The 115343-nt window shown below is 56.3% G+C and carries 95 protein-coding genes and 1 pseudogene (1 of these 96 running past the window's edge); 47 read left to right on the top strand and 49 right to left on the bottom strand.

The features are described from left to right. The 3 genes in view from ENH71_RS01965 to ENH71_RS01955 are tightly spaced (at most 54 nt apart) and all read left to right on the top strand, a layout consistent with a single transcriptional unit that may run on beyond the window. Positions 1-406: the end of an HDOD domain-containing protein gene (locus ENH71_RS01965; protein WP_294132693.1), read on the top strand. Its footprint begins 680 nt before the window's first position; 406 of the gene's 1086 nt are visible here — the last part of the coding sequence; the start codon falls outside the window, past its left edge; its stop codon occupies positions 404-406. Positions 407-460: 54 nt separating this feature from the next. Further along, positions 461-1036 (top strand): LemA family protein, encoded by a 576-nt coding sequence (locus ENH71_RS01960; RefSeq protein ID WP_294132695.1) that lies wholly within the window; start codon positions 461-463, stop codon positions 1034-1036. Then, a complete protein-coding gene (locus ENH71_RS01955) occupies positions 1033-2733 on the top strand; it encodes a DUF2207 domain-containing protein (protein ID WP_294132696.1) in 1701 nt (566 codons plus the stop codon). The genes ENH71_RS01960 and ENH71_RS01955 overlap by 4 nt, the downstream gene beginning before the upstream one ends. A 93-nt stretch (positions 2734-2826) precedes the next feature. Here ENH71_RS01955 and ENH71_RS01950 read toward each other — a convergent pair whose 3' ends face one another. The 3 genes from ENH71_RS01950 to ENH71_RS01940 form a co-directional block, all read right to left on the bottom strand. Continuing rightward, positions 2827-3588, bottom strand: a complete 762-nt coding sequence (locus ENH71_RS01950; protein ID WP_294132697.1) for an exodeoxyribonuclease III — start codon at positions 3586-3588, stop codon at positions 2827-2829. 46 nt (positions 3589-3634) lie between these two features. Next, a complete protein-coding gene (locus tag ENH71_RS01945; RefSeq protein WP_294132699.1) occupies positions 3635-5218 on the bottom strand; it encodes an HAL/PAL/TAL family ammonia-lyase in 1584 nt (527 codons plus the stop codon). Between the two features lie 76 nt (positions 5219-5294). Then, positions 5295-6467: a PA0069 family radical SAM protein gene (locus ENH71_RS01940; protein ID WP_294132701.1), complete on the bottom strand. Its 1173-nt coding sequence runs from the start codon at positions 6465-6467 to the stop codon at positions 5295-5297. 228 nt (positions 6468-6695) lie between these two features. Here ENH71_RS01940 and parC point away from each other — a divergent pair, with 228 nt between their 5' ends. Next, entirely contained in the window at positions 6696-8948 is a 2253-nt protein-coding gene (parC, locus tag ENH71_RS01935) for a DNA topoisomerase IV subunit A (protein WP_294132703.1), read from the top strand. 51 nt (positions 8949-8999) lie between these two features. Here the strand turns inward: parC and ENH71_RS01930 are convergent, their stop codons facing one another. Together ENH71_RS01930 and epmB are read right to left on the bottom strand one after the other, a co-directional pair. Beyond that, on the bottom strand, positions 9000-11066 hold the full coding sequence (locus ENH71_RS01930; RefSeq protein WP_294132705.1) for an EAL domain-containing protein: 2067 nt from the start codon (positions 11064-11066) through the stop codon (positions 9000-9002). 4 nt (positions 11067-11070) lie between these two features. Continuing rightward, positions 11071-12090 carry an EF-P beta-lysylation protein EpmB gene (gene epmB, locus ENH71_RS01925; protein ID WP_294132708.1) on the bottom strand — a complete coding sequence of 340 codons (1020 nt, stop codon included), beginning with the start codon at positions 12088-12090 and terminating at the stop codon, positions 11071-11073. Between the two features lie 101 nt (positions 12091-12191). Between epmB and efp the strand changes: the two genes are divergently transcribed. The 4 genes from efp (at position 12192) to ENH71_RS01905 (ending at position 14534) form a co-directional block, all read left to right on the top strand. After that, entirely contained in the window at positions 12192-12761 is a 570-nt protein-coding gene (gene efp, locus ENH71_RS01920) for an elongation factor P (RefSeq protein ID WP_294132710.1), read from the top strand. A gap of 3 nt (positions 12762-12764) precedes the next feature. After that, positions 12765-13727, top strand: a complete 963-nt coding sequence (gene epmA / locus ENH71_RS01915) for an EF-P lysine aminoacylase EpmA (protein ID WP_317622376.1) — start codon at positions 12765-12767, stop codon at positions 13725-13727. A 54-nt stretch (positions 13728-13781) separates the two neighbouring features. Continuing rightward, positions 13782-14084: a hypothetical protein gene (locus ENH71_RS01910; RefSeq protein ID WP_294132712.1), complete on the top strand. Its 303-nt coding sequence runs from the start codon at positions 13782-13784 to the stop codon at positions 14082-14084. Between the two features lie 75 nt (positions 14085-14159). Then, the gene (locus tag ENH71_RS01905; protein ID WP_294132715.1) at positions 14160-14534 is read left to right on the top strand and encodes a VOC family protein; all 375 of its coding nucleotides are present in this window, start codon (positions 14160-14162) and stop codon (positions 14532-14534) included. Between the two features lie 23 nt (positions 14535-14557). Here ENH71_RS01905 and ENH71_RS01900 read toward each other — a convergent pair whose 3' ends face one another. Next, positions 14558-15901, bottom strand: coding sequence for a serine hydrolase domain-containing protein (locus ENH71_RS01900; RefSeq protein WP_294132716.1), 1344 nt, complete (start codon positions 15899-15901; stop codon positions 14558-14560). 349 nt (positions 15902-16250) lie between these two features. Here ENH71_RS01900 and ENH71_RS01895 point away from each other — a divergent pair, with 349 nt between their 5' ends. Both ENH71_RS01895 and ENH71_RS01890 read left to right on the top strand, forming a co-directional pair. After that, entirely contained in the window at positions 16251-17795 is a 1545-nt protein-coding gene (locus ENH71_RS01895; RefSeq protein WP_294132718.1) for an AMP-binding protein, read from the top strand. Positions 17796-17860: 65 nt separating this feature from the next. After that, the gene (locus tag ENH71_RS01890; RefSeq protein ID WP_294132720.1) at positions 17861-18094 is read left to right on the top strand and encodes an acyl carrier protein; all 234 of its coding nucleotides are present in this window, start codon (positions 17861-17863) and stop codon (positions 18092-18094) included. Positions 18095-18122: 28 nt separating this feature from the next. Here the strand turns inward: ENH71_RS01890 and ENH71_RS01885 are convergent, their stop codons facing one another. Genes ENH71_RS01885 through ENH71_RS01870 form a run of 4 tightly spaced genes read right to left on the bottom strand, consistent with a single transcriptional unit; the run spans position 18123 to position 20784 of the window. Next, positions 18123-18854 (bottom strand): YggS family pyridoxal phosphate-dependent enzyme, encoded by a 732-nt coding sequence (locus ENH71_RS01885; RefSeq protein ID WP_294132723.1) that lies wholly within the window; start codon positions 18852-18854, stop codon positions 18123-18125. Between the two features lie 50 nt (positions 18855-18904). Then, positions 18905-19450, bottom strand: a complete 546-nt coding sequence (locus ENH71_RS01880) for a CC0125/CC1285 family lipoprotein (protein ID WP_294132729.1) — start codon at positions 19448-19450, stop codon at positions 18905-18907. 36 nt (positions 19451-19486) lie between these two features. Then, complete coding sequence (locus ENH71_RS01875) at positions 19487-20272, bottom strand: anti-sigma factor family protein (protein ID WP_294132732.1); 786 nt, start codon at positions 20270-20272, stop codon at positions 19487-19489. Between the two features lie 41 nt (positions 20273-20313). Continuing rightward, positions 20314-20784, bottom strand: a complete 471-nt coding sequence (locus tag ENH71_RS01870) for an RNA polymerase sigma factor (RefSeq protein WP_294132735.1) — start codon at positions 20782-20784, stop codon at positions 20314-20316. A gap of 128 nt (positions 20785-20912) precedes the next feature. On the opposite strand from ENH71_RS01870, the gene ENH71_RS01865 reads away from it, so the two are divergent. Continuing rightward, a complete protein-coding gene (locus tag ENH71_RS01865) occupies positions 20913-22802 on the top strand; it encodes a S8 family serine peptidase (RefSeq protein ID WP_294132737.1) in 1890 nt (629 codons plus the stop codon). A 20-nt stretch (positions 22803-22822) separates the two neighbouring features. Here ENH71_RS01865 and ENH71_RS01860 read toward each other — a convergent pair whose 3' ends face one another. Then, entirely contained in the window at positions 22823-23773 is a 951-nt protein-coding gene (locus tag ENH71_RS01860; protein ID WP_294132739.1) for a surface lipoprotein assembly modifier, read from the bottom strand. 97 nt (positions 23774-23870) lie between these two features. After that, complete coding sequence (locus ENH71_RS01855) at positions 23871-24746, bottom strand: hypothetical protein (protein ID WP_294132752.1); 876 nt, start codon at positions 24744-24746, stop codon at positions 23871-23873. Between the two features lie 164 nt (positions 24747-24910). Between ENH71_RS01855 and ENH71_RS01850 the strand changes: the two genes are divergently transcribed. Continuing rightward, positions 24911-25948: a type IV pilus twitching motility protein PilT gene (locus ENH71_RS01850; RefSeq protein ID WP_294132754.1), complete on the top strand. Its 1038-nt coding sequence runs from the start codon at positions 24911-24913 to the stop codon at positions 25946-25948. 30 nt (positions 25949-25978) lie between these two features. On the opposite strand, the gene ENH71_RS01845 is transcribed toward ENH71_RS01850, so the two are convergent. The 5 genes from ENH71_RS01845 to lepB form a co-directional block, all read right to left on the bottom strand. Then, positions 25979-26782 carry an ion transporter gene (locus tag ENH71_RS01845; RefSeq protein WP_294132757.1) on the bottom strand — a complete coding sequence of 268 codons (804 nt, stop codon included), beginning with the start codon at positions 26780-26782 and terminating at the stop codon, positions 25979-25981. 44 nt (positions 26783-26826) lie between these two features. Next, positions 26827-29724, bottom strand: coding sequence for an aminomethyl-transferring glycine dehydrogenase (gene gcvP / locus ENH71_RS01840; RefSeq protein WP_294132760.1), 2898 nt, complete (start codon positions 29722-29724; stop codon positions 26827-26829). Then, a complete protein-coding gene (gene gcvH, locus ENH71_RS01835) occupies positions 29721-30104 on the bottom strand; it encodes a glycine cleavage system protein GcvH (RefSeq protein WP_294132761.1) in 384 nt (127 codons plus the stop codon). Before gcvH ends, gcvP begins: the two co-directional genes overlap by 4 nt. Positions 30105-30165: 61 nt before the next feature. Continuing rightward, a complete protein-coding gene (gene gcvT, locus ENH71_RS01830; RefSeq protein ID WP_294132762.1) occupies positions 30166-31275 on the bottom strand; it encodes a glycine cleavage system aminomethyltransferase GcvT in 1110 nt (369 codons plus the stop codon). A gap of 138 nt (positions 31276-31413) precedes the next feature. Beyond that, positions 31414-32103 (bottom strand): signal peptidase I, encoded by a 690-nt coding sequence (gene lepB / locus ENH71_RS01825; RefSeq protein ID WP_294132763.1) that lies wholly within the window; start codon positions 32101-32103, stop codon positions 31414-31416. Between the two features lie 186 nt (positions 32104-32289). Here lepB and ENH71_RS01820 point away from each other — a divergent pair, with 186 nt between their 5' ends. The 3 genes from ENH71_RS01820 to ENH71_RS01810 all read left to right on the top strand — a co-directional run bounded on the left by ENH71_RS01820 (position 32290) and on the right by ENH71_RS01810 (position 40225). Continuing rightward, positions 32290-36741 carry a DEAD/DEAH box helicase gene (locus ENH71_RS01820; protein ID WP_294132764.1) on the top strand — a complete coding sequence of 1484 codons (4452 nt, stop codon included), beginning with the start codon at positions 32290-32292 and terminating at the stop codon, positions 36739-36741. Positions 36742-36978: 237 nt separating this feature from the next. Beyond that, positions 36979-39417: a zinc-dependent metalloprotease gene (locus tag ENH71_RS01815; RefSeq protein WP_294132765.1), complete on the top strand. Its 2439-nt coding sequence runs from the start codon at positions 36979-36981 to the stop codon at positions 39415-39417. A 124-nt stretch (positions 39418-39541) separates the two neighbouring features. After that, positions 39542-40225: a fumarylacetoacetate hydrolase family protein gene (locus ENH71_RS01810; RefSeq protein ID WP_294132767.1), complete on the top strand. Its 684-nt coding sequence runs from the start codon at positions 39542-39544 to the stop codon at positions 40223-40225. Here the strand turns inward: ENH71_RS01810 and ruvX are convergent. From ruvX to gshB, 4 genes are read right to left on the bottom strand one after another with little or no spacing between them, the layout of a single operon-like run. Further along, the gene (gene ruvX, locus ENH71_RS01805; protein WP_294132769.1) at positions 40222-40683 is read right to left on the bottom strand and encodes a Holliday junction resolvase RuvX; all 462 of its coding nucleotides are present in this window, start codon (positions 40681-40683) and stop codon (positions 40222-40224) included. The two genes, ENH71_RS01810 and ruvX, sit on opposite strands and share 4 nt — an antisense overlap. Positions 40684-40688: 5 nt before the next feature. Beyond that, positions 40689-41285: a YqgE/AlgH family protein gene (locus ENH71_RS01800; RefSeq protein WP_294132771.1), complete on the bottom strand. Its 597-nt coding sequence runs from the start codon at positions 41283-41285 to the stop codon at positions 40689-40691. Between the two features lie 24 nt (positions 41286-41309). After that, a complete protein-coding gene (locus tag ENH71_RS01795) occupies positions 41310-42206 on the bottom strand; it encodes an energy transducer TonB (protein ID WP_294132773.1) in 897 nt (298 codons plus the stop codon). 23 nt (positions 42207-42229) lie between these two features. Continuing rightward, the gene (gene gshB, locus ENH71_RS01790) at positions 42230-43180 is read right to left on the bottom strand and encodes a glutathione synthase (RefSeq protein WP_294132776.1); all 951 of its coding nucleotides are present in this window, start codon (positions 43178-43180) and stop codon (positions 42230-42232) included. Between the two features lie 173 nt (positions 43181-43353). Here gshB and ENH71_RS01785 point away from each other — a divergent pair, with 173 nt between their 5' ends. From ENH71_RS01785 to ENH71_RS01760, 6 genes are all read left to right on the top strand, one after another. Then, complete coding sequence (locus tag ENH71_RS01785) at positions 43354-43857, top strand: response regulator (RefSeq protein ID WP_294132778.1); 504 nt, start codon at positions 43354-43356, stop codon at positions 43855-43857. Further along, on the top strand, positions 43854-44255 hold the full coding sequence (locus tag ENH71_RS01780; protein WP_294132782.1) for a response regulator transcription factor: 402 nt from the start codon (positions 43854-43856) through the stop codon (positions 44253-44255). Before ENH71_RS01785 ends, ENH71_RS01780 begins: the two co-directional genes overlap by 4 nt. Then, the gene (locus ENH71_RS01775; RefSeq protein WP_294132785.1) at positions 44242-46383 is read left to right on the top strand and encodes a hypothetical protein; all 2142 of its coding nucleotides are present in this window, start codon (positions 44242-44244) and stop codon (positions 46381-46383) included. The genes ENH71_RS01780 and ENH71_RS01775 overlap by 14 nt, the downstream gene beginning before the upstream one ends. A 79-nt stretch (positions 46384-46462) precedes the next feature. After that, a complete protein-coding gene (locus ENH71_RS01770) occupies positions 46463-46993 on the top strand; it encodes a hypothetical protein (protein WP_294132787.1) in 531 nt (176 codons plus the stop codon). Positions 46994-47052: 59 nt separating this feature from the next. After that, entirely contained in the window at positions 47053-47961 is a 909-nt protein-coding gene (locus tag ENH71_RS01765; RefSeq protein ID WP_294132789.1) for a glycosyltransferase family 2 protein, read from the top strand. Beyond that, positions 47958-48920, top strand: a complete 963-nt coding sequence (locus ENH71_RS01760) for a glycosyltransferase family 2 protein (RefSeq protein ID WP_294132791.1) — start codon at positions 47958-47960, stop codon at positions 48918-48920. Before ENH71_RS01765 ends, ENH71_RS01760 begins: the two co-directional genes overlap by 4 nt. Before the next feature lie 21 nt (positions 48921-48941). Here the strand turns inward: ENH71_RS01760 and ENH71_RS01755 are convergent, their stop codons facing one another. The 9 genes from ENH71_RS01755 to lptM form a co-directional block, all read right to left on the bottom strand. After that, complete coding sequence (locus tag ENH71_RS01755) at positions 48942-49793, bottom strand: phytanoyl-CoA dioxygenase family protein (protein ID WP_294132793.1); 852 nt, start codon at positions 49791-49793, stop codon at positions 48942-48944. Beyond that, complete coding sequence (locus tag ENH71_RS01750) at positions 49790-54055, bottom strand: glycosyltransferase (RefSeq protein WP_294132799.1); 4266 nt, start codon at positions 54053-54055, stop codon at positions 49790-49792. The genes ENH71_RS01755 and ENH71_RS01750 overlap by 4 nt, the downstream gene beginning before the upstream one ends. Positions 54056-54501: 446 nt before the next feature. Continuing rightward, positions 54502-55863, bottom strand: coding sequence for a sigma 54-interacting transcriptional regulator (locus ENH71_RS01745; protein WP_294132802.1), 1362 nt, complete (start codon positions 55861-55863; stop codon positions 54502-54504). Next, on the bottom strand, positions 55856-56233 hold the full coding sequence (locus ENH71_RS01740) for a hypothetical protein (RefSeq protein ID WP_294132805.1): 378 nt from the start codon (positions 56231-56233) through the stop codon (positions 55856-55858). Before ENH71_RS01740 ends, ENH71_RS01745 begins: the two co-directional genes overlap by 8 nt. Continuing rightward, positions 56230-57660 (bottom strand): HAMP domain-containing sensor histidine kinase, encoded by a 1431-nt coding sequence (locus ENH71_RS01735; protein WP_294132807.1) that lies wholly within the window; start codon positions 57658-57660, stop codon positions 56230-56232. The genes ENH71_RS01740 and ENH71_RS01735 overlap by 4 nt, the downstream gene beginning before the upstream one ends. Positions 57661-57723: 63 nt before the next feature. Beyond that, on the bottom strand, positions 57724-58422 hold the full coding sequence (locus ENH71_RS01730) for a DUF484 family protein (protein ID WP_294132808.1): 699 nt from the start codon (positions 58420-58422) through the stop codon (positions 57724-57726). Between the two features lie 45 nt (positions 58423-58467). Beyond that, the gene (gene dapF, locus ENH71_RS01725) at positions 58468-59343 is read right to left on the bottom strand and encodes a diaminopimelate epimerase (RefSeq protein ID WP_414704696.1); all 876 of its coding nucleotides are present in this window, start codon (positions 59341-59343) and stop codon (positions 58468-58470) included. 14 nt (positions 59344-59357) lie between these two features. After that, positions 59358-60614, bottom strand: coding sequence for a diaminopimelate decarboxylase (gene lysA, locus ENH71_RS01720; RefSeq protein ID WP_294132811.1), 1257 nt, complete (start codon positions 60612-60614; stop codon positions 59358-59360). Then, a complete protein-coding gene (gene lptM / locus ENH71_RS16145) occupies positions 60574-60735 on the bottom strand; it encodes an LPS translocon maturation chaperone LptM (protein WP_414704697.1) in 162 nt (53 codons plus the stop codon). The genes lysA and lptM overlap by 41 nt, the downstream gene beginning before the upstream one ends. 257 nt (positions 60736-60992) lie before the next feature. Between lptM and ENH71_RS01710 the strand changes: the two genes are divergently transcribed. Genes ENH71_RS01710 through ENH71_RS01700 form a run of 3 tightly spaced genes read left to right on the top strand, consistent with a single transcriptional unit; the run spans position 60993 to position 69246 of the window. Continuing rightward, positions 60993-61679 carry a response regulator gene (locus ENH71_RS01710; RefSeq protein ID WP_294132813.1) on the top strand — a complete coding sequence of 229 codons (687 nt, stop codon included), beginning with the start codon at positions 60993-60995 and terminating at the stop codon, positions 61677-61679. Beyond that, a complete protein-coding gene (locus tag ENH71_RS01705) occupies positions 61676-67426 on the top strand; it encodes a GMC family oxidoreductase N-terminal domain-containing protein (RefSeq protein WP_294132814.1) in 5751 nt (1916 codons plus the stop codon). The genes ENH71_RS01710 and ENH71_RS01705 overlap by 4 nt, the downstream gene beginning before the upstream one ends. Further along, a complete protein-coding gene (locus ENH71_RS01700; RefSeq protein ID WP_294132815.1) occupies positions 67423-69246 on the top strand; it encodes an ATP-binding response regulator in 1824 nt (607 codons plus the stop codon). The genes ENH71_RS01705 and ENH71_RS01700 overlap by 4 nt, the downstream gene beginning before the upstream one ends. Before the next feature lie 227 nt (positions 69247-69473). On the opposite strand, the gene argH is transcribed toward ENH71_RS01700, so the two are convergent. Further along, the gene (argH, locus tag ENH71_RS01695) at positions 69474-70874 is read right to left on the bottom strand and encodes an argininosuccinate lyase (protein WP_294132817.1); all 1401 of its coding nucleotides are present in this window, start codon (positions 70872-70874) and stop codon (positions 69474-69476) included. Positions 70875-71007: 133 nt separating this feature from the next. Here argH and hemC point away from each other — a divergent pair, with 133 nt between their 5' ends. The 4 genes from hemC to ENH71_RS01675 all read left to right on the top strand — a co-directional run bounded on the left by hemC (position 71008) and on the right by ENH71_RS01675 (position 74445). After that, positions 71008-71946: a hydroxymethylbilane synthase gene (gene hemC / locus ENH71_RS01690; RefSeq protein ID WP_294132820.1), complete on the top strand. Its 939-nt coding sequence runs from the start codon at positions 71008-71010 to the stop codon at positions 71944-71946. Positions 71947-72015: 69 nt separating this feature from the next. Further along, positions 72016-72804: a uroporphyrinogen-III synthase gene (locus tag ENH71_RS01685; RefSeq protein WP_294132823.1), complete on the top strand. Its 789-nt coding sequence runs from the start codon at positions 72016-72018 to the stop codon at positions 72802-72804. Between the two features lie 5 nt (positions 72805-72809). Next, the gene (locus ENH71_RS01680; protein ID WP_294132825.1) at positions 72810-74165 is read left to right on the top strand and encodes a uroporphyrinogen-III C-methyltransferase; all 1356 of its coding nucleotides are present in this window, start codon (positions 72810-72812) and stop codon (positions 74163-74165) included. A gap of 40 nt (positions 74166-74205) precedes the next feature. After that, the gene (locus ENH71_RS01675; RefSeq protein WP_294132827.1) at positions 74206-74445 is read left to right on the top strand and encodes a heme biosynthesis HemY N-terminal domain-containing protein; all 240 of its coding nucleotides are present in this window, start codon (positions 74206-74208) and stop codon (positions 74443-74445) included. Positions 74446-74494: 49 nt separating this feature from the next. Here ENH71_RS01675 and ubiD read toward each other — a convergent pair whose 3' ends face one another. The 4 genes from ubiD to hemB form a co-directional block, all read right to left on the bottom strand. Then, on the bottom strand, positions 74495-75958 hold the full coding sequence (gene ubiD / locus ENH71_RS01670; protein ID WP_294132829.1) for a 4-hydroxy-3-polyprenylbenzoate decarboxylase: 1464 nt from the start codon (positions 75956-75958) through the stop codon (positions 74495-74497). A 418-nt stretch (positions 75959-76376) separates the two neighbouring features. Then, positions 76377-77636: a transcription termination factor Rho gene (gene rho, locus ENH71_RS01665; protein WP_294132832.1), complete on the bottom strand. Its 1260-nt coding sequence runs from the start codon at positions 77634-77636 to the stop codon at positions 76377-76379. 350 nt (positions 77637-77986) lie between these two features. Beyond that, positions 77987-78313 (bottom strand): thioredoxin TrxA, encoded by a 327-nt coding sequence (trxA, locus tag ENH71_RS01660; protein WP_294132835.1) that lies wholly within the window; start codon positions 78311-78313, stop codon positions 77987-77989. A 122-nt stretch (positions 78314-78435) separates the two neighbouring features. Further along, on the bottom strand, positions 78436-79461 hold the full coding sequence (gene hemB / locus ENH71_RS01655; protein ID WP_294132837.1) for a porphobilinogen synthase: 1026 nt from the start codon (positions 79459-79461) through the stop codon (positions 78436-78438). 119 nt (positions 79462-79580) lie between these two features. Between hemB and ENH71_RS01650 the strand changes: the two genes are divergently transcribed. Beyond that, positions 79581-81716: a dihydrolipoyl dehydrogenase family protein gene (locus ENH71_RS01650; protein WP_294132839.1), complete on the top strand. Its 2136-nt coding sequence runs from the start codon at positions 79581-79583 to the stop codon at positions 81714-81716. 25 nt (positions 81717-81741) lie between these two features. Here ENH71_RS01650 and ENH71_RS01645 read toward each other — a convergent pair whose 3' ends face one another. Continuing rightward, positions 81742-82140 carry a flagellar basal body-associated FliL family protein gene (locus ENH71_RS01645; RefSeq protein ID WP_294132842.1) on the bottom strand — a complete coding sequence of 133 codons (399 nt, stop codon included), beginning with the start codon at positions 82138-82140 and terminating at the stop codon, positions 81742-81744. 50 nt (positions 82141-82190) lie between these two features. Here ENH71_RS01645 and ENH71_RS01640 point away from each other — a divergent pair, with 50 nt between their 5' ends. Genes ENH71_RS01640 through ENH71_RS01630 form a run of 3 tightly spaced genes read left to right on the top strand, consistent with a single transcriptional unit; the run spans position 82191 to position 84324 of the window. Continuing rightward, on the top strand, positions 82191-82367 hold the full coding sequence (locus tag ENH71_RS01640; RefSeq protein WP_294132843.1) for a hypothetical protein: 177 nt from the start codon (positions 82191-82193) through the stop codon (positions 82365-82367). Between the two features lie 38 nt (positions 82368-82405). Beyond that, complete coding sequence (locus ENH71_RS01635; RefSeq protein WP_294132844.1) at positions 82406-83818, top strand: mechanosensitive ion channel family protein; 1413 nt, start codon at positions 82406-82408, stop codon at positions 83816-83818. Further along, complete coding sequence (locus ENH71_RS01630) at positions 83815-84324, top strand: disulfide bond formation protein B (RefSeq protein ID WP_294132845.1); 510 nt, start codon at positions 83815-83817, stop codon at positions 84322-84324. The genes ENH71_RS01635 and ENH71_RS01630 overlap by 4 nt, the downstream gene beginning before the upstream one ends. A gap of 48 nt (positions 84325-84372) precedes the next feature. On the opposite strand, the gene gshA is transcribed toward ENH71_RS01630, so the two are convergent. From gshA to yrfG, 4 genes are all read right to left on the bottom strand, one after another. Then, positions 84373-86010 carry a glutamate--cysteine ligase gene (gene gshA / locus ENH71_RS01625; RefSeq protein WP_294132847.1) on the bottom strand — a complete coding sequence of 546 codons (1638 nt, stop codon included), beginning with the start codon at positions 86008-86010 and terminating at the stop codon, positions 84373-84375. A 26-nt stretch (positions 86011-86036) separates the two neighbouring features. Beyond that, positions 86037-87611 (bottom strand): phosphoenolpyruvate carboxykinase, encoded by a 1575-nt coding sequence (locus ENH71_RS01620; protein ID WP_294132849.1) that lies wholly within the window; start codon positions 87609-87611, stop codon positions 86037-86039. A gap of 92 nt (positions 87612-87703) precedes the next feature. Then, positions 87704-88123: an Hsp15 family ribosome-associated heat shock protein gene (gene hslR / locus ENH71_RS01615; protein WP_294132851.1), complete on the bottom strand. Its 420-nt coding sequence runs from the start codon at positions 88121-88123 to the stop codon at positions 87704-87706. Beyond that, complete coding sequence (gene yrfG, locus ENH71_RS01610; protein ID WP_294132852.1) at positions 88113-88793, bottom strand: GMP/IMP nucleotidase; 681 nt, start codon at positions 88791-88793, stop codon at positions 88113-88115. Before yrfG ends, hslR begins: the two co-directional genes overlap by 11 nt. A gap of 121 nt (positions 88794-88914) precedes the next feature. On the opposite strand from yrfG, the gene ENH71_RS01605 reads away from it, so the two are divergent. The 3 genes from ENH71_RS01605 to ENH71_RS01595 all read left to right on the top strand — a co-directional run bounded on the left by ENH71_RS01605 (position 88915) and on the right by ENH71_RS01595 (position 95129). Next, positions 88915-90984 carry an MASE3 domain-containing protein gene (locus ENH71_RS01605; protein WP_294132854.1) on the top strand — a complete coding sequence of 690 codons (2070 nt, stop codon included), beginning with the start codon at positions 88915-88917 and terminating at the stop codon, positions 90982-90984. 30 nt (positions 90985-91014) lie between these two features. Beyond that, the gene (locus ENH71_RS01600) at positions 91015-91782 is read left to right on the top strand and encodes a putative bifunctional diguanylate cyclase/phosphodiesterase (RefSeq protein WP_317622740.1); all 768 of its coding nucleotides are present in this window, start codon (positions 91015-91017) and stop codon (positions 91780-91782) included. Between the two features lie 278 nt (positions 91783-92060). Continuing rightward, a complete protein-coding gene (locus tag ENH71_RS01595) occupies positions 92061-95129 on the top strand; it encodes a TonB-dependent receptor domain-containing protein (RefSeq protein WP_294132857.1) in 3069 nt (1022 codons plus the stop codon). A 96-nt stretch (positions 95130-95225) separates the two neighbouring features. Here ENH71_RS01595 and aspA read toward each other — a convergent pair whose 3' ends face one another. Further along, positions 95226-96674 carry an aspartate ammonia-lyase gene (gene aspA, locus ENH71_RS01590; RefSeq protein ID WP_294132860.1) on the bottom strand — a complete coding sequence of 483 codons (1449 nt, stop codon included), beginning with the start codon at positions 96672-96674 and terminating at the stop codon, positions 95226-95228. A 103-nt stretch (positions 96675-96777) separates the two neighbouring features. On the opposite strand from aspA, the gene ENH71_RS01585 reads away from it, so the two are divergent. Next, positions 96778-96951, top strand: a complete 174-nt coding sequence (locus tag ENH71_RS01585; RefSeq protein WP_294132861.1) for a YqaE/Pmp3 family membrane protein — start codon at positions 96778-96780, stop codon at positions 96949-96951. A 24-nt stretch (positions 96952-96975) separates the two neighbouring features. Here ENH71_RS01585 and ENH71_RS01580 read toward each other — a convergent pair whose 3' ends face one another. After that, positions 96976-97938, bottom strand: a complete 963-nt coding sequence (locus tag ENH71_RS01580) for an SEL1-like repeat protein (protein ID WP_294132863.1) — start codon at positions 97936-97938, stop codon at positions 96976-96978. A 739-nt stretch (positions 97939-98677) separates the two neighbouring features. On the opposite strand from ENH71_RS01580, the gene ENH71_RS01575 reads away from it, so the two are divergent. Both ENH71_RS01575 and ENH71_RS01570 read left to right on the top strand, forming a co-directional pair. Next, the gene (locus ENH71_RS01575; protein WP_294132866.1) at positions 98678-98932 is read left to right on the top strand and encodes a helix-turn-helix transcriptional regulator; all 255 of its coding nucleotides are present in this window, start codon (positions 98678-98680) and stop codon (positions 98930-98932) included. A 555-nt stretch (positions 98933-99487) separates the two neighbouring features. Continuing rightward, the gene (locus ENH71_RS01570; RefSeq protein ID WP_294132868.1) at positions 99488-100120 is read left to right on the top strand and encodes a hypothetical protein; all 633 of its coding nucleotides are present in this window, start codon (positions 99488-99490) and stop codon (positions 100118-100120) included. A gap of 799 nt (positions 100121-100919) precedes the next feature. Here ENH71_RS01570 and ENH71_RS01565 read toward each other — a convergent pair. Further along, positions 100920-101192 carry a hypothetical protein gene (locus ENH71_RS01565; RefSeq protein ID WP_294132871.1) on the bottom strand — a complete coding sequence of 91 codons (273 nt, stop codon included), beginning with the start codon at positions 101190-101192 and terminating at the stop codon, positions 100920-100922. Between the two features lie 37 nt (positions 101193-101229). Here ENH71_RS01565 and ENH71_RS01560 point away from each other — a divergent pair, with 37 nt between their 5' ends. The 3 genes from ENH71_RS01560 to ENH71_RS01550 all read left to right on the top strand — a co-directional run bounded on the left by ENH71_RS01560 (position 101230) and on the right by ENH71_RS01550 (position 104143). Then, positions 101230-101652, top strand: a complete 423-nt coding sequence (locus tag ENH71_RS01560) for a hypothetical protein (RefSeq protein ID WP_294132874.1) — start codon at positions 101230-101232, stop codon at positions 101650-101652. Between the two features lie 271 nt (positions 101653-101923). Next, positions 101924-102346, top strand: a complete 423-nt coding sequence (locus tag ENH71_RS01555; protein ID WP_294132877.1) for a hypothetical protein — start codon at positions 101924-101926, stop codon at positions 102344-102346. A gap of 801 nt (positions 102347-103147) precedes the next feature. Beyond that, the gene (locus ENH71_RS01550; protein ID WP_294132880.1) at positions 103148-104143 is read left to right on the top strand and encodes a hypothetical protein; all 996 of its coding nucleotides are present in this window, start codon (positions 103148-103150) and stop codon (positions 104141-104143) included. A 239-nt stretch (positions 104144-104382) separates the two neighbouring features. On the opposite strand, the gene ENH71_RS01545 is transcribed toward ENH71_RS01550, so the two are convergent. The 6 genes from ENH71_RS01545 to ENH71_RS01520 all read right to left on the bottom strand — a co-directional run bounded on the left by ENH71_RS01545 (position 104383) and on the right by ENH71_RS01520 (position 108563). After that, positions 104383-104952 (bottom strand): hypothetical protein, encoded by a 570-nt coding sequence (locus ENH71_RS01545; RefSeq protein ID WP_294132883.1) that lies wholly within the window; start codon positions 104950-104952, stop codon positions 104383-104385. Positions 104953-105061: 109 nt separating this feature from the next. Further along, positions 105062-105706 carry a hypothetical protein gene (locus tag ENH71_RS01540; RefSeq protein WP_294137398.1) on the bottom strand — a complete coding sequence of 215 codons (645 nt, stop codon included), beginning with the start codon at positions 105704-105706 and terminating at the stop codon, positions 105062-105064. Positions 105707-105849: 143 nt separating this feature from the next. Then, on the bottom strand, positions 105850-106524 hold the full coding sequence (locus tag ENH71_RS01535; protein WP_294137393.1) for a DUF5677 domain-containing protein: 675 nt from the start codon (positions 106522-106524) through the stop codon (positions 105850-105852). 78 nt (positions 106525-106602) lie between these two features. After that, positions 106603-107241, bottom strand: coding sequence for a hypothetical protein (locus ENH71_RS01530; protein WP_294137390.1), 639 nt, complete (start codon positions 107239-107241; stop codon positions 106603-106605). A 101-nt stretch (positions 107242-107342) separates the two neighbouring features. After that, positions 107343-107525, bottom strand: coding sequence for a hypothetical protein (locus ENH71_RS01525; protein WP_294137389.1), 183 nt, complete (start codon positions 107523-107525; stop codon positions 107343-107345). Between the two features lie 81 nt (positions 107526-107606). Beyond that, entirely contained in the window at positions 107607-108563 is a 957-nt protein-coding gene (locus ENH71_RS01520; RefSeq protein ID WP_294137387.1) for an endonuclease, read from the bottom strand. Between the two features lie 378 nt (positions 108564-108941). On the opposite strand from ENH71_RS01520, the gene ENH71_RS01515 reads away from it, so the two are divergent. From ENH71_RS01515 to ENH71_RS01490, 6 genes and pseudogenes are all read left to right on the top strand, one after another. Further along, positions 108942-109772, top strand: coding sequence for a tetratricopeptide repeat protein (locus ENH71_RS01515; RefSeq protein WP_294137385.1), 831 nt, complete (start codon positions 108942-108944; stop codon positions 109770-109772). A gap of 251 nt (positions 109773-110023) precedes the next feature. After that, a complete protein-coding gene (locus tag ENH71_RS01510) occupies positions 110024-110329 on the top strand; it encodes a hypothetical protein (protein WP_294137383.1) in 306 nt (101 codons plus the stop codon). A gap of 226 nt (positions 110330-110555) precedes the next feature. Then, positions 110556-111848 carry a hypothetical protein gene (locus tag ENH71_RS01505; RefSeq protein WP_294137381.1) on the top strand — a complete coding sequence of 431 codons (1293 nt, stop codon included), beginning with the start codon at positions 110556-110558 and terminating at the stop codon, positions 111846-111848. Next, the gene (locus ENH71_RS01500) at positions 111845-113209 is read left to right on the top strand and encodes an SNIPE associated domain-containing protein (protein WP_294137379.1); all 1365 of its coding nucleotides are present in this window, start codon (positions 111845-111847) and stop codon (positions 113207-113209) included. Before ENH71_RS01505 ends, ENH71_RS01500 begins: the two co-directional genes overlap by 4 nt. Positions 113210-113348: 139 nt before the next feature. Beyond that, entirely contained in the window at positions 113349-114242 is an 894-nt protein-coding gene (locus ENH71_RS01495; RefSeq protein ID WP_294137377.1) for an LAPAL motif-containing putative phage structural protein, read from the top strand. Positions 114243-114389: 147 nt separating this feature from the next. Continuing rightward, positions 114390-115343 (top strand): annotated as a pseudogene (locus ENH71_RS01490) (IS3 family transposase); the annotation flags it as partial.

Below are 115343 nucleotides of genomic sequence, written 5' to 3'. Positions count from 1 at the left end.
CGATGCCGCCTTTTTGATCGGGCTGGTACACGATATTGGCAAAATAGTGATCTTTAAATTGATCGTTGACGCCTTCAGGCGATCCAATCCGGATGAAAAGCTGGGTTCGTCAGTGGTCAAACAACTGCTTCATCAAAAATCAATGCAGCTCAGCGTGCTGGTGGCCACTCACTGGCGGATGCCGGACGTTGTGATTGCGGCGATTCGTGACCTGGCCCGGTCGGAGCGTCACTCAACATTCAGTCCGCTGGGTGAGGTGTTGATCAACGCAAACTTTATCAGCGAATGGCGCCTGGTACTCGAGGCCGGTCTGTCGTCTGAGCAGGCTTTTGAGCGAGCGATAATGCGTATGCAGCTCGCCGATGATGTTCGTAGCTACATCGCGGCGCCCGAACAACCGGCATAGTCATTATTTGTTACTCTAATGGCTGGATGATCCGGATAACCACAGGGAGTCGCCATGACTGAGTCGCTGTTGGAGTTGGGTGCGCTGTTGATTGCGCTATTGGTTGCGTTGGGCGCACCCGGCATCTGGATATACAACCGGTTGGTTGCCGATCGTAATCAGGTGCAGGCGGCCTGGAGCGACATTGATGTGCAGTTGATGCGCCGGCACGAGCTGGTGCCGATGCTGGTGGACACCGTGAAGGCATACGCTGCATATGAAAAAGCCACGCTGGCGGCGGTGACGGAATTGCGCGCACGCAGTGAGTCGGCGTCACATTTACCGGAAAAAGCCGCCGTCGAGGCGCAACTGGAAGCGGCGTTGCACCAGATAGTGGTGGTGGCCGAGGACTACCCTGATTTAAAAGCCGACCAGAATTTTCGTCAGTTGCAATCCGAGCTGACCGTCATTGAGGATCACATTCAGTTTGCCCGGCGATTCTACAACGGCGCAGTGCGCATTCTTAATACCCGCATCCAGTCCTTTCCGCACCTGCTGATCGCCAGGCCGCTTCAATTCAGGGCCGCAGAGTTCTTTGCCGTGAATGACGCGCAGGAGCGCGAGACAGTGCCGGTGGAGTTATCACAATGAAACAATTGGCACTTATCATGAATTTGCTGGTGCTGGCACTGCTGCTCAGTTCACCGCTGGCCGCACAGGAGCGCATTCTGTCCTATCACAGTGACATCGATATTGCCGCTGATGCGTCCATGGAGGTCACTGAAACCATTCGCGTGAGGGCCGAGGGCAACAATATTCGTCGTGGTATTTATCGTGATTTTCCCACGCGCTATCGCGACCGTCTGGGTAATCGCTACCGGGTCGAGTTTGATGTGCTGGAGGTCACCCGCAACGGCGAGCCGGAACTCTGGCAAGCTACTGAGCGCGGCAACGGTGTGCGTGTGGATTTTGGCGGTGATGATTTTTTGCCGGTGCCGGCCGAGTACGAATACACCATCCGGTACCGTACCAACCGACAGATTGGCTTTTTTGATTCACATGATGAGCTGTACTGGAATGTCACCGGTAACGGCTGGGATTTTGCCATTGAGCAGGCCAGCGCCACCGTCACTCTGCCGCAACCGGTGTCGGCCAGTGAGCTTGATATGGAAGCCTATACCGGGGCCGCAGGCGAACAGGGGCAAGCCTATGAAGTAAGAATCCGTGCCGGTTCCGCTGGCGTACAGAGCACCGCGCCATTGCCGCCGGGCCAGGGTCTGACACTGGTGTTGAGCTGGCCCAAAGGCGTCGTGGCCGAGCCTGATGGCTGGCAACGTGTTCAGTACCTGCTGGTCGACAACCGTGGTTTGCTGCTGGCGCTGGTGACGCTGATTGCCAGTATGTGCTGGCTGATGTCGAGCTGGGTGCGGGTGGGCCGGGACCCGGCCCCCGGGGTGATTTTTCCACGCTACCAGCCACCCGCAGGCTACTCGCCGGCGTCCATGCGTTATATCCGGCGCATGAGTTACGACAACACGGCGTTGACGGCCGCCATCGTCAATCTGGCAGTGAAGGGTTATTTACGCATTAAACAAAGTGGCAAAGACTATTCGCTGCAGAAAGCTGCATCGTCGATGCCACTGGCGGCGGGGGAGCAGGCGTTGCTGAACAGGCTGTTTGCTGATGGCGACATGCTGGCGCTGGAGCAGGACAATCACAACAAAATTTCGGCGGCTATTCGCGCCCACAAAAAATCCCTGGCCGCTGACTATCGCCACAAATACTTTGTCAGCAACGCGCAGTATTTGTGGCCGCCGGTACTGGGCATTGTCATCATGTTTGCAGTGGTGTTGATAATCGGTGGTATCACCCCGTTGAGTGTCATCGCTTTTGTCGTCAACATTCCCCTGCTGTTGCTGTTCTTCTGGTTATTACATGCGCCGACCGCCGCCGGACGCAAGCTGCTGGATCAGGTTGATGGGTTCAGGCTGTATCTGGAAGTGGCGGAGAAAGCGGACATGAAGTTGCGTCATCCGCCTGAGCTGACGCCGGCCCTGTTCGAACGCTATATGCCCTATGCCATTGCGCTGGATGTGGACGAGGCCTGGGCGGAAAAATTCACCCAGGTGTTTGCCGATCTGGAACGGGAGCGTGGTACGCCATATCACCCGGCTTGGTACGTTGGTGCCTTCAATGGGTCGCGTATGGGTGATTTCAGTCAGTCGGTCAGCAGCAGTTTGTCATCAGCGATTTCGTCAGCCTCACAGCCGCCAGGCAGCGCTTCGGGTGCCGGCGGTGGTGGATTCTCTGGCGGGGGTGGCGGCGGCGGCGGTGGTGGTGGTCGCTGACGGAGTTTGCAGATCGCTTATTGAGTCTGGGGCTGGCTCAATTCGGTGGTGAGGGTTTTTGTTGGAAACACAGTATTCGCCACCGTCTTCTGCTCAGTCGAGGGTCAGTACCACCGGGCAATGATCCGATCCGTACACCTCATTCAAGATCTCCGCGCCGGTAATGCGTTCCGACAGCTTTTCTGACACCAGGAAGTAATCCAGCCGCCAGCCCACATTCCGGGCACGCGCGCCACCACGCATGCTCCACCAGCTGTACTTGACGGTGTCAGGATGCAGGTGGCGGAAACTGTCGATGTAGCCGGCCTTGAGCAAACTGTCGATGCCGTCAATCTCTATTTGGGTATACCCGGCGCTTTTGTTGTAATTGGCATCGGGTCTGGCGATGTCGATGGGTTGATGGCAAACGTTCAGGTCGCCACAAATCACCACCGGTTTTTTGAGTTCCAGCTGCTCAACGTGCTTGCGGAAATCACGGTCCCATTGCTCGCGGTACTCCAGGCGCTTCAGTTCGCTGCCCGAGTTGGGTGTGTAGACGGTGACCAGGAAAAAGTCGTCGAACTCGGCGGTGATGACACGGCCTTCCTGGTCGTGTTGTTCGATGTCCAGTCCAAACTCGACGGACAGTGGCTGGTGACGACTGAAGATGGCGGTGCCCGAATAGCCAAGCTTGACGGCCGAATGCGGCACCACGTGGTAACCGTGGTCGTCGCCCAGCGCAGTGATGACCTGTTCGTCCTGTGCCTTGGTTTCCTGAATGCACAGCACATCGGGCTGCATGTCTTGCAGTGTGGTCAGAAAATCTTTTTTAACGGCGGCGCGAATGCCGTTGACGTTCCAGGAGATCAGTCGCATGCGTTACCGTCCATCATTGCACTTCTGGTCATGCTGTCGTTGTTTGTCATGTCGTTGGCTCATGTTCTGCGGCGCTTTCTGTGTCTGCCAGAAAGCGCAATGCATCGGGGCTGGCAAACTTCCCGGCAAGTGCCTCTATATCTTCGGCCAGCGGGCGATCCTGTGTCAGTGTTGCCACGGTCTCGCGAACCATAACATACAGCTGTTGACTGCAGCGACCAAATCCTGCGCGCTTCTCGATATCCATCGCCTGGGTCAACACCATGGCCTCTATGGCGAGTATTTTTTGCAGCGCAGTCAGCGCGTTTGCGGTCTTGCGTGCGGCGATTGTGCCAAGAGGCACGATATCCTGGTTGTCGGCATTGGTCGGAATGGACTGGATCGACGCCGGGATGGCATCGCTGCGCAGTTCGGCCACCAGTGCGGTCGCCGTGACCTGCGCGCCCATGAAGCCGCTGTGCAAACCGGTCTGATGAGGTTGCATGAACGCGGGCAGGCTGCCATTTCGCAGTGGATCGGTGATGCGGGCGATACGCCGTTCGCTGTACAGGGCCATCTGGATGACCGCATTGCGCAGATGATCGCTGGCAAAGGCCAGGTGCTGACCAAAGAAGTTGCCGCCATGCAGCACGGTGTCCAGATCGGCGAACAATAACGGATTGTCGGTGACCGATATCAGTTCCCGACTGGCGACGCTGTTGTGTTGTTCAATCGTGTCCATCACCGCGCCAAGGGCCTGTGGTGCGCAACGCAGGGTGTAGGCGTCCTGGGGCAGGGGCTGGTCCTGCTGAATTGCCTCATGAGTGGAATGCGGGAGATACTGACCGGACTCGGTCCAGGGTTTAAGGCGCTCGCTGTCAGCGCTCATTTTCCATAACCAGGCGTGTAGCTGCCGTTGCCCCGGATGCGGCCGCACCTCACCAATCAGAGGATGGAAGGCTTCCCGGTGTCCGCCCAGTAGCTCGGCATATAACAGCACCAGGGCGCTGCTCAGTTTTGCCATGCGCAGTGACTGGGAGCCATTGAGCGCGGCAATGCCGGCAGTGACCGAGGTGCCATTGACCAGGGCGATAGCGTCTTTGCCGGCCAGCTTAAGCGGCTCCCAGCCGAGCTGAACGTGGACGTCCGCGGACGGCTGCCAGTCGCCGCCGTGCAGGCGGACCCGGCCGCCGCCACTCAGTGCGCGCGCCAGATGGGCCAGGGGTGTCAGGTCGCCACTGGCGCCGACGGTGCCCTGTGACGGAATCTCAGGCACAAAATCGTGTTCCAGGCAGGCCGCCAGGCGTTGTACCAGTGCCGGACTCGCCCCGGAATGGCCGCGTGACAGGCTCAGCAGACGGGCAGTGATCAGGCTGCGTGTCTGCACTCGGGTCAATGCAGGGCCGACGCCACTGCATAGATGATGCACCAGATTCTGCTGAAGCTCTTCGGAGTGATGAGGCTCAACGTAGGTGGTGGCAAGAGGACCGTAGCCGGTGGTTACCCCATAGATCAATCGACGCTTCGCGACTTGCTCCAGCAAATACCGGTGGGTTTTGTCGATGTTGTGCCATTGTTGTTCAGAGAGTGTGAAACCGAGTTGTCCCAGTGCAATGCGCTCGAACTGGTCAAGGGAAAGTGTATCGCTCATCAGGGTTGCTGCCGGGTCCTGGAATAGGTGGGGTGAAGTGTACGTTATTTGGCGGCAATCCGATCAGCGACTTGAGCTAAAACATATCCTGTTGGTGCGGCGAACCATCAGTTTTGGCTGGCGCTGCCGGAATGTAGCGCGGCCGGGTAAAACCACTGCTGTCCAGTTCGGCATAATCCTGTTGTCGGCTGGCCAGGCCGCAAGTGCGCATGGCAATCTCATAGCGCTGGCGGATCAGTTCTGCCCAGATACCTTCACCGCGCATGCGGGTGCCGTAGCTGGCATCATAATCCTTGCCACCACGCATATCGCGCAGCCGTCCCATCACCCGTTCAGTGCGGTCGGGAAAGTGCGTCTGCAGCCATTGCTGAAACAGCGGGTTCACTTCCCACGGCAGGCGCAGCACGATATAACCGGCCGCGCTGGCGCCGGCCTCGGCCGCGGCATAAAGTACCTGCTCAAAGTCCTGATCGGTGATAAACGGAATAATGGGTGCGACATTCACGCCCACGGGAATGCCCGCTGCCGCCAGCCGGGCGACGGTTTTAAGGCGTCGGGTAGGCGAGGCAGCACGCGGTTCCAGCTTGCGTGACAGCGCATGGTCCAGTGAGGTGATAGTGATGGTGACGGTCACCTGGCGTTTTTTTGCCATCGCCGCCAGGATATCGATGTCGCGCTCGATCAGCGCCGACTTGGTGATCAGGCCCACCGGTTGCCCGCATTCCTCCATGACTTCCAGTACCTGCCGGGTAATGCCCAGTTTGCGCTCACAAGGCTGGTAGGCGTCGGTGTTAACGCCCAGGGCTATGCCTTCCGGACGCCACGAGGGGCTGGCCAGCTCGCGCCGTAGCAGCTCGGCCGCGTTGATCTTGGCAAACAACCGCGTTTCGAAATCCAGCCCCGGCGACAGCTCCAGGTAGCTATGCGTGGGTCGGGCAAAACAGTAAACACAGCCATGTTCACAGCCGCGATAGGGATTCAGTGATACGTTAAATGGAATATCCGGTGACTGGTTGCGGGTCAGGATGCTGCGTGCGATCTCTTCGGTGATCTGGGTTTGCGGCGCCGGCATTTCGTCTTCGGGGCGGTCTCTGCCGTCATTCCGGCCATCAGCCCACCCGTCATCAAAGGCCTCGCGCAACTGGTGCTCGAAGCGGCCCTGCAGGTTGGACAGGGCGCCGCGGCCCTTGACAGGTCGGTGATCTGACGCGATGACGTGCTGCTCGGCAGTGATGATCGAGGATTTCATGAGGCCGGTTCCGGAAGAGCTGATATACTGTATATACAAACAGTATATTACCCGCCTTGTCTGGCTGTCGCAATACCGGGCGCAATAGCAGACACAACGGCCGTGTTGCCGCCGGTCCGACAACTGTGGCGACCGCACGGGACTACAGTCGGGGCACCTGAATGTGCTATAACAGCGCATTGTTTACCAAGCCTGTTCACAGATAAAAATTTTACAGTTGGCCCGCTTATGACCATGAACATCACCATCAATGCCGACGGCACCGAGCAGATCGCGCTCAGCAGCTACACCCGTCAGGCTTACCTGAACTACTCCATGTACGTCATCAACGACCGTGCGCTGCCCTATATCGGAGACGGCCTGAAGCCGGTGCAGCGTCGCATTGTGTATGCCATGTCGGAGTTGGGTCTGAAAGCCTCATCCAAGTTCAAGAAATCGGCGCGTACCATCGGTGATGTGATCGGTAAGTTTCATCCGCACGGAGACTCCGCCTGTTATGAGGCCATGGTGCTGATGGCGCAGCCGTTCAGCTACCGTTATCCGCTGGTGGACGGGCAGGGCAACTGGGGTTCGCCGGACGATCCCAAGTCCTTTGCTGCCATGCGTTATACCGAGTCCAAATTACAGAAATACGCTGAGCTGCTGTTGTCCGAACTGGGTCAGGGCACGGTGGAGTGGAAACCCAATTTCGACGGTACCATGGACGAACCGGCCCTGCTGCCGGCACGGGTGCCCAATGTGCTGCTCAACGGCGGCAGTGGTATTGCGGTGGGAATGGCGACAGATATTCCGCCGCACAATATGCGTGAAGTGGTCAGTGCCTGTGTGCACCTGCTGGATGCACCCAAGGCGACGCTGGCGGATCTGCTGATACACGTCAAAGGTCCGGATTATCCTACGGAGGCGGAAATCATCACGCCACTGGCGGATCTGCGCACGATGTATGAAACCGGCCGCGGCTCGGTGAAAGCGCGCGCAGTTTATAAAGTGGAAGATGGCGATATTGTTATCACCGCCCTGCCTTATCAGGTTTCCGGCGCCAAGGTTCTGGAGCAGATTGCCGGACAGATGCAGAAAAAGAAACTGCCCATGGTGGTAGACCTGCGTGATGAGTCCGATCACGAGAACCCGACCCGTATTGTCATTGTGCCGCGCTCCAACCGCATCGATGCCGATGAAACCATGCTGCACCTGTTTGCCACCACGGATCTGGAAAAAAGTTACCGCGTCAATTTCAACATGATTGGCACCAATGGCCGGCCGCAGGTAAAAGATCTGCGTGTCATCCTGACCGAGTGGTTATCTTTCCGGACCGAAACCGTGCGCCGCCGACTGCAGTATCGCCTGCAAAAAGTGCTGGATCGGCTGCATATTCTGGAAGGTCTGCTGGTTGCATTTCTGAACATTGACGAAGTGATTCATATCATTCGCACCGAGGACAAACCCAAACCGGTGTTGATGGCGCGTTTCGGGCTGGATGATGTGCAGGCTGAATCCATCCTGGAGCTGAAGCTGCGTCACCTGGCCAAGCTGGAAGAAATGAAGATCCGCGGCGAACAGGACGAGCTGGCCAAAGAGCGCGAGCACCTGGAAGGCCTGTTGGGTTCCGAGCGTAAACTGAAAACCCTGATCAAAAAGGAACTGATAGCCGATGCCGAGCAGTATGGCGATGACCGGCGTTCGCCGCTGGTGCAGCGTTCGGAAGCGCAGGCGTTCAGTGAAGTTGAGCTGATTTCATCGGAGCCGGTGACGGTGGTGCTGTCAAAAAGCGGCTGGGTGCGCGCAGCCAAGGGCCACGATGTTGATCCGGAAGCGCTGCAATACAAGTCCGGAGACGGCTTCAAAATTGCGGCCAAGGGCAAGAGTAACCAGTCGGCGGTGTTCCTGGATTCAACCGGGCGTGCCTATAGTGTGCAAACGCATACCCTGCCATCGGCGCGCGGACAGGGTGAGCCATTAACGGGACGCCTGGCACCTCCGTCGGGCGCATCGTTTGAAGGCGTGCTGATGGCCGACGACAAGCAGCGGGTGCTGATGGCGAGTGATGCCGGTTACGGCTTTGTGGCTACCGTCGGTGATCTGCAGAGCAAGAACAAGGCGGGCAAGTCGGTACTGACCTTGCCCAAAGGCGCGCGCGTGCTGACGCCCACCCAGATACAGAATCCGGAAACGGATCTGCTGGTGGCGGTGACCAACGAAGGCCGCATGTTGTGCTTCCCGGTCGCCGAGCTGCCGGTGCTGGCGCGTGGCAAAGGCAACAAGATCATCGGTATCCCGTCCGGACGTGTTGCCGATCGGCTGGAGTTTGTGGTGTCAATGACCGTGCTGTCGGCTGAGGGCGCAGTGACCGTTTATGCCGGGCGCCGGCACCTGACTCTTAAAGCGGGAGATCTGGCGCATTATCACGGCGAACGCGGGCGCAGAGGTAATAAACTGCCGCGCGGATTCCAGAATGTCGACAGAGTAGAGGTGGCACAGTAGAGGTGGCACACTAAAAGACCACTGAGCCCCAACGCGCGTCGAATGGAAAGCTCAGCCGACTGATTCCAGGCTGATCTCCTGTGCCTGGAACATGCCGAATTCCATGGTCTGGCTGGGTTGCTGCAGGCAATTGCCCTGCACAAAATTGACATTGCTCTGCCACAACAGCGGCAGCATTTCGATATCTTCAACCATGGGCGCGATCACCCTTACGCCCTGCGAATGCAGTGTACTCACCACGTCGTGCAGGCGTCCGCGCTGGTCGGCGTCGATGTTTATACGATGCAGCAGGGAACGGTCCAGTTTGACGTAATCCGCCTGCACCTCACCCAGTACCCGGAACGGGTCCAGGCTGCAGCCGAAATGCGTCAGCGCCAGTTCAAAGCCCAGATCTCGCACCTGCATACAGAAGCGTCGTGCCTCGTCGGGGGCGCTGAGCACATCCATTTCACTGATTTGCAGAATAAGTTGGCGCGGACTTTTTTGGTGGCGCCGAAGTTCATGCGTCAACCACGCCAGCAAAGTCTGGCTGAGCAGTGTGTTGGATGTCAGGTTAATGGTCAGGCGCAACTGCGCCTGATCGTGTTCGGCGATGGCACGCAAGGCGTGAGCGATGACGTATCGGTCGATACGTTCGCCATAACCGTGCTGATTGGCGGCGTCGAGGAATTCACTCGGGTAAATAATCCGGTCCGCCAGTGGCAGTCTTATCCGGACTTCGTAATATTCATTGGCATCGGCTTTCAGGCTGACCGTGGGCTGGTAGACCAGCATCAGCGTTTCATCCTGCAGGGCCTGACGCAGCAATGCCAGTGTGGCGCCGGTTTCGCCGGCGTCCGAGGTGCCGGCGTGCTGATGTTGCCGCAGCGTCTGATGCTGGCGGGCGCGTATCAGCAGAGTATCGGCATCGGGCGCTTCATCGGTAATCATGGCGGCGCCAATGCTGAAATGCAGGCTGGTGCCTTCGGGTGCCAGTCCCGCCAGCAACTCGCGCTGATTTTCCAGTCGGGCGATCAGTTGCTGGCAGCTTTCGGTGTCGGCGTCAGGCATCAGGACAATAAAGTCACCGGCATTCAGTCTGCCCAGCACGGCGTGTGTTGGACACGCGGATGCCAGTAGCGAGGCTATTTCGCCGAGCAGCAGGTGCATGTCGTTCTTGCCCAGCACTACCGCGATGTCGGACAGATTGGGTGCGCTCAGCATAATCACGGCACTGTGGCGGCCCTGATACACAGCGCTGCTGATGGACTGGTCCAGCATCCGGCTGAGGCCGGATTCGTTCAATAGCCCGCTTTGCATGTCTTTGCTGCGTGCTGCACGGATGGCGTTGTGATGAATGGAGTTGCCCTTGGCCGGCTGAATCAGGAGCTGCAGGCTGTTGTCGCCATTAATGCTGATGGCCGAGCTGTCCAGCGTTGCCCGCGCTTCGGTACCGTCACGGCGCAAGGCGGTGAATTCGCAGCGCTGCTGTCCGGCGTCCAGGTGATGTCGTAAAAAGTCGCGTACCTTTTCCACATCTTCGTCGGCCACCAGATCGAGAAACGGCACTGCCTGCAGCGCTAGCTGGTTGGGGAAACCAAAAAATGTCAGCCAGCCCTGATTGGCATACTGGTGCAGGCCATCCTGCAGACAGGCCACTGCGTCGGACGTACTGTCCATGAAGCTTTGCAGGCGCTGGTGCAGTTCGCGCAGACTGCTGGTCGCGCGTCTGGATTCGCGACGCTGTTTCAACTGCGCCAGCTCGCGTTTGACGCGGTAAACGAATTCCACCTGGCCGGCAGCCGAATCGAGCAGGGATTCATTGATCAGGCCGGCTGCGCCCAGGTTCAGCATGGGCAACCACCGCGCGGGCGCGCGACAGATCAGCAAACAGGGAATGTCGCGTCGTGATGACTGCAGTTGGCGCAGCAGCGCCTCGTTGGTCTGGCCGGGAGCGTCGGCAAACAGCAGTATCAGGTCATGGGTATCACAACCGGGCACGTCGTCGGGCAAGTGATAGCCTTCGAATTCGCGAACACGGATGTTCAGCCCGGCACGGCGCAGCAGCCCGATAATTTTGTCGGCATTGCCCGAAGGATAATGGTTGACCAGAATGTGGTGTGTGGCTGTGTTATCCATAGGTTTATAGTAGTCCGGTTTTAGACGCTTCGCCGGGTATTTCCCGCACCAGCCTGGGGACAAGATAGCCCGGTAGTTGTTGCTTCAATTCCATGATCAGCTCCCTCGCCCGGTCTTCATTGACGTCAAAATGTGCCACTCCCTGTACTTTATCCAGCGCGTGCAGGTAATAAGGCAACACGCCCGCCGCGAACAAGGCCTCACTGAGCGCGGCCAGCGCCTGCGCAGAGTCGTTGACACCCTTCAACAGCACACTCTGATTGAGCAGGGTCACTCCGGCGTCGCGCAATCGGTGCATGGCCGCAATGACATCAGCATCGATTTCATTGGCATGGTTGCAGTGAATGACCATGACAGTCTGCAACCGGCTGTCACCAAGCCACGCAATAAGCTTATCGTCCACCCGCGACGGCACCAGCACCGGTGTACGTGTATGTATACGTAGTCGGCCGATATGTGGAATTTCTGAAATACGATTTGTCAGCCAGGCCAAATGTTTATCGCTGGCCGCCAGCGGATCACCGCCGCTATAGATGACTTCGTTGATCTGCGGCTGTGTCGCCAGCCACTGCAGACTTTGCTCCCAGACCTGGCGGCCGGGCACATTGTCTTCATAGGGGAAGTGACGTCGGAAACAATAGCGGCAATGCACAGCGCAATGCGGCGCTGCCAGTACCAGCACACGCCCCTGATATTTATGAAGAATTCCTGGCTGAGGGTTAAAATCGGCCTCTGCAAGTGGATCGAAGCCGTATCCGGGGGTATCATCGCTTTCCTGAGCCGACGGCAGCACCTGCAGCAACAGGGGGTCACGCGCGTCGCCGGGACGCATTCTGGCGACAAATGGCCGGGGCACCTTGAGAGGAAAAGCGCGCAGTACGTCAGCCGGAATGCTGACATCATCGGGGTTGAGCCCCAGCAGTTGCAGCAGTTCCTTCGGGTCCGTAATCAGGTTGGAGAGTTCCTGCTGCCAGCGCCGCGCGCTGTCATCAGGGTGGCGCCGGGCCAGCACTAGAGACGACATCGACTACATTTATCCGCTTGAAGGTGAGCACAGGCAATTAACATGACGGCCATGTTAAACCTCCTGTGAGGCATTACCAAGACTATAATTGAGAGGGCACAATGGCGACATTTTCTACCAACGAGTTCAAACCCGGCTTAAAGGTGCTGCTGGACGGCGATCCCTGTAGCATTCTGGACAACGAGTTTGTTAAACCCGGCAAGGGTCAGGCCTTCAATCGCGTCAAATTGCGCAACCTGCTCAACGGGCGGGTGTGGGAGCGTACCTTTAAATCCGGCGAATCGCTGGAAGCGGCCGATGTCATGGAAACCGACATGTCGTACCTGTACAGCGATACCGAGTTCTGGCACTTCATGAAAACGGATGGCAGCTTCGAGCAGTTTCCCGCCGACAAGGCCGCAGTGGCCGATGCCCTGAACTGGCTGAAAGAGGAAGACGTGTATGTGGTCACCCTCTATAACGGCACACCGATCAATGTGACACCGCCGAATTTCGTAGAAATCGAAGTGGTGGAGACTGACCCCGGCTTGAAAGGTGATACCGCCCAGGGCGGCAGCAAACCTGCAACGCTGGCATCGGGCGCCGTGGTCAAGGTGCCGCTGTTCGTCAATATCGGTGACGTGTTGCGGGTAGATACGCGTACCGGCGAATACCAGAACCGGGTCAGATAAATCGTGCGCTGGCAACCCGATGCCACGCCGGCCAATTTGCGTTTGAGAGCCGGGATGCTGGCGCGCGTACGGGGCTTTTTTGCTGACCGCGATGTGCTGGAAGTAGACACGCCATTGATGTGTCATGCCACCGGCACCGATCCGCACCTGGACGCGCTGGCGCTGGAGCTGGCTCCGGGGGACAGGCGCTATCTGCAAACGTCCCCTGAATTCGCCATGAAACGCCTGCTGGCTGCGGGCAGCGGTCCGATTTATCAGCTTTGCAAAGCGTTCCGCCGCGATGAAACCGGTCAGCGTCATAACCCGGAATTTACCATGCTGGAGTGGTACCGGCCGGGGTTTGATGACAGTCAACTGATGGACGAAGTGGCCGCCCTGATGGGCGTGTGCCTGCCTGCGCCCATGCTCGCCACCGACGCTGATATTCCGCGAATAAGCTACCGTGAATTGTTTCGTCAGTATCTGGCGCTGGATCCGTTGGCTGCCAGCGACGACGAGCTGCTGGCCTGCGCGCGCGGGTACACGGATCCCGGCGATATGACGCTGAGCCGGGACGACCTGTTGAATCTGTTAATGTCACTGGTGATTGAACCGCAATTGCAGGCGCCGGTGTTTGTGATTGAGTTTCCAGCCAGCCAGGCGGCGCTGGCGCAGATCACGCATGACCACGACGGTTACCCCGTTGCGCGGCGATTCGAGTTGTTTATTGCCGGTATGGAGCTGGCCAACGGGTATCTGGAATTGACCGATGCGGCGGAACAGTCGCGTCGTTTTGCGGCCGACAACCGGCAGCGTCAGGCGGCCGGGTTACCCGTGCGCGAGGTTGACAACCGTTTGCTGGCAGCATTGAATCATGGCCTGCCGGCCTGTGCGGGGGTCGCGCTCGGATTCGATCGCCTGATGATGCTGGCCGCTGGCGCCGGTCATATCAGCGAGGTACTCAGTTTTGTTGCTGACAATGCATGAATGCCGCCTTCATGGTAGGGTATTGCCCATAATTCACAGTCAAGAGCATGCACTATGACGGCCCCTTCAGAGGACGCTTTTAGCGACGTCCTGCGTAAAATCCGCACATCCAGAAACCGATTGATGGTCTGTTTTTTAACCTTTCCGGTCTATGTTTATGCCGTCGGGCGGCTGGTCGGGCAGGGCCAGGACATCACCTGGCTGATGCTGGCCTACATGGCGCTGTATGCCGGTTTTGGCATCAATATGTCGGTGCGCCGCTGTCCGCGTTGTCACGAACAGTTTTTTGTGAAAAAGTATTTCCTCAATCCGTTCCGCCGCACCTGCGCGCATTGCGGGTTGCCTTATACACAGTAGTGTTTTAGCCGCAGGTCTTTTAATCATCAGGTCTTTTTAACAACAGGACTCTTTAACAACAAATCGGGGAAAATCATGATTGGATATGTATGCGTAGGGACTAACGACATGCCGCGAGCGGCCGCTTTTTACGATGCTTTGCTGGCAGAGCTGGGCGGCAAACGTTTTATGGAAATGGAGACCTTTATCGCCTGGGGTAACAAGCCGGGACAACCGATGATGTCGATCATCAAGCCGTTTGACGGCAACCCCGCCACAGCCGGCAACGGGGTCATGGTGGCGCTGGCCGCCGACAGCCCGGAAACCGTGGATCGTGTTCACAAGAAAGCACTGGAACTGAAGGCACAGGACGAAGGCGCCGCCGGTCCACGTGGTGATGACGGCTTCTATGCCGGTTATTTCAGGGACCTGGATGGCAACAAACTGACCGTGTTCTGTCTCACCAAATAACGCGGTTGTATGCCGTTGAGGCGCTAGCGCAGCGCCTCAACAATTTCCGCAATACGATCATTGATCGGATAGCTGCCGGATGTCCATCCCAGTCGCACAATGACCAGATTCTCTGACGGAATCACGGTAATGCTTTGCTGACGGTTGCCCTGTGCGGCGTAGGCATCAGCCGGCAGATCAGGCCAGCGCGGTCGGGCATTCCCGCTGTTCAGCCACCACTGATAGCCGTAGGCTTTTTGGTTACCCGAGTTATTCGGACGGGTTGATTGTGTTACCCAGTCTGCGCTGACGATGCGCTCGCCGTTAAGCACCCCGCCCTGCAGCATCATCTGTCCCAGCCGTGCCCAGTCGCGGGCCGACGCGTAAAAATACGAGCTGCCGACAAAAACTCCGCGGGCATCGGGTTCAAAAACCGCATGCTGAAAACTTACCGGCCCGGCAATGTGCTGGCGATAGTCGGCCAGGCTGTCAGCAAGGGTGCCACCGGTGCGATTGAAATAAATCCGCGACAGGATATTGGCCGTGCCGGAGCTGTAATTGAACTGGGTGCCCGGCTCATGAAGGGCCGGTCTGCCGATGGCATAACCGGAGGCTGAAGGTTCGGTAAACAGCATGGCCGTGGCGTCGTCACCCGGGTTGTACTGCTCAGAGAAGTCCAGACCATCGGTCATGGTCAGCAGGTCACGAATACGGATGTCCGCGCGCTCATCCTGCGTCCAGCTGTCAAAGTCCGGCGCTTCGTCGACATCAAGCATTCCGCGATACGCGAGATTCCCCAGCATCACCGACATCAGGCTCTTGGCCATGGACCAGCCCAGCAACGGCGTTTCCGGACCGGCGCCCTGGGCATAACTTTCGGCGACAATATCACCGTTCTTTACCACCAGCAGCGCGCGTGTGTTCAGGCCGTTGCCATTGTCCCCGGACACCATCGCGTCAAGCTGGCGTTGCATGTCGTTGTTGATGGTTTCCACCCGCGTGCCATGAGGCCAGCGACTGGTAAAAACCGGCATGGGTTGCAGGTCTGCGTTGGCGCGTGCCTCAAACCCGTCATAGTCGGTGTAGCAGCCCAGGCCCGGATAATGGCTGGCGGTGGTCGATGACAATCCGAAGAGCGAGGTGGTGACTGTCCGGGCAGACGGATCATAGTCGACATCCAGATACTGAAGAATCGATGAGTATTGCACCAGGTCATCAAACGACTGCTCTGGGGACAGGCCGCTGACATAACGAGAGCTGCACAGCAGTTTGGCGCCGATGCCGGTGGCAACGCCAGGGGCGTTATAGACGTAGGTTGGTGTGATGCCGCTGGCAAAGGCAAAGCCGAGGCCGAATACGATGATGGCAGTGAAGATGATTTTTTTCATGCGGCTCCTGAGGGCTGAAGGCTTTTTATGGGCTGAAGGCTCCTTAAAGGCTGAAGGCTCTTTATGGGCTGAAGGCTCCTTATTAGCGGGTTTCCTTGCTGCAGCTTTGTGTGTCCGGGCGGGTTTTGTGACGCTCCGGTTCGGAATCTCTGCCGTTGAGTATGGCACAAAAAGTGGAAGGGGGCAGGGGTGTGATCTAAACTTTTAGGGTAGGGATAAACATCACCGGATGTCATGGTGGGGGCATTGGAGAGTGCCGGGGAAACCACGGACAGTCAGGGATAACCAGGGATAACCAGGGATGACCAGGGCTAACCAGAGAGAGCCGAGGAAAGCGCAAGGAGAGCGCATGAGTTTGTCGCATCATCGGGATACCTTTGTATCCCTGCTGGCGGAACTGGCCCGCGATCAACCGGACCTGCCGCTGTATACCTTTCTCGATTCTGTCGCCGATGTGTCAGCCGTGTTGACCTGTCAGGACTTGTGGCACAGGGCAGAAGAGATCGCCGGCCTGCTGCAGGCGCAGCGGATATCCGGCGAGCCCGTGATGGTGCTCAGCCCCTACGGGCCGGATGCCATTGCGATGCTGTTTGGCGTCATGATGGCGAGTTGTACACCGGTGCCGGTTACTTTTCATCGTCGGCTGGGCATGGCCGGCATTGTTGATATCATCGCCCATACCGGCGTACACGTTGTGATCGGGCGCAAGACAACATTGGCAAAACTGAAAGCTGGTCGTTTCAGTTCAAAGCCCCGTTTTCACGCCCGGCAACACCCGCTTTTGTATCTGGCCATCGACGGCCTGCCAGGCCACGGTCGGCCAGCGCCGGACCCGACGCCGATTGCCGCCACCGGAGTTGCGATGATCTATCCCGGCTTGCCGGGCGATGACGCCGCTGCGCCGGTTGCGCTGTCGCATGCGGAGTTGCTGGAAAGTGTCGACAGCCTGATACAGAAACTGGCGCTGGTCGCAGCTGGTGCTGATGAGCGTTTGCTGACGGCGCTGGATCTGTCTGACGGCATGGCGCTGGTATTACATGTTCTGTTGCCGCTGCGCGCCAGGGTTGTGTCCCTGTATTATCCCGTTGAACAGGCACTGCGAGATGCCACGCCCTGGCTACTGGCGGCATCACAATTTGCCTGCACAATAATCAGTGCGCCGCCGTCAGTTCTGTCCCTGGCGGCGCATGACAATGGGCAGCATGACAAGCGCCCGCCATCACACCACAGCCCGGATCTGAGCACGCTGCGTTTTGTCTGTGTTGATGGTGGTCTTGCCACGCCCGCCATTTTTTCCCATTTTATTGAACGATATCGTCAAAACCATATGTCACCGGAAAAAATATTTGTTTGCTACGGTTTGTCGGCGACGGCGGTTGTGGTGGCTGCGCTTCAGGGCTACCGGGCAGTTTCTCGCACCGGCATTGAGGCGCTCGCGCCGGGTGTGCCAAATGCGCCAACATTGCAGGCGTTTGCCACCGGAGACCGGTTGTCACGCCAGGGCAACGGGTTTTATTGCCGGGGCCGCAGCAGTCATCGCTTTGCCGTCGGTGATTGTGAATTCCAGGCGGAGGATATCGAATCGGTAGTGCTGCAGTCGTTCGGAGCGCTTGGTTTGAGCCGGTGCATTGTGTTGCGCCTTGAAGAGATGCAGCACACGGTAGTGCTGGCGGAATGTGCTACCCCGCAATTGGCGAACGACTGGCAGGGAGTGGTATCCGCGATCATGGACGCGGTGAGGGTCGACACCGGATGTCGACTTGACCGGGTCATCTTGCTGCGTCCGGGCAGTCTGCCACTGGCCGTCAGCGGCCTGGTGCTCAGACAGCGTTGCGCCTCTGCTGTGGCCGATGGGTCACTGATGTTGCGCTTGTTGCCGGTGCGCGGAAAGTAGCGTGCAGATGAATGCGGGACACAGAGCATTGGCAGGAAATATTTTTGTTCACGGAGGGACAACTGATGGAAGGTCGAATTATCTCAATCATACGCGACTGTGTAGAGCCGGGCCCGGCGGCGCGCCCGATAGACGCTGACACCAGCGTGAAATCCCTGATGATCGATTCGCTGAAGATGATACAGATCGTGTTTGAAATTGAAATCTGTTTTGGTATCGAAATACCGGAGCACGCGCTGTTTCAGGTTGATACCGTGAATGATCTGGTAGACCTGGTGCGTGTAAGCAAAGCGGCCTAGCAGGCGGTTTCAACAGCCTGCCAGTCTGCTACCCGCGGGCACCAAAGATCGCGGTACCGATGCGGATCATGGTCGAGCCTTCGGCGATGGCGGCGTCAAAATCATCGCTCATGCCGATGGACAGGGTATCCATGGTCGGGTATTGCTGCTGAAGCTGTGCAAACAGCGCGGCCAGGGGCTGAAACGCAGCGCGTTGCTGATCGTGGTCCCTGCACGGTGCAGGGATGGCCATCAAGCCTCGCAGCTGCAGGCGCGGTAGCGTGGCGATGCTGGCGCACAGTGCCGCCGCCTCACTCAGAGCCACGCCGGATTTGCTGTCTTCGTTTGACAGGTTGACCTGTACGCAGATGTTCAGCGCGGGCAGATCTGCGGGGCGCTGGTCGTTGAGACGCTGTGCTATCTTCAGGCGGTCGACACTGTGCACCCAGTCAAAGGCGCCGGCAATGTCCCGGGTTTTGTTGGACTGTATGGGGCCAATAAAATGCCAGCTGATATCGGTCAGGGCATCCGGTGGTTGCGCCAGCAGCGCAATCTTGTCCAGCGCTTCCTGTACGTAATTTTCCCCAAACTGACGTGCGCCGGCAGCGTAGGCTTCACGCACCTTGTCGGCGCCATGGGTCTTGCTGACCGCAAGTAACAGCACGCTGCCGGCATCGCGTCCGAACCGTTGTTCCTGCGCCTTGATACGTGAAACGATGTCGCGGTAGTTGCTCGCGGTAGAGCTGGTGGCGCTACTGCGGACATCTGGTGTCTGGGTCATGGTATGTCTGAAGTGTTATTGATGTCGGACCAAGCATACCATGGTCCGGTTTACGAGGCTTGAGGTTTCAGGTTCTGATACACCTCGCGTGCGTCGTAGCTCTGTTCCCCGCTGGGACGCATGCCGTTGCCCAGTCGGATTTCCATGATGACTTCCACGTCGCTGCGCTCGTCACCCAGATGCATGCCGGTATGGTAGGACTGACTGGGCCGCTGATAGGTGCGACACCCAAGCAGGCCGCAGTCCTTCACGGTAGTGTACGTGATGCCTGCCCCGGCGGACACGCCCGGGTCCACACGCTCGCGATCCACCAGGGTTTCGCGGCTGGCAATATCATACCAGTCATAACCTTCTTCCAGGGTCAGTTCGCTGGCGCGCAGCATGGCATAGTCCATGGCCAGGCCGGTGTCGTCACCGCGGGCTTTAAAGCTGACGCGGTACTGATCGCTACTGAGCTGCTGTTCGGTATAGCCATAGCCCCGACCGTCCGCGGCGCGATAGTCCGGTTGTGATGCGCAGGCCGTCAGCAGGCTGACGGCGACCAGCGCGATCAGTGCCAATTTGTTTCGTGCTGTGTCTATGTGAGTGCTGTTCATGTGAAGCCTCCTTATCACCCTGTCATATCGGTAACGTTACTGCCATTGATCGGCAATCAGTGCGATTTCCTCTTCCAGGCTCAATGCACTGCCGGGCATCATCGCGTCCAGCGCACTGTCGAGCAGTGAGCTGCCACCGGCGGTCTGATACTCGCCGGCATGGGTGCCCGCGGTTCTGACGCTGGCGACAATCTCCCAGCCCTGCCCGGTGTGGCAGGCAATGTTTTCGCTGGCGATGACGGTTTCGCCGACAGAGCCATTTTCCACAATAAATTGTCGGCAATGTTGTGACTGTTGGTCGACAAAACTGAAACGACTCAACATGCGTGTATCGTTATCGATGCTCAGCGTTTCTCCGCTCAATGTGGTATCCAGTGCATCGTTGAGGCTGGCATCCATGTTGATGGCGACCATTCGCGCTGCCGGGCCACCGGCCATGCCGGTGTTGAGCAACTGACCGCCGGTGAAGCCGACAACCAGTGCGATGCCCGCCGCCAGCGCGGCATGCTGGCTCAGCCACTGGCGTGCCTGTTGGCGGCGTGCCTGCCATGATGACATCTGTACCACATTGTCCGGGGCAGCGGTGGCTTCCGCGTCCGCTGCCTGCTCTTTGCGTTGCAGCATGGCCAGTACCGCGTCCGGCATGGGGCGCGAGTCCAGAGCGGACGCATGGCGCTGCAACAAAGCTTCAACACTGGCCAGCGCCGCCAGGCGCTGTGTCAGGGCGGCATCGTTGCGGATGGCATCGCGGACTAACTCCATTTCCTGGTTCGACAGTTCCTGGTCCAGGAATGCACCCAGTTTTTCGTCGCTAATGTTCATCTTGTTGCTCCACCAGCCTGAAGGCTGAATAATCATCTGTGCTAGGTTCTTACCAGTTCTGTCAGCTTGCTTCTGGCCCGGGCCAGTCGACTCATGACGGTGCCGACAGGAATCTCCAGCGCCTGCGCCACATCCAGATAAGACATGCCCTGAATCGACACCAGGGTCAATGTGAGGCGCTGTTCTTCCGGCAACTGTTGCATGATCTCCATGACCTTTTTTAATTCCATTTGTGCCTGTATGTCGTTTTCGCCGTCAATCTGCCCGGCTTCGAGCAGATCGGTATCGACGTTAGTGCTCTTGCGCACCCGGCGTGAGCGGTACTCATCAATCCACAGGTTGCGGCAGACCGTGAACGCCCAGCGGGCGACTTCCACGCCGTCTGGCACACCTTTCTTCAACAGCCGCTCAACCGTCGCCTGCAGCAGGTCATCGGCATCGTGCACCGACTGCGTCAGTGACCAGGCGAATCGCCTTAGCCCCGGCAATATGTCGATTAACTGCTCATTCATAGAAGTCCTGATTTTCCTCTTTCTAACCTCGTTGACGGATGGTAGTTTAAATTATTCCTTTTAAGTGGAATTTTTATTGCCGCTGAGCCGTTAAAGTAAACATAAACCATTGATTTTCAGGAAAGCCGATGAGACCCATAGTTCGGTTGACAGCATTATGCGCCGCTCTGCTGGTGTTGTCCGCCATGGCGCAGGCACAGCAGGTGCCGGATGCGGTGCAGAACGCGCTTGAACGTCAGGCCGAACAGGCGCAGGAGCGTGCTGCGGAGCGGGCAAAGGAGCGCGCCGCTGAACGGGCACAGGAGCAGGCCCAGGAACTGACTCAGCAGCGGGTGCAGGAACAGACCTCTGAGCAGGTAGTTGAGCGCGCTGTGGAGCGGGCGCAGGAGCAGGCGGCTGATCGCGCACAGCAGCAGGCTTCCGAGAGAACCCAGGAGCAGGCAATTGGTCGGGTGCAAAGCCAGACGGTGGATCGGGTTCAGGGACAGGCGCGGGCGGCGCAGAACCAGGCATTGGACCGGGTACAGGGCGGTCAGGCGGAGCGGGTGCAGGAGCAGTTGCTGGAGCGCAGTGCGCAGCAGCTTGAGCGGACCCAACAACAGCTTGAGCGCACCCAGCAACAGCTTGAGCGCTCGCAGCAACAAATGGAACGGACCCGGGAACAACTGGACAACGCCGCCGGGCAGGCGACAGGGCCAGGGCGTGGCCGCGGCAATGGGGTGGCCAACGGGCCGGATTTGCCAACAGCTGCGCAGCAGGCCATATCGCAGCTCCCGGGGCAGGCCCGGGGGCGCATTCCCGGGCCCAGCCCGATGGCACAGTTGCCCGAGCGTCTGCCGGTTATTGGCGACGATGGCGACGAAATGTTTGTCGAGATTGCCATTGAGCCCAACATCCGCGTGCTGGAGCGCGAGTGGGTGATGCTGTTGAGTGAAGCGCAACGCGAACAGCTTATCGACGAGGCGCCGGACCTGATGCCCTACCTGGCGCAAACCCGTACCCTGGATGCGCTGGAAAGCTACCTGCTGAGATTCCGGGTACCCCCGGACCTGGATGCCAATGACCAGATTTTGGATCTGGTGCCCGAACCATTGCGTGAGCTGATTGATCGCAACCACGTTTACTCTGCGCAGTCGGGTGCGGCACTGGACAACTCAGGGGGCAACTCAGGAGATAGCCCGGAGGCCGGGCAGGGCGCGCCGGAGCGCAACAGGCTGACAGTGCCGATGAGCGCGGTGTGTGAAGATCCGGTCGCCGTGGGTGTGATCGATTCGATGATCAACACGGAGCATCCGGCCTTTGCCAGAGCAGCAGGGGCACCACCGGCATTTGTCAGTCGGCAGTTTTTGCAGGAACAGGTTGACGGGGTATCCGGGCATGGCACGGCAGTAGCCGGCGTGCTGGTAGGTGATGGCAGTGCCTATGGCTATGACCTGGCGCCGTTGCTGCCCAATGCAACCGTTTACAGTGCCAGCGTTGTGTATTCGCAGGATGCCTATCACCAGGGTGCCACGGTCATGCATTTGCTGGAAGCATTGAGCTGGATGCTGGAGCAGGAACAGTTGCGGGTGATCAATATGAGTCTGACCGGGCCTGCCAACCGTTTGCTGGAGCAGGCGATACGCGCAGTACAGGCGCAGGGGAAACTGGTGGTGGCCGCTGCGGGCAATGAAGGGCCGCATGCCGACTTGTTGTATCCGGCAGCCTATGATGGCGTGGTCACGGCCACAGCGGTGGCGAATGACCACTCGGTGTATCGCTGGGCCGCGCAGGGAGATCATGTTGATTTTGCGGCGCTGGGTGTATCGGTGCCAACAGCGCGTGGCAGCGGCGACTTCGGCCGTGAGTCCGGTACGTCGATAGCAGCGCCTGTTGTCAGCGCTTTTTTAGCCTGTGAACTGGTCTCAGCGGCACAAACCACTGGCCAGGCCAGGGAGGCACTGGCGGCACGGGCAACAGACCTGGGGAGCTCAGGCCATGATCCGATCTATGGGCATGGTCTGTTGCATCCACTCTGACTGGAAAAACAGGGCCCGCGTCAGAAACTCAGCTTCAGGCTCACGGATGCCCGATTCTCAGTGTAGTCAGCGCTGCCCAGGTTAGACTGATAGTCACCGCGTTCAAGTTGTGCGGCAACCGCCAGCTGTTCTGTCAATGACATCTCCAGGCGGGCGTCGGTGATATGTTGCCGGTCATCGCGCCGGGCGCCCAGCGCCGGCGTTACCGACTGATAGCTGCGATCCTGCCAGCGCGTCCCCAGGCGCAGCTCTGTGTCATTGCCCAACAGATCCAGGCGATGGGTGTAGCGCAGCCTGAGGGTCTCGGCATCGTAGGAGAACGCTGTATCGCGCGCCTGCTCCTCATCAAATGCGTAACCCAGTACCAGATTGCTGCGTCCCTGATTGAAGAACCAGAAAGCATCCAGGCTCAGGCCTTCGCTGTCGGCATCGCGCTGGGCAAAGTCATCAAAAGATTTGTCGGCAAAGTTCAGGGCGCCGCGCAGGAACCATTGGTCAGCAAACAGCTTGCCGGCGTATAACGAGTACTGTTTAAGTATCAGGAAGTCATCACCGCCCAGGTTGGCATCGGCGTAGTAATAGTTGCTGCCCAGACTGAACGCGTCCAGTTCATAACTGACATCGCCGTACAGAAGGTGCAGGTCCAGGTCGAAGCTATCAAAATCCTGATAGCGCTCACCGCTAAAGCTGTAACCGGTATCGACCGACAGCCGGTCGGTGGCTTGCCAATTGGCGTCCACGGCAGCATCCAGGGTGCCGGCGGTATCTGATTCGCCAGTAGCGCTTTCCAGCTCGCTGACGCTGACATTGCTGTTGTATTCGGCGCCGGCTTCCAGTGAACCGGAGACAGTGAATTCGTCACTGCCCTGGGCAATGGCGACGCCTGATGCGATGCCGGTTGCGATCAGCAGCAGCCCTGTTGAAATCCGGTTTGCGGTTGAGCCCGGGCATGGAAATATTGGCTGTTTCATATCCTTCCCCTGATATTTTTATCGGTACCGATTGTTGTCATCGCAGGCCGGCACCCTGAGGTACCGGCCCTGGTTTCATGCTCTCACTACCGGGCGGTTACTGACCCAGTGGTCCGCCGATGTTGTTACGAACGTTCTGGCGTACCGAACTGCGGACCTCTCCAGCCACTTCGGCACCCGCGGTCGAGTTCACGTTACCACGCACATCATCGCGCACAGTGTCCTGTACATTGTCACGGACATTCTCGCGCACACTTTTCCGGGCGCTGCCCTGAACACTGCCGCTGACTTCACTGTCGATGTCAGCACGCACAGTTTCGCGTACGGTCTGGCTGGTTTCCGAGGCCACTGCGCCATTGACGGCTGCGCCAATGTTACCACGAAGCTCCTGACGTGCCTCGGCGCCTGCGCTTTTCTGTGCGGTATTCTGCACGGCGCTGCGGGCTTCACGCGCTGCTTCTGCGGCAGCCTGTCCGGTCACGCGGGCGGCACCCTGCGCCTCGGCAGCGCCGTTCCTGGCTTCTGCACGTGCCCGTGCAGCTAGCTCCGCACTGGCAGCGATGGCGGCGTCAGCGACCGACTCACCGTTTTCGCGTGCCCGCTGCACGGCCAGAGCCACAGTGGTACCGGCGCCTGCGCCAGCTTCTGCGGCGGCACTGATAGCCGCCTCAGATACCGAGTCACCATTCTCGCGTGCCTCAGCCACGGCCTGTGACACAGAAACGCTGACATCAATTTCCTCGTCCGCGCTGGCATCCATGGTTTCGTCCGCAGAGGCACCAATGCTGTCGTTGACGCCTGACTCTGCAGCAACTGTTGTGCTGGTTTCAACGTCAGCGCTAACGCTGGCCTGAATCTGTGCGTCGGTATCGGTGGACTCATCCTGAGCGTGCGACAGTGACGCAGTCGCCATGGCGCAAGCCAGTGCAAGCACGGATGGTTTGAATATCCCGGCAAATTTGATCTTAGCCATTGTCAAATCCTCCCTTTATCTGGTTGACAGTCCTTTAACGAACACGGCGCCGGGTTTATTCCGAAAAACTTTTTCCGTATCCGATCTTTTGATGCGGAGCCGGGATGCTATAGTGCAGTTATAGGTGAAAACACCGACTTATTCAGAACCCACAGAGTGTGATTATGGACATCAGCAAACTACTGACCTTCGCCGTGCAAAATGGCGCTTCCGACCTGCATCTGACAGCAGGCATGCCGCCTGTGATCCGGGTGGACGGTGACATCCGGCGCGTGGATGCGCCGGCCATGGATCACAAGACAGTACACGCGTTAATCTACGAAATCATGACGGACAAACAGCGCCGGGACTACGAAGAGTTTTACGAGACTGATTTTTCGTTTGAGATTCCGGGTCTGGCGCGTTTTCGTGTCAATGCGTTCAATCAGAACCGGGGCGCAGCAGCGGTGTTTCGGACCATTCCGGCTACCGTGATGACCATGGAACAGTTGTCCATGGGCAAGGTGTTTGAGCAAATTGCCAGCTTCCCCCGTGGGTTGGTGGTCGTGACCGGGCCTACCGGTTCGGGCAAAAGCACGACGCTGGCGGCGATGATGGATTACATCAATGAAACCCGCTACGAACATATCCTGACCATCGAGGACCCTATCGAATTTGTCCACGAGAGCAAAAAATGCCTGGTGAATCAGCGCGAAGTGCATCGCGATACCCTGGGTTTCAATGAAGCGCTGCGCTCGGCACTGCGGGAAGACCCGGACATCGTTCTGGTTGGCGAGCTGCGTGACCTGGAAACGATACGGCTGGCACTGACGGCTGCCGAGACCGGGCATCTGGTGTTTGCTACTCTGCACACAACATCGGCGGCAAAAACCATCGACCGGATGATTGATGTATTCCCTGCTGGTGAGAAGAGCATGGTCCGCTCCATGTTGTCGGAGTCATTGCAGGCAGTGGTGTCGCAGGCGCTGCTGAAAAAGACCGGCGGTGGCCGGGTGGCGGCTTTTGAAATCATGATGGGTACGCCGGCTATCCGGAACCTGATTCGCGAAGACAAGGTGGCGCAGATGTATTCGGCGATTCAGACCGGTTCCAATACCGGCATGAAGACGCTTGATCAGCACCTGAAGGAATTGGTGCAGGCGGGCGTTGTCAGCAAGGAAGATGCCCGCGTTAAAGCCAAGATGCCCGACGCTTTTTTGTAATGCCGGCAAGCGGCAGCGGTCCTGACCGGGTCAGCGCTGCAGACGATCCACTTTGTCGTTGAGATCACGGATCAGGCGTAGCATCTCTTCGCGCTCATTGTGGGCGCGTTCGTCCTGCTCGGCCTGGCGCAGAGACTCGTCTTCGAAGTGACGTTCCTGCATGGTGCTGACGATGATACCGATAAACAGATTCAACACCACAAACGCGGTGACCAGCACAAAGCTGATAAAGTAGATCCAGGCATAGGGATACACTGCCATCACCGGTCGTGACACACCCTCTGACCAACTCTCCAGCGTCATCACCTGGAACAGGGTGTAAAGCGTGCGGCCCAGCGTACCAAAGTCATCCGGGAATGCCGAGGCGAACAGCTGCGTTCCCATGACCGCAAAAATGTAAAAAACCATGCCCAGTAAAAACACGATCCAGCCAATGCTGGGCAACGCAGCCAGCAGCGATTCGATGATCATGCGCAGGCGCTTGATTTTGGTCAGCAGGCGCAGCACTCGCAGAATCCGCAGTGCCCGCAGAATGGCAAGGGGGCCGGTCGACGGCACCAACGCAATGCCCACGATGATGAAATCAAACACATTCCAGCCGCTGCGGAAAAACCGGGGGCCGTGAGCGAACAGTTTGAGCAGGATCTCGATGACAAAAATCACCAATACGATCTGCTCGATGGCCCGCAGCACGCCTCCGGCTGCACGCATGATGGTGGTGGACGTTTCCAGCCCGAGTGTGATGGCGTTAAAGAGGATGACGCCGATGATGAAGTTCTGCACCATCGGGCTTTCAATCCATTGCGCAATCCGTTGCCTGATTGTCGGGCTCATCTATACCACCTCAGAAAAACTACCTGCCGCGCCAGCACAGCGCGTCAGGTATACGACTCCATGGCCGGGCAGGCACAGAACAGGTTGCGGTCGCCGTAGACATTGTCTATGCGGTTGACTGCCGGCCAGAACTTGTTGTCACGCAGCGCGTCGGCCGGGAATGCGGCTTCCTGTTTGCTGTATGGACGATCCCAGCTCTCATCCATGATGTCGGCAAGGGTGTGGGGGGCATGCTTGAGCATATTATTGTCGCCGTCCAGCTCACCTGATTCCACCCGTGCGATTTCCTGACGGATGCTGATCATGGCTTCAATAAACCGGTCCACTTCTTCCAGCGGCTCGCTTTCGGTGGGTTCGATCATCAGGGTGCCGGGTACCGGGAACGACATCGTTGGCGCGTGGAAACCGTAGTCCATCAGGCGCTTGGCAATGTCTTCTTCGGTGATGCCGGAACTGGCTTTCAGCGGTCGCAGATCAATGATGCATTCGTGTGCGACGCGACCGTTCTGGCCGGTGTACAGCACCGGGTAATGACCATCCAGACGCCGGGCAATGTAGTTGGCGCTGAGAATGGCAACCTGGGTTGCTTTCAGCAGACCGGCAGCGCCCATCATGCTGATATACATCCACGAGATCGGCAGAATGCTGGCGCTGCCCCAGGGGGCGGCTGATACCGCGCTGTTGCCGGCCTGCGGACCTTCGAGTTTGACCACGGCATGATTCGACACAAAAGGCGCCAGGTGTTGCTTGATGCCGATCGGGCCCATGCCCGGGCCGCCGCCGCCATGCGGAATACAGAAGGTCTTGTGCAGATTGACGTGGGACACGTCGGCGCCGATATCGCCGGGACGTGACACGCCGACCTGGGCATTGAGGTTGGCGCCGTCCATATAGACCTGGCCGCCATGGTCATGCACGATCTGGCAGATTTCACGCACGGCCTCTTCGAATACGCCATGGGTTGAGGGATAGGTGATCATCAACGCTGCCAGCGTGTCTTTGTGTTTTTCGGTTTTCGCGCGCAGGTCTTCAACGTCGATGTTGCCTTTGCTGTCACAGGCAACCACCACCACTTTCATGCTCAGCATCTGGGCGCTGGCCGGGTTGGTGCCGTGGGCGGAGCTTGGGATCAGGCACACGTTACGCTGCTGCTCGCCCTTGCTGTCGAGGTATTTACGAATCGCCAGCAGGCCGGCATATTCGCCCTGAGCGCCCGAGTTAGGCTGCATGCTGACCGCATCAAAGCCACAAATCTCGGCCAGCATGGCTTCCAGTTCCTGAATCATCTGTATGTAACCGGTGACCTGTTCGCGTGGTACGAACGGATGCGGTTTACTGAACTCCGGCCAGGTGACAGGCAGCATCTCGGCGGTGGCATTCAACTTCATGGTGCACGAGCCCAGCGGAATCATGGCGTGTGCCAGTGACAGGTCGCGGTTTTCCATGCGCTTGAGGTAACGCAGCATATCGGTTTCGTTGTGATAACGATTGAACACCGGGTGCTGCAGATAGGCAGTCTGTCGCCGCAGCGCAGCGGGAACTCCCAGCTTGCTGTTGTCGTCCAGCCCGGCATCGACTCCGGGTACGCTAAGGTCGGTGGCATCAGAGCCCAGCATCACCTGCCACAGCACGTCGATGTCGTGCTCGGTGGTACACTCATCCAGGCTGATACCAATGCTGGTGTCGCTGGTCTGGGTGCGCAGGTTGATGCCGTGCTGTGCGGCGCGTGCCAGCACATCATTGCGCTGATCGGCTGGCACTTCCAGCGTCAGCGTATCAAAGAAACTGTGGTTGCCCTTGATGCCTTTCTGATACAGACCGCTGGCCAGTACACGGGTCAGGCGGTGGATACGCAGGGCAATGCGGCGCACACCTTCGGGGCCATGGTACATGGCGTACATGGCGGCAATATTGGCCAGCAGTACCTGCGCGGTGCAGATGTTGCTGTTGGCTTTCTCGCGGCGGATATGCTGCTCGCGGGTCTGCAGTGACATGCGGTAGGCCTGCTTGCCGCGGGCGTCGATGGAGACGCCGATGATGCGGCCGGGCACGGCACGTTTGTACTCATCCTTGGTGGCAAAGTACGCGGCATGCGGGCCACCGAAACCCATGGGCACGCCAAAGCGCTGGGTGTTACCCACTACTACGTCGGCGCCCATCTCGCCGGGCGCGGTCAGCAGCGCCAGGCTCATCAGGTCAGCGGCGACACAGGCGATGGCCTGGTTTGCCTGCAGTGCCTTGATGATATCGGTGAGGTCTTCAATATGGCCGTCGGCATCCGGGTATTGCAGGATGGCACCGAATACCGGGTGTGAGGCGGCGTCTTTGGCCGGGCCTACGATCAGCTCGAAACCAAAACTCTCGGCGCGGGTGCGGATGACATCAATGGTTTGCGGCAGACAGCGTTGATCGACAAAAAATGCATTGGCACTGCGCGCCTTGCTGACACGTTTGGCCAGCGCCATGGCTTCGGCTGCGGCGGTGGCTTCGTCGAGCAGTGACGCGTTGGCCAGTTGCATGCCGGTAAAATCGAGCACCATCTGCTGGTAAGCCAGCAGGGTTTCCAGTCGCCCCTGGGAAATCTCCGGCTGGTAAGGCGTATACGCCGTGTACCAGCCCGGGTTCTCAAGCACATTGCGCAGAATAACCGGTGGCGTCACCGTGTCGTAGTAGCCCAGTCCGATAAAGGAGCGGTGCAGTACGTTTTGCTGTGCAAGTTGTTTGAGGTGACCCAATGCCTGCTGTTCGCTGCGTGGCTCGGCCAGCGCCAGCGAGCGGTTCAACGCAATGCTGCCAGGCACAGTGGCACGTGTCAGTTCGCTCAGGGAGCTGTAACCGAGGGCGTGCAACATGGTCTGGATCTGCGGTTCATCAGGGCCGATGTGGCGTCCGATGAAGGTGTCGTTGTCTTGCAGGGAGCGCAGGGGCGTATTGATGTTCATTCACACATTCCGGCATAGGTGTCGGCGTCCAGCAGCTCTTCCAGTTCACTTGGATTGCTGGGCAGAATACGGCATAACCAGCCGTCGCTGTAGGGGGATGAGTTCATGGTTTCCGGTGCATCGGCCAGATCTTCGTTAACTGCGATGACTTCGCCCGAAATTGGCGCGTAAATGTCCGACGCTGCTTTCACAGACTCGACAACACTCATCTCGTCTTTGGCGCTGACAACGGCGCCTTCTTCGGGCAGTTCAATAAACACGATGTCGCCCAGCAATTCCTGGGCATGGTCGGAAATGCCGATGGTGACACTGCCGTCTTCTTCAACGCGCACCCACTCGTGGGTGGCGGCGTATTTCAAATCATCAGGGAATTCGCTCACGGGATTTTCCTCTTATTGGCCTCGTCTGGGCCTCGTGCCGGTTGTGAATGGTGCGTTGAGTTTAAACAAAAACTTTTTTGCCGTGACGGACAAAGCCGGGTTTGACCGGGCGCACGGGGACAAGCTTGCCGCGGATGTCGACCGCACATTGCTGTGCATCAGCGGGAATTCTAGCCAAAGCGATACCATGCTTCAACGTGGGCGAGAAGGTACCGCTGGTTATCACGCCATCCTGCGTGGAACCGTCACCCAGTGTGCACTCGACGCGCAGGCCTTCTCGCAGGACACCGCGCTCTTCCATCACCAGGCCGGTCAGCACCGGCAGGGTATCGCGGTGCTGGCGTTGCGCTTCCAGTGCCTTGCGGCCCATGAAGTCGCGCTCGGCCGGCTCCCAGGCGATGGTCCAGCCCATATTGGCAGACAATGGCGAGATGCTCTCATCCATGTCGTGACCATACAGGTTCATACCCGCTTCCAGGCGCAGTGTGTCGCGTGCGCCCAGGCCGATGGGTTTGACGCCGGCGGCGAGCAGCAGGTCCCAGATGGCCGGGGCCTCGCTGTTGGGCAACATGATCTCGACACCATTTTCACCGGTATAACCGGTGCGCGCGATAAACCAGTTATCCAGTTCTACGCCACAGAAATTTTTCAGACCACTGACTGTGGCCGAGTCTGGTGCCGAAAAGCGCTGCTCGACGATGGTCCGCACGATATCAATCGCCCTCGGGCCCTGTACGGCGAGGATTGCCAGCTCCGGGCGCTCGGTCAGGGTGACGCTGAATCCGCGCTGCTGACTCTGCATCCAGGCCAGGTCTTTCTCGCGGGTGGCGCAATTGACGACCAAACGAAACCCCGAGGCCATGCGGTAGACAATCAGGTCATCAATCACGCCGCCGTTTTCATTCAGCATGCCGGTGTACAGGGCATTGCCGGTGTCCTTGAGCCGGGCAACATCATTGGCCAGCAGGAACTGCAGCCAGCGCTCGGCATCTGGTCCATCGATGTCAACAATGGTCATGTGGGAAACGTCAAACACGCCCGCCTGCTCTCGCACCGCGGTGTGCTCTTCGATCAGTGATTTATACTGAATGGGCATGTCCCAGCCGCCGAAATCCACGATTTTGGCCCCTGCTTCAAGGTGCTTGGCGTACAGTGCAGTCTGTTGTCCCACAGGTAGTAATCCCCCGACGCGATATCGACGCGTGATGGCAGCTTTGGAAAAGAGGGGTAGTTTACTGTCTGGCAGGCGGATTTAACAGGCGAGCGTTGTCGCTTTTGCCGATTATTTGCGGTTCTGGTTGGCTGGTCTTCAGTCCAGCGTTGCCATGAAGCGCCCGCTTCGCGGGCGGAAGGCGTGGTCACTGTCCATGGAGAACACCACCGAGCTGGAGCGACCCACGATCTGATCGCGGGGAATGAAACTGTAAAGCCGGCTGTCCGCGCTGTTATCGCGGTTGTCGCCCAGCACAAAGAAGTGGTCCGCCGGCACCTGGGCCGGGCCATAACTGCGGGTAGAGCGATTGCTGCCCTGGGCCGAGAGCAGGGCCTGATGGGTTTCTTCAAACAGGTGCTCAACAATAATGGTGCCTTCACGGCTTTCGGACAGAATCTCGAAGTCAACGATTTTGTCATTAACCACCAGCAGGTTGTTGCGCATGTACACGGTATCCCCGGGCTGGCCGATGATGCGTTTCACCAGCCTTTTCCCGGCAACTTCGGAGTCGATGATGATAATATCGCCTCGCGTCGGTTCGGCCAGTTCAAGCACGGAGATGCCAGTGAACGGCAGTTTGACGTCATAGGCCAGTTTGTTGACCCAGACCTTGTCGCCGTCCAGCAGGGTTGGCTGCATGGAGCGGCCGGAAATCGAATTGAGATCGGCCACTGCACTCTTGAAACACAGGATGCTGACCAGAATGAGCAGGAATTTGCGGTTTTCGCGCCAGAACGCGGCGAGATACGCTGATGTTGCTGTCAGTACTTTTTTGCGGACTGTCACGTGTTCTGCGTTTCCCTGTCAGGATGTCTGTCGACTGGCCGACGGTTGAAGGAATCAAATCAGTACGTTAGCGGTATCGCCGGCGTTGGTCAACGACTGCTGCCCTGTTGAGCTGTACTTAAACGATAAATCACGTATATTTTGCGATGTATCCTGCATGATCCTGGTCTGGTACCGGAGCTTTTTATGCCACTGTCCGCCTTTCATCCCGCCAGCCGTGCCTGGTTTGAGCAGAACCTGGGTGTTGCCACACCGGCCCAGGCTGAAGCGTGGCCGGCCATCCGGGACGGGCGCCATACGCTGGTCGCCGCCCCCACCGGCAGTGGTAAAACCCTGGCCGCTTTTTACGCCGCCATAGATATTCTGGTGCAGGAGGCGCAGCAGGCACCGTTGCCCGCGCAGACCCGCATTCTGTACGTTTCCCCGCTGAAAGCATTGAGCAATGACATCGAGCGCAATCTGCAGGCGCCGCTGGCCGGCATCGAAGACGAGCTGTTTCTGCAGGGCTGCCATCCGGCCGGTATCCGTGTAGCGGTGCGCTCCGGCGATACGCCGCAAGCCGAACGGCAGAAAATGCTGAAGAACCCGCCGCATATTCTGGTGACCACGCCCGAATCCCTCTACCTGCTGCTGACCAGCATCCATGGGCGCAACATGCTGCGCGGCGTGACGTCGGTGATCATCGATGAAATCCACGCCATGCTCGGTGACAAGCGCGGCTCGCACCTGTCGCTGTCACTGGAGCGACTGCAGGCGCTAACAGGCAAGCCGCTGCAACGTATCGGCCTGTCAGCGACGCAGAAGCCGATTGAGCTGGTGGCCTCGTACCTGACTGGCGCGGTGGCTGGCTCTCTATCAGGCGCTGTGGGCACTGACTGTGTGATTGTCGACAGCGGCCATAACCGCAAGCGCGATATTCGTATTGAAGTGCCCTCGTCGCCGCTGACCGCGCTGATGAGCAATGAGGTGTGGGCAGAGCTTTACGAGCGTCTGGTGGAGCTGATCAATACGCATCAGACCACACTGGTATTTGTAAATACGCGGCGCCTGTCCGAGCGGCTGGCGCTGGCACTGTCCGAGCGACTGCAGGCGGACAATCTGGCAGGGGACGACGCCGTAAAATTGGTAAGTTCACACCATGGCAGCATGAGCAAGGAACATCGCCTGCACGCCGAGCAGCAACTCAAGGCCGGCAAGTTAAAAGTATTGGTGGCCACCGCCTCCATGGAGCTGGGTATAGATATCGGTGCTGTCGACCTGGTGGTGCAGTTTGCTTCGCCCAAGAGTATTGCCACCTTCCTGCAACGCGTCGGACGCAGCGGTCACTCGGTGGGCGGCACGCCCAAAGGTATTCTGTTTCCGCTGACGCGTGACGACCTCGCTGAATGCACGGCACTGGTGGACAGTATTCATCGCGGTGAGCTCGACAAGATCCTGATGCCCGAAGCGCCGCTGGATATCCTGTCGCAGCAACTGGTGGCGGAACTGGCCGCCCGCCAGGATGAAGACGTGGCACCGCAATCGCTGGATGAGTTGTTTGCCCTGATGACGCGGGCGTGGCCCTACCGCAATCTGGAGCGCGCGGTGTTTGATGGTCTGGTGCAAATGCTGGGTGACGGATATTCGACACGACTGGGACGGCGCGGTGCCTGGCTGCACCTGGACCGGATCAACCAGCGTGCCAGTGCCCGACGTGGCGCGCGGCTGACCGCGCTGACCAATGGCGGGGCCATTCCGGACATGTTTGATTACCAGGTGGTGCTGGATCCCGACGATACCGTGGTTGGCAATCTCAATGAGGATTTTGCATTGGAGACACTGCCTGGGGATATCTTTACCCTGGGCTCACACAGTTGGCAGATGATGCGGGTGGACGGCCTGAAAGTGCGGGTGCGTGATGCCCACGGACAAAAGCCGACGGTGCCGTTCTGGTTTGGCGAAGCCGCCGGTCGTACCGTTGAGCTGTCGTCATCGGTGTCCCGGTTACGTGCAACCATTGATGACTACCTGACCGATGAAGGGCCTGATCAGGCTGTGTTGTGGCTGACCGGCGAGCTGGGCTTGCCGCAGGGCGCAGCCACCCAGCTGGTGGATTATCTGCATGCAGGCCGCAATGCCTTGCAGGTGATGCCGACGCAAAGCAATATTGTCATGGAACGCTTCTTTGATGAAGTCGGCGACATGCATCTGGTGATACATGCCCCCTTTGGTAGCCGTCTGAACAAGGCCTGGGGGCTGGCGCTGCGCAAACGTTTTTGTCGCACCTTCAACTTTGAACTGCAGGCCGCTGCCAACGAAGACAGCATTGTCATATCGCTGGGCTCGGTGCACAGTTTTGCGCTGGAAGAAGTGTTTTCCTATCTGCACAGCAATACGGTAACCGATGTGCTGACGCAGGCGCTGCTGGACTCGCCCATGTTTGAGGTGCGCTGGCGCTGGAACGCGACCCGCTCGCTGGCTATTCAGCGTAATCGCGCGGGCAAACGCGTGCCGCCGCAGTTTCAGCGTATGGATGCTGAAGACCTGGTGGCGCAGGTGTTTCCCGACCAGCTTGCCTGCCAGGAGAATATTACCGGCAAGCGCGAAATTCCTGATCACCCCCTGGTGCAGCAGACCATTCATGACTGCCTGACCGAGGCCATGGATATCGATGGGCTGCTGGACCTGCTGCGTGCTTTTGAGGACAAGTCCCTGAATCTGGTAGCGCTGGACCTGCGCGAACCATCACCTTTTGCCCAGGAAATTATCAACGCCCGGCCGTACGCCTTCCTGGACGATGCGCCGTTTGAAGAGCGCCGCACCAATGCCATTCGCAATCGCAGCTGGACTGACCCGGCGGAAACCGATGCCTACAGCCGTCTGGATGAAGCCGCGATTGCCCGTGTACGCGAGGAAGCCTGGCCGCTGATGCGTGATGTCGAGGAAATGCATGATGCGCTGTATTGCGCCGGATTCTTCAGCGCCAGCGAATTGACAGACAGGGGCCATGTCACCCTGTTTGATAAGCTGGTCGCGCAGGGTCGGGCCTGTCGTCTGCCGGCGACAGGTCAGTGTGTGAGCGCGGAAATGATTCCGGTGTTCCGGGCGCTTGATCCCGATGCGGTGTTTGAGCCGGAAATCGAGCTGCCGCCTGAGCTCACCGCGGCGGCGCCTGATGCCGATGCGGCTGCCCAAATATTGGTGCGTCGCCGCCTGGATGTGCTGGGTCCGGTCTGTGTTGCAGACCTGCAAAAACACATCGGGCTGGCGCGCAGCCAGCTCGATCAGGCCTTGCTGAAACTGGAGGCCGAAGGCTTTGCTTTCCGGGGCCGCTTCAGTCCGGACAGTATCGGGCGCCACGATGATGATTCCCTGCAGTGGTGTGAGCGCCGTTTGCTGCAACGCATTCACCGCTACACGCTGGACAGCCATCGTGATGCCATCAAACCCGTGTCGCTGCAGGCCTATACCCGTTACCTGTTTGAGCATCACGAGATTCGTTTGCAGACCCTGAACCCGCGCCCGGTGCCATTGCCGTCGATGGCTGAAGGCCAGGCTCTGCTGGAGCGCACCCTGGAGCGACTCGATGGCATGGCAGCCCCGGCGGCGGCATGGGAAGGCGAGATCATCCCGGCGCGACTGGGCATGTACGACCCGTCCTGGCTGGACATGATGTGCATCAGCGGCCGCCTGGTGTGGGGGCGTTATACACCACCGGCACAATTGACGGCCGTGCGTTCAGGTAGCCGGCGCAGTGCGGGGCCGATCAAGGCAACACCCATGACAGTGTGTTCACGCCAGACCATGGACATCTGGCAGACGCTGTCGGCACCGGCCACGCCAAGCCAGCCGACACTGACAGCTCCCGCGCAAAAAGCCCTGGAAACCCTGCGGCAACGCGGCGCCAGTTTTTTTGCCGAGATCAAACAGCATACCGGGCTATTGCCCGCACAACTGGAACAGGCACTGGCGGAACTGGTGGCCAATGGCCTGCTGACCAGTGACAGTTTCACCGGGCTGCGCGCCTTGCTGACGCCGGAGTCGCGTAAACCCAGCAATCGTGGCAACGGCCGGCAACGCAGCCGGCGCGGTGGCTTCAGCATCGAAGAAGCCGGTCGTTGGTCACTGATACCCGCTCTTGATCGGGCCGCGGCGCCGGACAACGATGCGCTGGAAGAACTGGTGATGATTTACCTGCGGCGCTGGGGGGTAGTCAGTCGCCAGATTGTTCTGCGCGAGTCCTGTGCCCCGGCCTGGCGCGACCTGTTGCCGGTGCTGCGACGCTTCGAACTCCGTGGCACCTTGCGTGGCGGCCGGTTTATCGAGGGCCTGGGCGGCGAACAGTTTGCGCTGGCTGAAACCATTGCGCCGCTGCGGGCAAAAAGTAAAGCCGACGCCGGCGCGTCATTTGACGAGTCACAATACTGCAGCCTGGCGGCGACCGACCCGGTCAACAACCTGCCATTGTTCGTGCCTGATGTGAAGCTGGCGCGCACCAATCGCAACCGGGTGTTGTATCGCGACGGCATCCCGCTGGCCGTGCTGGACGGGGACGCGGTGCGGTTTTTACGCGAGGTGCCAGGCCAGTATCAGTGGGCATTGGAACAACTCCTGCGCCGAAACGAAGTTAACCCGCGCTTGCGCAGCTATCTCGCTTGAAACGCCCTCAGGATCGGTGATGCTTCGTTAAAGTCAGGCGCCAGAATGCTCATTTACTATAAGTAAACTCCGCTTCTGTCGCCTGACCGGCGCTGAGGACGTTTCTGGAAGTGGATAATTTACAAGGTAAAAGAAAAAATGCTCATTCAGAGTATGGCGGTTGAAAAACGTATGTTCGTCATGACGTGGTGTGGTTACACTGTTTTGAGTCTTTGATATGGTGAAAGGAAATCAATAATGAAAATGTTGCCTCAACTGGGCCTGGCCCTGCTTCTTCCGTTCCTGATGGTTACCAGCGTGGCGCAGGCTGCGGATGCACCACCGGCGATAGCCGAAGCCGTTGCCGGCGCGCAACTGCAGGAAGGTTACTTCGATTTCTACTATCAGCCCAATAGCGGCCAGATACTGCTGGCAGTAGACCGTTGGGATGAGGAGTTTCTGTATACCAGCGCGCTGGCAACCGGGGTGGGCTCCAACGACATCGGTCTGGATCGTGGGCAGTTGGGTGGCGGCCGGGTGGTGAAGTTTGAACGCCATGGCAACAAGGTGTTTCTGAAACATATCAATCTGGACTATCGGGCGGATTCGGACAGCGCCGCTGAGCGCCTGTCGGTGCAGGAAGCCTTTGCTGAGTCGATACTGGCGGGGTTTGATGTTGAAGCTGCAGACGGTGACAGCGTACTGATTGACCTGACCGACTTCCTGCTCAGTGATGTGCACGGTGTTGCCAGCACTCTGGCGCGCAGCCAGCAGGGCAGCTACAGCCTGGACAAGCAGCGCTCGGCCGTGTACATGGATCGCACCCGTAACTTCCCGCTGAACTCCGAGTTTGAAGCGCAGCTCACCTTTGCCGGCAGCCAGCCGGGTGCACTGATCCGTTCGGTGACGCCTTCTCCGGGCAGCGTCACGGTGCGTCAGCATCATTCCTTTGTGCAATTGCCCGGGCCGGGTTATGAGGCCAGGGCTTTTCATCCGGAATCGGGCTTCTGGTCGCGCAGTTATGAAGACTTTGCCGCGCCCATCAATGAAGACATGACCCGGCGCTATATCTCCCGGCATCGGTTGCACAAGCGTAATCCACAGGCCGCGCGCAGTGAAGCCGTGGAGCCGATTATCTATTACCTGGACGCCGGTGTACCGGAACCGGTGCGCAGTGCGTTGCTGGATGGCGCGCGGTGGTGGAATGACGCCTTTGCCGCCATTGGTTTTGACAACGCCTTTCAGGTCGAGATTCTGCCTGAAGATGCCGACCCCATGGATATCCGTTACAACGTGATTCAGTGGGTGCATCGCTCCACTCGTGGCTGGTCTTATGGATCTAGTGTTACTGATCCAAGAACCGGCGAGATTATCAAAGGCAAGGTCACGCTGGGTTCACTGCGTGTGCGCCAGGACTATCGTATCGCGCAGTCCCTGATCGGGCTGGCGCAGGAAGGTTCGGACGAAGCCATTCAGGAGCTGGCGCTGTCGCGCATCCGGCAACTGTCGGCCCACGAAGTGGGCCACACCCTGGGCATTGCGCACAACTTTGCCGCCAGTGTTAATTCCCGTGCGTCGGTGATGGACTATCCGCATCCGGCGCTGGAAGTCAGCGATGCCGGTGTGCTGGATGCGTTGAATGCCTACGATGTGGGTCTCGGACAGTGGGATTTCCAGACCATCAAGTACGGCTATGCCGAATACGCCACGCAACTGGAAGAGGCCGTCGGTCTGGCGGCGACCTTGCAGGAAAACAAGGATGCCGGTCTGTATTTTATTTCTGATGCCGACAGTCGCGCGCCCGGTGGCGGCCACCCGCTGGCGCACATGTGGGATAACGGCGCCGACCCGGTGACTGAGCTGGAACGACTGCTTGATGTGAGGTCCGCGGCTCTGCAGCGCTTTGGCGCACAAAACCTGCGTGCCGGACAGCCCTATGCCGAGCTGGAGGAAATACTGGTGCCACTGTATTTTCTGCACCGCTACCAGGTCGAGGCCGTACACCGTCTGATCGGTGGCATGTACTATGAATACAGTGTGTATGACGGCGAAAGCGCCGAGCCCGAGCAGGTCAGCCCGATCGCCGCGGCCGATCAGATGCGTGCACTGGATGCGCTGATGCAGACCCTGGCGCCTGATGTGCTGGCCTTGTCGCCGCAAATACTGGCAACGATTCCACCCAAACCCGTAGGTTATTCACGTAACCGGGAAAGTTTTCCGCTACGCACCTCGCTGGGTCTGGATTTTGCCACCATCGCCGAGACGGCCGCTGATCATACCCTGAGTGGTATATTGCAGGGCGAGCGCCTGGCCCGCCTGATCAATCAGCACAGCCTGGACCCGACACTGCCATCCATTCAGGATGTGCTCGACCGGTTGTTGAACAGCAGCTGGTTTGCCGAGCGCTCCGCCGGTCAGTCAGGTCGCGTGCAGCAGGCGGTGAATAATGTGGTGCTGTATCGCATGTTGGCTTTGCTGCGTTCGGACGATACCGACAACCAGGTGAAGGCGGCGGTCAATCTGGCGCTGCGGGATCTGGAAATATGGCTGGATGACGAGGCCGATGACGTGTCAGGCAACGACTGGCGCGGGCACTATCGCATGGCGCTTGATGAGCTGGAGAACTGGAGTGACAATGGCGCCATGGAGAGCCTGATGTCAGCACCATTGGCAATGCCGCCGGGTGCCCCCATTTAGCCGCCGGGTGCCCCCATTCAAGAGTTATCGGCGTTGCCCCGGCGTCGCTGAAATAGCGGCGCCGATGACATTTTTGACCAGCTTGAGTTACTGCACACGTGAATTTTTGTAGAGAGGAAATCGATTGAAGACCGTATTTGATTTGTCCGCTGTCACTTTGCCGATCAGGGACCGCGATGCGCGCTTCCCGGTGGGGCGTGTGTTCTGCGTGGGGCGTAATTATGCCGAACATGCCAGGGAAATGGGCGCCGACCCGAGCCGGGAGGCGCCTTTCTTTTTCAGCAAACCGGCCGCTGCCGTGTGGGTGCCCGATGGCGAGGTGCCGTACCCGCCGCGTACCGCTGATCTGCATCATGAAGCCGAGCTGGTGGTCGCTCTGCATCGGGGCGGACTGTCATTGACGCCGGCGGCGGCGCGCGACTGCGTGTACGCCTATGGTGTAGGTGTTGATTTTACCCGGCGCGACCTGCAGGCCGAAGCCAAAAAACAGGGGCGGCCCTGGGATACCGCCAAGGGCTTTGATGCCTCCGGTCCGGTGTCAGAACTGGTCGCCGTGGAAGATTGTGGCTGGCTGGATAAAGGTGCCATTTCTCTCACATTGAATGGTGAGCCCCGGCAGCGCGGTGATCTGTCGGACATGATCTGGAAAGTGGACGAGATTATTGCCGAGCTGTCGACGTATTATACCTTGCAGGCGGGCGACATTATCTTTACCGGCACGCCGGCCGGTGTGGGCGCGGTCAACCGGGGTGATGTGGTGCAGGCAAGTATCGAAGGCGTGGGACGACTCGAATTCAGCATGGTTTAGCCCGGATCGGGTTCGGCGTCTGACGGCAACGGCGGCAGGCCGTCAAACCAGGCTTCCAGAATAAGGCGGGCGGCCAGGGCATCAACCGCACCGCTGGACTCGCCGCGCAGCAACTCGCCGCGCGCTTCAAACGAGGTCAGGCGTTCATCGACACCAAAGCAGGGTTTGTGCAGGCGACCGTTCAGGCGCTTGCCAAATTTGCGCGCCCGTAGCAGTAACTCGCTTTCACTGTCATCCATGTTAAACGGCAGACCCACCACAAAAACATCCGGTTGCCAGTTGTCCACCATCGCTTCCAGTCTGCGCCAGTCGGGAATGCCGTCAGTCGCCGGAATAATGCCGATGGCCTGTGCTGTGCCGGTCAGGCTCTGACCATAGGCAACACCAATACGCCTGGTGCCAAAGTCGAAGGCCAGTACCTTGAGTGGTTTGCTGTATTTTTGTGGGTACCGGTCCATGCGGGTCAGGAATGCCCCGCCAGTGACGCCAGCTGGTCGAGGCTGACTCCGAGCAGGGCGGCTACTGCCGATGCCTTGTTGTCGTAATCGGTTGAAAACAGGAGATCAGTGTTTGCTGGCACCGTAAGCCAGACATTATCACTGATTTCCTGCTCCAGTTGCCCGGCGTCCCATCCGGCACAGCCCAGTGTGATCAAATAGCGTGAGGGTCCGCCGCCGTCGGCGATCTCCTGCAGAATGTCTTTTGACATGGACAGGCTGACGTCGTCGTTCACCGGCAGGGTGTAATCCCATTCGGTCCCGGCTTCATGCAGGATAAAACCCTTGTTGCGCTCCACCGGGCCACCGGTGAGGATACTGCTGTCCTGCAAGCGTGCGAGGAATTCATCATTGATGGTGATGCCAAGCTCCTCCATCAGGTCCGGTATCACCAGTTTTGATGGGCGGTTCACTACCAGGCCCAGCGCGCCTTCTTCGTCATGTTTCCACAAATAGGTGACTGATCCGTTGAAATTCGGATCGCGCAGGTGCGGCATGGCAATCAGGAAATGATTGTCCAGGCAGCTAGCACTGCCGGTGTCGGTATCTGATTCATGTTTCATATGTTGCAGACTCCCGTTGTGTTATCAGTTGCTACTGAAGGCATTGCCCGGACGAAAGCGCCAGGTGCGAATTATTTCCAGCAGATCGGCTTCACCGCGTAATTCGACAGGGAACTCATCGAAGGGCGCCGCCAGCCGCACGATATCGACCGCCGCCTGGTCCAGTACCTGGTGACCGGAGCCCTGCAATATCCGGATCTCCTGCACACTGCCGTTGGGGCGTATCGACACCAGCATGCGCAGGCTGCCGAATATTTCGTCACGTCGCGCCTGTTGCGGGTAGTGTTCATTGCCTACCAGTTCGATGCGTTTGCGCCAGTTGTCCAGATACAGGGCGTCATGTCGCTGCTGGGTCGAGGCCGATGAAATTGTGTAGCGTCGCGGCCGTTTGGCGTACTCCTGTTGCTGTACGTCCAGCTGTGCCTGCAGGCTGGCGATGGCCAGCGAAATATCCTGCGGTGTTGAATGTTCCGAGATCACACTGCTGTCGTTGGGCTGCAGGGATTCGGTTTGCTGGCGCAACTGTTCGTCAGCTTCGGTGCTGGTCAGTATGCGTGCATCCTGCATTTGCTGTGCCGAGGCAGCAGGCGAGGGTACCGGTTGTACCTCCTGGATGATTTCGTCGTGAAACTGCGACTCCACCGGTGTCGCGGGGGCCACGGTGTCGTCAATCGAGCCGCTGCCGAGCTGGTTTTCCTGGGCAATAAAATCCGCCAGCTCCGGCGGCATCTCGCTGCGATACTGTGCCAGCGTGATTTCGATGGCCGGTACACTGCGGCTTTCACTGAGAAAGCTGAAGCCGACACCCGCGATGATGATGACGTGCAGGCAGGCGGACAGGAAGATGGTAAAACCAAAGCGCTCTTTGGCCAGCCCGTTGTCCTGACTATTGTGGCTCTGCTGTGTGTTGTCCGCTGTCATCAATCCACTGCTTCCGCGATTAATTACGATGCCAGTTTGCCGGCAATACAGTCCATCAGGTCGCCGGCTATATCCAGGTCATGGGCCGCATTGAGTTCGCGGATACAGGTCGGGCTGGTGACGTTGATTTCGGTCAGGTAATCACCAATCACGTCCAGACCGACAAACAACAGACCCTTGGCACGGATACTTTCTCTCACCTGGGCACAAATCCATTTGTCGCGATCGGACAGGGGTTGTGCGATGCCGCTGCCGCCGGCGGCCAGATTGCCGCGACTTTCGCCGATGGCCGGCACCCGCGCCAGTGCGTAAGGTACCGGGTCGCCATCAATCAGCAGAATACGTTTGTCGCCTTTGACGATCTCGGGGATATAACGCTGCGCCATGATGGGGTTGCGACCATGCGCGGTGAGCATTTCAATGATCACGCTGATGTTGGTGTCATCCTGGCGGATGCGGAAAATGGAACTGCCGCCCATGCCGTCAAGTGGTTTGAAAATCACATCACCGTGCTCTTTGTGGAAGGCCCTGAGCTTGTCGGCGCGGCTGCTCACCAGCAGTGGCGGGCAGCATTGCGGAAATTCGGTGGCAAACATCTTCTCGTTGCAGTCGCGCAGGGACTGCGGCTTATTGACGATCAGGGTGCCGGCTTTTTCGGCGCGTTCCAGCAAGTAGGTCGAGTAGACATAGTTGCTGTCGAAGGGCGGATCCTTGCGCATCAGGATCACATCCAGGTCGGCCAGAGGCCGTTCGCCGGCCTCTCCCATGCGGTACCAGTTGTCCGGGTCGTAGGCCACCTCCAGCGGGCGCATCCACCCCATCGCGGTATCGCCGCTCAGGTAGAGATCGCCCTGCTCCATATAATGCAGCTCCCAGCCACGTTCCTGGGCCGCGACCAGCATCGCCAGACTGGTATCTTTTTTGTAGGAAATGTTTGCGATGGGGTCCATCACGATGCCGACTTTCAGGTGCATGGTTCAGCCTCTTGCCCGGAATTATTGGTCAGGCGCCACCTGTGGGCAGCCCTGCTCAGGGTTACTGTTGCGTGCTGACATCATAACATGATTGCTTTGCGCAACTGTCTTCACCTTGTGCTAAAACCTTGAGGCATGCCTTGTTTACCGGTGTTGATCAGGGAGGATCAAACATGACAGCTTTGGCAGAAACTGGACCCCGGCAGTCTTCATCACAGCGCCCGTTTCGGGTATTGCTGGCCGATACCGGGCTTCATGTGCGCGAACAACTGACCGGCCTGCTGGCGCAGCAGGCGGTGGAAGTACTCACCGCCGATGATGGTTTTGATGTGCTTTGCCGTTTGCCCGAGCTCAGGCCGGATCTGTTGCTGGTGGCCAGTGCCCTGCCGCGACTGAGCGGCACTCAGGTGTGCTCGCTGGTGCGGCAATGCCCGGACTTTAAAAATCTGACGATAATACTGATGGGTGATGAGCACAACCTGCTGGACGAGGTGCGCGCCGAGCTGGCAGGTGCCGATGGCTGTCTGCATATGCCGTTCCGGCTCGCTGAATTGCAGGAGGCTCTGGCACAGGTGCGTCCCCGGCAAGCAGACCCTGTCGTTGACACCGTTGGCGAGCCTGCCCGAGAACCTGCTCGAGAACCTGTTCGAGAACCTGTTCGAGAAAAAGCCCGGTGACCACAACAGTGCTGGTCGTGGATGAAGACACCCGCGCGCGACAGGTTTTGTGCGATGCTCTGCAGAAACACGGGTTTCGCACACGGCAGGCAGCCGACCTGGCCGGTGTGCGCCAGCTTCGGCGAGAGGATGGGGCGGCCTGGCGGCCAGAGCTGAGCATCGTCGAACTGGTCCGTGAACATGGCAATGGCTTCAGTGTCGCCGCCTGGCTGCAGTCCCGGGGTTACGGCATTGTGGTGTTGCTCAGTGAGCGCAATGATGTGGCCGACCGCCTGTGGGCCCGCTCCCGTGGCATCCTGCATCTGGCGTCGCGAGCAGGTGGTATTGATCAGTTATGTGCCCGTTTGCAGGACATCGTGGCTGACAGTCAGGGAGCGTCTCGTCGTGAGCCGGCGTGAGCTGACACCGCAGCGGGCTCTGCAGCTCAGTCTGGACACGTTGCTGAATGACATCCAGACACTGGTACTGTCATCCGCGGACAGCCTGAGCGCGGGAGGCAGCCTGAGCGCGGGAAACAGCCTGAGCGTGGGAAACAGCCTGGGCGCCGAAATCAGCCTGAGCGCCGGAAAAAGCCTGAACGCAGCCAAAACAGACAGCCTGACCATGCTGTTTAACCGCCTCGCGGCAGCCAGTCGTTTTCTGACGGATGGCAGCAATGCCGCGCTATGTCTGGATCTGTGTCAGGACTGGCAGCGGTTGCAGACCGCAACCGGTGTCAGTCGTGATCGCCGGATACTGACGGGTGTGGGCCGCTGCCGTGACGCCTGGCAAGCGGAAGCCGCGGATGATTTATTGCGGCAACTGCTGCTTGACCGTGTCAGCGCCAGTATTGACAGTCTGGCGACCGGGGCCGGAGAAAAAAAAGCGGAATCGCAGTGGTTTCAGCAATCATGCATCGATTGCAGGACGCTGGCTGGTGTCACTCAATTTTTGCGTGACGTGACCACACACTCCGGTTTTGCGCCAGACAGGTCGGTCCGGGAACTGCTGCGCTGGTTGCTGGCGCTGGAACAGGTTCTGGCAAAATCTCTGGACCAGCCCCCGAAAAAGTCTCTGGCACTGTCGCCGGACAACACCGGACCGGGGATGCCGGTGCTATTCAGGCGTGAGCTGGAAAGATGTCTTGATGGTTGTTGTCGCGTGACAACCGGAGACGCCATGCCTGCGCTGCTGTGGCAACTCCAGTTGCTGGCAGGTGCGGTGCTGGCTCTGGATTGCATGCAATACCCCGGACGCTCACCTGACGTTATCAGGTGGCATTGTCAGGGCCTGATCGTGTCGGCGGCGCAGGCGCAGCAGCGTTCGGGTGCCGGCGAGGTTGCTCGGCAACGGCTCCGCGAGTGTCTGCGCCATGCCGTGGTGCTGACGATGGACCCGTTGCCGGTGGTTGTGCCGGGCAGCGTGCCGCAGGATAGTGACAGCACCGGTGTCAGAGTCGGCATGCCGGGGCAGGATAACCCATGGGCGGCATTATTCGACGTGGTATCGACGTCGATGCAGGCCGTGTCGGCCGTTATCGCTGACCGGACCCACGCGGCGGTGGACTGGGCGGCGGTCAGTCTGCGCCTGTATCGCCTGTTGGTGTGTCTTCGGTTGCCGGGCGGCGGCGTGGACAACGAGATCAGTTGCTGCCAGCACCCAGCGCTGAGCGAGTGGGACACCCTGATTGCCAGTCTTCATACCAGCGTTGATCACTGTTTGCAGCGTTCAGTGGTGACGGATGAAGATCAGCACCGGCTACTGGAATTGCTGCACCGGTTGACGCACCGGTGGTGCCGCGAATCCGGCCCGGATGCCACGGACCTGCTGCCGGATACCCTGCTGCTGGCGGCGCGACTTAATCTGCGGGCACAACGCCACTGGCAGCGGCTGACTCTGGACCTGGATGCGGCACAGCAGGACTTTGCCGGCGCTTCTGTGCCGCAGGTGCTGGCCACAGAATTGCATTGCCTGCCTGCCATGGACGGGGGCGAGTGTCGAGCCGGGTTCCCGCCGCAGGAGGTGTTGCGCGACCTGCGGCTGTTGTTGAAAGGTGCGCATATTCTGAACGTGCAGCGTATCGAGTCACTGGTATTGGTGCTGATCGAGGTATACGAGGTTATGCTGGCCTGTCCGGCCTTTGCTGCAGCGGCCGACATTGGCAAGGCATTACCCCGCGCTCATCGCAGTCTTTGCCGGATGCTGGATCAGGCCGCAGCCTGGCAGGCGCCGGGCAATGCCCGCCGCATGATCAATACCCTCTATGGTTGCCTGGAGCGCTGGCGCGGGAGCAGCCGGTTCGGTACCGCGCAGGGCCGGACTGTTGCCAATGACCATGCCACCGTTGTCAGTGAGCGCCCGGCGGGCCAGACCAAAGACCCCTGGCAATTGTGTCTGGCGGGCAACAGACGACTGCGCAAACTGTTGCGGCAGCAGCACGATCTGGACAGCATCCGGGTGTTGTTGCTGGAGCTGTTGCGCAGCCAGGAAGAAATTATGCGGCGTCAGGCTGACTATGGCACCGCGCCGGATGCGTCGCAGGGGTGAAAGCGGCTATAATGCTCGCTGGATTCACGCAAATGCTCCGATTGGGGAGCCTTACTGCTTTTCTGAGAGCTTATTGTCTGTGAGAACATTCGGATTTATCTGGGGTGTCGGCGGTATTGTGCTGTTGCTGACATTCGCGATTGTGCGCCTGGGCGGTGTTGCGCTGGCAGTGGGGGACTATCCGCTGACTGTCTGGCACTGGGGGCTGGCGTTGGGCTGGTTGCTGTACATGGTATGGGCTGAGGGCTATAAAGGCTTCCATCTGGCATTCGCGCCGCGTGTTGTGGTGCGTGCCGAATATCTGGCGCGGCACCCGCGTCCTCTGCATGTGCTGCTGGCGCCGCTGTACTGTATGGGTTACATACATGCCACCACACGGCGCAGACTGCTGTCTGTGGCTCTGACATCCATGATCCTGTTTTTTGTTTTCCTGGTGCGCATGCTGCCGCAACCCTGGCGTGGGCTGGTGGATGCCGGTGTGGTGGCCGGCCTGATGGTCGGTGTCGCCTCCATCCTGTATTATCTGGTGCGTCTGCAACGCGGCGGCGCGGCCAGCCTGCCGGTGCCACCTGATGTGCCCGCGCAAACGGTCGTTGACGCACCGGCCTGATCCCGTCGGCGCAACAATGGTCTGACAGCCGGCATCCGGAGTCATGCATGGAATCAGCAATGACAGATTACAGTGCCCGCCGAGAGCTCTGTGCCGTGGTGGTGACCTGGCAGCCTGACCTTGATGTGCTGCTGTCGTTACTGGCGCAACTGACGGCACAGTCCTGCGATGTTATTGTGGTCGACAATGGTTCCGCTAACGCCAACCAGCTCGAATCCCTGGTGTCATCACTGACTGCTGTTACGTTGCTGCGCTGGCCTGACAACAAGGGGCTGGCCACGGCGATGAATGCCGGGCTGCAACAGGCGCATGACAGTAACTATGAGCTGGTTTTCCTGTTTGATCAGGACAGTGCGCTGACCGATGGTTTTTGTGCCGGCATGCTGGCGGCCTGGCGTCAGGCTGAGGCGGTCAGCAGCGTGCCGGTGGCGGCCGTGGGGCCACGGCTGCAGGATCCGGTCAGTCAGCGTCGCACTCCTTTCAGGTTGTTCCGCTGGTGGCGCCGCTCCGACCAGGCCGTCGCCGGTACCGGGGATCTGTTTCAGGCGGACTTTCTGATCTCCTCGGGTTGTCTGTTTTCGCAAACGGCTCTGCGTCGCATCGGACACATGAAGGACAGCTATTTCATCGACAACATCGATCTGGAGTGGTGTTTCCGCGCCCGCGCCAGGGGTTTTGCCCTGTTCGGTACCGATGCGGCAACCCTGTTGCATGCGATTGGTGAACCCGGCACCAGTGCGTTGGTAAAGGCTGGCTGGATAGTCCAGCACAGCCCCCTGCGCAGTTATTACTCAACCCGTAATCGTTTGCATCTGTACCGCCAGGCTTATGCGCCGCTGAGCTGGAAACTGCGCGACTGTGTGCGTTTCCTGCTGAAATCCTTGTGGCTGTTGTTGGCGTCGCCGCAGCGGCGCGAGTACTGGCTGCAGATACGACGCGGTATGCATGATGCCAGGGAGCTGGAATGACGCCGCCATGTACAATTCTGGTCCTGCTGCCTGTGTATAATGGCGCCAGGTATCTTTCTGAACAGCTTGATTCGATACTGGCGCAGCAATGGCAACCGGCGGCTGGCGATAACATCAGGGTATTGCTGCTGTGCCGCGACGATGCTTCCACGGATAACTCGCTTGCGTTATTGCGGGACTACGCGGCGCGGTACCCCGATTGCATTCGACTGCTTGAAGATGAGGCGGGAAATCTGGGTGCTGCCGGTAATTTCTCGGCATTGATGCGAGTGGCTGAGAGCGAGGCCGTATCGATACCCGGCAGTCAGCCCTATATCGCATTGGCTGACCAGGATGATATCTGGCACGCAGATAAACTGCAGCGTGGTCTGGCTGCCTTGCTGGCAGTCGAGAACGGCGACACCGCAACGCCGGTTCTGGTGCACAGTGATCTGCGTGTGGTGGACGCGCTGGGCAAAACCATGGCCGAATCATTCATGTCCTACCAGGGCCTGCGACCAACGCGCTCGTCACTGTCCGCACAACTGCTGAGTAATACCCTGACCGGTTGCACCGCGGTGATGAACCTGGCGCTGATACGCAAGGCGTTACCGGTGCCGGCCGGGGCGGTCATGCATGACTGGTGGTTGTCCCTGGTGGCCAGCGCCTTCGGGCGCCGTGTGTATCTGGACGCGCCAATGGTGGACTATCGGCAGCATGACAGCAATACCATTGGTGCCAGGTCGCATACAAGTTCGGCAGCGTCCGGCGTTTTCCTGCGTGAGCTGTTGAAAACGCGTCAGTCGCCCGGCAAACAGCAAGCCTTCGAAGACATGGCTGCACAGACAGCTGCCTTTATGCAGCGGCACGGTAGCGAGATTACGGCAGCACAGCGATTCGTCTGTCGTCGCATCATCGCGCTGCCGCGTGCCGGCCTATGGCGGCAGCGTCTGCTGTTCAGAGCTCTGCGTTTATTTTGATCGGCGGCAAGGGCTGGCGTGTCAGAACCCGAGCCGGTTACGTAGCGCGGCAATTTTTCTTGCCAGCGGCGACATGGTTGCCATGGTCTCTGGACTGGGTTGTTTGCTGGGTTGCCATTCGCCGGGTTTGATCCACTCCGGCTTGCGGTATGCCAGCTTGTCCGGCGTACTGTGCATGGGTGTGTAATACTGACAACCTTCAAAGAAGTAGTGCGTCACCTGGGAATGGCGGGTGCGTCGCGGATCTTTCTGCTGTGATCCGCCGTGCAATAAATTGGCATGCCAGATCAGGGCATGGCCTTTGGGCATCAGCCCGAACGTCGGCGCAATGCCGGATTTGCTGACGTGCTGCGCGATAAAGTCTTCGTAGTCGCCGTAGTTCTGATAACCCGCCTCCAGCCCGGCATCCTGCATGGTAATTTCGGGCAACAGATGCGAGCCCGGGTAATACTCCAGCGGGCCATTGTTGTCGTCAATATCTTCCAGCGCCACCCAGACTCCGGCCATCAGGCCGGCGGGCTGGCTGTTGAAATGGATGGTGTCCGAGTGCGTGCGTTGCTGGGTGCCCACCGGAAAATTCAGGGTCTGAAACGGCAGCGGCCGTCGCCCGTAAAGCTGTTCCAGTGCCGACAATACATTGGCGTTGGTAGCCACAGTGTGTGCTTCACGTATGAACTTCCAGGCATCCTGAATGCGGGCGCCAAAGCTGGGTGCTTGCAGGTGCTCCGGGTTGTAACACGGATGCAATGCCGCTTTCAGCGACTCAATATCTTCGTCTGAGAAACCAAAATCGGCAATGATATAGCCGTCCCGGTGAAACTGATCAATCTGCTCCGGCGATAAAAAACCTGCCTTGTGTTGTGCTGCACTCATACCTGATTCCTTTTGCTTCGTGTCGATGCTATGCGTTCGATACTCTGCAGGCGCATTCGCATGCGCTCGCCAATGGCCTGCGCTGACAGGGTCTCTGCGATTGTTGTGCTGGCGCGCTCACCAAGAGCGGCGACCCGGGTCGGGTTGCCGGCCAGGTCCCGCATTTCCTGTGCCGCATGTTCGATGTCGGCCACCGCCCAGTGTTGATGCGCTTCATAGGGACCATAGTCTTTACCGAGTGTCTTCAGGGTGTACCTGATGGGGACACAGTTGTCGGTGGTCATGTATTCGGTGTTGCCCGACCAGTCAGTCAGCAGCGCCACCTTGCCCAGCGCCATGGCTTCGGCCGGGCCCAGGCCAAAACCTTCGGCATGATGCAGGGAGACATAGCAGTCGATACAGTTTATCAGTGAGTCTATCTGGCTGCGGTCAAAGTGCTGGTCAAGTACCAGAATGTTTTGATAATCACCAATGCAGTCGCGCAGCACTGCGGTGCTGGCGGCATCGGCGTTGTTGACCTTGATGACCAGCTGTACCGCCCGATCGTCCGCGGCAAACGCCTGCTGGAAGGCGCGGATGGAGCCGAATGGGTTCTTGCGCTGGGCAATGCTGTGAGTGTCGAACATGCTGATAAACACAAAGGCCTGCGGGTCGATGCCAAAGTGTTCACGCGGATAACGTTGCGCAGCGTCCATATCCATGTCGATGACATGGGGGATGGTGATAACCGGCACCGGCGATTTGGCGGCCACAGCCTGATTAACATAGGTTGATGGCACCCATATTTCGTCGAGCAAATCGAAACTGGCCAGCCACTGATCCGGGAACTCCGGCATTTCCCAAGCCCAGAAGCCGATGTTATAGCGATCCTTGAACCAGGCCCGGCCCAGATCTTTCATGACCACGGGGATATGGTCAGCATTGATGTGCAGCAGGTTGATATTGAATTGTGGTTTGGCAATTTCCTTGTGCTGCCAGCGCAGATTGTCCATGCGTGATGGGTTGCCGCGTTCATAGTTGATAATGCCAAATGGTCGGCCTGACGCCTGCAGAGCGGCGGCATTGCCACGTGCGGCCTCACCCACACCCATGCTGGCGCGGATATAGGCAATCAGGTTGACGCCATGCTCGCCGCTGCTGCGGGTGGTGGTGGTTGCGTGCACGCCCGCAGGCGGAGTCTGAGTAGCCAGTGCGCAGTCTTCGCGCAACAGGCTGAGCGAGGGGTTGTAGTAGGGGTCGCCCATCCGGAAGCGATGCCCCCAGCGCCGCCACATGGTTTTTTCGTCTTTGCCGATGGGTTTGCTCTGCCGGCTGACACTTTCGTGGTGAATCAGTACGCTGTGAGGGGTCCAGATATTGCGCAAGCCCGCTTCCAGCCCGCGCAGACACAGATCGATGTCATTGCCGACAATCGACAATTCTTCGTCGAAGCGTCCCAGTTGTTCGAACCGGTCCCGACGAATCATCAGGCAGGCGCCGGTACTGGCCGATACTTCACGTACACTCTTGTCCAGTCGCTGATAAATGCCGGCACCGGGCAACTGTTTGTGGAACAGGTGGCGCGCACCGCCACCGTGGTCAACCAGAAATACGCCGCCGTGCTGAATGGCGCCGTTGGGATAGAGCAACAAACATCCAACCGTGGCGACGCCTTCCTGCAACACCTGTCGCACCAGCTCCTGCAGCCAGTCGTTCTGTACTATTTCGATATCATCGTTCAGGAACAGCAGGATATCACCCGAACTATGATCCACACCCTTGTTATTGAGACGGGACCAGTTGAAGGCTTCGTCACAATCGACAACGACGGCACCCGCCTGGCGGGCATAGTCGATACCCTTCGGGTGTTTGCCGCGACTGTTGTCCAGGATGATGATTTCCATGTCCGGGTAATCAGTGGTGGCCAGTGTATCCAGACAGGGCTTGAGGAACCGCATATTGCCGGTGGTCGGGATGACGATGGACACCCGGGGTGCCGGCGTTGGCATCGGATGGACGGTATGGCGGATGTCGATAGCCTGCGGCCAGGGAACGTTGACCTGATTGTCATGCAAGCTCATGTGCGCGCGAAGTACATCGAGTTCCGCCTGCGCAATAACATTGCTGTTTTCGTCGTGCCCGGGTTCGCTCCATAACACGCGTGGGATACGTGTCACTCTGGCAGGATCAAGTTGTCCCTGCAATCGCAGCAGGCAGTCATAGCGCCAGGCGGGAGTGTTCAGGCTTATCGCTGGCACGAGGTCGGCTCTGACAAAATAGACGCCACCAATATAGTTTTGGCTGAGCAATAGCGCGGGCGACCAGGCAAAGGTAAACCAGGGATTGCGGAACCGGCCAGCGGCGTCCCGGTGATCATGGTCGGTGTATAGCAATTGCGTGGACGCTTGCCAGGCGGCGGCGACATTGGCCAGGCAATCGGGATGCAGTGCATCGCCCGCCTGCAGCAAGGACACTACGCTGTCCGGGTCCGGGGTAAAACCGGCCTGGTCCGTAAGCAGTCGTACCCGCTTCCGCGTGTGGTGGTTTGCCAGCAGATTCTGCAGCGCCGTGTGATCTGCTGCGTCGCTGATGACACTACAGCGCCAGTGCACCTGCGGCAGTGTTGCCAGATTCTGCTCGCCCAGGCTGTCCAGCGTGGCCAGCAGGGCGTCGCTTGCTTGCGGATCTGCGCTGATATCAGAGGGCGCCCGCAGCAGCACGTGAAAATCGGTTTTGGGTTGTGTGGTGATTGTGGGAAGCGTGATCTGCTGCTGGCGCCAGCGTGAATACAGGGTCTGTGCCTGTTGACTGACAAAGCGGCGCTGGCACTCGGCGCGATGACCATCGCTGTCGGTGCAAATCAGGGCAATGACGTGTTCGCCCGGGCTCAGGTCGCTGGTGTCGATGGCACGGGCAAAACCAATGCGTTGGGCGTCCTCCGGGTGTTGGTGCTGTGGCAGCGGCTCGACCCTGTCATGCAGTCTGCCATCTATCAGTATCTCTATTGTCTGCAGCGGTGCGGGTGACCAGGCCCAGGCCTGCATGGTCAGGGTCGTGCTGAAGGCCAGGTTGTCGCTGGCCGGGCTGACGATACCGCAAAGCAGCGGGTTGTCGGCCGTCGTTTCGGGCGGTGATGTCCTGGTCTGCTGACGCCGGTGTCGATGCAGTGCCCCGGACAGCGCGTCGGTCAGCCGCCGGCGGGTCCAGCGATAGGGCGCAGTGACACGCCAGGAGAAGGAGGACAGAATCTCCCGCACGCCCTGGTCCAAGGCCTGGTGTGCCAGGTTGAGTTCAATATGGGCCGCCTGCAGGTGTCGGTATTCTTCCAGCACTTCCTGGTGGGAGGCTTTCAGTTCTTCGTGGCTGCTCCGCAGGCCGGTCAGTTGCAGTTGTTGCTCTGTCAGTTGCTGTTGCGTCAGTGTCAGTGTTTGCTGCTGTTCGTGCAACTGTTGGTGCGCCAGTCCCAGATCCGTGTGCAGGGAATGCACCAGAGGCGTCTGGTCGACCAGCCCGAGCACAGCATTCCATTGGGCACCAGTCCAGCGTGATTTCCATTTGTCGAGCAGTTTTGCGCGTGCCTGCGCCATGGGATGATCGGGTTGATAACGTGCCTGGTGCTCGGTGAGCATGGTTTCCGAATCACCGCCCATGCGATAAAAGGCGCCGATGTGGTCGTCCAGCAAAAAATCAGTCTGTTCCGCACACTGCAACCAGAAGTCCCAGTCTTCGTAAACGTCCAGTGTTTCATCGAACCGGCAGCCGGTGTCGCGCAGCGCCGCAGAGAACAGTGCGGCATGTATCGGAATGAAGTTGTCGCGACGAAGCACGGTGCGGTCAAACGGCACTGCTATGATTTCATCCAGCAGACTGCCGTCGGTATCGGTTTTCTGTGTGGCACTGTAGATCACCTGATGATCGTTGTGCTTTTGGGCCAGCGTCACCAGGTGACTGATATGGTCGGCGGCAATCCAGTCATCATCGTCCAGAAACAGCAGATAGCTGCCGGTTGCGGCCGACAGACCGGCGTTGGCTGCCTGTGGCCGGGCCAGTGTAGAGCCGGTACTGACGATGTTCAGCGAGACATGGCTGGTCTGCGAAATTTTTATTGCGGTGTCGGCAAGTGCATTGGCGCCGACATTGGCCGCATCCACCAGCACCAGTTCCAGCGCGGGCCAGTCCTGATTCAGCACTGATCGCAGCGTATCGTGCAGACTGTTGCGACTCATGGTGCGGCAGATGATGGAAACCAGCGGCGTGGCGTCTGTGCGTTTAATGGCGGTCATCCTTTGAACTGTCGTAAAGCGTTTGCAGGAGCTGCATTGTACCGAGTTATGGCAGTCGGCGTGAAGTCGCGCAACAGTGGTTGTGGCGTGTGTTTCTGGCAGGTAAAAAAAACCCCCGGTTTCCCGGGGGTCAAAACAGCCGGACTTCTAAGAAAGGTGTAGGTACAGGCCCCTTCAATGCATCCTGGCTGCGAGCCTTAGCAGACTACTTGCGGGTTTAAAGCGGGGAAACAATCGTGGATTGTTCCGCTATCAAGAGTTAGCAGGTTCTGTGCCAGGAATTTTAAATTAATAAAAACAACAGCTTGAAGTGGTACGGGTAGTAAAGAGGGGTATGCGCTGTCGGGATTGGCCGACACTTTGCGGTGGTGTCTGCCAAGTGTCTGATTTAACAGCTATTCGGGTGTCGGGTAAACCCGACATCCGGGATTCAGGCTGGCAGGAACTCAGTCAGCGGGCTTGCGGAACTGGTCCGGGTCCAGGTTGTGCCGCTTCAGAAGGTTGTAGAATTCACTGCGATTGCGTTCGGCAAGTCGGGCTGCCAGTGCGATATTGCCTTCCGCCAGGTTGAGCAGACGGATCAGATAGTCATGTTCGAACTGGTCACGGGCATCGTTCATGTTGAGCAGCTTCTGCGGCTTGAAGCGCAGGGCGCGCTCTACCAGTTGGCGCGGGATCAGACTCTGCGGGCTGAGCACTACGCACTGCTCGACAACATTGAGCAGTTGCCGGACATTGCCGGGCCATGGGGCGCTGACCATCAGCTCCATGGCTTCTGGCGCAAAATGCACGCCACCCTCGCGGCCATGACGCTCACTGAGTTGGTGAGCGAAATGATTGGCCAGCAAGGGTATGTCCTCGCACCTGGCCGCCAGCGGGGGCTGCTCCAGGGTAATGACGTTGAGGCGATAAAACAGATCTTCGCGGAAGCTACCTGCACGGACTTTTTCGTGCAGATCGTGGTGGGTTGCCGACAGGATGCGCACATCCACCTTGACGGTTTCCGTTGAACCCACCGGCCTGACATCGCCCTGTTCCAGTACCCGCAACAGTTTTGCCTGTGCGTTCAGTGGCATGTCACCAATCTCATCAAGGAATACGGTGCCTTTGTCTGCCGCCTTGAACAATCCCGCTGTGGCTTTGCCGGCCCCGGTAAAGGCACCAGCTGCGTGACCGAACAACTCTGACTCCAGCAGTGTCTCCGGGATCGCAGCGCAGTTCAGTGTCATGAAGGCTGCGTCGCGACGATTGCTGGCGCGGTGAATAGCCTTTGCCAGCAATTCCTTGCCGGTGCCGGTCTCGCTTTGAATCAACACGCTGACATCGGTGCGCGCGGCGGCCCTGGCTTGCTGCAACAAGGTTTCCATACTTTGGCTGCAGGAGACGATGTCCTGTCGCCAGCTTTCGCCGTCGTCGACGCCCTGATCATCCTGCGGACAACTTTGGCTTAGCGCTTGCCGGATCTTGTCCAGCAGAATGGCAGCATCGAAGGGTTTCACCAGGTAACTGAAAACCCCTTGCTGTACAGCGGCCACGGCATCCGGGATGGTGCCATGGGCCGTTAGAATGATCACGGGCAATTGCAGGAAGCGCTCCTGTATGGACTCAAACAGCGCCATGCCGTCCATGCCCGGCATGCGCAGGTCAGTAATGACGACATTCGGGCGATAACGGCTGAGCTCACTGATGGCCTTTTCTGCTGAATTGACCGCACTGACGTCGAGGCCGTTGGCCTGCAGGCGCATACGAATCAGATGCAGCAGGTCCTGGTCATCGTCGACCAGCAGGATTCTTGGTTTTTCACTCATTTCCTGACTCCTGCAGTTGGCCGCGGCGGTTGATCTGTTGTTCGATCGCGGTCAACGCCTCGATTTGGGTATTAAGCTCGTCAATCTGTTGCAACTGTGCCTCGTGCATCTGCTGCAGTTCGCGTAGCTGCGCATGTGAATCCAGTATCAGCAGTCGCAGCAGCGTCTCTGCCGGTGCCTCTGTACCTGATGGCAACAGCGCCCGGGTCTGGTCGACGGCCAGCGCCAGCTGGGCATCGCCAAGTTGATCCAGGCCCTGGTGAAAAACCACCAGGCGGGTCAGCGCATCGTTGTGGTCCGGACCGGACTCGAAAGTCTGGCAGGCAGCCAGCACGGCTGTGAGTGCGGTCATGCTCAGTAAACGCATCATGCTTGAATGTTCCTTTGCCAGCGTCTCGGCAGGGACAGTCTGAAACAGGCGCCGTGTCTGGTCGTGTTGTTGATAACAGTGAGTTTACCACCGCTACGCTCAGCGTACTCCCTGGCAATGGCCAGGCCCAGGCCGGTGCAGTGGTAATGCTCGCGGGGCTGGGCACTGCCCTGAAAGAATGGCGCAAATATCTGCTCCAGCTCCGCATCCGGCACGCCAGGCCCCTCATCCTCGACATCGATATGAACATAGTCACCGTCGCGCGTAAGCGCAATACGAATTGTGCCTCCTTGTGGTGAAAATTTAATCGCATTGCTTAACAGATTATCCACGATCACGCGGATTCGCTCCCGGTCGCCGCTGAGGGCTACCTTGTCCAGTTGTGTGTCCAGCGTGATGCCTGCGGTTCGCGCCGGTGCCTGATGGGCGCGGACAACGTCGCTGACCATATCGGTCAGTTTGATGGCTTCGGGCGGTGCATCGACAATCGCGAAGCTGTCCGCGTTGTGTCGCAACAGGCCCTCAATCAGACCGAGCAGGCGCTGACAATTATTGCTGAGAATGGCAATGAGGGTTTTTTGTTCCTCGTTAACCGGGCCGGCAATGCCATCCGACATCAGCGCGGCGCTCTCTTGCATGGCGGCCAGCGGCGTCTTCAGCTCGTGTGATACATGGCGCAAAAATTCGCTGCGTTGCTGTTCAAGCTGCTGCAGGCGATCGCGCAGCCAGTCAAGGCGTGAGCCTAATAGTTGCAGATCGCTGGGGCCACCGATTTCGATTTTGCGTTCGTAACTACCACTGCCCAGATCCTTGATCGCCCGGTCGAGCTGGCGCAGCGGACGGGTGATGAGGGCCACAAAGAGCACTGCCAGCAGCAGTGCGGTGCACACCAGCAGCAGCGTACGGATGTTCAGTGCACGCTGGCTGGCCGCGGTCTGATCCCGCAGCTGTGCTGCTCTGTTGTCGACCCAGGCCGAGGTCAGTCGGGTCAGTTCATAGGCGGTTTCCAGCAGGCGGGGGTATTCAAAACCGGTTTCCGAGGTTGCCGCATTGAGCTCATCGTAGGCTTGCATCTCTATGTCGCGCAGCAGTGCCGCCTGCCCGGCAATGGCGGTATCATTGCCCAGGGCCAGCAATTGCCTCAGAGTATTGTGCAGAGCTTCACGGCGGTCGTCGTAGACTTCAAGAAGTGCCGGGTCGCGCAAAATAAGAAATTGTCGTGCACTGCGCTCCAGAGCGCCACTGTGTTCAATCAGTTCGCGGCTGGCGCGCATGGCATTGGCGGACTGGTTGACAGTCACTTGCCCGGAAGTAGTCAGGGTGTCGAGCTGTTGCGCGCTGATAACCAGTGCTGAAATCAACAGCGCCGCCACCAGCAGGAAACCCAGTATCGTTAATTGCAATATCGAGCGGGTACGAAACAACATGTACGGGTCACCTTCCTGTGCCGACTGCCCGGTGCCTGGTTCGCCGCCACCGCAGCGTTACTGTTATGGTGTCGGCGTGGTCAGTCGGCTGATCAATGTGCCCAGAACTTCAGCAATAAAATCCAGAAACAGAGTGTCCAGATCGTCTGTGAAATAATCCTGCGCATGATTGCCAATGGCCAGCACTGCCAGCAGGCTGTTGTTGTGCGTCACCGGGCACAGTGCCGCCGAGCGCAGGGCGGGCGTGGTGTCCGGGAATAACAGTGACGAGGTGTCCTTGTCCAGCGTCTGCGTCAGCACCTGCTTGCTGCGCAGTAATGAGGGGAACCGGTCCTGCAGTTCGCTGGCAATGTCGCTGGTATCAACAATGATCAGGCGACAGGCATCAATGCCCGGTTGTGTTGACAGGCTGGATTCGGTCACCATTGTCAACTGACCCAGATCGTCTTCTTCCAGCAAGGTAAGAATCAGGTTGCGAGTCACACTGAACAACTGGTCATTGTAGCGCGCATTCTCCAGCAAACCATTGAGGGTATGGCGGGATTCTATGCTGCGGTCGCGCAATATCTTTACCTGACGTTCAAGCAGAGAGATGGCTTTGCCGCTTTCGTGCGGGACCGTCAGTTCGGCCAGCAGGCTGTCACGATCGGCGAAAAATTCCGGATGTGCCTTCAGGTACGAGGCTACTTCATCGGCGGTCAGGGTTGATCCTGATTTGGTCGCGGTGGCTGCTTTTTTGGCGGAAGAAACGTCACTACTCATTCATTGTGCCTCGTTGATGGTTCTTGATACCGTTGCTGGCCGTTGTCAGATATGCACGGTTCCTTCGAATACGGTCGTCGCCGGTCCGGTCATGATAACCGGCTTGCCGGCGCCCGCCCACTCAATTGTCAGTTCGCCGCCGTTGAGCAGGGCACGCACCTGGTGATTGAGTTTGCCTGCCTGGATACCGCAGACCACCGCCGCACAGGCGCCGGTGCCGCAGGCTTCGGTTTCGCCGGCACCGCGTTCGAAGACGCGAAGCCGGATGGTATCGCGATCCACTATTTGCATGAAGCCAACATTGACACCCTGCGCAAATAACGCGTGCGTGCACAGCAGCGGCCCCAGCGACTCAACCGGCGCCCGGTCACAGTCGGCAACCGTCAGCACCATATGGGGATTGCCCATGGACACAGCCTGAAACTCGACTCTGCCGTGCGTTTCAGTCTCCAGCTGGTAGCTTGCCAGCGGTGCGTCAGCAGAGAACGGCAGGGACGCTGGCGCAAAGTCCGGTTCCCCCATATCAACACTCACCTGTGACTGATCGTGGGTATGCAGCTCGAGCAGACGATTGTGGGTCTGCACACGTATCGGGCCGCGGGCGATCAGACCGCGCGCCAGCACATAGCGTGCAAAACAGCGCGCGCCATTGCCACAATGCTCAACTTCGCTGCCATCGGCATTAAAGATGCGGTAGCTGAAATCGGCGTCCGGGCGCGTCGGTGGCGCAATGATCAGAAGCTGGTCAAACCCTACGCCACGGTGACGGTTGCCCAGTTGCCTGATCTGCTCCGCACTCAGTTCAACCGGGTGCGAGATCTGGTCGATCACCATAAAGTCATTTCCAAGGCCGTGCATCTTGGTAAAATTCACGCGTAGCGGCTGGTCCTGATTCAGGTTTTGTGTCCGGTTGCTGTTCATAGGCCTTTTGTTCATCAATCCGCCAGAATGCTTTCCAGGCTAAGCTGGTAACTGACGGTTTCACGTTGCCGCACCAGGGTTGCCTTGTCTGCGTCAACCATGACTTCGGCAGCCCGGTTGCGCGTATTGTAATTTGAGCTCATGACAAAACCATAGGCGCCGGCAGAGCGCACTGCCAACAGATCGCCGGCTTCAATGCGCAGACTGCGATCCTTGCCCAGGAAGTCTCCTGACTCACACACCGGCCCGACCACATCATACAGGTGCTCGCTGAGCAGGTCTGCCTGCGCTGTGGATACCGGCACGATTTCCTGCCAGGCGCCATACAGGGCAGGGCGCAGCAGATCATTCATGGCGCCGTCGATGATGGCAAAATTCTTGTGTTCAGTGTGCTTCAGGAACTCTACGCGAGTGATGAAGATACCGGCATTGGCGGCGATGGAGCGCCCCGGCTCCAGCATCAGGATCAGGTCTCTGCCGGCCATTTTACGTTTGACGGCCTCGATCAGCAGCTGCGGTGACGGTGGCGTCTCCTTGTTGTAGACAACGCCAAGACCGCCGCCCATGTCAAAATGTTCAAGGTTGATGCCGGCAGCGCTCAGTTGATCGACCAGTTGCAGCACGCGGTCAATGGCGTCCAGGTAGGGATCAATCGAGGTGAGCTGAGAGCCGATATGACAGTCAACGCCGGTAATGCGGATGTTGTCCATGGCCGCCGCGCGCTCGTAGACAGCGAATGCCCGCGTAATGTCGATGCCGAACTTGTTCTCTTTCAATCCGGTAGAAATGTAGGGGTGGGTACCCGCGTCCACATCCGGGTTGACGCGCACGGAGATCGGCGCTTGCACACCAAGGCGCGCGGCCACGGCATTGATGCGGTCCAGCTCCGGCTCCGACTCGATATTGAAGCACAGGATGCCAGCGTTCAGCGCCTGCTCGATTTCCGCTTCGGTTTTACCCAGGCCGGAAAAAATGATTTTTCCGGCTTCGCCGCCGGCGGCCAGCACGCGTGTCAGTTCGCCACCGGAAACAATATCAAAGCCGGCGCCCAGGCGGGCGAGTACGTTGAGCACAGCCAGATTGGAGTTGGCCTTGACGGCAAAACAGGTCAGGTGGGGTGTGTCGCTGAGGGCATTTTCATAGGCCAGCAGGTTGTGCTCCAGCGCGGCTCTGGAATACACGTAACACGGAGTACCGAATTCCGCCGCAATGTCCCGCAGGGCTACCTGTTCAGCAAACAGCTCGTTGTTCTGATAATAAAATGGATTCATGGTGTCCTGATGCAATGTAATGGGCGGCATATAGCTGACCGCTGAGCTGCTGGGAGTCGGGGCGTTGCAGGGGCCCCTTTTGGCCACAAGCGCCCAAGCCGCTCATCAGGATGGTTGTCATGACAATAATGGCTGATCGTTGCACTGGTAGAATCCCGAGCTCTGGGCCTGTTAATGGCGGGGCCCTGTTAATAATGGCGCGATTATACCGTGTTCGGGGTGGGGCGGCTAATTTCCATGCGCCAATGCAGCAACCTAGCCATCCGGCTAGTCGCCCGACGGCGCCTGATATGAGACAGTCAGGGTGTACTTGAAATTCAATTCAAGGGTATTCTAGGGCGCACCGGGTATAAAGCTATGGCGGAAAGGAGAGCGCACGTGCGCATTTTGCTGGTTGATGACCATGATCTGTTTCGTGAAGGGCTGAAATATCTATTGCCGGTCCTGGATGACAAAGTGCAGTATTTTGAAGCGGGCAGTCTGGATGCAGCGCTGGATTTTGCCGACCATGATGCCCCCATCGATCTGATCCTGCTGGATTATTATCTCCCCGGCGTCAACGGACTGGAGGCGCTGATCAAGTGTCGTGAACGCTTTGAGTCAGCCACGCTGGTAGTGCTGTCCGGAGAAGAGGATGCGCGTATCATCCGCAATCTGGTTGAGCACGGCGCCGCCGGGTTCATTCCCAAGTCGTCCTCGCGTGAAGAGCTGATTTCGGCGTTGAAACTGGTGCTTGCCGGTGGTACCTATCTGCCCCGCATTGCGCTGGGGCCCTTGCCGGTTGCGAGCCGGCCGGAAGCCGGGCAGGCGCCGGGCAGCCAAAGCGATATGCCCATGCGATTGTCGCGCCGCCAGTTCGAGGTGCTGATGAAAGCGGTGCAGGGCAAGTCCAACAAGGTAATCGCCAAAGAGCTGGAGATCTCCGACCACACCGTGAAGGCACATTTATCGGTGGCATTCAGAACACTGGGAGTGCAGAACCGTACCGAGGCGGTCTATGCCGCCGCCAAACTCGGTATCCAGCCGGGTCATCTCGCACAATATGGTGAGGCGCTGCTGTCGTGACCAGTTGGCTGTCCAGGCCGATTGAGACTCTACTGGCCGAGCAAGGCTACCCATTTCTCGACAAAACCCGGCAACGGACATTCTGCCTGAGCACAGATATTCTGGTGGTGGGCTCCGGCTATGGAGCTGCTATGGCGTCGCTGGCGCTGATGGAGGCGCAGGCAGATTTACCCGGGGCGGAGCGGCAGCGTGTCTGGGTATTTGAACGGGGCGCGGAATACCTGCCTGATGATTTCCCCAGGTCGATGGCCGACATGCCGGGTTATGCCGGGACTGACACGGTCAACCCGAATGCACTGTGGGACGTGCGAGCCGGCAAAGGCGTCGTCACCATTACCGGGCGAGGGGTCGGTGGTACATCGCTGGTCAACGCCAACGTCGCAGCGCGCCCTGACCCTGCCGTGTTTGAATCCTGGCCGCAGGGCACAGGTCACGACAACTGGAGCGAGCAACTGTTGCCGGCAATGGTGAAGATCGAGCAACTGTTGGGCGTTAACAGGCATCCGCAGCCCGAGCGCTTCGGCCGCTATCGTGCCATGGCTGCCACCGCCTCGGCACTGGACGCCACCGCAACTGCGGCACCCTTGACGGTCAATTTCTCCGGTCCCACTGATCATAGCGCTGATCACGGGCCGTGCAACCTGTGCGGCAACTGTGTGATTGGCTGTCACTCGGGTGCAAAAGGTTCATTGAACATGAACGCCTGGCCCTTGATACGGCAGCTTGGCGCCGAGATCTACGCCGGTGTCATCGTCAGGTCGCTGAGCAAAATCGGGGACGGCTGGCTCGTCACCTGTGCACCGGCGGCGCGGCCTGACGAAGTGGTACAGGTGCAGTGCAGGACAGTGATTCTGGGGGCGGGCACACTCGGCAGCACTGAAATACTGATGCGATCTGAGCAGGCGCATGACCTGGGTCTGTCGCCCGGGCTTGGCTGCGGGTTTTCCACCAACGGTGATGGTCTGGTATTCAGCGTCGGGCAGTCCGGGAAAGTGGGTGCCGTTGCGTCGCCGCCGGGTCAGCATCCGCCGGCAACCGAGCCCGGCCCGACGATCATGGGCATGGCCAGCGTCGCGCTGCAGGGCGGCCCTGAGGGCGAAAGTTTTACGCTGGAAGATGCCGTCATCCCCTATCCCTTGCGTCAGGTCTGGCAGGAGCTGCTGGTCAGTCAGAATCTGTTGCGACGCTTTGCTGATGGTGCCGAATCGGCGTGGCACCGTGCTCATCCCGGTCATGATGTGCTGGCGATTTCCGATTCACTGGCTGAACACAGTCAGGCGCTTTTGCTAATGGGGCATGATGCCAGCAGTGGCAAGCTGAGTTTCAGTAACGACAGACTGCAACCGGTCTGGCAGCGACCGGAAGAGGCGGACTATTTTGCGCGCATGGACCTGAAGCTGCGCAGCGATGAATCGACAACTTTTGACGGCGGCGTTTTCTCCCCCAATATTCTGTCACAACCGCTACCACCGGAATTTGCCGGTATCGTGGAAGGGGCCGGTGATATTGCCGGACAATTAGTGTCAGTGCATCCGCTGGGAGGGTGCTGCATGGCTGCCGACATCGCCGGGGGCGTGGTCAATACCCGCGGGCAGGTGTTCAGCAACGCCAGTGCCACCGGCGTTTATGATGACCTGTACGTGCTGGATGGGGCGATTATTCCGGGTGCTATCGGCACCAATCCTTTTCTTACTATCGCGGCGCTGTGTTACCGGTTGGCGGCAGACATAATCGGCAACAACGCTTCAGCCGTGATCGCGCGGCCGCTGCCGGTGCTCAGCGCGCCGTTTCGCCAGATCCCGCGTGGTGGCATGCACCCGGTACCGGTAGCGTCGGAGCAGGCGGTGTCCGCCGAGTTCAATGAGCGCCTGGTTCTGCACCTGGACCATGGCAAGCGGTCGTTCTTGCCTTGGAGTCGCCGTGTCAATGCAGGCGCTGATGTGTTGTCGTTTTTCCGGCAACACCTGCCGGCTGTGGATCTGCCTGCGGACAGCAAGGCACTGGTTCTTGATGCCCGGTTCCGGTTTGACGGCGACAACACCATGGAGCAGTGGCTGCAGAAGCCGCAATCACCGCTGCGGGCGCAGGCAACTTTGTCTGCGGATTCAGCGGGCGGGGTGCTGACGACGCCGGACCGGAACCTGATACCACTGCTTCAGCTTGATGGTCAGGTCACACTGGGCGCCATCGGATCAGTTGGTCATCTGATCGGCGGGTGGCGCACGATCAGTGCGATACTGCGTTATCTGCAATACCGGAGCATGGATGCGTTGGTCAAAATCCCGGATGCGCTGGCCGGGTGGGTGTTGCCAGCAAAAACCCGCCGGGTGCGTTCAAGCCGGGTAGTGCCCGCCAATTCTTCGCCGTGGTACACCCAGGCCAAAGTATTCTGGCGCATTGCGCAACTACAGGCGCAAAGACGTTATCTGCGCTATGACTTCTGCAGCTCTGACGGTCTACGCATCAGCGGCCGCAAGACCCTGGGTTACGGTCTGGGCCTGAACGATCTGCTCAGAGCCCTGATGGTCCTGCCAGTGGAGTTTCGCACCGCCGATAACCATAAACTGGGCGCAGAACTGGAGCTGGATGCGGTGAGGGTAACGCACGGCTCGACGCCACTGCAGATTACCGGGTCGCCGGACTCAACGGCGACCTTGCTCGCTGCCGGTGGCCTGGGTATGTACTTTCTGCGCATGATCATGCACACACATTTCTGGTCATTTGCGGCGCCATCGTACAGCCATTTCGCACTCAAGAGTGTGCTGGAAAGTGATGACCGCCAGGGGCGTTTGTTCGAACCACCCGACACCATGGCCTACGGTGCTGGCGGGCAATACAGCAGCCTGCCAAAGGAAGTTTACGAGTGCCCGGTACCGGAATCGGAGAATGCTGAAAAGTTGAGCCGTCTGGTGCGTTATCAGCCGGCAACCGGTAATGTCGCGGAGCGTAAATCGTTAATGCTTGTCCATGGTCTGGCACACAGCAGCCGGGTATTCTGGACTGACACCATTGCCTGCAATTTTGTGCAGTATTTTCTGGCACGTAATTATGATGTCTGGATTCTTGATCACCGCGCGAGTGCCAACTATGTTCGCAACGTAACACCAGAACATACCTGGGACAGTATCGCGCTAAACGACGTGCCATGGGCCATACATACTGCCTATACGGAAGTAAACCGGGACATCGCCGGGCAACACCAGCGTGGCATTCACGTGTTTTCGCATTGCATTGGTGCTGGCGCTGTCGCCATGGCTGTACTGGCGGGAAAACTGAATCGCCCGGCATCGAATCAGGACGGTACTGGCGCTGATGATAACAGTGACAAAAGCATGCTGGCATCGCTGGTGCCACACGCGGTGACACCATGGCTGACGACGTCGGGCGAAAATCGGGCCAGGGCCAATTTGTGGGCAATGGTCAAGAATCTGGAGCCGATCCGGGTGATTGAACCGATGCCGTATCGTGGGCCGGAGTTGATGGAGACGCTTTATGACCGGCTGGCGGCACTAGCGATGACGGCAGACGAACGCCAACAGTGGTCGGCCTGGAACGGATTTCGCGACTGGAGAGGTCCCGGTTTCGCCCAGTCCATTTATACCCGCTATACCATTTTCTGGGGGCGTCAGTGGCACAATGCCAATATCGCTGATGACACCCGTTACCAGTTCGCCGGCATGATCGGGCCGGTGCCGATCGGTGTTATGCAGCAGGTGTATTTTTCCCTGACCCGGGGCCTGCTCTCCAACCATGACGGCGCCAACGAATATGTGCGAGAGGAAAATTTTGCCCGGCACTGGACATTCCCTACCTATTTTCTGCATGGCAATCGCAACACTGTATTTGATATGGAGTCGTCACGGCAGTCCGCTGACCGGTTGACCCGGCTCCGGCACAGGCACCGGACAGGAGAGTACCGGACAGGTGCATTGGGTCCGTTGGACTATGCCGCGGAGAATGTCTGGATTGATGTGCTTGATGGCTATGGCCACATGGACATGATTTTCAGCAAAACGGCTGACAGCGATGTGTATCCGCGGTTGCATGAGTTCTTTTGCGCCGCTGATGATGACGCATTGCAACAACACTATGAGCGGCGATTCAGCGAACCTGCACAGCGCGCCGAATTTGTCAGGCGCTGCGGCAGCAACACGCCGGCGCAGTTGCCGACCAGACCATTGACGGGACCGATTGTTTCCAGACCTGTCTGCCACCCGACAGCGTCGGGTGGCAGACAGTTGCGTATCAGGCTGTGGGTCGAGGCGCAGGACTTTACCGCGTTGGCGGCAACGGGCCTGACCATTACCAGTACCGCCGTTTCCGGTGAGCATCTGACGCCGGTGGTATCGACGACGCTGCCGGCCAACGAACCCGGCGGAGCAGATTCGCCGGGCCATTGGCAGCAGGAATTCTGGCTTTATGACTTCGTCTTTGATTCAACACAGACGTCTGACTACCGGCTCAGTCTTAACTATGCGAACCACTCCGCTTGTGAGCCGGCGACAGATGCTGGCAATGAGCAGGTGTTGCTGCGCTGGCGTGGATTACCCTGGGTAGAGCGCCTGCTGGCCAATCCTGAACCGGCTGACGCCTTGCCCGCGCTGACCGTGCTCGCGGGTTCGTGTCTGCACCCGGGCCTGCCGTTTGAACGCAGTCGGGCGATGAGCATTTTCAACGGTATGCTGGCGCATGTCAGCGACAACCCGGCCGAAGGTTTGCGTGGCGCGGACTGTATGATCCTGCTGGGTGACCAGATATATGCTGATGCCACTGCTGATCTGTTTGACCCCGGGGCGCACTATGAAAAATTCCGTAATCCCTACCGCATGGTTTTTGGCAGTTCCGAGGCAAAGCGTCTGATGTCACATCTACCGACCTATTTCGCGGTAGACGATCATGAGTATCGTGATAACTGGCGTGGTGAGGCGGATGCTGCTGCCCGGGGTTATGATTATGCGCGGCGGATGGCGTGGCTGTATCAGACACATCACCACACCGAATGGGACGACCGTGCGCTGCGCCTTTGGCACCAGTTTGACAGCGCGGGTTATCCGTTCTTTGTTTTTGATACTCGTCTGCACCGGCAGTCCGGTGACGACGGCAGCAATGATCTGTTGCAGGCGGATCAGATACAGGGCTTTACGCAATGGTTACAGGCACACAAGGATAGTCCGGTGCTGTTTCTCGCTACCGGGTCGCCGCTGTCGCCTGTTTCGCGCGCGGTTCGGGCAAACCCGGCGACGGCAGTCTATCAGGATGGTTTGCTGGCCTACCCGGGATTCATCGTGCAGATGATTGAATTGCTGCATACTCACGCGTTAGGCAAGCAAATTATCTGGTTGTGTGGTGATCCGCATTTTTCCTGCTTTGCCCAACTTCGGCTCACTGCCAGCACCGGGGCCAGGACGCCGGGCGGGGCTGATGAAAAATCGGTGCAGCTTACCCAGGTCTGTGCATCCGGATTGCATGCGCCCATGGCCTTCGTCAACGCCAACATCAACGATTACGACTGGCAAGATGAGTTTGACGTTTCGCTGCTGGCGCACAATACCGGCATGGCACAGGTGACACACATTAATGTCAGGGGACGGCAGATCCTGCTGAGCTCAGCCAAACAGCACTTTGTCAGACTGGATCTGGAGCCGGCACCGGCAAGGCGTTTGCGCATGCAGGCGTTTGGCCCCGACGCGCAACCGGCAGGCCCTGTCTGGTATGCCAATAGCGATGGAAACGAGGAGACCGTATGAGTGTACTGGATCGCATTACCGGTTTCTCCCGTTATGAGCAGGCCCTGGAACCGCAACTGCTGAGCCTGACGTCGGAGTCACAGCGCGTGCGCGTGTTCCAGTCCCACAAAGCCTTGTGGCTGGTGATTGGCAGCGGACTGATTTATATCTACGGTCTGTGGCAGGACGTGCCGCCGGTCAACCTGCTGATATGGGTGGGGTTGATCATACTGCTGGCGCTGTGCCGGGTACTGGTGTGTCGCTACGTGGAGAAACGTCTGGTGTTCACCTCCGTGTCGGAGCTGTACCGTAATGAGCTGCTGTTGTACGTCAGTTCGCTACTGAGCACCATCACAGTGGGCTCGGGTTACTGGTGGGTGTGTCTGCAGGGTTCTGACCGCGCGGTTTTTGCGGTCACATTGCTCACTCTTATTTACGCCATAGGCACGACCATCAACTCATCGATTCATTATCGCGGCTTTCCGCTGTTGCTGCTGACCAACCTGGGTCAGGGCATTGTATTTCTGTCAGTATTCCGCAGTCCGGCGGATATCGAAATCAGTGTTGCCATGTTGGCGATCATGATTCTGCTGATGCAGTTCGGGCGTCGCAATGCTGATGTCTTTGCCGAGTCGATTCGCATTCGTGACGAGAACCGTGAGCAGAACCTGAAGCTGGAAAAAGACAAAGTCATTATTGAAAAAGCCCTGAATGTTGCGCGTAAGGCCAATGAAGAGAAAAATCGCTTTATGGCCGCCGCCAGTCATGATCTGCGCCAGCCGCTGCACGCCATGACTCTGTTCCTTGGCAGTCTGCGGCACATGGGAGGCGATGAGCGCACGCGCGAGCTCATCGACAAGATTGACGAGACCAGCAGCCTGCTGCATGAACAATTCAACAGCCTGCTGGATCTTTCCAAATTTGATGCCGGGGTCATTACTGCTGACCACACCGAGTTCAGACTTGATGCATTGCTGAAGAATATCGTTGATGGCGTCATGCCGGAAGCCCAGGCCAAGAAGGTAGAGTTGCACATTTTTGTATCTCCGGTGACAGTTCGCTCCGATATGCTGTTACTGGAGCGAATGTTCCGTAACCTGATCATTAACGCGGTGCGTTATACCGACAAAGGCTCGGTATCCGTGCAGGCCAGGCGACAGCGTAGTGGCCTTAATATTTCAGTCATCGATACCGGTATCGGTATTGCGGCAGATGATCAGCAGCGGATCTTCCGTGACTATTACCAGGTCAGCAACAAGGCACGATCCAAAGGTAAAGGCTCAGGTCTGGGCTTGGCGATCGTCAAACGCATAGCGGCATTGCTGGAGATCAAACTGACACTGAAGTCGGAGCCGGGGGTCGGTAGCACGTTCAGTGTGCATGTGCCAAGCCGTGCTGTTGTTGACCAGGCTGACGAGGCGCAGATGCTGTCCCGGGCGGAGCAGCCCGAGGGCGACCTGGCGGGGGTCAGAGCGTTGGTGGTTGATGATGATGCGGCCATACTCGATGCGGTGACCGGATTGTTGCGAAGCTGGGGCTGTCACGTGGTCAGTGCAGCATCACCGGAGCAGCTGGAGCGGTTGCTGGCCAGTGACAACGACTTTGAGCTGGTGCTGCTGGATGACATGTTGCACGACGAGGTCTCCGGTCTGGATATTGCGCGCAATCTTCAGCAGCATTTGCCCAGACAGCGAATTTTGCTGGCCACGGGTAATGTGTCCTCAGCCAGACTGAATGAAATTCGTGAAGCCGGCTTCGTTGTGCTGGTGAAACCGGTGGACTACTACGTGCTTCGGCAAGCGCTACAGGATGCCATGAAAACGCCCTTGCCTTCCGGGTAACGGCGACTGGGTAACTCATCTGATCAACCCATCTGGCTAACCCATCTGGCTAATTGGATTGCGCTTGTGTTTGTGGAAAACTGCGTACTGCTGGATACAACATCGGATGTTGCAGGGGGAAGGAACCTCCCGACAGCAGGGTTGTATTGGGACTGGCTCTGGCCCGGGTCTTAAAAACCCGGGTCAGGGTCCATTTTACTCCCGACTGCCAGCCCGCCAGCGCCGGTTCAGCGCTGCTGCATCAGCTCACGACAGGTCTTCACCGCATTGCGCACCTGATTGGGCGCGGTACCACCGATATGATCTCTCGCCTGCACCGAACCCTCCAGACTCAACACTGCGAACACGTCATCAGCGATCACGTCAGAGAACTGTTGCAGTTCATCCAGGCTCAATTCACTCAGATCCTTCTTCTGCCGGATACCATAGGCCACTGACTTGCCAACGATTTCGTGTGCGTCGCGGAAGGCCAGGCCTTTTTTGACCAGGTAATCGGCGAGATCGGTGGCGGTGGCGTAACCTTTTTTGGCTGCCAGATACATATTGTCTTTTTTGGCCTGCAGGGCGGGAATCATGTCGGCATAGGCTTTCAGGCAGTCACGCAGGGTATCGGTCAGATCAAACAGGGGTTCCTTGTCTTCCTGATTGTCCTTGTTGTAGGCCAGCGGCTGCGATTTCATCAGCGTCAGCAGCGCAATCAGATGTCCGTGTACGCGGCCGGTTTTCCCGCGCACCAGCTCGGGCACGTCGGGATTTTTCTTCTGTGGCATGATTGATGAACCGGTGCAAAAGCGGTCGGGCAGGTCGATAAAGTCAAACTGCGCCGAGGTCCATAACACCAGCTCCTCGGAGAAGCGCGACAGGTGCGTCATGATCAGGCTGCCACAGGCGGCCAGTTCAATGGCAAAATCGCGGTCGCTGACCGAGTCCAGTGAATTTCGGCTGGGCGCATCAAAGCCCAGTTGTTCGGCGGTAAAGTGCCGGTCAATCGGAAAGCTGGTGCCGGCCAGTGCAGCGGAGCCCAGCGGGGAGATGTTCAGGCGCTTGCGGCAGTCCTGCAGGCGACTGTAGTCGCGATCCAGCATTTCGAACCAGGCCAGCAAGTGGTGACCCAGGGTAATGGGCTGCGCAGTCTGCAAATGCGTAAAGCCGGGCATGATGGTGTCAGCTTCGCGTTCGGCGAGGTCCAGCAACGCAGTTTGCAGGCGGGTCAGCTCACTGCTGATCACGTCAATTTCATCGCGCACATAGAGGCGAATATCAGTGGCGACCTGATCATTGCGTGATCGGCCGGTGTGCAGTTTCTTGCCAGTCAGGCCAATGCGCTTGGTCAGTGCTGACTCGATGTTCATGTGCACATCTTCCAGCTCTACCGACCATTCGAAGGTACCGGCTTCGATGTCAGTCTTGATGTCTGCCAGGCCTTGCTCGATAGCAGTGCGCTCGTCGGCGGTCAGAATACCGGCAGCTTCCAGCATGCGGGCGTGAGCGATAGAGCCGGCAATGTCCTGGCGGTACATGCGCTGGTCAAAACTGACGGAGGCGGTGAATCGCTGGACAAAGGCATCAGTGGCTTCGGAAAAGCGCCCGCCCCATTGGGTGTTCGCCTGTTTGTTGTGCTCGCTCATAGTCGGTCCCTGCGTTGTCAATTGCCGCGCAGTATAACATGCAGGCGCGTGACGGGGCGCATTCCGGGCGGTTTTGGCGTAGAATGGCGGGCAATCATTAAGAGTTTTCCTGGCAATTGATAACGGAAGAATTATGGCTTTAGATCTGATCCGCATCGCTACCCGTCGCAGCCCGCTGGCTTTATGGCAGGCTGAGTTTGTGCGCGATGCCCTGATGGCAAAAAATCCCGGTCTGCGTGTGGAGCTGGTGACGATATCGACCCGCGGCGACAAGATACTGGACACGCCATTGGCCAAGATAGGCGGCAAGGCGCTGTTTGTGAAAGAGCTGGAGACGGCAATGCTTTCCGGCGAGGCGGATATCGCCGTGCATTCCATGAAAGATGTGCCCATGGAGTTTCCGCCGGGGCTGTTCCTGCCGGTCATTTGCGAGCGGGGAGATCCGCGTGACGCGTTTGTATCCAACTTTTATGGCAGTATCGATGAGTTGCCGCAGGGTGCCCGGGTCGGCACTGCCAGTCTGCGCCGTCAGTGCCAGTTGCTGAGCATGCGTCCCGACCTGCACATCGGCAGCCTGCGCGGCAATGTCGGCACCCGGCTGGGCAAGCTGGACAGCGGTGAGTTTGATGCCATCGTGCTGGCCGCCGCCGGTCTGTTGCGACTGAAGCTTGATCAGCGCATTGCCCAGTTTATCGCGCCTGAAGTATCGTTGCCTGCCGGTGGCCAGGGCGCTGTCGGCATCGAGTGCCGGGAAGACGCCGCTGAGCTGATTGCCATGTTGCAGGATATGCATCATCAGGATACCGCAGACCGGGTTATCGCTGAGCGGGCGCTGAATCGACGTTTACAGGGTGGTTGCCAGGTACCGATAGCCTGTTATGCTGAGCTGGACGGAGATAACCTGCATCTGCGCGGTCTGGTCGGTGATGTTGATGGCAGTCGGATTCTGCGTGCTGAGCGCAGCGGCCATCGCAGCGATGCCGAGGCCATGGGTATCGCTGCAGCAGAGGACCTGCTGGCGCAGGGAGCCGATGAAATTCTGGCGTCGCTTTATGAGACCTCGGAAGACTGACAGGCTGACGGCGGGCGCTGAACTGATATTAACGATCTGATATTTATGAACGTACATAAGTGAACCAGCATGAGTGATCAGGTGCAGCTGACGGGAATCAACGTGTTGCTGACGCGACCGCAATTGCAGTCCGCGAGTCTGGTGAAGGCGATAACCGGGCGGGGCGGTCGGGTCTGTGAAGTGCCGTTGATCGAGATTGAATCTGTCAGCGACAGTGCTGCCTGCGAAGCCATCAAAAGCCGGATACTGGCCCTGGACCAGTATGATGCCGCCATCTTTATCAGCACCAACGCCGCCCGCATCGGTCTGCAGTGGATTGACGCCTGGTGGCCTCAGGTGCCTGCCGGCTTGACAGCCTATGCTGTGGGGCCCGGAACTGCCAGAGCGCTGCAGGTCCTGGATTGGCCGGTTTTGTGCTCGGACAAAGGCGTTACCAGTGAACATCTGTTGGCGTTGTCGGGGCTGCAGGATATTGACGGGCAGCGAATTGCCCTGTTTCGCGGTGTTGGTGGCCGGGAGCTGATTGCGGAAACCCTGCGCAGCCGCGGTGCCACGGTGGACTATCTGGAGCTGTATCATCGACGCACGCCGGACTATGGCAGTGATATGCTGCTGAACATGATCCGGCAGGAACACATCAATGCCATCGTGGTGACCAGTGCCCAGATTCTGGACGTGTTGCTACACTTTCTGAAGAATGATCCGTCAGCGATCACATCGACCCCCGTGGTTGTGCCGTCGGAACGAATCCGCCAGTACGCGCTGGATACCGGTCTGGTGCGGGTAATCAACGCCGGCGGCGCAGATGACGCAACTGTACTAGAGGCGCTGGCCAGCATTGCCAGTCCGTTGAGGTAAAACCCATGTCAGACGCAGACGAACCGCTCACCAGTGAAGATCCGTTCCGGAGTCGCAAGAAACTGGATACATCCAGCGTGCTTGATGAAATCGGGCGTAAGAATAACGCTACGCTCAAGCGCAGCAGCACTGGCGCCGGCGCCAAAGCGGCCATTGTATTTCTGTTTCTGTTAGTGCTGCCGCTGGCGGGCGCTACCGGCTGGCTGGGTTATCAACAGTGGCTGTCGCAGGATCGTGTGTCCCAGGCGGTGGCTGACGTTCGCGCCGAGAATGTGCGCTTGCAGCAGGTCATGGCCGGGATGCGCGCAGAGGTGGAAGCGGAGCGGGACCGTTTGCTGACAGAGCAGGAGCGTCTGCAGGCGGATCTGACCGAACAGGCGGCCTTGCTGCGCGAAGGCAGCAGCGCTGTGCAGGACGCACTGACGGAGGTGGATGAGCAGGAGCAAGTTGATCAGCAGCGACTGGATCGCCTGCAACAGCAGATCATCCGGGATATGGATGATGTTGAGGGTCTGGTGGGGGCGTTGCAGCGTCAAGTAGGCAACCTGCAGCAACGCGACACACGCTGGCTCAATGCCGAAGCGAATTACCTGATGCGCCTGGCTCAGCAAAAGTTGCAGCTGGAAGCGGATCTGGAATCGACTGCCTTGCTGTTGCGCACCATCGATTCACTGCTGGCGGGACAGCAAGGCTTGCTGGTGGCCACCGCGCGACAGAACCTGTCCGATGATCTGCGTGCGTTGCAGGATGTCCGTATACCCGATCGCGCTGCCGTGTCGCAGCGATTGATTGCGCTGGGCGACGATCTTGAGCAGTTGACGCTGGCAGGGTCGCGTCAGGAAAGTTATCAGGAGCGTGTGCAGGGGCAGTGGCAGGAAACACCGGAGACGATGCGAGAGGGCAGTTGGCTGGATGCCGGTATCGCCCTGCTGCGCAGTATCTTTGTCTGGCGTGAGTGGGATGAAGCGCCGACCGAAATGTTGCCGCCGCAGCAGGAGGACAATCTGAAACAGCGGTTACAATTACAGCTGGAGCAGGCGCAACTGGCCATGGTGCAGGGCGACGAAGTGCTGTATCGACAGATACTGGGGCAGGCCATCAGAAACCTGCAGCGTTATTTCGAGTCCGATAGTGCTAGCAGCCGGCAACTGGTGGCGGAGCTTGAACGTTTGCAGGCCGAAGAGTTGCAAGTGGCGCTACCGGATCTGTCGGCAACGGCAGAACTGATTCAGCAGCTAGCCAGCGCATCGGCAGCGCCGTCAGCACCAGCACCCATACCGACACCGGAATCGGAGCCGGAACCGACACCGACACCGACACCGACACCGACACCCGAGGTCGACGCGCAGCCACTTGATTGATCGGCGTTGATATTTAACAACCAGGGCACGGAGCAAGCACATGAGAAGATTGTTTATATTGATTCTGTTTGCTTTGATCGGCGGCGTGTTTCTGGCCATCCAGTTGGCGCGTGATCCGGGCTACATCCTGATTGCCTACGGCAACTACACTTTTGAAACCAGTCTGTTTGCGTTATTGGTGGCGCTGTTGCTGACGCTGACAGTCGTTAAATTGCTGCTGAGCCTGCTGGGCTGGCTCAATCCCTTCCGCTGGCGCGCCGCCAAACGTAAAGGCGCGTAAACGAGTAAAGGGGACGGAGGACTAATGTCCTCCGTCCCCTTTACGCTGGTCAGATGCCCAGCTCGTCCCACATGGCATCGATCTTTTTCTTCACACCCTCATCCATGGTAATCGGAGTACCCCACTCGCGTGTGCTCTCTCCGGGCCATTTGTTGGTCGCATCCATGCCGATCTTGGAGCCAAGGCCGGACACCGGCGAGGCAAAATCCAGATAATCGATGGGAGTGTTTTCAATCATTATCGTGTCGCGCGCCGGGTCCATGCGAGTTGTCATCGCCCAGATCACATCCTGCCAGTTGCGGATATCAATGTCATCGTCCGTGACAATAACAAATTTGGTGTACATGAACTGACGCAGGAATGACCAGGCGCCCATCATCACGCGTTTGGCATGACCGGGGTACTGTTTACGGATACTGATCACCGCCAGGCGATAGGAGCAGCCTTCGGGTGGCAGATAAAAATCGACAATCTCCGGATACTGTTTTTGCAGCAACGGCACAAACACTTCATTGAGTGCCACGCCAAGCATTGCCGGTTCATCCGGCGGCCGGCCGGTGTAGGTGCTGTGATAAATCGGATCTTTACGATGAGTGATTTTTTTCACGGTAAAGACCGGGAATTTATCAACTTCGTTGTAGTAACCGGTGTGATCACCAAAAGGGCCTTCATCCGCCATGTCGTCTGGTTCAATCACGCCTTCCAGGACAAATTCGGCGCTGGCCGGTACCTGCAGATCATTGGTGATACATTTGACGACCTCAGTCTTGCTGCCGCGCAGCAGGCCGGCAAATGCATATTCAGACAGGGTGTCGGGAATCGGTGTCACCGTTGCCAGAATGGTGGCAGGGTCCGCGCCAATGGCGATCGAGACCGGGAACCCTTCGCCGGGATGTTTTAGCTGCCAGTCGCGGAAATCCAGAGCGCCGCCACGGTGTGACAGCCAGCGCATGATCAACCGGTTCCTGCCGATCACCTGCATGCGATAGATACCCAGGTTCTGCCGCTCTTTTTCCGGACCGCGGGTGATTACCAGCGGCCAGGTTACCAGGGGACCGGCATCACCGGGCCAGCAGGTCTGTACCGGCAGCATGCCCAGATCGACATCAGCCTCATTGATCACCACATCCTGACACGGCGCTTTTTTACGTACAGAGGGCGCAATATTCAGCACCTGCCTGTAGGTTGGCAAATTCTGCCAGATATCTTTCCAGCCTTTCGGTGGCGTGGGTTCTTTCAGAAACGCTAGCAGGGTGCCGACATCACGCAGCCCCTGCAGATCCTGCTGACCCATGGCCAATGCAATGCGGCGCGTGTTGCCGAACAGATTGCCCAGCAAAGGAATATCGGAGCCGATGGGGTTTTCAAACAGCAAGGCCGGACCGCCGGCGCGCAGGGTGCGGTCGCAGATCTCGGTTATTTCAAGGTTTGGGTCGACAGGGGCGGTGATGCGTTTGAGTTCGCCTTCAGATTCCAGCAGGGCGATGAATTCTCTGAGGTCTTTGAATGACATGTTTTCTTCCTGGCTTTGGTGAGTCGAGGTTGCGTGCCGGGTCCAGATCAAAGCGGGGTGGGGTCGGCCAGCGACCGCACGCCCGCTTTAATCTGAACCCTGCCGCAGTGTTCTTTCCCGGCTAAAGAGGGAGGCACTGTCTGTTGTGTTATCCTCCGTCCCCATTCTTGCCATTCTTGCTTGCACTATAGCACCAGTCCTGAGAGCTACCTGGACAAGGGCGTGCGGTCGCTGGCCGACCCCACCCCTTGTTCAGGTAGCTCCGCACCGGCCTCTGATACTCCGCAAGGAATCACCGCCTTACCCAGCCAGCTCCGCACCGGCCAAATAAAAGGCCGGGAGAGCGCAATTTACCATCAGTAAATGAGCATCGACCGGCCTTCTATTGCGACGTTAATACAACGCAGACAGCTTAAAATTATTTGCGCTTCATCATGTTGAAGAATTCATCGTTGGTCTTGCTGTCTTTCAGCTTGTCCAGGATGAACTCGGCGGCCTGCACGTCTTCCATGGTGCTGAGGATTTTGCGCAGAATCCACATGCGTTGCAGTTCTTCTTCCGAGGTCAGCAACTCTTCGCGACGGGTGCCTGAGCGACGTACGTTGATGGCGGGGTAGATGCGCTTTTCTGCGATCTTGCGGTCAAGATGGATTTCCATGTTGCCCGTGCCCTTGAATTCCTCGTAGATCACTTCATCCATCTTCGAACCGGTTTCAACCAGCGCGGTGGCGATGATGGTCAGGCTGCCGCCTTCTTCCAGATTACGTGCGGCACCAAAGAAACGCTTGGGGCGTTCCAGTGCGTGTGCATCGACACCACCCGTCAACACCTTGCCTGATGATGGCACGATGGTGTTGTAGGCACGCGCCAGACGGGTAATGGAGTCGAGCAGAATAACGACGTCTTCTTTGTGTTCCACCAGGCGCTTGGCTTTTTCGATAACCATCTCGGCAACCTGTACGTGACGTGCGGGTGGCTCGTCAAAAGTACTGGCGACCACTTCGCCACGCACCGAACGCTGCATGTCGGTTACTTCTTCCGGGCGCTCGTCAATCAGCAGCACGATCAGGCGACATTCAGGGTTGTTGCGGGTAATGGATTGCGCGATGTTCTGCAGCAGCAGGGTTTTACCGGCCTTGGGTGGTGATACGATCAGGCCGCGCTGGCCTTTGCCGATGGGCGCGGTCAGATCAATGACACGTGCGCTGAGGTCTTCGGTGCTGCCGTTGCCCAGCTCCAGCTTGAGGCGCTCGGTGGGGAACAGCGGAGTCAGGTTTTCAAAGAGAATTTTGTGTTTCGAATTTTCAGGTTTAGCGAAATTGACTTCGGCAATCTTCAGCAGGGCAAAATAACGTTCGCCATCTTTAGGCGGCCGGATCTTGCCTTCAATCGTGTCACCGGTACGCAGGTTGAAACGTCTGATCTGGCTGGGAGACACATAAATGTCATCAGGACCTGCCAGGTATGACGAATCGGACGAGCGCAGAAAGCCAAAACCGTCTGCCAGAATTTCCAGCACACCATCGCCACTGATATCCTCGCCATTTTTGGCGTGTTTTTTCAGGATAGCGAAGATGATGTCTTGTTTGCGTGTGCGGGAGAGATTTTCGAGTCCCATTTCCACGGCGGTTTCAAGAAGCTGGGCAATGGGTTGCTTTTTAAGATCGGTAAGATTCATAGGCTAGGTTTTTTAGGTTCTTTTTTGGGATACAGGAAGTCTGTAACGGGCAGCGCAGCCGGAGCACAAATAACGCAGGTATGAGTACGGGCTGGGTGCCACTCTGGTTTAAAGGTCAGGTTTAAAAGTCGGGTTTAAAATCGGGCTTTAAAAAGTCGGATTCAACTCAAGGATTCTGGTTTGGTGTCTTTCGGGTAAGAGACTAGAATCCGCGCCGCCGTAACGGGGATGCGGCTGAATATAAATGCTTATAGCGCCGCTGTCTACATAAATCTGCATTATTTTTTGCCCGGGTGCCGGCATCAAAAGTACTGGTTAAAAACGGCTGGCACCAGGGCAAAGTAGGGTAATCAGATTACGCTGTCGATAAACGCGGCTAATTGGGATTTCGACAGGGCGCCAACTTTGGTCGCTTCAACCTGACCATTCTTGAAAATAATCAGCGTCGGGATGCCGCGCACACCATAACGGGGCGCTGTATCGGGGTTCGAATCGATATTCAGCTTGCTGATCTTCAGGCGCCCGGAATATTCCTCTGACAGCTCATCCAGCACGGGGGCGATCATTTTGCATGGGCCGCACCATTCCGCCCAGAAATCGACCAGCACAGGGCCGTCAGCCTTAAGTACATCTTGTTCAAAACTCGCGTCAGTAATGTGAACGATTTTGTCGCTCATAGGACATTCCTTCATGGTTGGGTCAGGGTAAGCATCAGGCCTCGGGTTAAAAAAGAGGGGTTTGAGCGGCTTAATGACGGGCTGGGTTTATAGTCTCTATCATAAGGCTAAAAAATATGGTTTCAAGTGCTTTGCAGCAGCCGTGCCGCCTTTTTGGCGAAATAGGTCAGAATCGCATCGGCTCCTGCGCGCTTGATGCTGACCAGGGACTCGATTGCCACCGCATCCTCATCCAGCCAGCCGTTGCGGGCTGCAGCCATGTGCATGGCGTATTCGCCGCTGACCTGATACACCATGGTCGGGGCGCCGAATTCGTCCTTCACCCGCCGCACAATATCCAGATAGGGCATGCCGGGCTTGATCATCACCATGTCTGCGCCTTCGGCCAGATCCAGCCCGACTTCGTGCAGGGCCTCATCACTGTTGGCGATATCCATCTGGTAGGTGTGTTTGTTGCCTTTGCCCAGATTGCCGCTGGAGCCAACAGCGTCGCGGAATGGCCCATAGTAGCTGGACGCATATTTGGCGGAATAGGCCAGGATGCGGGTGTAAATATGATCCTGCTCTTCCAGTGCGCGGCGGATGGCGCCGATGCGTCCGTCCATCATATCGGAAGGCGCCACGATATCGGCGCCGGCGGCAGCGTGTGACAGCGCCTGTTTGACCAGCGCGGTGACGGTTTCTTCGTTGAGCACATAACCATTGTCATCAATGATCCCGTCCTGGCCATGTGTCGTATACGGGTCAAGCGCAACATCGGTGATAATGCCCAGTTCCGGGAATCCGGCTTTCAGGGCCTTGACGGCGCGCTGCACCAGGCCGTCCGGATTCCAGGCTTCGCGTCCGTCCAGCGACTTGGTGTCCTGGGCGGGCGAGGGAAACAGTGCGATGGCCGGAATGCCCAGCTGGCTTAATTCCGCTGCCTCTTTAAGCAGTTCGTCTATGCTGAGGCGGAAGATATCCGGCATCGACGGGATCTCCTGCCGTTGGCCGTTGCCTTCAACAATGAAAATGGGAAAGATAAGATCATCTGTGGTCAGTCGCGTTTCCCGCATCAGGCGTCGGCTGAATTCATCGCGCCGCATGCGACGCAGTCGGGTAAGAGGAAATTGGCGCGTGGTGCTGCTACGTGAGGTATGATCGGTCACAGAGTTGTTGCTCTCAGTTCGTTGTTCAGGGGCTGATTTGTGACAAAAACTATAGCACAGCGTCCAACGGGATCAAAAAATTGCATCCAGTGCTGTCAAATCAGCCTGGCAGGAGAGTTATGAATAAAACCAGATGGGCTGTGGTCGCAGTCATAGCGGCCGCGGTCGCCGCGTACATCAGCCTTGACCTGGGGCAGTATCTGACCCTGGGTTATGCGCAGTCGCAACTCGATACGCTGCGCGATTTCAGCGCCGACAATTTTATCCTCACCGCCGGGGCCTATTTTATGCTCTATGTGGTGGTGACAGCGCTGTCTTTGCCCGGCGCGGCTATCATGACACTGCTTGGCGGCGCGATTTTTGGCCTCGGCTGGGGCTTATTGCTGGTGTCTTTTGCCAGCAGCATTGGCGCCACACTGGCGTTTCTGGCATCACGTCTGTTACTGCGTGACTGGGTGCAGGGCCGGTTTGGCCGGTCTTTAAAAACCATCAACAAGGGCGTGGAGCGTGACGGTGCGTTCTACCTGTTCAGCCTGCGCCTAGTGCCGGTATTTCCGTTTTTCCTGATCAACCTGGTGATGGGCCTGACGCCGATCAAAACCTTCACGTTTTACTGGATCAGTCAGGTCGGTATGCTGCTGGGGACCGCGGTTTATGTGAATGCCGGGGTGGAGCTGGGCCAGATCAGCTCTCTTGGCGGATTGCTCAGTGGCTCGCTGATACTGTCGTTTGTGCTGCTGGCAGCCATGCCGTGGGTCGGCAAAGCGCTGATCGCCGTTATCCGGCGGAACCGTCTGGCGAAAGCCTACAAAAAGCCGGCGAAGTATGACACCAATCTGGTGGTGATAGGCGCCGGGTCCGGTGGCCTGGTCGCGTCCATCGTTGCCGCAGGTGCCAAAGCCAGTGTCACCTTGATCGAAAAACACAAGATGGGGGGTGATTGCCTGAACACCGGTTGTGTGCCCAGCAAGTCATTGATCGCCAGCGCCAAGGTAGCGGAGACCATTCGCCAGGCGGAAGCGTTTGGTATTAAGGGTGCCAGCGGTCAGGTAGATTTCGCGGCGGTGATGGAACGAGTACAGAGCGTCATCAAAACCATTGAGCCGCACGATTCAGTAGAGCGTTTTACGTCGCTTGGCGTTGACTGTGTGCAAGGAGAAGCGTTCATCCGCTCACCCTGGACGGTAGAGGTCAATGGCCGCACCATCAACACCCGGGCGATCATTGTGGCGACCGGTGCCCGGCCGCTGATTCCGGAGGTCCCGGGCCTGGCAGAGATCGATTATCTGCACTCTGATAATGTCTGGGAATTGCGCGAGCTGCCCCGGCGCCTGTTGGTGCTGGGCGGCGGGCCGATTGGCTGTGAGCTGGCGCAGGCCTTTGCCAGGCTGGGCTCTGAGGTGACGATACTGGATCGCAGTGAGCACCTGATGGGGCGCGAGGATGATGACGCAGCAAACATTGTCGAGCAGGCCTTCCGCGATCGTGGCATCACACTGCTGCTGGCACACGAAATGAAAACATTCCGCTCTGACGAGGCCGGCGACAGCCTGACTGTGTCAGCGCCTGACGGCTCTCTGAAAGACGTTGAATTTGACAAAGTGCTGGTGGCACTGGGCCGCAAGCCCAATGTCGAAGGCTTCGGGCTGGAAGAGCTGAAAATGCCGCTGACCGAGCGCGGCGCGATTAACGTAGACGGCGCGATGCGCACGGCGTACCCCAGCATACTCGCCTGTGGCGATGTTGCCGGCCCCTACCAGTTCACCCACATGGCGTCATTTCAGGCCTGGTACGCTACCCTGAATGCCCTGTCCGGGATGTTAAAAACCTTCACCGCAAACTACCGCGTGGTTCCACATGCCACCTTTACCGACCCTGAAGTCGCGCGGGTTGGCCTTAACGAAAAAGAAGCGCAGGAGCAGGATATTGACTATGAGCTGACGCGTTACGAGCTTGATCATCTGGATCGGGCGCTGGCCGATGGCACTGCTCATGGTTTTGTCAAAGTACTGACCGTGCCGGGCAGTGATCGCATTCTGGGCGCCAGTATTGTGGGCCCGCATGCCGGCGAGCTGATCGGCAGTTTTGTGTTTGCCATGACCCATAACATGGGGCTGAAGAAGATTGCAGGCACAACGCATATTTACCCGACGTTGCTGGAGGCCAATCGATTTGCCGCCAATGCCTGGCGCAGTGCCAGGGTGCCAGCCAAACTCCTGCCCTGGGCGGAACGGTTTTTCCGATCAAGGCTTTGATTTGTGGTGAGTTTGGGGCTTTTTTTTAACGCTGTATCACAAAGGATGTGAAATACAGATTGATAAGCTGACTTGAGGCACCGGGGCGTTCCAGCATGTCCAGTGCCTGCTTTATTTCGTTAAGCGCATCGGCGCGCAGTTGCTCTTTGCCGCGTATCGATGTCAGGTCCTCTTCCAGCTGCGCCGAGAGCAGGGTGACCAGACGATTGCGGATGTACGGCAGGTGACGCTCCAGCATGGATGCTGTGCCGGGCTCAATACGAACGCTGACATCTGTTTTCAGGTACTTCAGGCGACCCGCACCATCGTAATTGGTGATGAAGCTGGGGCCCAGGCTGTAATAAATCATGTTCGCCATGCCATTATCTGCTGGCGCGGGCGCCGCCGCAGTGACCAGTGCGGGTGTCATGCTCAGAGCTGCCATGATACCGGCTGCTGCGAGCCAAAATTTATTGACCTTCGTGATACTTATCAATGTTTTATCCCGTACGGGTGGCGATGGTTGGCGAGCAGGCCTGCACATCTGTTAAATCATTATCGGCTGGCGATGGCGCCACTGAAGTCTTCTTTGGTAGCATGGGCGCCTATTGGGCCCGCAGCACCCTGTCCGAAGCCATGTCTGACTGCATGGCCGACATCGCCGGAAGATAGCATGGGCACTACAATACCACGCAAGAGAAATCGTTTGCATGCCTGAGTTTTTAACGCAATTACTGCCGGATCAGATCACTGTTTGGCTTGAAACTTACGAGTGGCTCGCCGTCGCCCTCGCGGTAGTGAGCCTGCTGGCGACGGCCTGGTTGTTCAATCTGGTGACCAAGCGTGTATTGGTGCGTGGTGTCTTTTCGCTGCTGGAAGGTGCGCAGCAGACCGATGAAAATGGCAAGCGCCTGAAGCGGGACAAAAGCGTTTATTACCGGTTCGGGTTCATCCGCCGGCTTGCCAATGTCATTCCGGTGCTGGTCATCACCTTTGGTATCCGGCTGATTCCCGACCTGCCTGACGAGGCGGTCGTGATTGTCACCAATGTTGGCAATGCGTTTATCGTATTGACCATCGCGCTGGCGCTGGGTTCGATCATGGACCTGATCAACGATCTTTATCAGCGACGCCCGGAAGCGCTGGATCGGCCGATCAAGGGTTATCTGCAAGTCCTCAAAATCGTATTGTATGCCGTCGCCGTATTGCTGATGATTGCAACACTGCTGGACCGCTCACCGGTCATCCTGCTGTCGGGTGTGGGTGCTCTGGCTGCCGTGCTGATGCTGGTTTTTCAGGACACCCTGCTGTCGCTGGTTGCCAGTGTGCAGATTACCTCCAACGATATGGTTCGGGTCGGCGACTGGATCGAGATGCCGGAGCTCAGTGCTGATGGTGATGTCATTGATATCGCACTGCACATCGTCAAAGTGCAGAACTGGGACAAGACCATCACCACCATCCCGACGCGGCGCTTCATCAGCGGGTCTTTCAAGAACTGGCGGGGTATGCGGGAGACCGGTGGACGCCGTATCAAGCGGGCTGTGTATCTGGACCAGAACAGCGTGCATTTCCTGAGCACTGAGGAGGTTGAGCGCCTGGGCCGTTTCTCATTGCTGCAGGACTACCTGAAGGAGAAGCAGGAGGAGCTGGATGACTGGAACACCAAGCTGGAAGAGCGCGGCAAGGAACCGGTCAATACCCGTCGCATGACCAACCTGGGGACGTTCAGGGCCTACATGGTGAATTATCTGCGTGCCAGTGAACGCGTGCGTCAGGATCTGACCCTGATTGTCCGGCACCAGGGGCCGGGTCCGGATGGTTTGCCGATAGAGATTTACTGCTTCACCAATACCGTAAACTGGGTGGAATATGAAGGTATCCAGTCCGATATTTTTGACCACTTGCTGGCAATACTGCCGGAATTCGGACTGCAGGTGTTCCAGCAGCCCAGCGGCAGGGACATGCGTGCGTTTGCCGAAGGGCGCTCGCTGTCAGATAATGCCAATGATGATGCCCGCAGCCTGAAAGATACGCCGGAAGGTGAGCCGGGCGATGAATCCGGCCAACGCGAAAATGAATCCTCCGGGAACCAATCCACCAAGCAGGAAGAAACCAGATGATAGCCCGACTCATGGCGCTGATGCCGAACTCACGATTACTGAATCTGCTGATTTTTCTGGCGACGGCGCTGATCATCGGCGCCGCGCTCTACATGGAACACGTGATGCTGCTGGAGCCCTGCGGTTTGTGCATCACCCAGCGCGTGTTTGTGGTGGCGGCGGGCCTGGTCTGTCTGTTCGCCGCGATTCACAATCCCGGCACAAGCGGTCGGCGCAACTATGGCATGCTGGCTGCGGCCATGTGTGTGGCAGGTGCCTATTTTGCCATTCGCCAAATCTGGCTGACCTACCTGCCGGAAGACCAGGTGCCTGCCTGCGGTCCGGGTTTCAGCTACATGCTGGACAACTTTCCGTTGATGGATACGCTGAGCTTTTTGCTGGTAGGCGACGGCAATTGTGCTGAAGTAAACTGGCGCTTTCTCGGCATCTTCTCGATTCCCGAGCTGGCCCTGATGGGTTTTGTGGCACTGTTCAGTCTGTGTCTGTTTCAGGCCTTCCGCCGCTAGCGAGCTGCCTTCCCGGACCTGTATGGTCGGTCGGGTCCGGGAGTCTGGCTACAGCTGGTAGTCGTTCCACTGCGTCAGGAAGCTGTCGAAATCCAGTTCGTCGCTGGCCTCGGCATGTGCCTGTGCCGCCAGCGACTGTGCGCTGGTCGCGGTAAAGTGATCGAGCCGTGATGGCAACAGCGTGCTTTTCATGAAACCCTGCTGAACCGCTTCCGAATGCTGCATGCCGAATTTGCAGAATGGCTGGTTATTGTCACGCAGCGCCTGCAGAATTTTCGCTGACGGCGTTTGCGAGGGATCATCCACCTTGTTCTGTTGTGCTGCCAGCGCTGCGGAATAGGCGTCCGTCGCATGCGCGTGATCGAGCAGGCCGGCGCTGAAGCCGATATCCTGCATCAATTCAGTGGCCCAGCTCTTCAGCGTTATCGGGTTACCGTTGCGGTTCAGTTCCAGCCCGGCTTCGCGTCCGCGATTAACGGTCAGTGCCAGGTTTTTTTCAATCTCCTCATTCTCTGCTTTCACGCATTCCGGACTGTCTGCCAGCAGGCAATACACCAGGAATGCGTCCAGGAAGTGAATCTGTTCCGCATCAATGCCCAGTGGCAGGAAAGGATTCAGATCCAGTGCCCGTACTTCTATGTACTGAATGCCGCTTTCTTTCAGCAACTGCAGCGGGCGCTTGCCATCGCCGACCCGTTTGGGGCGGATGGTGGCGTAAAATTCGTTTTCCAGTTGCAACAGGTTGGTGTTGATCTGCAGATGATGGTCATCACGCTTCAGGCCGAGGCGCTGATAGGGCGGATACGGTGTCGACAGCGCCGAGTACAGGCTGTCGATATAATTGTTCAGGTCGTTGTAGCACACAAAAATGGAACGCTGGGCGTCACTTTTGTAACCCAGGTCGCCCATGCGCAGACAGGTGGCGTCGGGTTTGTACAGCGTGGCGGCATCCAGTGCCTGCAGATCATGATTGCGGTCATCGGTGAAGCAGCGAGCCACCGCCGGCGAGGCGCCAAAGAGATACACCAGCAACCACGAATAACGATGGAAGTTGCGGATCAGGTGCAGATACTTGCGCGTGCGGAACGCCTGCATGGATTCGGTGGAGCCGGACACGGACCGGAAGTCTTCCCAGAAAGCGTCGGGCATGGAAAAGTTGTAATGAATACCGGCGATGGTCTGCATCAACCGGCCATAACGATGGCCCAGACCTTCCCGGTAAAGGGTTTTTAGCCGGCCCATGTTGGAGTTGCCGTATTGCGCCAGTGGAATCTGGGCTTCGCTTTCCAGCAGGCAGGGCATGCTGGCTACCCAAAGGCGTTCACCCTCGGGCAGGTTGTGATAAACGAATTTGTGCAGGTCTTCCAGAAATGTCAGGCATTCATCGATGGAGTCTGATACCGGTGTAATCAGCTCTACCAGTGCTTCCGAGTAGTCTGTAGTGACATAGGGGTGAGTCAGCGCGGAGCCCATGCCGACCGGATGTGGCGTTTGTGCAAGGCGGCCTTCGGGCGTCACCCGCAGGCTTTCTTTTTCAATGCCCCGCTGAATCTTTGCCCAGGCTGGTTTGAACTCCGGCAGTTGAAACCGCTCAAGTGATGCTTTGAATGCTTTGGACAAAATGTCAGCCTCTGGTGATCTGCTGCCGGTGCCGGCGGTTACGATGACAGCCTGTGCGACTGTCATCGTTTTGTGGGGGCGCCGTGGTCGCTTTACAAGGCTTGCGGGCCGGCCGCTACAATAGCTTCCGAGACCACAAACCGCTTGAAGTTGTTATTGAACTGGCCGATCAGGTCGGCCGCCTTGGCATCGTATTTGGCAGGGTCTGACCAGGTATTGCGCGGATTCAGCAATGCCGTGTCGACGCCGGGCACCTGCGTTGGAATGGTCAGGTTGATGCCGGCCAGATGTTCGGTGTCGGCATCGCGCAGCGCGCCGCTCTGGATGGCGTGCAGCACTGAGCGGGTGACCGGGATGCTGAAACGTTTGCCGACACCATGCGGTCCGCCGGTCCATCCGGTGTTCACCAGATAGACCTGGCTGTCGAAACCGGCAATACGCTTGATCAGCAGGTCAGCATAAACGCCGGCCGGGCGCGGGAAAAACGGCGCGCCAAAACAGGTCGAGAAGGTAGACTTGATGCCGTCACCGGCGCCGACTTCGGTGGAGCCAACCAGCGCAGTATATCCGCTGAGGAAGTGATAGGCGGCTGCCTCGGGCGACAGGATTGACACCGGTGGCAGAACCCCGGTCAGGTCGCAGGTCAGGAATACAATGGCTTTGGGTTCGCCGGCACGATTGGCGTCGATGCGGTTTCTGATATGCGTCAGCGGGTAACAGGCCCGGCTGTTCTCGGTCAGATGCGTATCACTGTAATCGGCGACGCGGGTTTGTTCATCAATGCTGACATTCTCGATCACTGAGCCGAACTTGATGGCATCCCAGATCACCGGTTCGTTTTTCTGACTCAGGTCGATACATTTGGCGTAACAGCCACCTTCCAGATTGAAGACTGTGTCCTTGCCCCAGCCGTGCTCGTCGTCACCAATCAGGTAACGCTCCTCATCGGCCGACAGCGTGGTTTTGCCGGTACCGGACAGGCCGAAGAACAGGCAGACATCTCCGGCTTCGCCTACGTTGGCGGAGCAGTGCATGGGCAGAACGTCCTTGGCCGGTAGCAGGAAGTTCTGTACCGAGAACATGGACTTTTTCATCTCGCCCGCATACCGCATACCGGCCAGCAGCACTTTGCGCTGGGCAAAGTTGATGATCACGGTGCCCTCAGAGTTGGTGCCATCGCGCGCCGGATCGCAAACAAAATCCGGCGCACTGAGAATCTGCCAGACCTCCTTGTTATCCGGGTTGTAGTTGTCTGCCGCCTTGATGAACAGGGTGCTGCCAAACAGGCAATGCCAGGCGTACTGTGCGCTGACATGAACCGGCAGGTAGTGTGCAGGATCGGCGCCGACATGAAGGTCAGCGGTGAACAGGTCCTTGTCGGCCAGGTAGTCGTTTACACGTTGCCATAGCGCGTCGAATTTTTCCGGTGCCAGCGGTTGATTCACCACACCCCAGTCGATCATGCCGGAGGTGTCCGGCTCCTGTACGATAAACCGGTCCTTGGGGCTGCGACCAGTGCGGTGACCGGTTTCGACCACCAGCGCGCCATTATCGGCCAGTTTACCTTCCTGTCGCTGTAACGCGATTTCGACAAGCTGGGCAGGGGTAAGGTTCTGATAAATGGTGCGGTTGTTATCCTGGCGGGTTTGCTGGCTTATTATTGTCATGCCTGTCGTCACCTTGTCTGGTAGTGCAGGCATTATGGCAAAAAAAGCGCGAAGTGAATACCTGGAAGCGACGCCTCGCTGCCGCGTCCGGTCTACCCGGAGCGGCCCTTCATGGCCTGGCGCAGGCGGCGGTCCTTTTTGTTAGGTTTATCATGGGCATATTGGCCAGCGGCCTGCATTTTGCGTTGTTCGGCCAGCGCCATCCGCTGTTTGATACTGTCTTCCGATTCACTATAAAGCTGCTGGGCCTCAGCAGCGCCACGGCGCTGCTCCGATAACCCCGTCACCGTCAGGGTTTTTTCGTCCCAGCCCTGACGCACGGTCATCACCGTGCCCATTGCGATTTCTTTGCCGGGCTTGGCTTTGTTGCCGTCAATTTGCACCTTGCCGCCCTCGATGGCCGTTTTTGCCAGCGCGCGGGTCTTGAACAGGCGCGCGGCCCATAACCATTTGTCCAGACGCACCCTGCCCGGGGTTGCTGGTGCCAGGCTGTCATTGCGGTCAGCGGCCATGGTCACTGGTCTCCAGCGCCGGTGGCATGATCTGCTCGAAGTCGTGCAAACAGATAAATTCTTCGTGTTGCACCGGCGGGCGCTGGCTGTCAGGCAAGGTGATGCCAAACAGGTGTCGAATGCCTTCGGCCCGGGCGCGCGCCAGCACATTAAAATTGTCATCAAACAGCACGGTGCGCTCGGGATCGTAGTGTTCCAGCTGGCGAAGCGTTGTCCAGAAGCCTGCGTTCTCTTTTGCCAGGCCCAGGTCGTGTGAACTGACGGTGTGCTGAAAGTGATTTCGCAGCCCTGTGTGTTGCATCTTCAGATCCAGGCTGCCGGGGTGGGCATTGGTGACCAGCCACACTGTTTTACCGTGCGCCTGCAGCCGGCTCAACAGCGGCAACACATTGGGGCGCAGCGCGATTTTATCGCGTGCGGCATTTTTCATGCCCTGGATGTCGAGTTGCAGTTTGTCCGACCAGAAATCGATGCAGTACCAGTCCAGTTTGCCGTGCAGGGCATGGTAGTGTTGCCGGAGCTGGGCCCAGGCGGCGTCGGCATCAATACCGATGCGTTGGCCATAGGTTCTTGGCACCAGCGTTTCCCAGAAATAATTGTCAAAATGCAGGTCCAGCAAGGTGCCGTCCATATCGAACATGACGGTGTCTACATCGGCCCAGTTCAGCATGTCAGATGGGCCTTGTTGTACAAAGTTGGTTGGCGAGTCATACTCACATTATGCAGTCAGTGAGACAGTCCGACAAGGCCACTTGTCAGCTCTCAGCATCACGCATGCGAGTACCGTAACAATGAAAAAGGCTATCCAGTACGAACAAATGCGTCAGTCGTCACGCCGGGTGTTGGTAACGTCGGCTTTGCTGCTGATTATGCTGGGTTTTCTGCCATTGCCAGCATTCACTGACCTCACCTCATACCTGCCGTTACATTCCTTTCTTGAGGCCGTCGCTGTCGTGGTTGCCGCCATGGTGTTCACGGTGGGCTGGTACACCTACCAGGGCAAGGCGGACTATCGCACGGTGGCACTGGCCTGTCTGTTTCTGGGTGTCGCGGTGCTGGACTTCAGCCATTTGCTGTCCTATCCGGGCATGCCGGACTATGTCACTGCCAGTGGGCCTGATAAAACTATCGATTTCTGGCTGGCGGCCCGCAGTCTCGGGGCTCTGGCGCTGATAGCAGCAGTGGTGTTGCCAGTAACCCGTGCACCCTCAACGTTTCGCTATGGGCTGCTGGGCATGGTCGCCCTGCTGGTGGCGGGTCTGCATGTGCTGTTTTTGTATTTCCCGCACCGGGTGCCGGACAACTTCGACGCAAGCACCGGGCTTACTCCGTTCAAGGTTGGCTTTGAATATATTCTGGTTCTGGTCTACGGCGTCGCTGCCTATCTGTTGTGGCAGCGCAGCGTGGCAAGCCAGCGTGCAGATACCTTGCTCCTGTCGGTTTCTGCGGCGATCATGGCGTTCAGTGAGTTGTTGTTCACGCGCTATATGAATCTGTTCGACATCTATAATGTGACTGGCCATCTGTACAAAGTTGTGGCCTACATTTATCTGTATCGCGCGTTGGTAGTGACGGGCATTGTATTCCCCTATCAGTCGGTGACGACATCACGCGCGCGCTTTAAAGCGACACTGGACTCCATACCCGATCTGATGTTCGAACTGGCGCCGGATGGCACCATTATTGATTATCACTCCGACGTTAGTCGCCCCGAGCTGCTGGCGCCCCCTGAAAGTTTTATTGGCCGCAAGATGCAGGAGATTATTCCGGACCGTACCCACGAAACCCTCCGGCAAGCCTGTGCAGATATTGATGCGAGCGGGAAAACCAGCGGTCACAGTTACTGGCTGGATCGTGATGACGGTGTGCACTGGTATGAGATTTCCGGTTCCCGTCTTGCTCCCGAAAACGAAGAGCCCCGACACCTGTTGCTGATCCGTGATGTCACCGAACGGTACAGGAGCGATGCAGAGCTGCGTATTGCCGCGACGGCATTCTCCTCGCAGGAAGGGATCATGATAACCGATACCGATCTGCGTATTCTGCGTGTCAATGCCGCGTTTGAACACAGCACGGGTTACACACAGCAAGAGGTGTTGGGGAAAACGCCCAGTATGCTGCAATCGGGTCAGCATAGCCGTGAGTTTTATCAAAACATGTGGCAGGCAATCATGACCAGTGGCCGCTGGCACGGCGAGATCTGGAACCGGCGCAAAAACGGCGAAGTTTACCCCCAGTCAGTCACCATTACCGCGGTGCGTGATCAGGCCGGTAAAATCACCAATTATGTTGGTGACTACATTGATATGAGTGCCCTGAAATGGGCTGAAGAAGAGATCAGCAAGCTGTCGTATTTTGACCCCGTCACGGGTCTGATTAATCGCACCAGGGCATTGATGCTGCTGGAGCATAGCGTAAAACGCAGTGTGCAATTACAGCGCTTCGGTGCGCTGCTGATGATTGATCTGGACCAGTTCAAGGTCATCAATGATACTCTCGGACACCTGGCCGGGGACGAGTTGCTGATCAAAATTTCTGAAAGGTTGCAGGACCTGGTGCGGCCCATGGACAACGTTGCGCGTTACGGTGGTGATGAGTTTGTTGTGGTACTGACCGCTCTGGGTGAAGAGTCGCGACGCGCCGCCACCACCGTGCAACAGGTGGCGCAATCGATTCTCAGCGGACTGGAAGATACCTATCATATTCAGGGCTCGGATTATTTTTCTACCTGCAGCATTGGCATTACGTTATTTGGCGAGGGCGCTGCCGACACCGTCGAACTGGTCAAACAGGTCGGCATTGCCCTGTTCCAGGCCAAGGATGCCGGTGGCAATACCATCTGCTTTTTTGATCCGGCCTAGCAGACGGCGGTCAGTGAACGGGCAAAGCTACTGCGGGAGCTGCGTGAAGCCATCCGTGAACATCAGTTTGAGCTGTATTACCAGCCACAACTGGATGTCGATGGCGTGCTGGTGGGGGCCGAAGCGCTGGTGCGTTGGAATCATCCGGAGCGCGGCGTGGTGTCACCCATTGAGTTTATCCCGCTGGCTGAACAGAATGGTCTGATACTGGGGCTGGGGCACGAAGTGCTGGAGCTGGGGCTGGAGCAGCTTAAAAAGTGGCAGCAGGTGCCGCACTACCGGAGCCTGAAACTCAGCATCAACCTGGTACCGGAGCAGTTTTATGAGGACGGTTTCGCGAAATCACTGGAGGCTCTGCTGACAGAGCGGGAGATTGATCCGAAATTGCTGATGCTTGAGTTCACCGAGTCAACGCTGCTGGATAATCTGGAGCTGGCCAGGTTCAATATGCAGCAGCTCAGTGAGATCGGTGTGCATTTTGCCATCGATGACTTTGGTACCGGTTACTCTTCACTGACGTACCTGAGTCAGTTGCCTTTGGACATGCTGAAGATTGACCAGTCGTTCGTGCGCAACATTGGTGTCAATGTCAAAGACGCCGCAATTGTGCGCACCATTATTGATATGGCATACACACTGGATATGAGCGTTCTGGCAGAAGGCGTGGAAACCGAGGCGCAACGAAAATTCCTGCTGGGCCACGGTTGTACGCTGTATCAGGGTTACCTGTTCGGCCGGCCGGTGCCGGTTGACCGGTTTGAAGCGGCATGGGCGGTCAGCGCGGTGAAGTCTGTCTGATGTCTTTTTTTCCCACTGTCCCATCCACCCACGTACCTGGCCACCCATCCATGCCGCCTTCCCGCTTTCAGTCACATTCCGTTACAAATATATTGAAACGATAGTTCTTCGCCTATAGAATTCGAGACGGTCTTGGACAACCAAGAGGAAGTCGTTGATTCCACGTAGTTGTATCTGTGGTGTTTTTCGGGCCTTGTCTGACGGTGCATTGGTATCGTGCAGCAGCGTTTAAAACATAAGCAGTAAAAATAAAAACAAAAACTACAGGAGAGTGACCCATGCGACATGTCTATACAGGCAAACGCAAATCCCTGGCGCTGGCCATCATGATGGCCGGTACCGCACTTCCCATCGCCGCGCAGGAGCCTGAAATCGAAGAGGTTGTTGTCACCGGCTCGCTGATCCGTGGCACCCCGCTGGATGCATCACTGCCCGTTGAGGTTTTCTCTGCTGCTGAGCTGCAGGAAACTGGCAGCCCGACGGCCCTGGATTTTGCCAAAACCCTTACCGCAGGTGGTCCCATCACCGGCGAAGCGTATTATTTTGGTGGCTCCGGTAATACCGGTAACGTCAGTTTTAACCTGCGCGGCATAGGGTCTGACAAGACCCTGACTCTGTTTAACGGGCGCCGTACACCTCAGAATTCGTCGGTATTCCCGTCTTCGGTTACCAGTCGCATAGAAATCCTCAAGGATGGTGCTGCGGTGACCTACGGTGCCGATGCCACCGGCGGCGTTGTCAACTTCATTACCGAGAATAACTTTGAGGGCTTTGAACTCAGCTCCTCGTACAAAGGTGGTTTTGATACGGACGGTGACTGGAACGTATCCGCCAAGGGTGGCTGGAACGTGGGTGACAGTAACCTGATGGTGGCTGCCGAATGGGATCACCGGTCCCGCCTGCAAACTAAGGAGCGTGACTTCGCCAGTCTGCCGTATGGCGTGAATCCTGCCCCCTGGTCGGGTCTGACCAACCTGGCAGGTTGGGTGCCACGTGCCGGTTTACCCAGTGAGCCCGGTTTTACCGCAAACTCGGAATGGGGCACGCCGCTGGGTCTGGCCTCCGATTTTACCCAGTCTTCCTGTGAAGCCGTCGGCGGCGTCTATGTCAACGGATATACCTGTAACTATGGCTATATACCGTTCTACAATATTGTTGAGGAGAATGAGATCTATCGACTGTTTGGTCAGATTACCACGCAGATGTCAGACACCATGGAGTTTTATGCCCGTGCCGCCTACAGCCGTGTGCATACGCCCGAGGCTTACGGGTCTCCCTCCCAGCCTGTGGTGCGTGGACCGGCACAGACCTCGGGTCTGACCTATCAGCTTTATGCGCCGGTGACCAATCCTTATGTTGATGAGTTTGTGCAACGCTCGGGGTGGGCCAACAATCCGTTGTCGGCGATAACCCAGGGCTTCACGCCTATTACCTATCGCGCCTTTGCCCATGGTGGTAATGACACGTTTGCCCAGGACGGTTTGCACAGCACGCCCAACGAAAACGAGGCGCGTTACTGGCACATATCCACCGGCCTGACCGGTGAGTTCGAAAATCAGATCAGTTATGATTTTGCCGTCACCTATAACCAGTTTGATGGCCGCGGTTCGGCGCCTGACATCATGGGTGCGCGATTACAGAACGCCTTGTACGGCTTCGGCGGTCCCAACTGTAATGTTCAGGATCAGGACCCGGGTCGCCTGGGTACGCAGAACCCCGCCCTGGCCGGTGTCGGTGACTGTATGTACTGGAACCCGTTCGCCTCCAATTTCGCCAGCCAGCCGGAACTGGGGCTGGCGAACCCCAGTTATGATCCCAGCCTGCAGAACCCGCAGGAACTTCGGGAGTGGATCTTTAATGAGCGCTACGGTGAAACCACGTCCTGGAACGCAACGGTAGACCTGGTGTTCAGTGGTCAGACCGGTATTGAGTTGCCAGGTGGCAATATCGCCTGGGGCGCCGGTGTGCAGTACCGTGATACCAGGAACCGTGAGACCAATCCGGATCCTATCTATAACGGTGCTACGCCCTGCTTCTGGCCGGAGCAGCGCCCGCTGGATCCGAATAATCCGCAATACAATGGTTGCACCCCTGATGGTCCCGGTCCGTTCTTTTTCTTCGGCATAGATCCGCCTGACTCCACCAAGCAGGACCAGCGTTCAGCGTTTGCCGAGTTCAACCTGCCGTTCTTTGATTCATTACAAATGACTGCAGCGGTGCGTCACGAAGCTTTCAGTGGCGATCTGAGCGCAACGGTGTACAAGGTGTCGGGCAAGTATGACCTGACTGATAACCTGTCATTCCGCGGCTCCTACGGCACCAACTATCAGGCGCCGGGTGCAGGTCTGGTTCCCGGTGAAGTGAACAACGGTGTTAACAGTTATACCATCGCCGGTGGTGACTGGCGCGGTGCGACAACAGTGACCTCAACCGGTATTGAACCGGAAACGGCGACGGTGTGGAGCACCGGTGCTATCTGGCAGTCCGAAGGTTTTGATGTTTCACACGACTTCCAGCTCATTGTCGATTATTTCAGCATTGAGACTGAGGATGAGCTTGGTCTGTTGGCGTCGGCGAATGATATTGCCGGTTCGGTATTCAGCATTCCACCGCCCGGTTCCAGCAGCGTACCCAGCAACCGGACTGCGCTGGCAGATTGTTCACATCCGCTGGTAGGGCGTGTGCAATTCAACGGCGGAGTCTGTAACCAGGGCGTGACCACGGCGAATGATTTTTCCAACATCACTACCGAGTTCGGTAACGGTCCCGGTCAGACCACCAATGGTTTCGACGTTCAGGCCCGCTATAGCTTCCCGGCCTTTGCCGGGGACATCCGTCTGGGTCTGACGCTGACCAAGGTGGAAGAGTTCACCTTTGGTGAGACAGTGCTTGATGGTTTTCAGCTGGATCCGGGTGATGACCGCCTGGGTACACTGAACTTTGCCACCATTGCGCAGGCCTCGCCCGAATGGCGTTCCAACCTCAACGTGAACTATGGACAGGGCGATCACAATTTCCGTTTCGTGCTGTCTTACATTGATGGTGTGAAGGATGAGCGCTACTACAACGATGATGGCTCAGTGAATGAGGCGGCTCTGGTCCCTGGCGGGCGCCAGCCGGGTACCACAACCGCGTTCGGACCATCGTTCTATGGTGTTGATCCGGGTGGCTGGGTATCGGGTGACTTCCACTGGATCTGGGATCATTCGTTTGCATCATTCAGCGCTTCCGTGACCAACATCACGGACGAAGCGCCGCCTGCCTCACGTCAGGAGTTCGGCTACGATCCGCGAATCGGCAATCCGCTGGGGCGCGTGTTCGAGGTCGGTATCCGCAAGACGTTCTAAATCCCTGAGGAACTTAAAGGGACGTTAGAAACTTAAAGGGGACGGAGGATACTAGCTTCGCTAATATCCTCCGTCCCCTTTAAGTTTTCGTCTCTTTTAAGTTTTGCGTTTCACCGCGCGCGGATTCACCATATTCTCCGGCTTCAGAATCTCCACCAGCGTTTCCTCATCCAGCAGATTTTCCTCCCTGACCAGATCCAGCACACTGCGTCCGCTTTCCAGCGCCACGCGGGCGATGCGTGTGGCATCCTCGTAGCCGATGTACGGGTTCAGTGCAGTAATCAGGCCGATGGAATTATTCACCAGCTCGCGACAACGCTCACGATTGGCGGTGATGCCGACAATGCAGCGCTCGCGCAGCATGTCCATGGCGCGACGCAGCAGGCGCATGGATTCCATGATTTTATATGCGATCAGGGGCTCCATAACGTTGAGCTGTAACTGGCCGGCCTCTGCTGCCATGGTAATGGCAAGGTCATTACCGATCACCTGGTAGGCGACCTGGTTTACCGCTTCCGGAATAACCGGGTTGACCTTGCCCGGCATAATGGAGGAGCCAGGCTGTTGCGGTGGCAAATTGATTTCATTAAATCCGGTGCGAGGCCCGCTGGACAATAACCGCAGATCATTACATATCTTTGACAGTTTGATGGCCAGCCGTTTGGTCATGCCCGAAAAAAGGACAAATGCCCCCATATCCGATGTGGCTTCAATCAGATCTGTAGCCAGTCGCATTGGGTGACCACACACCTCACTTAAGTGCGCAACTGCCAGCACCGCATAACGCGGGTCGGCGTTGATACCGGTGCCAATGGCAGTACCGCCCAGATTGACTTCGCGCAGCAGGTCATACAACCCGGCAATGCGTTCGATGTCTTCACCCAGGGTTGTGGCGTAAGCACCGAATTCCTGGCCCAGCGTCATCGGTACGGCGTCCTGTAACTGGGTTCGCCCCATCTTTATCACATCATGGAATTCATCACGTTTGACGGCAAATGCCTGTTGCAGCAAGGCCAGGCTGTCGACCAGCTCAAAGTGGGACAGTTGCAGGCCCACACGGATCGCAGTCGGATAGGCATCATTGGTGGACTGCGACATGTTGACATCATTATTCGGGTGCAGATGTTTGTACTCGCCCTTGCCGTGACCCAGGTATTCCAATGCCACATTGGCGATCACTTCGTTGGCATTCATATTGGTGGAGGTGCCGGCACCACCCTGGATCATGTCGACAACAAACTGTTCGTGGAATTCGCCGGCAATAAGCCGGTCGCAGGCATGGGCGATGGCGTCATACTTGGTCGGGCTGAGTTCGCCTATGTCGCGATTGGCAGCCGCAGCGGCTTTTTTGACCATGGCAAGGCCGATGACCAACTTGGGGAAGTGAGCCAGCGGCACCCCTGACAGTACAAAATTTTCCAGCGCGCGTTGGGTCTGTACGCCGTAATAAGCGTCGGCTGGCACTGCCAGCGAGCCCAGCAAATCCTTTTCAATACGATGGGGTTGGTCTACAAGCTGTTCCTGGCGGGGCGTTTCGACAATCATGGTTTGATCACTCCGGTTGACAGCAACAAAGATCGGGTCCGTTGCTCACAGGCACCTATGGTAGGGTGGCCTTGCATACTTAGCAATCTTGAGAGGAATCATCATGGCGTTTACCCCGACAGACCCGATTAAAATGATTTTTGCTGTTCTGCTGCCGCCGGTTGGCGTTTTTATGGAGGTGGGGATAAAATTCCCCTTCTGGCTCAATATCTTGCTGACAATGCTGGGTTTTATTCCAGGCATTATTCATGCGTTTTATGTCATTTTTAAGCACTGAGAGGCGAGGGGACGCCAGGGCAGGTCAGCGTCGGGCCGGGTCAGCGTCCGGGTCACAAACCTGATAGAACGACGCCAGGCAGGTCTCGACGGCCTGCCGGGCACGGTTCAGCTGATCGTATGACATATGTGCAGCAAACTCGTCGCGGGTGCGCAGGGTACGCCCACGCCGCGCATTGGATGCGCCCTTGGCGGCGAGATCCAGCCACATGTAGGCGCGCTCCAGATTCTGCGCAACACCGGCGCCATGACCACTCATTAATCCCAGTTCGTACTGTGCATCTGCCAAACCCTGGGTGGCGGCGTGGCGGAACCAGAGGGCGGCCTCTGCATAATCGGCATCAATGCCATCGCCTCTGAGCAGCAGGGTTGCCAGGTGATATTGCGCTGACATATGGCCCTGTTGTGCCGCCTGGCGATACCAGTGCGCGGCCTGAGTAAAGTCGCGGTCAGTGCCGGTGCCGTTCCGGTACATCACCCCCAGGTTGAATTGTCCGACAGCGAAACCCTGGTCGGCGGCTATGCGAAAGCGTCGCAGGGCTTCCTGGTAATTCTGCCGAACGCCATTGCCATATTTATACATGACGGCGAGATCGCTTTGCGCTGCCGCATGACCCTGATCTGCGGCCAACGTATACCAACGCACTGCTTCGGTCTGGTCGCGCTTGACGCCATCTCCGGTGTCGTACAATTGGCCCAGGCTGTATTGAGCATCGGTGTGGCCCTGGGTGGCTGCAGCCTGGTACCAGCGGGCCGCTTCAGTCATGTCCTCGGGGGTGCCATGACCCAGCGCATGCATCATGCCCAGGTTATATTGTGCGGGTGCATCGCCCTGTTGTGCAGCCTGCGACAACCAGTTTAGTGCAAGCGGCAGATTCTGTCGGCCGCCATTGCCAGAGACGTACAGGTAACCCAGCTCGCTCTGCGCGTCAGCCTCACCGGCAAGGGCGCGCCTGAGCAGGTCAGCGTCCTGGCCTGTGGCTGGCATGCTGGTGACGGCCAGCGCAAGGCACAGGCAAAGAAAATGTAGGCGGGTATGGGTCAAACTCACAGGCCTGCGGTTAATGTTTCATCGTGCGGAAAACTATAACCCTTGGCGAGGTGGCAGGTAAAGCATCTGAATGTTAGAACCAGATCGGTGGTTCTCATCCGCCCCTGGGCATCATAAAAAAAGCTACTGAGACGCCGAGGCTTTTGTGAATTGAGGGCGTCGGGGCGGAATAATTCAATCAGCTTTGGGCTGATTGAACCCTGCGGGCTTCGCGCTGGCGCGCTCGTTTTAAATTGCTACGCAATTAGTAATCGGGAACAGCTTGGTGCTGTTCCCGACCCTTCGGGCTCCGCGCTACCGCGCTCGTTGAAAATTGCTACGCAATTTGTCGGAACCAGATCGGTGGTTCTCATCCGCCCCCGGGCATCATAAAAAAAGCCCCGCGTACGCGAGGCTTTTTGTATATGGTGCCCAGGGGCGGAATCTGATTAACCTTGTAATACTTTGAAATTAAAGGGTTTAAATTAAATCGTATTGGTTTGATGTTACAAGTAGTGTTACATCAAACCATACTGTCTATTATACGCAAGAATCAATGACAGTATTATCCCACAAGACTGTCTCATCTGAAATCCCCCTTTTTATGTCTTTTTGCCACTCGAATTGTGAGTGAGCCACTATCCCCTGAATAGGTAGATCGTCTCCTTGAATAAATAAAGGTTTAAGGAGGAACGATATGAACCAATCCACCCCGATACACCTATTGAGAATGCCCGACGTGACAAAGCGGATGGGGGTCTCGAAAGCCACAATTTACAACATGATCAACGAGGGTACTTTTCCGCCTCCAGTGAAGCTGGGAGAGAGAACTTCAGTTTTTCCGGAGCACGAGGTGGCTAAGCTTCAGACTGCCATCATAGCTGGAGCAAGCAATGAGGAAGTGAAACAGATAGTTATAAGTATCCAAGAAACAAGGAAATTTGGTCATTGATTAAACCGCTTTGCAAGACTTACTTTGATTGCTTAGATCGGGATCTGGTTTTTCTCGCACATTAAAGCAAGTCTTGGGGTCGCAATATCGACAACGATGGATCCGGCATCTGCAGATTGCGTCACGACAACAGCCAGATATCGAAGTGAGCGACGCCAGAATCGATTTTCATTCGCCGATAGCCTTATGGGGTGTCGTCCTTAAACAGATTCTTGACCATTGTGCCCTGCCAGGTACCGACTTTCCCGCGCGGAGACTTTACTTTCAGGGCATTTAGCGTCCCAGCCAGTGCTTTGTAGCGCATACATGCGCGGATCTCCTCGGCTCTACAAACATCGCAACCGCCATTGGGGCACCAATCGGGGAGTATTTGCTCTCGAATATGCCTCTGCAGCAACCTTCGTCTGGTCAGTGCATTTGTGGCTGCGGCCTCAGTCGCACATTTCGTATCCCTGCTGCTTCCCACTTCTGAACCCCTGTGACGGATTTTAACCCCCTGAATAATAAATAGCTCTGAACCCAATTGGAAGCGCAATTTTGGCTGCAGAAACATTTATGACTAATAATCGAACTCGAACTATTAAATTTAAAGAAAAGATCAAAATCTCTAAGCAATCTCAAGACCATCTTCTCGCTGAAGTCAGAGCATACACGGCTAAAAAGTATCGCGACGACAAGAGACGGAAGTTGGAGCAATTGCATTATCCGTGCTCAATGAAAGTACATAAGCAAAGCACAGAAAAATGGCTGAAGCAGTATGCATATGCGCATCACATCACTCTGACTTTTCCTGTCACTATTACAAGCGAATCAGTGGCGCAAGCCAAGCTTAGTAACCTCATGCAGCGTGTAAACAAGAAGATGTATGGCAAGCACGCTGTAAAATATGCGGAAAACTCCGTAAGCGTAGTGTTTGTGCTGGAGGAGCACTTAAGCGGAGGTCTCCATGTGCACTGTCTCTTTCAGGAACCGTGTCTCAAGGACCATTGCCAATTAAAGATGCCAGGGGGAATGTTGCCAAAATTAATCGAAGAGCACTGGAAGAAAGTTACTCACGCTCAACAAATGCGCTTTGTGGGCGTGGATGAAATGGATCCTGAATACGACCCGGTAGAGTACGCACTAAAGGATACATATTGTCGTTCAGAGCGGGTCATATTGGGCTACTTTCATCAAAACAAGAAATAACCAATAAAAAGTCGACTAAATAGATTAAACAGAAAAGCATAAATAACATTGCATAACAAAACAGCTGGCGTGCTGTGAAGGTCTCGCGGTCTCCGATCGGTTATCTTCGAATCGTTACCATAGCTATAAAGTAAAGGTGTTTTTAATCAGAGCGCCTAGAGACAGTTATTATCTATACATATAGTATTCTGAGGAATTTATATTAACTAATACTCATCATTATGTGTGTATACATATGAATATTATATTCTTAATGGATCTTTAAATAGTCGGATATAAGCAAGATCTAATATGAATATACCAGTTATCTGATGAACATTACTAACTGATACTATTAAGTCATATTAAGTAAATCTAGTGTATGAACTGTGTGATACAGCCTATGAAAGATAATTACATTACATTACGTTCGAGCGACATTGTTCTAATTAACCCATCAACAATATCTTCAGAACTTATATCGAGCCGATACTCCTGCAGACGCTTATCCTTGTACATAATAGCTCGACTAGAATGACAATAACTCGATGAGCCTCCATTAATCGTACCCTCCAGCTCCACAACGCACACATGTCCATGATCGAAAATCACTAATTGCGTTCTCGGTACACCTGCTAAGCGGACTATGTCAGATTGAATTTAAGTTGCATTGAAACAACGCTCAGAATTTCGAAATTGACTACGATATCGGTATGTTGCTGGCGCACGAAACACAAATTCATGTTATCGAGATCAATGAATTATTTCGTACTCAGTAAAAGCTCTCAGAGAGCTTATGAGCCTGATACTCTCAATGCAGCTACTTGGCCATGCATTGGGAGTGTATATCCAGCCAGTAGCGTTTCAGGCGTGAATCCTTGCTGCGAATCGCTCTGTTCAAGGCCAGTAGCTCAATAGGTTTCCTTTTAAGCATAAGAGCCAGCTCAAAACAAAGCAATTCGCCCATATGTATACCCGACCGAATTTGACTGATATGAGTTCTTGAAACACCGAGGAATCTGGCCAATTCAGCATCTGATCCCAGTTCCTTCATTTTCTTCAATTCATCAAGATATGGTGCTAGTGAATTCATTCGCTCAGCTCATGATTTTTGCTTGTAAAGCAATTGCTTGACACGAACTGAGTTTGTCTTTAATTTGCAAAGTAATTACTTAACAATAGAGACAATTACCATGCCGATGATAAATCTAGTGAAGAGGATGAATTGCTTAATACCGTTCTCAATAGCGCTGATTCATGGCCCCCTGGCAGCTCAAGGGACGGAAGGTGGTCTTCCAACATGTGATAACCCCGCTATTCTCGGCACCACTCATGAGCTTGTGACGGCGATGGTTGGAGATTTCCCCGTCGACATTGGCAGCTTTCATTTCGATCAAGTCAAAGAAGTGAGCATGAATGGTGTAATTCGAAGATGTGAGTATCCCTTCCGGGTGTTCACTGGTGACCTGGGTAAGATTACATATATCATCCGCGCAAGCGGTAATGAGCAAGGCTACACAGTCCAACTTGTAAATAGTGACCCTCAAGGCTGATGTGGATAGTTATTCCATATGAGAGCCATAACGCTGAGTCTGCTTCACGGGCGTCGCTTTCCGAGATGATATTGCTAAATGAAAACCACAGGCCCATAGCCGATGTAGACCTAAAACGAACATGTATACGAAAGTGATCAGCCAGCGTGCTATGGGATTCCCAGGAACGCGTCCGAGAGCGTAACTTGGCGATATATATCAACGAAACAAATAGTCAGAAAGCATTCAAAAGGGGGAAGAATTGAAAAGGATAAAGGTACTATGGGTAAGCTTGATACTGGTGACAGCAACTTTCGCAGTTTCCGTATCGTACGCGGCGGAGAGTCGAGCAGCATTGCTGGAGTCAGCAGTCCGGAAAGCTTTGGGAGTAGATGGAGATATTGCTTCGGCAACGTTCAATATCGATCCTCGTCATCTGCGCATGTCCGCCTATGTAAGCGAGCTGGCGGGCATAAATAGAAAGATGAAAGAGTGCCTCCAGCTCATGCATGTTGAGGGAAAATCCCTTGAAGCATTGGATGCATGCTCTGTAGTGAACAATTTCAATACGTTCATGGATAGGTATGGTCTGAGTGGAATGCGGGGTGAGTCGGAAGATTTGAACGCTGAAGAGAATCAAAGCGCGAATGAATTGGGTCTGAGCACATTAGGTACGGTGCAGGTAATTCAATTGCTAATGGAATTCAGATTTTAATGTACTAGTTGATTACTTTTATGAATTTGTGATTAAGAGGTAGCTCGGTCTCAATAGGTGAGCTACTTCCGTAAATCATCTCCGCCAGATCGTTTGCCAATCATTGTAATAGCTCATAAGCGCTCTCACAGGCTCTGTCAGCATCGTTCCTTCCAGTACGCCCCCAGTCCTCCCATCAGAGGTTAAATCAGCCCTCAAATACTCTTAATGAGTTTCAAATGAGTTTCATTGATGCGTATCGAGTTCGATGGCGCAATACGCCTCGAATACATATAGCTCGAGAGGATTATCAATAGAGACAGTGGCGACTTGTAATGATCTCAGGTAGGTCTGAGCCTCGACAAATGATACACCGAAGAGGGGGTCTGCCATTGCTTTTGCTCGAGTAAGCTTAGTATCCACTTGGCTATTACACCTCTCACTCGCAATGCGAAAACCAAGACTGGCATCGAAATGAGTTTTCCCGAATACATGCTGCCGCAGACGCGCAATAACTATTCTTGAGATGCCCACATAGATTGCTGATCCATTCTCAATACGCGAGCTATCATGCAATATCCTGTCCAGATGACGTACAAATGTTATTTCAAGGATTCACGCAAAGACTTGGACAATGTTGCATTTGCTGTGAAGCTCATTCATGACGAACTGCTGGCTGCAGGGGTGTAGGCACGCGATTGGCAAGAGGCATGAGGGTGCATTCAGCATTGCTGGATTCTTTGTGGATCGGTAGAGACCATGGGTTGAGATATGCATCAATAGTGATCCACAATAGGCCATTAAACTATAGAGGCTGCGTGGATGTTTAACAAGGAAACGACAATAATACTCGGCGCGGGCGCTAGTTGTGGCTACGGCTATCCATTGGGACATGATCTTATAGACAAGATGATCAGCGTGGCAAGTATCTGGGGCGCAAGTGATTACGACGACGCGGCTGTCCATGGCAGGCGCATAAAGGAGATGCTGACGTTCTATGACCCAGTAAGCATTGATTCATTTTTGTATCATTACGAGCATGATCCAGAATTAGTTGCCTGGTCTAAGATCTGTATTGGACAGGTGCTACTATCTTGCGCAAACCTATCGAGGTTCAATAGGGGGGGCAGTGAATCTCAGAATTGGTATCGCTTGCTGTGGAACGCCGTTGTTGGAACCACTAATGTAGAAAAGCTGGTAGACCCAGATTACCATCTGAATATGAGAATTATCACCTTCAATTATGATGCGTCCTTAGAAGCTTTCTTTTTTTCGAGGGTAAACCAGCAGAACTCCATCTTCAGGACAGCAGAAGAAAAGCGGCTATTCCTACAAAAGTTGACCGAATCAATATTTCACGTCTATGGCTGTATTATGGATTACCAATGGCAGGGTGGTGAAGATTCCAATCATTTATATGAGTTTCGAGAGCCTAGTGACCGGAACCAATATGCATATAGGTGTAGAGAAAAAATCATGCTCATAAACGAACGACAAGTTGCTACATACGACCTCATCCAGGCATGGATAAAAGAAGCAGAACAAGTTATCTTTTTGGGCTTTGGTTTTGATGATCTGAACATCGGTCCGAAGGTACTGGACTTGCAGAAGACACTGGGTCGTCGGAAGGACGGCTCGATTGAGCCATGGGCACCACTTATAAAATATACAAACTTCAACGATTCGGAAATAATTAACAGGAAGGTGGACATCCTGACGAGGCACAACCAAGGCAAGCGTGGAAGTGGATTACTAAAGTCCACCAAAGACGTATATCGTGCGCTATCAGAGGACTTCAGTCTTAACTCCCCACATTGACGCAGTCAGGTTATCCCCGCCTCCATCAAGCGTGTTCGTAGATGGTGTTGTGCTAGTGGGGATTACACTTCGTTGTCACCAGTAAAAGCTTTCAGGAAGCCTGTCAACGCAATTGTCCCTGTACTGTTAATCGGGCCATGTGTTGAGAGCCTATATCGAGCCAATAGCGCTCAAGGCGTGCTTGAGCTGCATCCTAAGTAGGATCGAAAGGGGGCGGGGCAGCATGTCGAAATGTATCTTCATGCATTCCTGCCCGCGATCTTACGTAGTTTATCGAAAGCCACTGTTGTTGACAGGCGACCCATCATTTGTAAGTTATGCCTGATTCTCAATTTTGGTTCGTTTGGCTCAAATACGTATATCTCTGCTTCCACCTGTTTGATAATATCGTGGCGCTTTTGCTGTCCTTCCGAACTGGATGGGTCCTCAATTGAGAGTATTTCATTCTGGATGAACTGAGATTTCGCCCGGACATTCTCCTCGAAAACAGACATCATTCGTTCTCTGGACTCAGCGATCTCAACACAAGCATAAAAAAATCTATTGAAAGCAGAGAAATCGTCGCTGGAGAAAGTGCTCGCGAAAAGGTGCTTATATTTTACCCAGTTATTCTCCATGATAATTCGTCGCATTGAACGATCTATCCTGTCTTTCTCGAGGACGGACATAACCACTTGTTCAGCGTGTCGGATATCCATGATAATAATGGTTGCTGCATTACGTCTTTCCGCTCGCTTTGATAGCCCATAGACCAAAATAGCCACTGACCCTACGAGTAAAGTTACAATCGCGTTTGCTATATCCATCATCAGTCATCCTTAAAGGCGGAGAGCCCGTGTCAGGTGGTATTTTGGAAACCGATGAGCGCCAGCCTCGATTAGTACGCATATCTCTTTCTCCAGCACTCAGCTTCATCGACTAGTCATTTTTCTCGGAAGCAAGCCTGATATTCGGATGGCTCTCGGGAAAAAGATCTGGTGGCAGATTTACTCCTCTGCATATGTATGACCAGTTCGAATCAATGTCACCAGATGAAAGTCCCATACCTCTGAGAATCCTCACATGAGCCCACCACCCAAATCGGACTCCGTTATAAACCCTTTCAAAGTTGATCAATCGCACTTTCCGTAGCTTTTCGTCTGTATTTGGGTGGAGGTGAGTCAGAGGTATTCGCATGCCAGTATAAAAGTCACGTTCGTATTCGATGAACTCTTCATCAGACTCATTTATAGCTTTCAGCGTTGCGACCCAGGCTTTTTTAAAGCTCTTTCCTCGAACCACTTCGCTTATCGACTGGTTCTCTGATACAGCATTGGAGAGTATTGCTTCCATCGAAGCTTGGTAGAGAACGATGACCGCTGACAGATGAGAAAAGAGTTCTGTTTCGAGTAGCTGTAAACGAGTACCGGTCGTATCAGCTGATTGATACCTTTCCTCCCATGTCTCATCGTTAGATCGTTTCTTGCACACATCGTATTCTTTCCATACCTTATAAGCTAATTGCAGGCTCCGAAACGCATTCATTCCATGGATTCGCGTCACCTCGAATTCATCAATTTCCATAGAAGTTTCCATGCTGGTGAGAAATGGTTCATGCATATTGCAATTGCTGTTCTCAATGAGTCCCTGAATTGGCGTCTAAAAGCATAGGTCTGCCTTGTAGCTATTGTGGTCGCTGCCTGTTTCCATAAGGTGGACCCAACGCTCTATTGATCGGTCTTGAATGCGTCCTCATAACCAGTTCCAATAGTCGCATGCACTTTTATGCTGCATTCAATTATGCATCTGCAGACCAACGGGATGTACTGCTCGATTAGTTTGGGATCAAAGTCATGAAAAATGACTATATTAAAATCTCTCTTATCGTCACTGATCTCAATGTGGCGTTCATGTAACGCCCTCAAATTGTTATGTGTGTGTACGCAAAGGAAGTTGTATACGGACCTGTATTCGTTTGCTAAACCGGCCTTCTCGAACTTTGTGATCTGATTTAACGGGCGAAATCCCTCGTGACCCAACGCTTTGAATTCATCTTCCCATTGAATTACCTGTACGTCAAAACCGTCAGCGTCTACCATTTCTTTAAGATAAGGATTGGAAGTTGTCTGGGCCTCCTTAGCAACGCGCAACCACTCTTTAATATCATCAGCTTGCAAGTGATTCCCATAGCTCGGGTCGTCACATAAATTCATCAGATCTACAAATGCTTCGAGTATGGAACGAGTAACAATCGGAAGCGATACACTATTTTGCTGGGTAACGAGTACATAGATAGAGTCTGCGTATTCGATAATTGTGCAATAAAGGAGAATCATGGAGCGATGCCATGCATGTTTCTTATCGAATCTTATGTGCTGGAAATGATCCAGCACTGTACTCATAAGATGTCGGTACTCCTTTATATGACCTCCGGTTGTTGTGTTCAATCGACTACTCCGCCGTTCGCAATGAGGTCTTTTTTAGGGTGCTTTACCATATGTTCTTGTCAGAAACGTCAAGAGTCCGTTGTTTTGGTCAATCACAGTTTTTGATATAATCTCCATCTCGGTGATAATGTTATCCAGCCGAGTATTGATATCATCATCGTCACCGTGATCCCAGAAGACAGATTCGTATTTGTCGACCCGCCCTTGGTGATCGTCTAATTGGGCCTCAGTTCGAAAATAATCTCGCGGCCAGTATCTGGCTAAAACTCGAGCTGCTGTTTTTATTTCCTTCGAAATTTTATTTAAATCCTCAAACGGCTTGGCCTTGTCTTTTCCGATGCGTGCCATAAATCGATACCGAGTTGCGTATATTTTGCTGAAAAGTTCCTGGTGTTGGTTGAATCGTATAAACACAACAGAGGCATTCTTTCTTGCGTCAAACTCTCTCTCGGATTCGTTGTCGTTCCTTACTACGCTATCTGTCTCAGATGGAAAGCTAAATGGCTGACGGATAAATCTTATTGCATCAGCTGCCTCGTAGAATAAAGCCAAGGAGTCTTCTGCTAAGTCAATATTTCGCCGACCGATGTGCTCGTTCTTCCAGGCGTTGATTCCGTAAATCGCTATCCATATGCCGACTAGCAGGGATATTTGGTTTAGTGCTTCTATCAAAGGACCTCCAATAAATTGACTAAATAGCCAGTATTACTTATGGGTCTATAGGTACGGATGTTTTTATCCCACTTTGAAATTTTGGGGCGACCAAAGCAGCATTAATGAGCCGGCTCCGGTATTCTGGACGTTGCTACCAAATACAGGTCATAGCCGCTGCCATCACCAATATCCCAAAGTATGCCATCAAATTCTGCCGGCTCCCAGCGACTACCAGGCCGGTATTTGACCCAATAAAAGCCTTCATCCACGACCATGATCTTTTCCGGTAGTGAGTCGTCCATAACATCTCCCTGATAGTAGCATCGATACTATGGGTATAGCACAGCATAAGTGGGCATGCAGGGAACTATGACCTTCATGCTTTACCGGCAGTTACCAGCCTTTCGATAACCAGCGCCAGCAGCTTCCTGTTCAGTGCGAAACTCCACGATATTGTGATCAGCCATGGCGTTATAGCTGGGGCAGCCTTGTGGTAAATGATAAATCCTGCTGTTGCGGTTCCCACGAATGATTCCAGAGTTGGTCGTTTGAGATGGTGCTTGTTGGGGGCTCATCACTGGATGGTCATCAGGAAGCCATGACACGACTCCGTCAGCGGTATTGGTGTGACCCAGTGTCCATTGCCGCTCACCTGTGACAAAGGGGTTATTGTGACCCATACGCGCTCCTATGCGCTGATCGCGCTCGCGCTCCCAATCAGACACAGGATATTGACGGTTCCAGGCAATCATTAGTTGCTGCTGCGCACGTGCCATCGTCAGGTCATATCGATCATGCATATAGAAATAGACTCGGGCAATCCGTCCTTTTATTTCATCGCGGGGTTCAACAGAACGTTGATCAAAGCTTACTTTGACGTCACATAACCCATGGCGATAGGGTTCGCCCGGCAAAACGCTGAATCGGTAATTGGAGCGGTCAGCGTTGACCTCGCCCAGGGCAGCGGTCAGATTGTGCATATCTGCTTCCATGACGTTGAACACGGGGTCGGTGCGGTTACAGTTGGCTCTTCCCCCATCCTGCCAACATTGACGAGCCTGGCCGATTGAGTGAGCAGGGAGTATATGTTCCCACTCGATACGCTGGGCTCGGTTCTCTTGTGCTCGGACCTGGTAACCGCATGATGGTAAGTCCACCCGTCCCCCTGATACACCCACCCAGTCGAACTTGCAGCCACAATAGAACTCTCCCTCGGTATTGCGGTCATGGTAAACGAACTGGCGAAGCTCGACCTTCGCTCGATCAAAATTGTCAGGAGCTGCCTGGATAAAGACGGAAACAAAGAGCGTTAAAAGCAAAGTAGTTATGCGCAAAACCATAAATTCAGCTCGTTCATGGCGCGGGGATGGGTTCTATTCGTCATGCTGGCATTGAGACGAGCAACGAGACTTGGCTGCCAGCAAATTGGATATCAGCAGCTCGGCAGACGAAGCGGATAACCATCAGCTCAACAAAAAGCATTGTCTACCACAACATCAGGGGAGGCAATCGCAAGAGCGTGCTTACTGCATTGAGAGCCATCGAGTCGTTTCAATTCTTATAGAGCGCGATAGCACCTCTCCAACGAAACTTCACTATCAGATATTGATTCTCAACATAGCCAAATGGGTATGTCTGCCGGTTTTTGTTGATCGTCACGCAGGGTAGGGGCCAATATTTAGTTACCAATGGCCAAAAAGAAGAATGGGGTATACTAAGTGATTAAATTATCAAGGGTTTATGTTTCCGCATTGATCTGCAGTCTTATGCTCGTCAGCACGGTTCAGGCTGCATCAACAGAAAAAGCTCAGTTGTTAAACGAGCATGGCCTCAGGGCAGAGGCCAAAAGCGAGCTGATCGACGTAATTTCGGAATCGTCATCAGATTCTGATAAGGCTTTTGCATACTACCTTTTAGGAAGTATCGCTTTTGATGAGCGGCGAGTTGCATCGGCTTTAAACGCATGGAGTACGCTAGCTTCCACATTTCCAACGTCCCAGTACGCAGTGATAGTGAGTGACAGGCTCCAGGAGCTTAGTCAAATTGTGGGTGAGGTTGGGTCCGAAGTCTTGGATAACGTGGTGGCTCAGTCTTACTTGCAGCATGCAGATTTTTGGTCCGCAGGAAAAGACATCAGATTTACGATTGACTCAAGCTGGATTCCAAATGTCGAAGCTGCAAATGCATGGTATGACAAAGTCATTCTCGAATACCCTGGCTCCCCGGCGGCGGAGCGCGCTTACATCGGCAAAATGAGGACACTGCTGGGCTGGAAGGATCCGGGGCAGTACGGTAGCAGCTACGGAATTGAGGACAATATCCAGCTTTACATGCCAATTCTGCTCGATACATTTGCCAACTACGTTAATGATTTTCCGAACGCCGGTGCTGCCCAAGCCTTTCGATATCAGATCGCACAAGCTTACTGGTCGAATAAAAATTGGGACAAGACGCGCGAGTGGCTTGACCTGATTATAGAGGACGACAACGGTGCGATGAGTTTCTATGTGGACCTGGCACAAAGGCGATTTCAGAAAATTGAATATTGACTACCTTAAAGTAGCGCCGCTCGCCATCAATCGACAATACCCTGTGGCGTGTCCGGATTTTAAGGTAAAGGTAGTCATAGTGGTGCTTCGAGATGCCATTGCTTGGCATACGTCAACTCAACCTCGTTTCGATTTCGTGTTCCAGTAGTATGAGACTACAAATTGCGGTGCAACTCGAAAATTTGACCACATCGAACAACGGTGTTTAAAAGCGACTAAATAGAGCTACTAAACTACAGTGGAGAGTTGCTATGCAAGTTATTTTTGACCAACATTACAATACGTTAGGTGCCGAGCTATTATGCCCCAATTGTGACGGTCGCTTCTTACACCATGAGGGGGTGCAGGTATTTGAACGCGAAGAAGACGATGATACCGGGCTCCATCTTATGGTCAAAAATGGTGTTTTTACAAAGGACTCAGATTTATCCGATAACCCTAGTCCGAGAAGACATGGCTTGTTCATTGAGTTTTGCTGTGAAAACTGTGATGCGCGGCCTGTATTGTCAGTTATTCAGCATAAAGGTAGCACTTATATCGACATGGATGTTACATGATATCGACCGAAACCGAAGCAAGGTTCGAAAAGAAGATATTGCTTGTCGTCTTTGGGCGAATCCCTATCAACATACTCCTTAGCGAACCGGCAGAACTTAATTGAGGCCTGGATGATTGCTGTTCATTTAGCAAATTGACGCATGGGCAAGTTAGGTGGATACTCCGCAGCAAGCTTGAGATGTCGCGGATACGAGACTTCACTGAATAAAAAAAAGAGGGTCCAGCATGGCACGCAGTCTATTAGCAGAATTCAATCGGCAAATGAGAAGAGCGGCCCGTGAAGCTGAGCGATCTCGACGTGACGCCGATAGAAGGTACAAGGCAGCCGTAAGAAGCTCTGAGCAGGCCAGTAGGGAGGCTGAAAGGGCTCGTCATCGGCAAGCCAAGGGAAAGGAGGTCGAAAGGAAACAACAAGCCAGAACAAGGGATGCTGAGAAGAAACAGCTCGAAAAACAGGCTGCGGCTGCTCAAGTAGCAGCAAGGCAGGCTCAAGTTGAGGAGCGAAACTTTGAGCTGCAAGAGATTTATACCGATATCGATACGCTGCTTGAGGCGACACTAGGCGTCGATGACTATGTCGATTTAGATACGCTAAGAGTTGTAGTAGCCCATCCTCCGTTTGATCGAGGCGCTCTCGAGCACCCGATGCCTCCCCCGCAGCCTTTAGCTTCACCAACAAAGCCCGTGTTGAATGTTCCTGAGCCCCCCACAGGCCTTCGTGCACTCTTCGGCAAGAAGAAGTACTCCCTGTCGCTTAAGAGGGTCGAGGCAGACTACAATGAAGCTCTGCTCGGTTGGCAAAAAAACGTTTCGCTGGCTGAAGAAGAACACATTAAAGCGCTCGAAGTGCATGCTCGGAAAGAATTGCAGCGTAAGTCTTCGCTTGAAGAGGAGCGGTCAAGGTACGCGAAGGAATGTGAGGTAAGGGAGGCCGAAGCTGCTGACCGGAATCTCGCTTTGGACAAATTGGTGGCTGACCTCGGTTACGGAGTCGTTGAAGCGGTTGAAGAATATGTATCTATTGTGCTGAGTAACTCGGTCTATCCTGACCATTTCCCGGTCTACTCGGACTATGAGTTCGATCCAGAACATGCTGAACTGCGATTAAAGGTACACATCCCACCCCCTCATCAGATCCCGAGTGTCAAGGCGTACAAGTACAATAAATCATCTGATGAAATCACCGAGACATCACTTACACAAAAAGCCTGCAAAGACCGGTACGCTGGAGCGGTCAATCAGGTCGCATTGCGCACCCTTCATGAGATCTTTGAAGCTGACCGGCGTGGCATTATTCAAACCGTCTCTCTCGAGGTAGGAACAGAAACTATTCAGCCAGCAACAGGCCTGCAAGCCTATATACCATTTATAGCTGTCGGCAGTGAGCGATCAGCTTTTACGGCGTTCGACCTGTCTTCAGTAGTTCCCCAGGCAACTCTTGAGCATCTTGGTGCGGCAATATCCAAGAACCCTTACGGATTGGTTCCCGCTAATACTTCTGGAGTCAGAAAAACGTGAGTAAGAGTGGGGTCGTATTCAACCCGCCACCAGGTTGGCCCAAGCCTCCAGCAGGTTGGATCCCGCCAAAAGGCTGGACGCCCGATCCATCTTGGCCACCTTTACCTGAAGGTTGGCAGCTATGGCTGCCTGCTAATACGGACGCTGCGACTTCGGGGAGTTTGCCACAAGAATCTTTCGCGCCAGCTACGGAAGAAAAGTCAGCAGTTGCTGAGTCGAGCGATGCAAGAATAGCTCTATTGGAAAGTGAGGTTCGGGCGCTACGGCAGCAATTGGACGCGGTTGGGGCTGAAGAGACGGTTGAGCTGAATGATGAGCGAGTTTTGCAAAGTGTTGGGATCTATCGTTACCACCACCCACTTGAAGATGCGGAAAGATACAGTGAGCGCTTGAAGGATCTCAGTGCTCGCATTGCTACAGCCGTCAAATCAGGTCAGGCCATCAAGACGTCCGAGATGTTCACTTACGATGGATCTTTAGCAAAGGGTCGAAAAATGTCAAACGACCTGGGTAAGTTGATGCTTCGGGCCTATAACGCTGAAGCTGACAACAGCCTGAGGGCGCTTCGAGCTGGGAATGTTGTCACGGCAAAGAAAAGACTCGAAGCGTCACGGATAGCAATTGCGAAGCTCGGTCAGATGATGGAGATGCACATAGCTGACGGGTTTCATTCACTACGGGTTGAGGAGATTGAATTAACAGCTGACTTTCTCATGAAGAAGCAGGAAGAGAGAGAAGCTGCGCGTGAAGAGAAAGCAAGACTTCGAGAGGAACGAAAAGTCGAGGCTGAACTGGCAGCAGAGCGAGAGCGCCTGGACAAAGAGCGAAGCCACATTGTAAGTGTTCTGGAGAGGCTTGGCGCAAACAGTGAAACGGATCCTATTCTGCTAAAACGACTCGAGGACCTCGATGAGGCTATCGCACAAAACGATTACCGGGCAGCCAATATCAGGGCAGGCTATGTTTATGTCATTTCCAATCGAGGCGCATTCGGCGAAAACGTGGTAAAGATCGGGCTTACGAGGCGATTGGAACCAATTGAGCGGGTTAACGAGCTTGGGGGTGCATCTGTTCCATTCCGTTTTGATGTCCATGCCCTGTTCTTCTCCGAAGATGCTGTGGGCTTGGAGTCCGAGTTACATAAACACTTTAGTGACCGGCGCTTGAACTGCGTAAATACAAGAAAAGAGTTTTTCTTTGCAAAGCCAATTGACGTGCGTGAGGTTCTGAAAGAAAAGGTCGGTAGCTTGTTGGAATTTACTGAAAAGGTGGAGTCAACTGAGTACCTACAAAGTCGTGGTTACTGGCCTGACCGAGGAGGTTCTGGATTTGATTTTGGTAAAAATAAATTGGACAGATAGTAATTTTCGTGCGATCGGGATCATTTAGTGAGAGATAGTGTGGTCGTCCTGTAGTTCCCTCCCCTCAATGCGTTGCTGTATTGATTTAACACATAAACAATGCGGAGAATCAAAGCTATTCACTGCATAAGGAAACTATATGCAAGTAATTAACATTGAAGAATACAATGAAGAAGTGGTTCTCCATTTTGGAAGCGAGCGGAAAAAAATAAACGCCTACACGCTTGCGTCGACTTTGGTATCAATAGCCGATGCGGTTAAAGAAGCCAACTCCGTTATAAATCCTGGGTACGATGTTGAAATTCTTGTGGAGGCATTTGGTGAAGGTAGTTTCAGAGCAAAAATCCGAACAAGCTACAAATCAGCTGCTAATATTTTCAGCAAGGAGAATTTGAAAGCAATTGTGCTCGCTGTTCTCGCTAACTTCATATATGAGCATACTCTTTCTCCTCACTCCAATGTCAAGATATACGTCAATACGGATGAGGTTATAATCGAACAGGGAGATAAGATAATAGTTGTCCCGCGCTCGACCTACGAAGCGACGAAGCAAGTTCAAAAGTCAGAGAAATTCAAGAAAAGCATTTCTCGAGTTTCAAACGGTCTCGAGCGAGATCAGAATATAATCAGTTTTGGCTTTACAAATAATCTCGACGATGAGCAGCCAAGAATTGAGATATCTCGAAAAGACATGCTACTACTTAGTAACCCTGACGACATAGCAGAGCCCACCCGTGAAGTCGAGGAAGCGGCCACGTTGTTCATTAAGCGTGCAATCCTTGAGCGCTCGAGGCGGAAATGGGAGTTTGTTTGGAGAGGCTTCAAAATATCTGCGCCTGTTCTTGATGAGAAATTTTATGATGACTTCTTTGCGCACAAAATAACGATTGCGCCCGGCGATCAGCTGGAGGCAAGGATAAAGATATATCAGTCAAAAGATGAAGATACTGGAATATACTCAAATGACCGGTTCGAGGTTGTAGAGGTGGGGAGGCACTTGCCCCATGTGGATCAGTCAGAGGCGCCGGTGTAAGACGTTGGCAAAAATACCATTCTTATAAAACAATGTTTTCATATTTCCGTGATCTGCTGAGTGCAGAAATGATAGTCATAATGAAGGGTTCTACCCCGATTTTACGGACACTTCAAAGAAGCCTTATGATAGGCAAAAGGAGTGTTTATGTCGAAGAGAAGAAAGTTCAGCCCCGAGTTCAAACAAGGTGCCATTGAGCAGGTTCGCCAGCCCGGTGTCAGTTGCGCCCAGGTTGCTCGCGAGCTGGGTATAGGCGCTAATCTGCTGTCGCGCTGGAAGCGAGAGGCAGAGGCCCAGGGCCAACAAGCCTTTGGCGGCACCGGCAAACCCAGAGATGATGAGATGGCTCGTCTCAAGCGTGAACTGGCCCGCGTGAAGAAGGAACGGGATTTTTTACGCGAAGCGGCAACGTTCTTTGCCAGGGAGTCGTCCTGAAGTATCAGGCGATTCAACGTTGTCGCGCAGAGTTTCCCATTCGCATGATGTGCCGGCTGCTCAAGGTGTCGGCCAGTGGTTATTACGACTGGGAAGGACGCCCGGCCAGTGCCCGGCAGGTCGATAATGAGCGACTGCTGGGCCGCATCCGTGAAGTTCACGCGGACAGCCTGGGTGCTATCGGTGCACCGCGCATGCACGAAGATCTGACAGATGAAGGTGAAACTGCCAGTAAGAATCGCATTGCGAGGCTGATGGCCACCGAGGGCTTGCAAGGTTGGCCTCGGAAGAAAAAGCGGGGACAACGCGGCAAACCTGGGTTACCGCCGCCGGATGTTAAGAACATGTTAGAGCGTGACTTTAACGCCTCGGAGCCTGAGACCAAATGGGTAACGGACATTACCGAGATAAAAACCGGCGAAGGCAAACTGTATTTGTGCGTCATTCTGGATCTCTACAGCAAGCTGGTAATCGGTTGGTCCATGCATCATCGACAGGATCGTCAGATGGTGATCCGTGCAGTCGAGATGGCTATCTGGCAGCGCCAGGGCGGTTGGTCTGTGATCCTGCACTCTGACCGTGGTACGCAGTTTCGCAGCGGTGATTATCAAAATTTCCTGAAGCGAAATACGCTGATCTGTTCCATGAGTGCAGTTGGACATTGTG

It is taken from the genome of Pseudohongiella sp. (assembly GCF_011050365.1).
Classification (GTDB): Bacteria; Pseudomonadota; Gammaproteobacteria; order Pseudomonadales; family Pseudohongiellaceae; genus Pseudohongiella.
This window is presented reverse-complemented; position numbering and strand designations above follow the sequence as displayed.

Coding starts and splice junctions, on each gene's coding strand:
- ENH71_RS01495 (WP_294137377.1), top strand. CDS start 113,349: ATGCAAGTAATTAACATTGAAGAATACAATGAAGAAGTGGTTCTCCAT.
- lysA (WP_294132811.1), bottom strand. CDS start 60,614: ATGAATCCATTTTATTATCAGAACAACGAGCTGTTTGCTGAACAGGTA.
- ENH71_RS01630 (WP_294132845.1), top strand. CDS start 83,815: ATGATAGCCCGACTCATGGCGCTGATGCCGAACTCACGATTACTGAAT.
- ENH71_RS01540 (WP_294137398.1), bottom strand. CDS start 105,706: ATGGAAATTGATGAATTCGAGGTGACGCGAATCCATGGAATGAATGCG.
- ENH71_RS01850 (WP_294132754.1), top strand. CDS start 24,911: ATGGACATCAGCAAACTACTGACCTTCGCCGTGCAAAATGGCGCTTCC.
- ENH71_RS01750 (WP_294132799.1), bottom strand. CDS start 54,055: ATGACCGCCATTAAACGCACAGACGCCACGCCGCTGGTTTCCATCATC.
- efp (WP_294132710.1), top strand. CDS start 12,192: ATGGCGACATTTTCTACCAACGAGTTCAAACCCGGCTTAAAGGTGCTG.
- gcvP (WP_294132760.1), bottom strand. CDS start 29,724: ATGAACATCAATACGCCCCTGCGCTCCCTGCAAGACAACGACACCTTC.
- ENH71_RS01535 (WP_294137393.1), bottom strand. CDS start 106,524: ATGAGTACAGTGCTGGATCATTTCCAGCACATAAGATTCGATAAGAAA.
- ENH71_RS01545 (WP_294132883.1), bottom strand. CDS start 104,952: ATGATGGATATAGCAAACGCGATTGTAACTTTACTCGTAGGGTCAGTG.
- parC (WP_294132703.1), top strand. CDS start 6,696: ATGACCATGAACATCACCATCAATGCCGACGGCACCGAGCAGATCGCG.
- ENH71_RS01795 (WP_294132773.1), bottom strand. CDS start 42,206: ATGACAGCGGACAACACACAGCAGAGCCACAATAGTCAGGACAACGGG.
- yrfG (WP_294132852.1), bottom strand. CDS start 88,793: ATGCTGAACTGGGCCGATGTAGACACCGTCATGTTCGATATGGACGGC.
- ENH71_RS01680 (WP_294132825.1), top strand. CDS start 72,810: ATGTCAGACGCAGACGAACCGCTCACCAGTGAAGATCCGTTCCGGAGT.
- ENH71_RS01855 (WP_294132752.1), bottom strand. CDS start 24,746: ATGGCTAAGATCAAATTTGCCGGGATATTCAAACCATCCGTGCTTGCA.
- ENH71_RS01520 (WP_294137387.1), bottom strand. CDS start 108,563: ATGGTTTTGCGCATAACTACTTTGCTTTTAACGCTCTTTGTTTCCGTC.
- ENH71_RS01740 (WP_294132805.1), bottom strand. CDS start 56,233: ATGATGCGTTTACTGAGCATGACCGCACTCACAGCCGTGCTGGCTGCC.
- hslR (WP_294132851.1), bottom strand. CDS start 88,123: ATGGCCGCTGACCGCAATGACAGCCTGGCACCAGCAACCCCGGGCAGG.
- ENH71_RS01635 (WP_294132844.1), top strand. CDS start 82,406: ATGCCTGAGTTTTTAACGCAATTACTGCCGGATCAGATCACTGTTTGG.
- ENH71_RS01650 (WP_294132839.1), top strand. CDS start 79,581: ATGAATAAAACCAGATGGGCTGTGGTCGCAGTCATAGCGGCCGCGGTC.
- ENH71_RS01685 (WP_294132823.1), top strand. CDS start 72,016: ATGAGTGATCAGGTGCAGCTGACGGGAATCAACGTGTTGCTGACGCGA.
- ENH71_RS01875 (WP_294132732.1), bottom strand. CDS start 20,272: ATGAACATTAGCGACGAAAAACTGGGTGCATTCCTGGACCAGGAACTG.
- ENH71_RS01745 (WP_294132802.1), bottom strand. CDS start 55,863: ATGAGTGAAAAACCAAGAATCCTGCTGGTCGACGATGACCAGGACCTG.
- ENH71_RS01565 (WP_294132871.1), bottom strand. CDS start 101,192: ATGAATTCACTAGCACCATATCTTGATGAATTGAAGAAAATGAAGGAA.
- ubiD (WP_294132829.1), bottom strand. CDS start 75,958: ATGTCATTCAAAGACCTCAGAGAATTCATCGCCCTGCTGGAATCTGAA.
- ENH71_RS01700 (WP_294132815.1), top strand. CDS start 67,423: ATGAGTGTACTGGATCGCATTACCGGTTTCTCCCGTTATGAGCAGGCC.
- ENH71_RS01730 (WP_294132808.1), bottom strand. CDS start 58,422: ATGAGTAGTGACGTTTCTTCCGCCAAAAAAGCAGCCACCGCGACCAAA.
- argH (WP_294132817.1), bottom strand. CDS start 70,874: ATGAGCGAGCACAACAAACAGGCGAACACCCAATGGGGCGGGCGCTTT.
- dapF (WP_414704696.1), bottom strand. CDS start 59,343: ATGAACAGCAACCGGACACAAAACCTGAATCAGGACCAGCCGCTACGC.
- ENH71_RS01595 (WP_294132857.1), top strand. CDS start 92,061: ATGCGACATGTCTATACAGGCAAACGCAAATCCCTGGCGCTGGCCATC.
- ENH71_RS01950 (WP_294132697.1), bottom strand. CDS start 3,588: ATGCGACTGATCTCCTGGAACGTCAACGGCATTCGCGCCGCCGTTAAA.
- ENH71_RS01755 (WP_294132793.1), bottom strand. CDS start 49,793: ATGAGTGCAGCACAACACAAGGCAGGTTTTTTATCGCCGGAGCAGATT.
- ENH71_RS01570 (WP_294132868.1), top strand. CDS start 99,488: ATGACTAATAATCGAACTCGAACTATTAAATTTAAAGAAAAGATCAAA.
- gshB (WP_294132776.1), bottom strand. CDS start 43,180: ATGCACCTGAAAGTCGGCATCGTGATGGACCCCATCGCAAACATTTCC.
- ENH71_RS01675 (WP_294132827.1), top strand. CDS start 74,206: ATGAGAAGATTGTTTATATTGATTCTGTTTGCTTTGATCGGCGGCGTG.
- ENH71_RS01880 (WP_294132729.1), bottom strand. CDS start 19,450: ATGAACAGCACTCACATAGACACAGCACGAAACAAATTGGCACTGATC.
- ENH71_RS01885 (WP_294132723.1), bottom strand. CDS start 18,854: ATGACCCAGACACCAGATGTCCGCAGTAGCGCCACCAGCTCTACCGCG.
- ruvX (WP_294132769.1), bottom strand. CDS start 40,683: ATGGACCGGTACCCACAAAAATACAGCAAACCACTCAAGGTACTGGCC.
- ENH71_RS01605 (WP_294132854.1), top strand. CDS start 88,915: ATGAAAAAGGCTATCCAGTACGAACAAATGCGTCAGTCGTCACGCCGG.
- ENH71_RS01860 (WP_294132739.1), bottom strand. CDS start 23,773: ATGAAACAGCCAATATTTCCATGCCCGGGCTCAACCGCAAACCGGATT.
- ENH71_RS01765 (WP_294132789.1), top strand. CDS start 47,053: ATGACAGATTACAGTGCCCGCCGAGAGCTCTGTGCCGTGGTGGTGACC.
- ENH71_RS01945 (WP_294132699.1), bottom strand. CDS start 5,218: ATGAGCGATACACTTTCCCTTGACCAGTTCGAGCGCATTGCACTGGGA.
- ENH71_RS01735 (WP_294132807.1), bottom strand. CDS start 57,660: ATGTTGTTTCGTACCCGCTCGATATTGCAATTAACGATACTGGGTTTC.
- ENH71_RS01510 (WP_294137383.1), top strand. CDS start 110,024: ATGCAAGTTATTTTTGACCAACATTACAATACGTTAGGTGCCGAGCTA.
- ENH71_RS01955 (WP_294132696.1), top strand. CDS start 1,033: ATGAAACAATTGGCACTTATCATGAATTTGCTGGTGCTGGCACTGCTG.
- ENH71_RS01550 (WP_294132880.1), top strand. CDS start 103,148: ATGTTTAACAAGGAAACGACAATAATACTCGGCGCGGGCGCTAGTTGT.
- ENH71_RS01900 (WP_294132716.1), bottom strand. CDS start 15,901: ATGAAAAAAATCATCTTCACTGCCATCATCGTATTCGGCCTCGGCTTT.
- ENH71_RS01940 (WP_294132701.1), bottom strand. CDS start 6,467: ATGAAATCCTCGATCATCACTGCCGAGCAGCACGTCATCGCGTCAGAT.
- ENH71_RS01585 (WP_294132861.1), top strand. CDS start 96,778: ATGGCGTTTACCCCGACAGACCCGATTAAAATGATTTTTGCTGTTCTG.
- ENH71_RS01890 (WP_294132720.1), top strand. CDS start 17,861: ATGGAAGGTCGAATTATCTCAATCATACGCGACTGTGTAGAGCCGGGC.
- ENH71_RS01895 (WP_294132718.1), top strand. CDS start 16,251: ATGAGTTTGTCGCATCATCGGGATACCTTTGTATCCCTGCTGGCGGAA.
- rho (WP_294132832.1), bottom strand. CDS start 77,636: ATGAATCTTACCGATCTTAAAAAGCAACCCATTGCCCAGCTTCTTGAA.
- ENH71_RS01820 (WP_294132764.1), top strand. CDS start 32,290: ATGCCACTGTCCGCCTTTCATCCCGCCAGCCGTGCCTGGTTTGAGCAG.
- ENH71_RS01760 (WP_294132791.1), top strand. CDS start 47,958: ATGACGCCGCCATGTACAATTCTGGTCCTGCTGCCTGTGTATAATGGC.
- ENH71_RS01580 (WP_294132863.1), bottom strand. CDS start 97,938: ATGCCAGCCACAGGCCAGGACGCTGACCTGCTCAGGCGCGCCCTTGCC.
- ENH71_RS01645 (WP_294132842.1), bottom strand. CDS start 82,140: ATGGCAGCTCTGAGCATGACACCCGCACTGGTCACTGCGGCGGCGCCC.
- ENH71_RS01905 (WP_294132715.1), top strand. CDS start 14,160: ATGATTGGATATGTATGCGTAGGGACTAACGACATGCCGCGAGCGGCC.
- lptM (WP_414704697.1), bottom strand. CDS start 60,735: ATGACAACCATCCTGATGAGCGGCTTGGGCGCTTGTGGCCAAAAGGGG.
- ENH71_RS01845 (WP_294132757.1), bottom strand. CDS start 26,782: ATGAGCCCGACAATCAGGCAACGGATTGCGCAATGGATTGAAAGCCCG.
- ENH71_RS01785 (WP_294132778.1), top strand. CDS start 43,354: ATGACAGCTTTGGCAGAAACTGGACCCCGGCAGTCTTCATCACAGCGC.
- ENH71_RS01930 (WP_294132705.1), bottom strand. CDS start 11,066: ATGGATAACACAGCCACACACCACATTCTGGTCAACCATTATCCTTCG.
- ENH71_RS01505 (WP_294137381.1), top strand. CDS start 110,556: ATGGCACGCAGTCTATTAGCAGAATTCAATCGGCAAATGAGAAGAGCG.
- ENH71_RS01910 (WP_294132712.1), top strand. CDS start 13,782: ATGACGGCCCCTTCAGAGGACGCTTTTAGCGACGTCCTGCGTAAAATC.
- ENH71_RS01575 (WP_294132866.1), top strand. CDS start 98,678: ATGAACCAATCCACCCCGATACACCTATTGAGAATGCCCGACGTGACA.
- ENH71_RS01960 (WP_294132695.1), top strand. CDS start 461: ATGACTGAGTCGCTGTTGGAGTTGGGTGCGCTGTTGATTGCGCTATTG.
- ENH71_RS01865 (WP_294132737.1), top strand. CDS start 20,913: ATGAGACCCATAGTTCGGTTGACAGCATTATGCGCCGCTCTGCTGGTG.
- ENH71_RS01800 (WP_294132771.1), bottom strand. CDS start 41,285: ATGAAACATGAATCAGATACCGACACCGGCAGTGCTAGCTGCCTGGAC.
- ENH71_RS01525 (WP_294137389.1), bottom strand. CDS start 107,525: ATGGACGACTCACTACCGGAAAAGATCATGGTCGTGGATGAAGGCTTT.
- gshA (WP_294132847.1), bottom strand. CDS start 86,010: ATGACAGTCGCACAGGCTGTCATCGTAACCGCCGGCACCGGCAGCAGA.
- ENH71_RS01815 (WP_294132765.1), top strand. CDS start 36,979: ATGAAAATGTTGCCTCAACTGGGCCTGGCCCTGCTTCTTCCGTTCCTG.
- trxA (WP_294132835.1), bottom strand. CDS start 78,313: ATGAGCGACAAAATCGTTCACATTACTGACGCGAGTTTTGAACAAGAT.
- ENH71_RS01870 (WP_294132735.1), bottom strand. CDS start 20,784: ATGAATGAGCAGTTAATCGACATATTGCCGGGGCTAAGGCGATTCGCC.
- ENH71_RS01620 (WP_294132849.1), bottom strand. CDS start 87,611: ATGACAATAATAAGCCAGCAAACCCGCCAGGATAACAACCGCACCATT.
- hemC (WP_294132820.1), top strand. CDS start 71,008: ATGGCTTTAGATCTGATCCGCATCGCTACCCGTCGCAGCCCGCTGGCT.
- aspA (WP_294132860.1), bottom strand. CDS start 96,674: ATGATTGTCGAAACGCCCCGCCAGGAACAGCTTGTAGACCAACCCCAT.
- ENH71_RS01640 (WP_294132843.1), top strand. CDS start 82,191: ATGTTTTATCCCGTACGGGTGGCGATGGTTGGCGAGCAGGCCTGCACA.
- epmB (WP_294132708.1), bottom strand. CDS start 12,090: ATGTCGTCTCTAGTGCTGGCCCGGCGCCACCCTGATGACAGCGCGCGG.